This is a genomic window from Nonomuraea sp. NPDC002799, assembly GCF_053592075.1.
On the sequence record NZ_JBSFVA010000024.1, the window covers coordinates 57672 to 150686 of the forward strand.

Annotated in this window: 77 protein-coding genes and 1 pseudogene (1 of these 78 cut by a window edge); 40 read left to right on the forward strand and 38 right to left on the reverse strand. The window is 68.4% G+C overall.

Annotated features, from left to right (window positions below):
• Nucleotides 1-66 carry the 5' portion of a quinone oxidoreductase family protein gene (locus tag ACWD0F_RS34335; RefSeq protein WP_449883171.1) on the reverse strand. It extends 861 nt beyond the left edge of the window, so 66 of the gene's 927 nt are visible here — the first part of the coding sequence; its start codon is at nt 64-66; the stop codon falls past the left edge of the window.
• A 168-nt stretch (nt 67-234) separates the two neighbouring features.
• Between ACWD0F_RS34335 and ACWD0F_RS34340 the strand changes: the two genes are divergently transcribed.
• Nucleotides 235-687: a MarR family winged helix-turn-helix transcriptional regulator gene (locus tag ACWD0F_RS34340; protein WP_449883174.1), complete on the forward strand. Its 453-nt coding sequence runs from the start codon at nt 235-237 to the stop codon at nt 685-687.
• 57 nt (nt 688-744) lie between these two features.
• Here the strand turns inward: ACWD0F_RS34340 and ACWD0F_RS34345 are convergent, their stop codons facing one another.
• Entirely contained in the window at nt 745-1371 is a 627-nt protein-coding gene (locus ACWD0F_RS34345; protein WP_449883175.1) for a TetR/AcrR family transcriptional regulator, read from the reverse strand.
• A gap of 153 nt (nt 1372-1524) precedes the next feature.
• Between ACWD0F_RS34345 and ACWD0F_RS34350 the strand changes: the two genes are divergently transcribed.
• Nucleotides 1525-2670 (forward strand): FAD-dependent oxidoreductase, encoded by a 1146-nt coding sequence (locus ACWD0F_RS34350; RefSeq protein WP_449883178.1) that lies wholly within the window; start codon nt 1525-1527, stop codon nt 2668-2670.
• On the opposite strand, the gene ACWD0F_RS34355 is transcribed toward ACWD0F_RS34350, so the two are convergent.
• From ACWD0F_RS34355 to ACWD0F_RS34375, 5 genes are all read right to left on the reverse strand, one after another.
• Nucleotides 2646-3308, reverse strand: a complete 663-nt coding sequence (locus ACWD0F_RS34355) for a response regulator (protein WP_449883181.1) — start codon at nt 3306-3308, stop codon at nt 2646-2648. The two genes, ACWD0F_RS34350 and ACWD0F_RS34355, sit on opposite strands and share 25 nt — an antisense overlap.
• A complete protein-coding gene (locus ACWD0F_RS34360; RefSeq protein ID WP_449883183.1) occupies nt 3305-4459 on the reverse strand; it encodes a sensor histidine kinase in 1155 nt (384 codons plus the stop codon). Before ACWD0F_RS34360 ends, ACWD0F_RS34355 begins: the two co-directional genes overlap by 4 nt.
• Nucleotides 4456-5277: a CPBP family intramembrane glutamic endopeptidase gene (locus ACWD0F_RS34365; RefSeq protein ID WP_449883185.1), complete on the reverse strand. Its 822-nt coding sequence runs from the start codon at nt 5275-5277 to the stop codon at nt 4456-4458. Before ACWD0F_RS34365 ends, ACWD0F_RS34360 begins: the two co-directional genes overlap by 4 nt.
• A gap of 154 nt (nt 5278-5431) precedes the next feature.
• Entirely contained in the window at nt 5432-7147 is a 1716-nt protein-coding gene (locus ACWD0F_RS34370; RefSeq protein ID WP_449883188.1) for a family 43 glycosylhydrolase, read from the reverse strand.
• Nucleotides 7148-7455: 308 nt separating this feature from the next.
• Nucleotides 7456-8019 (reverse strand): hypothetical protein, encoded by a 564-nt coding sequence (locus tag ACWD0F_RS34375; protein ID WP_449883191.1) that lies wholly within the window; start codon nt 8017-8019, stop codon nt 7456-7458.
• A 150-nt stretch (nt 8020-8169) separates the two neighbouring features.
• Here ACWD0F_RS34375 and ACWD0F_RS34380 point away from each other — a divergent pair, with 150 nt between their 5' ends.
• The 4 genes from ACWD0F_RS34380 (at nt 8170) to ACWD0F_RS34395 (ending at nt 10921) form a co-directional block, all read left to right on the forward strand.
• Nucleotides 8170-8778: a TetR/AcrR family transcriptional regulator gene (locus tag ACWD0F_RS34380; protein WP_449883194.1), complete on the forward strand. Its 609-nt coding sequence runs from the start codon at nt 8170-8172 to the stop codon at nt 8776-8778.
• Nucleotides 8779-8916: 138 nt separating this feature from the next.
• Nucleotides 8917-9609 carry a DUF4429 domain-containing protein gene (locus tag ACWD0F_RS34385; RefSeq protein WP_449883197.1) on the forward strand — a complete coding sequence of 231 codons (693 nt, stop codon included), beginning with the start codon at nt 8917-8919 and terminating at the stop codon, nt 9607-9609.
• A gap of 251 nt (nt 9610-9860) precedes the next feature.
• Nucleotides 9861-10349, forward strand: a complete 489-nt coding sequence (locus tag ACWD0F_RS34390; RefSeq protein ID WP_449883199.1) for a MarR family winged helix-turn-helix transcriptional regulator — start codon at nt 9861-9863, stop codon at nt 10347-10349.
• Between the two features lie 161 nt (nt 10350-10510).
• Nucleotides 10511-10921, forward strand: coding sequence for an SRPBCC family protein (locus ACWD0F_RS34395; protein ID WP_449883202.1), 411 nt, complete (start codon nt 10511-10513; stop codon nt 10919-10921).
• A gap of 45 nt (nt 10922-10966) precedes the next feature.
• Here the strand turns inward: ACWD0F_RS34395 and ACWD0F_RS34400 are convergent, their stop codons facing one another.
• Nucleotides 10967-11902: an NADP-dependent oxidoreductase gene (locus ACWD0F_RS34400; RefSeq protein WP_449883205.1), complete on the reverse strand. Its 936-nt coding sequence runs from the start codon at nt 11900-11902 to the stop codon at nt 10967-10969.
• Between the two features lie 219 nt (nt 11903-12121).
• Between ACWD0F_RS34400 and ACWD0F_RS34405 the strand changes: the two genes are divergently transcribed.
• Both ACWD0F_RS34405 and ACWD0F_RS34410 read left to right on the forward strand, forming a co-directional pair.
• Nucleotides 12122-12595 carry a MarR family winged helix-turn-helix transcriptional regulator gene (locus ACWD0F_RS34405; RefSeq protein WP_449883206.1) on the forward strand — a complete coding sequence of 158 codons (474 nt, stop codon included), beginning with the start codon at nt 12122-12124 and terminating at the stop codon, nt 12593-12595.
• Nucleotides 12596-12697: 102 nt separating this feature from the next.
• Nucleotides 12698-13030 (forward strand): hypothetical protein, encoded by a 333-nt coding sequence (locus ACWD0F_RS34410; protein WP_449883209.1) that lies wholly within the window; start codon nt 12698-12700, stop codon nt 13028-13030.
• A 168-nt stretch (nt 13031-13198) separates the two neighbouring features.
• Here the strand turns inward: ACWD0F_RS34410 and ACWD0F_RS34415 are convergent, their stop codons facing one another.
• The gene (locus tag ACWD0F_RS34415) at nt 13199-15511 is read right to left on the reverse strand and encodes an ATP-binding protein (RefSeq protein WP_449883212.1); all 2313 of its coding nucleotides are present in this window, start codon (nt 15509-15511) and stop codon (nt 13199-13201) included.
• Between the two features lie 139 nt (nt 15512-15650).
• Here ACWD0F_RS34415 and ACWD0F_RS34420 point away from each other — a divergent pair, with 139 nt between their 5' ends.
• The 10 genes from ACWD0F_RS34420 (at nt 15651) to ACWD0F_RS34465 (ending at nt 34883) form a co-directional block, all read left to right on the forward strand.
• On the forward strand, nt 15651-17411 hold the full coding sequence (locus ACWD0F_RS34420) for a non-ribosomal peptide synthetase (protein WP_449883214.1): 1761 nt from the start codon (nt 15651-15653) through the stop codon (nt 17409-17411).
• Nucleotides 17408-22894 (forward strand): amino acid adenylation domain-containing protein, encoded by a 5487-nt coding sequence (locus ACWD0F_RS34425; RefSeq protein WP_449883217.1) that lies wholly within the window; start codon nt 17408-17410, stop codon nt 22892-22894. The genes ACWD0F_RS34420 and ACWD0F_RS34425 overlap by 4 nt, the downstream gene beginning before the upstream one ends.
• 135 nt (nt 22895-23029) lie before the next feature.
• Entirely contained in the window at nt 23030-24214 is a 1185-nt protein-coding gene (locus ACWD0F_RS34430) for a DUF2786 domain-containing protein (RefSeq protein WP_449883219.1), read from the forward strand.
• A gap of 384 nt (nt 24215-24598) precedes the next feature.
• Nucleotides 24599-25552 (forward strand): hypothetical protein, encoded by a 954-nt coding sequence (locus tag ACWD0F_RS34435; RefSeq protein WP_449883220.1) that lies wholly within the window; start codon nt 24599-24601, stop codon nt 25550-25552.
• Nucleotides 25549-26622 (forward strand): hypothetical protein, encoded by a 1074-nt coding sequence (locus ACWD0F_RS34440; protein WP_449883222.1) that lies wholly within the window; start codon nt 25549-25551, stop codon nt 26620-26622. Before ACWD0F_RS34435 ends, ACWD0F_RS34440 begins: the two co-directional genes overlap by 4 nt.
• A complete protein-coding gene (locus ACWD0F_RS34445) occupies nt 26616-27854 on the forward strand; it encodes a hypothetical protein (RefSeq protein WP_449883224.1) in 1239 nt (412 codons plus the stop codon). Before ACWD0F_RS34440 ends, ACWD0F_RS34445 begins: the two co-directional genes overlap by 7 nt.
• Nucleotides 27851-29137: a hypothetical protein gene (locus ACWD0F_RS34450; protein ID WP_449883225.1), complete on the forward strand. Its 1287-nt coding sequence runs from the start codon at nt 27851-27853 to the stop codon at nt 29135-29137. Before ACWD0F_RS34445 ends, ACWD0F_RS34450 begins: the two co-directional genes overlap by 4 nt.
• Nucleotides 29134-30906, forward strand: coding sequence for a vWA domain-containing protein (locus tag ACWD0F_RS34455; RefSeq protein WP_449883226.1), 1773 nt, complete (start codon nt 29134-29136; stop codon nt 30904-30906). Before ACWD0F_RS34450 ends, ACWD0F_RS34455 begins: the two co-directional genes overlap by 4 nt.
• Nucleotides 30903-32633, forward strand: a complete 1731-nt coding sequence (locus ACWD0F_RS34460; protein ID WP_449883229.1) for a serine/threonine protein kinase — start codon at nt 30903-30905, stop codon at nt 32631-32633. Before ACWD0F_RS34455 ends, ACWD0F_RS34460 begins: the two co-directional genes overlap by 4 nt.
• 405 nt (nt 32634-33038) lie before the next feature.
• Nucleotides 33039-34883, forward strand: coding sequence for an N-acetylmuramoyl-L-alanine amidase (locus ACWD0F_RS34465; protein WP_449883231.1), 1845 nt, complete (start codon nt 33039-33041; stop codon nt 34881-34883).
• A gap of 22 nt (nt 34884-34905) precedes the next feature.
• Here ACWD0F_RS34465 and ACWD0F_RS34470 read toward each other — a convergent pair whose 3' ends face one another.
• Together ACWD0F_RS34470 and ACWD0F_RS34475 are read right to left on the reverse strand one after the other, a co-directional pair.
• On the reverse strand, nt 34906-36477 hold the full coding sequence (locus ACWD0F_RS34470; RefSeq protein ID WP_449883233.1) for a hypothetical protein: 1572 nt from the start codon (nt 36475-36477) through the stop codon (nt 34906-34908).
• A gap of 8 nt (nt 36478-36485) precedes the next feature.
• Nucleotides 36486-36662, reverse strand: a complete 177-nt coding sequence (locus ACWD0F_RS34475; protein WP_449883235.1) for a hypothetical protein — start codon at nt 36660-36662, stop codon at nt 36486-36488.
• Between the two features lie 198 nt (nt 36663-36860).
• Between ACWD0F_RS34475 and ACWD0F_RS34480 the strand changes: the two genes are divergently transcribed.
• Entirely contained in the window at nt 36861-37763 is a 903-nt protein-coding gene (locus ACWD0F_RS34480) for a hypothetical protein (protein WP_449883238.1), read from the forward strand.
• Between the two features lie 297 nt (nt 37764-38060).
• Here the strand turns inward: ACWD0F_RS34480 and ACWD0F_RS34485 are convergent, their stop codons facing one another.
• Entirely contained in the window at nt 38061-39146 is a 1086-nt protein-coding gene (locus ACWD0F_RS34485) for a DUF5937 family protein (RefSeq protein WP_449883240.1), read from the reverse strand.
• A gap of 99 nt (nt 39147-39245) precedes the next feature.
• Between ACWD0F_RS34485 and ACWD0F_RS34490 the strand changes: the two genes are divergently transcribed.
• Nucleotides 39246-40463, forward strand: a complete 1218-nt coding sequence (locus tag ACWD0F_RS34490; protein ID WP_449883242.1) for an MFS transporter — start codon at nt 39246-39248, stop codon at nt 40461-40463.
• Between the two features lie 354 nt (nt 40464-40817).
• On the opposite strand, the gene ACWD0F_RS34495 is transcribed toward ACWD0F_RS34490, so the two are convergent.
• The gene (locus tag ACWD0F_RS34495) at nt 40818-41576 is read right to left on the reverse strand and encodes a TetR/AcrR family transcriptional regulator (protein WP_449883245.1); all 759 of its coding nucleotides are present in this window, start codon (nt 41574-41576) and stop codon (nt 40818-40820) included.
• Nucleotides 41577-41695: 119 nt separating this feature from the next.
• Here ACWD0F_RS34495 and ACWD0F_RS34500 point away from each other — a divergent pair, with 119 nt between their 5' ends.
• Both ACWD0F_RS34500 and ACWD0F_RS34505 read left to right on the forward strand, forming a co-directional pair.
• Nucleotides 41696-43225 (forward strand): FAD-dependent oxidoreductase, encoded by a 1530-nt coding sequence (locus ACWD0F_RS34500; RefSeq protein ID WP_449883247.1) that lies wholly within the window; start codon nt 41696-41698, stop codon nt 43223-43225.
• A 90-nt stretch (nt 43226-43315) separates the two neighbouring features.
• Nucleotides 43316-43789 carry a nuclear transport factor 2 family protein gene (locus ACWD0F_RS34505; protein ID WP_449883249.1) on the forward strand — a complete coding sequence of 158 codons (474 nt, stop codon included), beginning with the start codon at nt 43316-43318 and terminating at the stop codon, nt 43787-43789.
• A 223-nt stretch (nt 43790-44012) separates the two neighbouring features.
• Here ACWD0F_RS34505 and ACWD0F_RS34510 read toward each other — a convergent pair whose 3' ends face one another.
• The 6 genes from ACWD0F_RS34510 to ACWD0F_RS34535 all read right to left on the reverse strand — a co-directional run bounded on the left by ACWD0F_RS34510 (nt 44013) and on the right by ACWD0F_RS34535 (nt 56832).
• Entirely contained in the window at nt 44013-44630 is a 618-nt protein-coding gene (locus tag ACWD0F_RS34510; RefSeq protein ID WP_449883252.1) for a hypothetical protein, read from the reverse strand.
• Entirely contained in the window at nt 44627-49420 is a 4794-nt protein-coding gene (locus ACWD0F_RS34515) for a phage tail protein (protein ID WP_449883255.1), read from the reverse strand. The genes ACWD0F_RS34510 and ACWD0F_RS34515 overlap by 4 nt, the downstream gene beginning before the upstream one ends.
• A 188-nt stretch (nt 49421-49608) precedes the next feature.
• Entirely contained in the window at nt 49609-50778 is a 1170-nt protein-coding gene (grrM, locus tag ACWD0F_RS34520; protein ID WP_449883258.1) for a cyclophane-forming radical SAM/SPASM peptide maturase GrrM/OscB, read from the reverse strand.
• A gap of 370 nt (nt 50779-51148) precedes the next feature.
• Nucleotides 51149-52240 carry an NAD(P)/FAD-dependent oxidoreductase gene (locus ACWD0F_RS34525; RefSeq protein ID WP_449883260.1) on the reverse strand — a complete coding sequence of 364 codons (1092 nt, stop codon included), beginning with the start codon at nt 52238-52240 and terminating at the stop codon, nt 51149-51151.
• Between the two features lie 65 nt (nt 52241-52305).
• Nucleotides 52306-56457 carry a LodA/GoxA family CTQ-dependent oxidase gene (locus ACWD0F_RS34530; RefSeq protein WP_449883263.1) on the reverse strand — a complete coding sequence of 1384 codons (4152 nt, stop codon included), beginning with the start codon at nt 56455-56457 and terminating at the stop codon, nt 52306-52308.
• Nucleotides 56458-56670: 213 nt separating this feature from the next.
• Nucleotides 56671-56832 (reverse strand): hypothetical protein, encoded by a 162-nt coding sequence (locus ACWD0F_RS34535; protein WP_449883363.1) that lies wholly within the window; start codon nt 56830-56832, stop codon nt 56671-56673.
• A 456-nt stretch (nt 56833-57288) separates the two neighbouring features.
• Here ACWD0F_RS34535 and ACWD0F_RS34540 point away from each other — a divergent pair, with 456 nt between their 5' ends.
• Nucleotides 57289-58188: an MBL fold metallo-hydrolase gene (locus tag ACWD0F_RS34540; protein WP_449883266.1), complete on the forward strand. Its 900-nt coding sequence runs from the start codon at nt 57289-57291 to the stop codon at nt 58186-58188.
• Nucleotides 58189-58624: 436 nt separating this feature from the next.
• Here ACWD0F_RS34540 and ACWD0F_RS34545 read toward each other — a convergent pair whose 3' ends face one another.
• The gene (locus ACWD0F_RS34545) at nt 58625-59140 is read right to left on the reverse strand and encodes a hypothetical protein (RefSeq protein WP_449883269.1); all 516 of its coding nucleotides are present in this window, start codon (nt 59138-59140) and stop codon (nt 58625-58627) included.
• 153 nt (nt 59141-59293) lie between these two features.
• Here ACWD0F_RS34545 and ACWD0F_RS34550 point away from each other — a divergent pair, with 153 nt between their 5' ends.
• Nucleotides 59294-59551, forward strand: a complete 258-nt coding sequence (locus ACWD0F_RS34550) for a hypothetical protein (RefSeq protein WP_449883272.1) — start codon at nt 59294-59296, stop codon at nt 59549-59551.
• Nucleotides 59552-60611: 1060 nt separating this feature from the next.
• On the opposite strand, the gene ACWD0F_RS34555 is transcribed toward ACWD0F_RS34550, so the two are convergent.
• Nucleotides 60612-61577 (reverse strand): hypothetical protein, encoded by a 966-nt coding sequence (locus ACWD0F_RS34555; protein ID WP_449883274.1) that lies wholly within the window; start codon nt 61575-61577, stop codon nt 60612-60614.
• Between the two features lie 253 nt (nt 61578-61830).
• Between ACWD0F_RS34555 and ACWD0F_RS34560 the strand changes: the two genes are divergently transcribed.
• Nucleotides 61831-62433 carry a lysoplasmalogenase gene (locus ACWD0F_RS34560; RefSeq protein ID WP_449883277.1) on the forward strand — a complete coding sequence of 201 codons (603 nt, stop codon included), beginning with the start codon at nt 61831-61833 and terminating at the stop codon, nt 62431-62433.
• Between the two features lie 529 nt (nt 62434-62962).
• On the opposite strand, the gene ACWD0F_RS34565 is transcribed toward ACWD0F_RS34560, so the two are convergent.
• Both ACWD0F_RS34565 and ACWD0F_RS34570 read right to left on the reverse strand, forming a co-directional pair.
• Nucleotides 62963-64864 carry an outer membrane protein assembly factor BamB family protein gene (locus ACWD0F_RS34565; protein WP_449883279.1) on the reverse strand — a complete coding sequence of 634 codons (1902 nt, stop codon included), beginning with the start codon at nt 64862-64864 and terminating at the stop codon, nt 62963-62965.
• A gap of 469 nt (nt 64865-65333) precedes the next feature.
• Nucleotides 65334-65852: a MarR family winged helix-turn-helix transcriptional regulator gene (locus tag ACWD0F_RS34570; protein ID WP_449883282.1), complete on the reverse strand. Its 519-nt coding sequence runs from the start codon at nt 65850-65852 to the stop codon at nt 65334-65336.
• A 303-nt stretch (nt 65853-66155) separates the two neighbouring features.
• On the opposite strand from ACWD0F_RS34570, the gene ACWD0F_RS34575 reads away from it, so the two are divergent.
• The 3 genes from ACWD0F_RS34575 (at nt 66156) to ACWD0F_RS34585 (ending at nt 69913) form a co-directional block, all read left to right on the forward strand.
• Nucleotides 66156-67952: an extracellular catalytic domain type 1 short-chain-length polyhydroxyalkanoate depolymerase gene (locus tag ACWD0F_RS34575; protein WP_449883285.1), complete on the forward strand. Its 1797-nt coding sequence runs from the start codon at nt 66156-66158 to the stop codon at nt 67950-67952.
• 329 nt (nt 67953-68281) lie between these two features.
• Nucleotides 68282-69262: a helix-turn-helix domain-containing protein gene (locus tag ACWD0F_RS34580; RefSeq protein ID WP_449883288.1), complete on the forward strand. Its 981-nt coding sequence runs from the start codon at nt 68282-68284 to the stop codon at nt 69260-69262.
• A gap of 111 nt (nt 69263-69373) precedes the next feature.
• Complete coding sequence (locus tag ACWD0F_RS34585; RefSeq protein ID WP_449883291.1) at nt 69374-69913, forward strand: hypothetical protein; 540 nt, start codon at nt 69374-69376, stop codon at nt 69911-69913.
• 255 nt (nt 69914-70168) lie between these two features.
• Here the strand turns inward: ACWD0F_RS34585 and ACWD0F_RS34590 are convergent, their stop codons facing one another.
• Nucleotides 70169-70621: a hypothetical protein gene (locus ACWD0F_RS34590; protein WP_449883294.1), complete on the reverse strand. Its 453-nt coding sequence runs from the start codon at nt 70619-70621 to the stop codon at nt 70169-70171.
• A gap of 424 nt (nt 70622-71045) precedes the next feature.
• Between ACWD0F_RS34590 and ACWD0F_RS34595 the strand changes: the two are divergent.
• The 4 genes and pseudogenes from ACWD0F_RS34595 to ACWD0F_RS34610 form a co-directional block, all read left to right on the forward strand.
• A pseudogene (locus ACWD0F_RS34595) lies at nt 71046-71186 on the forward strand (tyrosine-type recombinase/integrase); the annotation flags it as partial.
• 233 nt (nt 71187-71419) lie between these two features.
• Nucleotides 71420-71827 (forward strand): hypothetical protein, encoded by a 408-nt coding sequence (locus ACWD0F_RS34600; RefSeq protein WP_449883365.1) that lies wholly within the window; start codon nt 71420-71422, stop codon nt 71825-71827.
• Complete coding sequence (locus ACWD0F_RS34605; RefSeq protein WP_449883297.1) at nt 71758-71910, forward strand: hypothetical protein; 153 nt, start codon at nt 71758-71760, stop codon at nt 71908-71910. The genes ACWD0F_RS34600 and ACWD0F_RS34605 overlap by 70 nt, the downstream gene beginning before the upstream one ends.
• 14 nt (nt 71911-71924) lie before the next feature.
• The gene (locus tag ACWD0F_RS34610; RefSeq protein ID WP_449883299.1) at nt 71925-72167 is read left to right on the forward strand and encodes a hypothetical protein; all 243 of its coding nucleotides are present in this window, start codon (nt 71925-71927) and stop codon (nt 72165-72167) included.
• Between the two features lie 176 nt (nt 72168-72343).
• Here the strand turns inward: ACWD0F_RS34610 and ACWD0F_RS34615 are convergent, their stop codons facing one another.
• From ACWD0F_RS34615 to ACWD0F_RS34635, 5 genes are all read right to left on the reverse strand, one after another.
• The gene (locus ACWD0F_RS34615; protein ID WP_449883302.1) at nt 72344-75502 is read right to left on the reverse strand and encodes an ATP-binding protein; all 3159 of its coding nucleotides are present in this window, start codon (nt 75500-75502) and stop codon (nt 72344-72346) included.
• The gene (locus ACWD0F_RS34620) at nt 75499-76134 is read right to left on the reverse strand and encodes a hypothetical protein (RefSeq protein WP_449883304.1); all 636 of its coding nucleotides are present in this window, start codon (nt 76132-76134) and stop codon (nt 75499-75501) included. The genes ACWD0F_RS34615 and ACWD0F_RS34620 overlap by 4 nt, the downstream gene beginning before the upstream one ends.
• A gap of 2 nt (nt 76135-76136) precedes the next feature.
• On the reverse strand, nt 76137-77234 hold the full coding sequence (locus ACWD0F_RS34625) for a hypothetical protein (RefSeq protein ID WP_449883307.1): 1098 nt from the start codon (nt 77232-77234) through the stop codon (nt 76137-76139).
• Nucleotides 77234-77743 (reverse strand): DUF4365 domain-containing protein, encoded by a 510-nt coding sequence (locus ACWD0F_RS34630; RefSeq protein ID WP_449883310.1) that lies wholly within the window; start codon nt 77741-77743, stop codon nt 77234-77236. The genes ACWD0F_RS34625 and ACWD0F_RS34630 overlap by 1 nt, the downstream gene beginning before the upstream one ends.
• Before the next feature lie 206 nt (nt 77744-77949).
• Nucleotides 77950-78093 (reverse strand): hypothetical protein, encoded by a 144-nt coding sequence (locus tag ACWD0F_RS34635; RefSeq protein WP_449883313.1) that lies wholly within the window; start codon nt 78091-78093, stop codon nt 77950-77952.
• A 335-nt stretch (nt 78094-78428) separates the two neighbouring features.
• On the opposite strand from ACWD0F_RS34635, the gene ACWD0F_RS34640 reads away from it, so the two are divergent.
• Nucleotides 78429-78677, forward strand: coding sequence for a NucA/NucB deoxyribonuclease domain-containing protein (locus ACWD0F_RS34640; protein ID WP_449883316.1), 249 nt, complete (start codon nt 78429-78431; stop codon nt 78675-78677).
• Between the two features lie 71 nt (nt 78678-78748).
• The gene (locus ACWD0F_RS34645) at nt 78749-79390 is read left to right on the forward strand and encodes a hypothetical protein (protein WP_449883318.1); all 642 of its coding nucleotides are present in this window, start codon (nt 78749-78751) and stop codon (nt 79388-79390) included.
• Between the two features lie 319 nt (nt 79391-79709).
• Here ACWD0F_RS34645 and ACWD0F_RS34650 read toward each other — a convergent pair whose 3' ends face one another.
• Nucleotides 79710-80195, reverse strand: coding sequence for an N-acetyltransferase family protein (locus ACWD0F_RS34650; protein ID WP_449883320.1), 486 nt, complete (start codon nt 80193-80195; stop codon nt 79710-79712).
• Between the two features lie 80 nt (nt 80196-80275).
• On the reverse strand, nt 80276-80770 hold the full coding sequence (locus ACWD0F_RS34655; protein ID WP_449883323.1) for a DUF7134 domain-containing protein: 495 nt from the start codon (nt 80768-80770) through the stop codon (nt 80276-80278).
• A gap of 231 nt (nt 80771-81001) precedes the next feature.
• Here ACWD0F_RS34655 and ACWD0F_RS34660 point away from each other — a divergent pair, with 231 nt between their 5' ends.
• The gene (locus ACWD0F_RS34660; protein WP_449883326.1) at nt 81002-81454 is read left to right on the forward strand and encodes a hypothetical protein; all 453 of its coding nucleotides are present in this window, start codon (nt 81002-81004) and stop codon (nt 81452-81454) included.
• On the opposite strand, the gene ACWD0F_RS34665 is transcribed toward ACWD0F_RS34660, so the two are convergent.
• Nucleotides 81451-81747 (reverse strand): hypothetical protein, encoded by a 297-nt coding sequence (locus ACWD0F_RS34665; RefSeq protein WP_449883329.1) that lies wholly within the window; start codon nt 81745-81747, stop codon nt 81451-81453. The two genes, ACWD0F_RS34660 and ACWD0F_RS34665, sit on opposite strands and share 4 nt — an antisense overlap.
• A 400-nt stretch (nt 81748-82147) precedes the next feature.
• Here ACWD0F_RS34665 and ACWD0F_RS34670 point away from each other — a divergent pair, with 400 nt between their 5' ends.
• A complete protein-coding gene (locus ACWD0F_RS34670; protein WP_449883332.1) occupies nt 82148-83128 on the forward strand; it encodes a LysR family transcriptional regulator in 981 nt (326 codons plus the stop codon).
• Nucleotides 83129-83206: 78 nt separating this feature from the next.
• Here the strand turns inward: ACWD0F_RS34670 and ACWD0F_RS34675 are convergent, their stop codons facing one another.
• The 3 genes from ACWD0F_RS34675 to ACWD0F_RS34685 form a co-directional block, all read right to left on the reverse strand.
• A complete protein-coding gene (locus ACWD0F_RS34675; RefSeq protein WP_449883334.1) occupies nt 83207-83950 on the reverse strand; it encodes an SDR family oxidoreductase in 744 nt (247 codons plus the stop codon).
• A gap of 57 nt (nt 83951-84007) precedes the next feature.
• Nucleotides 84008-84781 (reverse strand): oxidoreductase, encoded by a 774-nt coding sequence (locus tag ACWD0F_RS34680; RefSeq protein ID WP_449883337.1) that lies wholly within the window; start codon nt 84779-84781, stop codon nt 84008-84010.
• 134 nt (nt 84782-84915) lie between these two features.
• Nucleotides 84916-85578: an integrase core domain-containing protein gene (locus ACWD0F_RS34685; protein WP_449883339.1), complete on the reverse strand. Its 663-nt coding sequence runs from the start codon at nt 85576-85578 to the stop codon at nt 84916-84918.
• Nucleotides 85579-85934: 356 nt separating this feature from the next.
• Here ACWD0F_RS34685 and ACWD0F_RS34690 point away from each other — a divergent pair, with 356 nt between their 5' ends.
• The 3 genes from ACWD0F_RS34690 to ACWD0F_RS34700 all read left to right on the forward strand — a co-directional run bounded on the left by ACWD0F_RS34690 (nt 85935) and on the right by ACWD0F_RS34700 (nt 88553).
• Entirely contained in the window at nt 85935-86534 is a 600-nt protein-coding gene (locus tag ACWD0F_RS34690) for a TetR/AcrR family transcriptional regulator (protein ID WP_449883342.1), read from the forward strand.
• A 50-nt stretch (nt 86535-86584) separates the two neighbouring features.
• A complete protein-coding gene (locus tag ACWD0F_RS34695) occupies nt 86585-87640 on the forward strand; it encodes a patatin-like phospholipase family protein (RefSeq protein ID WP_449883344.1) in 1056 nt (351 codons plus the stop codon).
• A gap of 235 nt (nt 87641-87875) precedes the next feature.
• On the forward strand, nt 87876-88553 hold the full coding sequence (locus ACWD0F_RS34700) for an integrase core domain-containing protein (RefSeq protein WP_449883347.1): 678 nt from the start codon (nt 87876-87878) through the stop codon (nt 88551-88553).
• Between the two features lie 298 nt (nt 88554-88851).
• On the opposite strand, the gene ACWD0F_RS34705 is transcribed toward ACWD0F_RS34700, so the two are convergent.
• The 3 genes from ACWD0F_RS34705 to ACWD0F_RS34715 form a co-directional block, all read right to left on the reverse strand.
• The gene (locus ACWD0F_RS34705; protein ID WP_449883349.1) at nt 88852-90474 is read right to left on the reverse strand and encodes a multicopper oxidase family protein; all 1623 of its coding nucleotides are present in this window, start codon (nt 90472-90474) and stop codon (nt 88852-88854) included.
• Nucleotides 90467-90949 (reverse strand): hypothetical protein, encoded by a 483-nt coding sequence (locus tag ACWD0F_RS34710; protein ID WP_449883351.1) that lies wholly within the window; start codon nt 90947-90949, stop codon nt 90467-90469. The genes ACWD0F_RS34705 and ACWD0F_RS34710 overlap by 8 nt, the downstream gene beginning before the upstream one ends.
• Before the next feature lie 272 nt (nt 90950-91221).
• Nucleotides 91222-91659 (reverse strand): YybH family protein, encoded by a 438-nt coding sequence (locus ACWD0F_RS34715; RefSeq protein ID WP_449883354.1) that lies wholly within the window; start codon nt 91657-91659, stop codon nt 91222-91224.
• Between the two features lie 116 nt (nt 91660-91775).
• Here ACWD0F_RS34715 and ACWD0F_RS34720 point away from each other — a divergent pair, with 116 nt between their 5' ends.
• On the forward strand, nt 91776-92669 hold the full coding sequence (locus ACWD0F_RS34720; protein ID WP_449883357.1) for a LysR family transcriptional regulator: 894 nt from the start codon (nt 91776-91778) through the stop codon (nt 92667-92669).
• The last annotated feature ends 346 nt before the right edge of the window (nt 92670-93015 follow it).

The following is a 93015-nucleotide window of genomic DNA, read 5'->3' on the forward strand; positions in this document are numbered from 1 at the left end:
CGCGGGATCGGGATGGTCGCGATAGACCGGCGGTGCGTCGGCCGCTGGGATGACGGCAGCGTGCATGGTGACCTCCAGGAATGGTTGGAACTTCCAACAACTATGATGGTTGGAAGTTCCAACCATGTCAACCACCTGTGGGATCCCCCGGCTCGGGATCCGGGTCGCGAGGCGCCTCTGGACGGCGGTTCGGCATGGTTGGTAATTCCAACCATGCCGAACTAGCATGACGGCATGACCACCGCTGACGACGTCATGGACGCCCTCGTCCGGACCACCTTCGAGGTGGCGGGCATGCTGACCCGCATCGGTGGCGAGCACGACCTGTCGCTCACCCAGCTACGGGTGCTCGGCATCCTCCGCGACCGCCGCGCCCGCATCACCGAACTGGCCGCCTACCTCGGCCTGGACAAGTCCACGATGTCCACCCTCATCGCCCGCGCCGAGCGCCGGGGGCTGCTGACGCGCGGCAAGAATCCCGATGACGGCCGGGTCGTCGAGGTGTACATGACGCCAGCCGGGCTCGAACTCGCCCAACGCGTGGAGGACGACATCCGGCGCGCCCTGGCGCCAGCGACCGGCCGCCTGGATCAGGAACAGTTCGGTCGGCTCGTCGCCCTGCTCGACGTCGTCCTGGCCCGCTCGGCGCATGCACACGCCGTACCGGAGCCGACGACCACGCGCTGACGGCCGGACGGTGGTGGGGGCGCCCAGGCGCGCGCCGTTCCGCGGCAAGGCGCTTGCTCACGCCTTGGTCTCGGCGAGCGCGCTCCAGCCGTGTTCCAGGAGGTCGAAGGCCCGGGTGATGGCCTCACGGGGGTTGTCGCAGGCGTAGGCCGCACGGGGGGCTTCGAGGGCGAAGTGGGCCAGGGCGCCGCAGATGGGGTCGCCCGCGGCGAGGCCGCTCTCCTCGGCGATGGCCTGGGCGAGTGCGGCGGTGTGACGCAGCCACATGTTCTGGGCATAGTCCCGCAACGCGGGCGTGCCGGCCACCAGGTTGGTGAAGGCCGCGAAGGCGGCGTCGCCGTCGGCGGCGGCCAGCCGGGTGGTCAGCGCGTGTTCGCGCAGCGCGGCCGGGATGGAGCGGCCCTTGGGCCGCTCGCGGACGGCGGCGAGCAGGCGGGTCTCCTGGCCGGAGTCCTCGTCGAAGACGAGGGCCTCCTTGACCGGGAAATGCTTGAACAGCGTGGTGGTGGACACGTCGGCGGCGTCCGCGATCTCGCGAATGCCGACCTCGTCGTATCCGCGCTCCAGGAACAGGCGCAGCGCGGCGTCGGCGATGGCCTGGCGGGTGGCGGCCTTCTTGCGCTCGCGGCGCCCCACCGGCACGGGTGAGGGACCTGTCGCGGCGTCGGTCGTGGTGCTCGGCATACCGGCACCCTACCCCTTCGGTTAACCGACTTCAAAAGTTGTGTTGTTGCACTTATTGAGTTGGTGTGTTTTTCTGGGGCCGGCGGCTTTGCGGCATCGCCCGGCCGCCTCTTCTTCCCCATGACCCAGGCACACCTTGAACGGAGCTCCATCATGAACAGCACTCCGGCACCCCGCATCGCCATCATCGGAGCCGGCCCCGGCGGCCTGATCTGCGCCCGCATCCTCCAGCAGCACGGCATCACCGCCGCCGTCTACGACCGCGACGCCGGCCCCGCCGTCCGCGACCAGGGCGGCACCCTCGACCTGCACGCCGGCAACGGCCAGATCGCCCTGCGCGAAGCCGGCCTCCTGGAGGAGTTCTTCCACCTGGCCCGGCCCGAGGGCCAGGAGATGCGCCAGATGGACCCGGCCGGCACGATCCTCTTCCACCACGTCCCCGAGCAGGGCGAGCGCTTCAAACCGGAGATCGACCGCGGCCTGCTGCGCGACCTGCTGCTCAACTCGCTCCAGCCCGGCACCGTGCGCTGGGGCCACGCCCTGCAGACCGTCACCGGCCCCGCCGAAGGCCCCCGGCAGCTGCACTTCATCGGCGGCACCACCGTCGAGGCCGACCTCGTCGTCGGCGCCGACGGCGCCTGGTCCAAGGTCCGCCAGGCCGTCTCCCCGGCCACCCCCCGCTACAGCGGCGTAAGCTTCCTGGAAGCCTGGTTCCACGACGTCGCGACCCGGCATCCCGGCATCGCCGAGCTCGTCGGCCAAGGCGGCGCCGCAGCAGCCGACGGCGACCGCGGCCTGTTCGCCCAGCGCAGCAGCGGCGACCACATCCGCGTCTATCTCATCCAGCGCGTCCCGGCCGACTGGATCACCGCCGGCGGCCTCACCCCCCGGTCCACCGAGAGCATCCGCGCCCTTCTCCTGGAGCGCTATCGCGACTGGTCGCCCCGCCTGCGCCGGCTGATCACCGACAACGACGGCTCCTACGTCGACCGCCCGATCTTCGTTCTGCCCGTCCCGCACGCCTGGGAGCACAACCCCACGGTGACCCTGCTCGGCGACGCCGCCCACCTCATGCCCCCGCTCGGCGTCGGCGTCAACCTCGCCCTGCTGGACGCATGCGAACTCGCCCTCGCCATCGCCCGCCACGACACCATCGACGAAGCCGTCCACGCCTACGAAAGCACCATGCTGCCCCGCTCCACGGAGATGGCCCGGCTCCTCGACGGCGCCGCCGAAGAGCTGCTGTCCACCGAGCTACCCGACTTCGCACAAGCTCAGGCGACCAAGCCCCTGCGGTAGGCGTAGATCACCGCCTGCACGCGATCACGCAGGCCGAGCTTGGTCAGGATGCGCGACACGTACGTCTTGACGGTCTCCTGGCTGATCACCAGCGTGGCGGCGATCTCGCTGTTGGACTGGCCATCGGCGATCAGGCGCAGCACCTCCAGCTCGCGGGCGGTCAGCGGGACGTCGTCCGCGGTGCCGCCCTCGGCGGGACGGATGCGCGCCGCGTACCTGCCGACGAGCCGCCGCGTCACCTCCGGCGCCAGCAACGCCGCGCCCACCGCCACGGTGCGGATGCCGTGCAGGAGCTGCGCCGGCGGGGCGTCCTTGAGCAGGAAGCCGCTCGCCCCGGCGCGCAGCGCCTCGTAGACGTACTCGTCCAGGTTGAACGTGGTCACCATGACCACCTTGACCGGGTCCGCCACCCCGGCGCCGGCCAGCAGGCGGGTCGCCTCGATGCCGTCGAGCACCGGCATCCGCACGTCCATCACCACCACGTCCGGCTTCAGCCGGCGGGCCAGGTCGACCGCGGCGCGGCCGTCGCCGCACTCGCCCACCACCTCCAGGTCGGGCTGCGCGTCGATGATCGTGGCCAGGCCGGTGCGAATCAGCGCCTGGTCGTCGCAGATCAGGACCCGGACCGGCGCACTCACGACGGGCGCCCTGCGGGGATGCTCGCCTGTACGACGAAGCCGCCGCCCGCCTGCCGGTCGGCCCGGAACTCGCCGCCCAGCGCGTCCACTCGCTCGCGGAGCCCGGCCAGGCCCCGCCCGCTCCCGCTGGGAGAGGCGGCGGCCCGGGAGCCGGAGCCGTCGGTGCTCACCGCCACGCTGATCTCCTCTCCGTAGCGCACCCGGATCACGGTGCGGCTGCCGTGGGCGTATTTGAGCGCGTTCGTCAGGGCCTCCTGCACGACCCGATAGGTCACGAACTCCGCGCTGCCCGCCGATGTGGCCGGGCTGCCCTCCTCGATGAACTCCACCGGCTGCCCGGCCCGGCGGGTCTGCTCCACGAGCGTGCGGAGCTCACCGGCGGAGGGCCTGCTGACGTCGGAGTCGTGACCGGGGTCGAGCAGGTCGAGCATGTGCCGCAGGTCGGTGATGGCCCGCCGGCCGGTGTCGGTGACGGCGCTCAGCGTCGCGTCGAGACGGTCGGGGGCGGCCGTCAGATAGCGTGCGGCCTCGGCCTGCACGACCATCGCCGTCACGTGGTGGGTCACCACGTCGTGGAGTTCGCGGGCGATGCGGGTGCGTTCGGCGGCGCGGGTGGTCTCGGCGAGGTGGCGGCGGCGTTCGGCCTCGGCGGCGCGGGTGGAGCGCAGCCAGGCCCCGATGCCCCACGCGAGGGCCAGGACCAGGTAGAACACCACGTAACCCGCCACCCTCTCGGTCGAGCCGGCCCTGCCGAGCGCGAGCGCCAGCGGCACGTACGCCAGGGAGAGCAGGACCACGGTGACGCGCCGGTGGCGCTCCAGATGGGCGCCCGCGCTGACGAGCGCGATGGGCATCGCGCTGCTCGCGAACACGTGGTAGCCGCGGAGCTGGTCGAGGACGAAGCCGAGCGACACCAGAGCCAGGCACACGGCCGGCCACCGCCGTCGCACGGCGAGCGGAAGAGACTCCAGGGCGATCACCACGAACGCCAGCGCGTCGAAGGGACGGGCCGGCAGGTCGCCGACCTGCGTCCCCTTGCCATGGAGCGCCGGCAGCAGCGAGGCGACGGCCATCAACAGCCCGAACGGCAGATCACGGACCACGACGTCGCATCGCCGCCATAGGTCCGTGATCCGCCGTAGATCGATCATTGGGTGAGCGTAGCGGTCGCGCGGCGCCGGAGCGGGACCACGTTGCCGCGCCGACGGGCCAGCCACATGAACACGAGCATCAGCAGCAGGCCGAACACCACCGCGTACGGGCTCGCCTCCGGCCCGAACGCGCCACCCGTGAGCAGGGCGGGACCCGACGTCACGCCGTGCAGCAGCCCCTCCGTCGCGCCGTTGCCCGAGACCTCGGTGCTGAAGATGCCGGACGCGGCGAAGTTCCAGCCGAAGTGCACACCGATCGGCACCCACAGGGTGCGGGTGGCGGCGTAGGCGGCGGCGAGCATGCCGCCCGCCTCGATCGCGATGGCGATCGCGCCCCACAGGTTGGCGTGCGGGTTGACCAGGTGCAACAGGCCGAACAGCACGGCGGTCAGCGTCAGCGCGATCCACGTCCCCGTGCGTTCCTCGACGATCCTGAACAGGATGCCGCGAAACAGCACCTCCTCCGTGACCGCGGCGGCGGCCATGAAGCCGATCAGCCCGACCGCGCCCCCGACCGAGCCCAGGCCCTCGATCCGGTAGCCGCCCAGGAAGGCGATGTTCACGATGACGGCCGCGAACATCGCGACACCGATCAGCGCCCCTCGCGCGACGGCGCGGGCGGCGCCCCGCGTCGCCACCTCCTCCGGTGCGCGGCGCTCGGACCAGCGCACCACCCGGGCGTACACGAGCACGGCGAGCACGGCCGTCGCCAGGCCGAACAGCAGGGTGAGGAGCGGGTTCCCCTCCACCGCGCCGCCGACCGTGCTGCCGATGAAGGCGACCACCGCGACGGGAATGAACTGTTTCAACAACCGCATGACGACTCCTTGCGTGGGGGGCTCAGCGGCAGTGCGCCGCTGCTGTGCCGACAACGCTAGGGACCCGGCGGTTCGGAATCGTCCCCGCACGGTGGACACTCGCGGGTAGCTCGCACGGGGGACAGCTCAAGCGGCGCCGCGCACCGTGGCACGGTCAGTGGGGTGTCATCAGGAGCACCTCTCGAGTGGTGCCGCCGTCTCGGGTGACCAGGCGGTACGTGCCGGCGTCCGTGGTCTCGACGCGCCAGACGGAGCCGCGCCCGCCGAGGGAACGGCCGGCGCGCGAGTCGGCGATCCGGTAGTAGCCCTCGTCGATGTGCACGAAGCGCCAGGTGTCCCCCAGCCGCTTCCGGTTGGCCGGGTCGGTGATCAGGACGTCGCCGACCGGCTGGATGCGGAACTGCTGGCAGGCCTCCCCGCGCCAGGTGAAGGTCCGCACGGCCCCGTCCCCTCGATCGCAGGCGTCGAGCACGCGGCCGGCCAGCTTGTTCTCTATGCGGGACCAACCGTGGTCGGTGGGCAGGATCCGGAACTTCTGGCAGTCGTTGTCGAGCCAGCCCCACTGCGCCACGCGAGCACCGTCCGCGTTGACGCAGGCGGCGACCTCGGCGACCTTGTTGCTGTGCCGGTTGAGGATGCTCGACCAGCCACCGCGATGTTCCAGGCGCCACTGCCGGCACGCGCCTCCCGCCTCCGGGGCTGTCAGCCGGATGTCCGCGCCCTCGTAGCCGCAGGTGGGGTTGTCGACCGAGCCCGCACCGTCGCGGCTCACCAGCGTCACGTACGCGGGGCCGCGCCCATGGCCGCGGTTGCCGCTGAGCGGGTCGCCGAGGCGCGGCCAGCCGCCGTCCCAGGAGATCGGCCGCACCGAGCCCTTGGGCAGCGCGCCGTCGGCAGCGTCGTAGTAGTGGTGGACGTACAGGTCTGGTCCATTGCCTTGGCGTAGCAGGACGTCACCGCCACCGGTGCCTTGGAAGCCGTTGTAGCCGCGCAGCAGTTCGGTACCACCGCCTTGCAGGAGCGGCAGGCCGTCGCGGTCGACGTACGGGCCGTGGAGGCTGGTCGAGCGGCCGACGACGACGCGGTAGTCGGAGTTGACGCCACGGCAGCAGAAGTCGAAGCCGGCGAAGAGATACCAGTACCGTCCCTTGCGGACGATCGACGGGCCCTCGACCGCCGCGCCGCCCCGGGAGGCGAGCGAGTACAGCGTCGTGTCCTCCATCGACAGCAGACCCGTCGACGCATCGAGACGGCGCATCTTGATGCCGTCCCAGAACGAGCCGAACGACAACCACGGCACCCCGTCCTCGCTGACGGTGACGTCGGCGTCGATCGCGTTGAACGTGTCGGACGTGCGCGAGCGCAGCACCATGCCGCGATCCACCCAGCGGTGGTCCGGACTGTCGGGGTCGAGGGTGGCGTTGGTGGCCAGACCGATCACGGAGTTGTTCGTTCCGAACGAGGAGGCGGCGTAATAGAGGTGGTACTCGCCGTCGAAGTAGGTGATGTCCGGTGCCCAGAAGTCGCCCGGCGTGACGCCGAGCTCGTCCACCACCCACTGCGGCGGCGTGGTGAAGACCGTTCCGAGGAACGTCCAGTGCACCAGGTCGGTGGAGCGGCGGATCGGCAGATAGGTGCGGGTCTCGATGTCGCCGGTGATGATCTCGTAGTAGTACCGGCCCTGTCTGATGAGGGTCGGGTCGTGGGCGATCGGGTCCGGAGAGGGCTGCGCCGGCAGCCCAGCCGCTGCCACCGCTGCCACCGGGGCAGCCGAGGCGGCCGGGACCGCCGGCACTGTCGGGGCCGCGCCGAGCAGCACCCCGAGCAGCAGTGCGGCCACGGGGCCCAGCACGCGGGGGCGGCGGCTCATCCCCGGCTTCCCGCAGGCTGCGGCCGGGTCGCGTGCGCCCGCTCCCGGCGTCGTGGGTGGCGGCGGCGTCATCGGGAACCTCGCCGTGCCGGGCGGTGCCGTGCGTAGCCGGTTCATAGAACCCCACTCAACGTTATCGTTAACATTCCGTCGCCAGGTTGGGAGTAGCGCCTTGACGGACCAGAATGGTGGCAAGTGTTAGCGCAAGCAGGACGGCCGTCAAGACCGAGATGAAATCCTGCGGGTCACGCGGACGTCCCCGGCACCCGGCTCCGATGACGACGTCGTCGTCGTAAGTGTCGCCGTCCCTATCCGTTCCCCTTCGCGGCGCGGCCGAGACGGAAGGCCGAGATGAGGAAGAAGACGCCGCCGGGGATGGCGTAGCCGGCCGCGTTGATCAGCGTCGGGCTGTCCGCGGAGGCACCGGCGATGAACGACGCACCGGCGAGTACGGAGATGCCACCGCTGATGATCATCGGCCACTGGCCGCCCATCGTGCGGCGAGTGACACCCACGATCAGCTGGACCAGCCCGGCCACGACCGCCCAAGCGCCCCACACGCGCAGCACCGCCGGGATGCCGGACGCGCAGGCGATGGCCACGCCGATGGCGGTGATCAGGCTGACCGCGATGTTCACGTTCAGCAGGGCAGGTGCTCCGGTGGCGCGCGACGCGCGGGCGTCGATGATGGCGGCGGCCACGTCGAACAGCGGGTAGAGCACGAGCAGAGTGACCGCGACCGGACCCAGTTTCGAGGCGGTCGTGAACATCACCAGGGCCCAGACGATGGCGAACGCGAACCGGACGAAGTACAGCCGTCGCAGCGCGGACGCGGTCCTGGAAATAGCGGGCGAAGCAGCGATAGTGCTCATGGTGCGCCTTTCAGTGGATGAGTCAGAGCGGGTCCCTCGGGCGGCCTTGTGCCGGACCTCTTACTAGACCGAACGTTCTGTCTCGGGTCAGCATGGCAACTTGCGGCACAGACTGTCAAGACCGAACGTTCTACCTACTAGGATGGCGGCATGCCTAGCCAATCCGAAGGCCGGCCGTCCGAAGCGCGGTCCCGGCTGCTCAACACGGCCACCCGGCTCTTCTACGGGAAGGGCATCCACGCCGTCGGCATCGATCGCATCGTCGTCGAGGCGCAGGTGACGCGGGCCACCCTCTACCGGCACTTCCCCGGCAAGGAAGATCTTGTCCTCGCCTATCTGAACGAGGTCGACCAAGCCATGCGGGGTCAGGCGGACGAGGCCGTCGCCGCCGGACTACCGGCCGCCGGCACCATCCGGGCCCTCAGCGAGTCCATCGCCCAGGGCATCCAGTCCCCCGGCTTCCGGGGATGCGCCTTCCTCAACGCTGCCGCCGAGTATCCCGACCCCGAGTCCCCGGTACGCAAGGCCGTGCTCGCCCACCGCCAATGGTTCCTGGAAACCGTCACGGAACTGCTGGCCAAGATCCAGGAGACCGGCGCCGAGCCCGCCGCCCGCCACTTCGTGATGATGCGCGACGGCGCCATGGCCGCCGGCTGCCTGTTCGACCCGGCGCTGATCTGCGAGACCTTCCTGCGCGGGGTCGAGAGGCTCCTGCAGGTTTATGCCACCACCGACTACAGCGGACCGGCGGGCGCCTGAAGCCACCGGCCTACGCTCAGAAATGAAGCGGCCGAGCCCCTGCCGGCCGTTGCCGGCGGCGTGCGCAGGCGCGGCCGGCTCGTCGCGGTGGCCGCCCGTCTGCGCGGCCGCCAGTGTTCGGGCACCTATCCTTGCTGCATGGGTGACGTACTGAAGGGGCGAGGTTGCGCGTGGGAGTTCGAGGACGGGGGGCTGCGCATTACGCCTGAGCCGGGTAAGGCGTCGAAACTGAGCATGGAGCTCGGTGAGCGGTTCGTGCCGTACGACGCGCTGGCCGACGTCATGCTGGAGCCTGGTGCACGCGGCAGGGTGGTGTTGCGGGTGGTTCCCCGGGAGGGAGCCGATCCGGTCATGTCCGCGGCAACGGGGCAACTTCAGGAGTCGCTCGATCCGTACCGGCTGGTGCTGCCCGCCGCCACGAAGACGCTGGCCGACCAGTATGCCGACGAGATGCGCGCGGCCATGTCCGAGCGCGGTCCGGCTGAGCGGTTCCTGATCGCCGGTCCTTCGGTGCCGCGAAGTTTCCAGGCATGGGACGGTGAGGCCGCCTTCGACGGGGAGGCTGTCACCTTCACCTGGTTCTCGTCCACAGCTTCCCCGGCCAAGTACGCGGCAGGTGACCGGCGCTACCCGATCACCGAGATCGAGGGCGTCGATTGGCATGCGCTGGAGGACGCTCGCGGGTCGTTGCGGCTGCGCATCCGCGGGCACCAGGCCCTCTCCAACCCCAACAACGATCCCGCCTCCGTGGTGTTCGGCATTGGCTGGGGAGCCACGCATCACTCCCTGCCCTTCGCCGCCGCCGTGCTGGCCGCCGTACAAGCTCCATGATCGAACAGGACGCGGCGGGAGGCTGAGCCGCTGTCCCTTATGTGACCCTTGTGCGCACTTGCGGGCCAAGCGTGGTCACGCCGGCGACGTGTCGGCGGACGGTCCTGGCCGATCCACAGGAGCGTGCCGTGCGGAGCACGGGTGGCAAAGTATGGAAGTACGTACTATTCTCGTCCTTCATAATGAAGGATGTAAACATCTTTGAGAGCGACTCTGACGGCCTCCTCTACGACCCTCGGGTCAGGGCCGCGATGACTCAGTTCGCCGGCAGCGACGAAGACCTGCGCACCTTCGAAGCGGGCGCCGCCGTGCGCACCGCCAACCAGGCCGTCGAGCGCATGCGCGCCCACGGCGCTCAGGGGCGAGGGATCAGCGCGGGCGCGCTCGACCTGCTGATCCGCCTCAACAACAGCGAGTACGGCATCAGCATCGGCGAACTGGCCCGCACCGCCGGGGTCAGCTCCCGCAACGCCACCGGCTTGGTCGACACACTGGAGCACAACGGGTTGGTCCGCCGGGTCCCCGACCCGGCGGATCGACGTTCGGTTCTGGCCGAGATCACCCCTGCCGGGCGAGCGTGGATGGAGGCGTTCCGCAAGCCGTCGCAACTCGCCATGCGGGCGATGTTCCACGGGTTCACACCTGAAGAGCTGGTCGTTCTGCGCGACCTGTGCCTGCGCCTGGCCGCCAACCAGCATGACCTCGCCGACCACCTGCGCCAGATCGGGCAACAGCCATGACCACGACAGCTCAGGAACGGACCCGTCGCACCGTGCGCGCCTGTCACGAGGCGCGCTTCCGCGGCGAGGTGCGCGAAGCGGAGGCCACGCTCGTCACCCCTCGGGTCGCGGTCGCTGCCTGCCGGTGAGGAGTTGCCCCACCCCGAGAGGAGTTTGGCGTCATGGCCTCCATCCGCCACGAGATCGTCATCGATGCGTCCCCCGAGCACATCTGGGATGTGCTGCGCGACGTCGGAGCCGTGCACGAGCGCCTGCTGCCGGGCCGTGTCATCGACACCCGGCTGGAGGGCGACCAGCGGTTCCTGACCTTCCCCGACGGGCACGTCATCCGCGAGCTGATCGTCACGATCGATGATGATTCCCGCTGCTTGGCCTATTCCGTCGTCGAAGGCGCGAGACCCGCGCTCGAGCACCATCACGCCTCGTTCGAAGTTCGCCCGGAGGGCGACGAAGCGGGCCGGCTGATCTGGACCACCAACGTGCTGCCGCACACGCGAGCCGCCGAAATCCGCCTGCGCATCGAACACGGCGCATGGGAGATGAAGCAGGCGATCGAGGCCGCCCACCGGTGAGAGAGCGAACGGCGGGCGGCCCGGCCGGGTGCGGCCAGGGCGTGATCAGGGAGCGAGCACGACCGTCTTGCCCAGCAGCCGCCCGGCGCCGGCATCCTCATGCACGGCGGCCAGCTCGGCCACCGCGCGGTGGGCGGCGACGTGGAGCCGGAGCTTGCCCGCATCCACCTTGGCGACCAGCTCGGTCAGCTGGGCTCCGTCGCTGCGAACCCACAGGCTCGCGCTGCGCACCCCCCGGGCGGGGTCCTCGGGAACCGGGCCGGCCGTGCTAGCCGCGACCCCGCCGTCGGCGACGTAGTTCGTCAGCCGCGCGAGCTCCTCCGGGGAAACGCGCACATGGTTCACCACGACCTGGAACGGGCCGCCCACGGCGACCGGGCCCGCGGCGAGGTCGAGGGGGGCTACGACCCGGTCCGCGCCGTAGCCCCGAAGGCGGTCGGCGTGCCGCGGTGCGTCCACCGCGGTCACGTGCGCCCCCGCGTCGACGGCGAGCTGCACCACGAGGCTGCCCACCGCGCCCCCCGCCCCATTGATCAGGACGGTCTGACCGGGCTTGAGCTCGGCGAGTTCGAACGCCGTCTGCCAGGCCGCCAGGCCGGTCAGCGGCAGCGCCGCGGCATCGGCCAGCTCGATCGTCCGGGGCGCCGGGGCCAGCGACCCGGCCGGGGCGAGCACGTACTCGGCGGCGCCTCCGGCGGAGTCGAGGGGCAGCATCGCCACGACCCGGTCGCCGACCTCCAGGCCGGTCACGTCGGCGCCGAGTTCAGCGACGGTGCCCGCCAGGTCGATCCCCGGCACGTACGGGAGAGTGATCGGGATCATCTCGGCCAGGACACCGGCGCGGATGTGGTCGTCGACCGGATTGAACGACGTGGCTGCCACCCGCACCAGCACCTGCCCGGCGCCGGGGGCCGGGCGCTCGACGTCCTCATAGCGCAGAACCTCGCTGCTGCCGAACTCGTGGAAACGTATTGCCTTCATGGCGCTTTCCTCCAGGGTGCATTGCTGTCGTCGCCAAGGGACAAGGCGATCAGGCCGGTAGGCGAGGCACTCAGGTCAGCTGTGCGGACCGGGGCGAGCCGCCCATCACTTCACTTGCCCTGGCAAGCACTTTCACTTGCCGAGGCAAGTGAAAAGGTAGCGCAGTAAGAGTTGCCCAGGCAAGTGACGCAAGTTGCCCAGGCAAGTAGGATGGGGCCCATGGACACCCAGTCACCTTGGCTCGACGACGAACAGCAGGATCTGTGGCAGGCGCTGCTCACGGTCGTCATCGCCCTCCCTGCGGCCCTCGACCGCCAGCTGCAGCGAGACGCCGGCATCTCCAACTTCGAGTACGGGGTCCTGGCCCAGCTGTCCATGGCCGACGAGGCCACGCTGCGACTCAGCGACCTGGCCCGGGTCTGCGACAGCACCCAGCCCCGCCTGTCGAAGGTGATGGACCGCTTCGAAACCCGCGACTGGGTCACCCGCCGACCCGACCCCGGCGACGGTCGGTACACGCTCGCCACCCTGAACGACGCCGGCCGGCAGAAACTCGTCGAGAGCGCACCGGAACATGTCGCGCAGGTGAAGCGGCTCGTGTTCGACCCGCTCAGCGCCGCGCAGCGCCGCCACCTCGAAGTCGCACTCACCCGCATCGCCGCTACCCTGCGCCGGGAAACCGAAGGAGGCTGAGCGGCCACCCTCTCGCGGCAGACCTCAGCCGTCGCGACGGTCCTCGTCGGCGCAGTGCGGCCGGCCGTCGCTTTTCCATGGGGCCGGCCGTAGCGTTCGATCATGACGCGGCGAGCCCTGGACCGGTGGAGCGAGCATCCTCAGCTCGCCGACGCGCCGCTGGCCGTGGCGGCCTGTACGTTCCTCCTGGTAGAGGTGAGCACGCCGACCGCGCTCATGCTCGTGCTGTACACCGCGGGCCGGTGGGCGTCCTCGCGGTGGCCGGTCGTCTTCCTGGCGGGCACGCTGCTGCCGGCGGTCGTGACGGTGGCGCGGATGTGGGCGGGGCCGGTGTTCCCCGCGCCTCCGGACGACCTGTTCGCGGTGTCGTTCGTGACCTGCGCGGCATCGGGGGCGCCGAGCGCGGCTGGGACGACGCGGGCGGCCACGGGCTGATCGGCATCCACGAGCGCGCCGAGGCGCTCGGCGGCACGGCGCACGGGGAGCCGCTACCGGAGGGCGGGTTCAGGGTCGAGGCGACCTTGCCGTGGGGGTGAGCCGCGAGGGTAGTAGCGGCCGAGGAGCGGCGGCCTGACCGGTGGTCGGTGTCACCGGCCGGACGGCCTATCGCTCGTACGAGAGCCTGATGTGTTCCAGCCGTTGCCGGAGTTGCTCCGCCGCGGGCTCCTCGACGCGCCCGACCAGGCTTTCCGCTGTGGCGATCACCCGGCGGACCGCGTCTCCCCCTCCCTCGGCCCTGGAGGTCGCGACCGCGAGGCTGCAGAGCGCCTGGACGGAGCCGAAGAGGTCGCCCAGCGTCTGGTATTTCCCGGCGGCACGCGAATAGAACGAGACGGCGTCCTCCAGCCGCTCCAGTTCTTCGCACGTCTCGCCCAGATCGTGGAGTATCTCCGCTTCGGCGTGCGCGTCGCCCACCTCCTGGCAGAGCGACAACGCCAGCCGGTGAGATTCGAACGCCTCGACGGCGAACCGCATGCGCAGTTTGACCTTGCCGATGTTGTTCAGGCTGACGGCCTGACCGTGCCGGTCATCGAGCTCGCGGCAGATGTGGAGGTCACCGAGGTAGCATTCGAGCGCTCGGGCACAGTCGCCGGTACGCCGGTAGAACTCGCCCAGATTGTTGAGCGAATCGGCCTCGCCCGGTCTGTCGCCCAGTTGGCGGCGCAGAGCGAGGGCCCGGAGAAAGCAGTCAAGCGCCCACGCTCTGTCGCCCAGTTCGGTGTGGGCGATGCCCAGGCCGTTGAGTATCCACGCCTGTGCCGCGAGATCGGAGATCTCCTCGGCCGCCGTCAGCGCCAGCCGCTGCGCCTCCCGCACCTCGCGCCAGCTGTTCCGTATCCGGTCGTAGCTGAAGAGGATGGTGGGGAGCTGCCAGGTCACTCGATAACGACCCGACTGGGCCGACATGCGGATCGCCGCGGCGAGATTGGGCCGCTCGATGTCGCACCAGGAGAGCGCCTGTTCGTAGGTCTCCAGCGGGTGGGGCTCGACGCCTTCGTCACTGGCCTGGACGATGTGCCGGCGGTGCGGGTCGAGCAGCCTGTCGGCTCTGTCGGCCGTCCTGACGTACCAGTCGAGAACGCGGCGTACGGCGGCGTCTCGCGCGTGCGGATCCACCTCCTCGGCCAGGCGCTCCCCGGCGAAGGCGCGCAGGAGGTCGTGGAACCGGTACCGCTCGGGTGAGGTCTCCTCCAGGAGGTGCTCGTCCAGCAGGTCTTCCAGGATCTTCACCGATTCCTGCCGGGGCAGGTCGGCGAGCGCGGCGGCCGAGTACGCGCAGAAATCATGTCCCGGGTGCGAGGCCAGCAGCCGGAACATCCGCCGGTGCTCCTCGCCGAGCTGGGCGTAGGACAACCCGAACATGGCCCGTAACGACCGGTCGCTGACCGACAGCTCGCTCAGGCGCTGCCCCGCGCCCTCCAGCCGGTCGATGAGAACGGAGAAACGCCACGTCGGGCGGCCCTTCAGCTTGCGGCCGGCGAGCATCAGCGCCAGCGGGAGTCCTCCGCACAACTCGGCGATGCGGTGTGCCGATTTGGGCTCGGCGAGCACCCTGCCCTCTCCGACCATCTCATCGAGCAGCTCCACGGCCTCGCCGGCGTCGAGGGGGGCCAGGGCGAGGGATCCGGCGCCGTCCAGCCCCGGCAGGGCGCGGCGGGTGGTCACGATGACCGCGTTGTCCGCGCTGCCCGGCAGCAGCGGGCGTACCTGCTCCTCGTTCGCGGCGTTGTCGAGCACCACCATGACCTTTCGCCGGTCCAGGCGGGCGCGATAGAGGGCGGCCCGCTCCTCCAGACCCGCGGGTATCTGCGCGTTCGGCACGCCGAGCAGCCGCAGGAAACTCTCCAGCACGGCGGAGGGCGCGGCCGGTTCGCGGTCCGGCGCGAACCCGCAGAGGTCGACGAACAACTGGGCGTCGTCGAAACGCGCCCGCTCCAGATGGGCGACGTGTACGGCCAATTTCGTCTTCCCCACGCCGGCCATGCCCTCGATCACGGCCAGCGGCATGCCGGTGCCGCCGTCCGGACCGCCCAGCCACCCACGCAGCCGGGCGACCTCCTCCCTGCGGCCGGTGAACTGGCGGATGTCGTACGGCAACTGCGCCACCGCGGGCACCGGCGCGTAACGCTGGGAGAGCTGGTTCATCCGGCGCGACCGGACCACCCGCAGGCGCGCGGCCCACGACCCGGGATCCTCGCCCAGGGCACCCGCGATGAGGCGGAGGTCGAGCTGTTCGATACGTCTGCCCTTGATGAGCATGTGGTGCAGGGACGAGGGCGCCATCCGGCGATCGGGATTGAGCTTGTTTATCTGCTCGGCGAGCTGCCGGTAAGACGTGCCCCGCTCGCGGCGGATCCGCTCCAGCGCCTGCAACACCCCGCGCACGTCTTCGAACTCATCGTGATCCTCGTTCATTCCGCCTGCCGCGCGATGGGTGTGCCGCTCCTCATCGTGCTTGTCCGAACGCGTACGAGCAAGTCCAACCTCTGTTGCCCGGGCCGACGGCACGTCAGCACCCTGTTCTGAACCCGTTCGCTCTGTGAGGCACATCGTGATGGACAACAAACGTCATCTCATCCAGCTGATCCGCTCCCGGGATCAGGGGATCGCCATCGAACACGCCGGAGGATCCATCACCTACCGCGAACTCGGGGAACGGGTCGATGAACGGGCTCTCGAACTGGAGCGGCACGGCGTGCGGGACCGTTTCGTGGCGATCGAGCGGGCCAAGTCGGCGGAGTTCGTGCTGGATCTCCTGGCGATCATCGCGGCGGGCGGCACGGTGGTGCCGATCGATCCGGACACGCCCGAGGATCGGCGGGCCGTCTTCCTCGACCTGGTCCGCCCCGCGTTTCTCCTGGACGAGAAGGAGATGGTGCGGCTCGGCGACGGTCCGCGCGGCGACGTTCCGCCCGACGCGGCCTTCGTCTATTTCACCTCAGGGTCCACCGGGCTGCCCAAGCCGGTGCTCGGGTCGGCCGCGGCGGTGCGCTCGTTCGCCGAATGGTTCGGCCCGGAGTTCGGCGTCGTGCCGGGCGACCGGTTCGCGTTCCTGACCGGGCTGAGTTTCGAGGCCGGCCTGCGGGACATCTTCCCGCCACTGGCGGCGGGCGCGACCCTGGTGCTGCCCGAGGCCGGCGCGGCGGGGGATCCCGAGGCCGCGGTCGCCTGGCTGGCCCGGCACGACATCAGCGTCGTCACGGTCGTGCCGTCGACGGCCCGCGCCTGGCTCACTCACGGGCGGCTGACCTGTCCCGCCGTACGCGCGGTGTTCTTCGTGGGCGAGCCGCCGGGCTCCGACGTGCTGGCCGGGTGGCGTTCGTTGTTCCCGAACACGACGTGCCGGGTGAACTCCTATGGCTCCACCGAGAGCGGGCAGGCGACCGTCTACCACCGCATACCGGACGGCATTTCGGGCGGCGACGACGCCGTGGCGGGCCGTCCGGTGCCCGGGACCTCTTACTGCTTCGTCGAGCCCGGCGCCGTGCTCGACGCAGACCTGGTCCGGCATCGCCTGGCGCACCCGGTGAACGCCGGTGAGATCGTGCTGGTGAGCCGCTCGTGCAGCCACGGCTACCTGGGGTTGCCCGAGGAGAACGCGGCCCGGTTCGCCGACCTCGGCGACGGGGTGCGGGCCTACCGGACGGGCGATCTGGGCCACACGGACGAGAACGGCGACCTGGTCGTCGTGGGCCGCGCGGACGACGAGGTCAAGATAAACGGCGTGCGGGTCCACCCGGCGGAGGTCGTACGGGCCGTTCGCGGGCATCGGTCGGTCCGCGATGCGTTCGTCACCGCGACCCGTTCCGGCGAAACGGCCAGGCTGACCGCATACGTCGTGCCCGCCGGCGACCTGACCATCGCCGACCTGCGGCGCGACCTGATGAGCGCGCTGCCGCCGGCGATGATCCCGGCACGTTTCGTCGAGGTCGCCGAACTGCCGCGTACCCGGACCGGGAAGATCGACCGGGCCGCTCTGACCGAGCGGGCGGGGCCCGGGATCGTGTTCGTGCCGCCGTACGGCGAGGTCGAATGCTGGCTGGCCGCCCAGTTCGCCGAGATGCTCGCCGTCGAGCGGGTGTCCGCGGCCGACGACCTCTTCACGCTGGGCGGCGACTCGATCACGGCCACCCGGCTGGTGTCCCGGGTCCGCCAGGAATTCGACGTACGGCTGTCGCAGCGCGACCTGTTCGCCGCGGCCACCGTCGCCGGGATCGGGCTGGCGATCACGGAGCGCCGGCTCGCCGACTCCGACCTGCTGGAACTGCTCGACGCCGTGGACGGCGGCGATCTCCACCCCGAAGGGACGTCATGACGGAGCCGTCACTGGCCGAACGGCTGAAGCGCCTGTCGCCGGAGCAGCGCGCCCGCTTCGACCGCCTGATGCGGGAGAAGGCGGCCGGTGCCGCACCGGCGCCGATCCCCCTGGGCGACCGCTCGTCCGGGCTGCTCCCGATGTCGTTCGCTCAGCGCAGGCACTATTTCCTGCAGCGGCTCCGGCCGGACAGCCCCGCGTACAACAACGTCGAGGCGGTACGTCTCCGAGGCCCGCTGAACATCGAGACCCTGCGCGCGGCCCTGGCCGCGACGGTCGCCCGGCACGAGGTCCTGCGGACGAGGTGCGTCCCAGGGGACGAGCCGATGCTCGTCATCGCCGGCCAGGCTCCGGCCATCGACGTCGTCGATCTCTCCGGTGACGGGACGCCTCCGCACGGCGAGGTGTTCGCGCGGCTCGCCGAACAGCCCTTCGACCTGGACCGCGAGGCTCCCCTTCGGGTGACGCTGGCGCGGCTGGGCGAGCAGGACCACGCGCTGCTGTTCGTCGTCCACCACATCGCCTCGGACGCGTGGTCGTGCCGGCTCCTCGTGCGGGAGATCTTCCGCGTCTACGCCGGCGCCGAACTCCCGCCGCTTCCCGTCCAGTACGCCGACTACGCCGCCTGGCAGCGGGCCGGCCTGGACACCGGGAAGGCGCGCGCGTACTGGCACGAGCGGTTGTCCGGCATGCCGCCCATGCTGGACCTGCCGCTGGAGCACCCGCGACCACCGGAACGCTCCGACCACGGGGCCGAGCTGCACCTCCATCTCGACGCCGGCCTGCGCCGCCGGTTGCACGAGAGCGCCAGGGACGCCTCGGTGACCCCGTTCGCGCTGCTGCTGACCGCCTTCGGGCACGTGCTGCACCGGCACTGCGGCACCGATGACGTGGTGGTGGCGACGCCGGTGTCAGGGCGCGATCGGGTCGAGACCGAGCAGCTGATCGGCTGCTTCGTCAACACCCTCGTGCTCCGGCTGGGGATGGGCCACCCGGGAAGCCGCCGCGAGCTGGCGCGGCAGGTGTGGCGGCGGACGGTCGACGACCTCGACCACCAGGAGTTGCCGTTCGAGCACCTGGTGAGCGCGTTCGGCCCGGAGCGCGATCTCAGCGCCGGCCGGCTCGCCCAGGTGATGATCAACTACTATCCGGCCACGGAGCTGGACGAGCCCGTGCCCGGACTGGACGCCGAGCCCCTCGACGTCGTCAGGGCCCGCGCCAAGTTCGACCTGACCTGCACGGTCGTCGATGCCCGCGACTCGTTGCGGGTGACGCTCAACTACGCCACGGACCTGCTCGGCGGCGACCTGGTCAGCAGGCTCGGCGAGCATTTCGCCGAGGTCCTCGACGCGCTGCTCACCGATCTCGACGCGCCGGCGGCCACCCTGCCGCCGGTCCCGCCGGGCGACCCGGCGCCCGCTCCGGCTCCGGCCGCTCGCGACGACGTGCCGGTGCTGGCCCGTTTCCAGGCCCAGGCGGGCGCGCATCCCGATCGGATCGCCGTACGGTGCCGCGACGACGTCATCAGCTACCGGGACCTCGACGAGCGGGCGAACCGGCTGGCCGGGTACCTGCGCGACCGGGGCTGTCCCACCGGCCGCGTCGCGCTGCTGTTCGAGCGGTCCGTCGACTACGTGGTCGCGATCCTCGGCGCGTTGAAGGCGGGGCTGAGCTACGTGCCGCTGGATCCCGCGATGCCGTCCGGCCATCTCGCGGCGGTGCTGGCGGCTTCGGACGCGGGGCTGCTGCTCACCCATCGGGAGCTGCCTGCCTATGAGGGGTTGCCGTCCGAGGGAGTGGCACTGGAGGACATCGCCACGGAGTTGGCCGGATACAGCGCGATCAATCCTGATCATCAGGTGGACGCCGACCAGGTGATGTACGTCCTGTTCACCTCGGGGTCGACGGGGACGCCCAAGGGCGTGGTGGTCGAACACCGGCATTTCTCCGCCTACCTCGCCTCGGTGCTGCGCCGGATGCGGGTTCCCGAGGGCCTCGGTTTCGCGATCGCGACGACCTTCGCCGCCGACCTCGGGCTGACCAACCTCTTCGGCGCGCTGGCGACCGGCGGCACGCTGCACGTGCTGCCGTACGAGTGGGCGGCCGATCCTGCGGAGTTCGCCGCGTACTTCCGCCGGCACCGGATCGACTTCATGAAGCTGGTGCCCAGCCACCTGCAGGCCGTCGCGGAGGCCGGCCTGCTGGCGGACGTGGTGCCGGCGCGGTTCCTCGTCCTGGCCGGGGAGTCCTGCCCGTGGGACCTGGTCGCCGCCGTCCGTTCGGCACGCCCCGGGGTGTCGATCTGGAACCACTACGGGCCGACCGAGACGACCGTCTCCGTGCTGGCCCACGAGGTTCCGGACGAGCGTGGTCCGGGCGTGGCCGTCCCGCTCGGCTTCGCGCTCGATCATGTCCGTACGCATGTCGTCGACCGGCACCTGCGGCCGGTGCCCCGAGGCGCGGCAGGAGAGTTGCTGATCACCGGGGCGAGCGTGGCCCGGGGCTATCTCACCCCTGACGGAACGCGCTTCATCAGTGACCCCTTCTCCGGCGACGCCGGCGCGCGGGCCTACCGTTCCGGCGACCGGGCCCGCCTGCGTCCGGACGGCTCGGTCGAGTTCCTCGGCCGGCTGGATCGCCAGACGAAGATCCGGGGGTACCGGGTCGAACCCTCCTATGTGGAAGCGGTGTTACGCCGCCACCCGGGCATCGCCGACGTCGCGGTCGCCGTACGGCAGGACGGCGACCCATCCCTTGTCGCCTACTACGTGGGCGATTCCGGTGTGCCGGAGCTGCTGGAGTTCGCCCGCTCGGCGATGCCGCCCTACATGGTGCCCGCCGCCTGCGTCGCACTCGACCGGCTGCCGCTGACGCCCAACGGCAAGATCGACTGGGCCGCGTTGCCGGAGCCAGGCCCGCAGGCCGTGCGGCACTCACCGCCGACGCCCCCGCGCCATGCCCGGGACGCACGGATCGCCCAGATCTGGGGCGAGGTGCTGGGGCTCGACCAGGTCGGCATCGACGACGACTTCTTCGAATCGGGCGGCGACTCGTTCACCGCCATGCGGCTGGCCCGGCGCCTCGGCGAGGACGTGCGCGTCATCTCCATCTTCCAGCACTCCACCGTACGACGGCTCGCCGACTTCCTCGGGCACGGCGACACCGGCGGCTACCTGTGGCGGCTACCCGGCGCCGAGCCCCGGGCCACGGTCACGGCGACTGTGGTCGCGGTGCCTTTCGGCGGCGGGGCCCCCGCCGCGTACGCCGAACTGGCCCGGGCACTGCCGCCGGAAATCCCCCTGTACGCGGTCGAACTGCCCGGCCACGACCCCACCCGGCCGGACCAGCCGCTGGAGGCGTTCGAGACGACCGCGACGGGGACCGTACGAGAGATCCGCGCGACCATCGACGGCCCGATCGTCGTGTACGGCCACTGCGTCGGCGCGGCCCTGGCGTACGACATCGCCCGGCGGCTGGAGGCCGGCGGCGGTGCGGTCGTGGGCGTGATCCTCGGCGGCGCCTTCCCCGCGCCCCGGTTGCCCGGGCGGCTGTTCGACCTGTGGGCGAAGCTCTTTCCCAGCGACCGCTGGCGCTCCGACCGGCTCTACCGTGACATGCTGCGCGGGATCGGCGGGCTCACCGGGGCGCTGGACCCGTCCGAGCAGGCGGCGACGCTGCGCGCGGTGCGGCACGACGCGCGGGAGTCCGAGGAGCTGTACTCGCGGCTGTGCCAGGAGCCCGGGAGGCGTTCGCTGCGGGCGCTGAGCGTGGTCGGGGAACGCGACCGGATCACCGAGTTCCATGAGGAGCGGTATCGCGAATGGGACCTGCTGTGCGCGGACACCGAACTCGCCGTACTCCCCGACGCCGGGCACTTCTTCCTCAAACACCAGGCCGGCGCGCTCGCCGGCATCATCGCCCGATGGCTGAACCGCCGGCTCGGCACCCCGGCCACCGTCCCACCGGCTGCCGCTCCACCCACCACCGCTCCACTCACCACCGCTCCACTCACCACCGCTCCACTCCAGCAGGACGTCACGGCCGCGACTCCCCTACCAGGCGCCGTTCCCCCCGCGACCTCGAGCTCAGAGCCTGAGCGGCCGTCCCGGAAGGCTCTCGTCGCGAACCTGCGCGGGTTCGCGCTCGTCACGTTCGGCCAGCTCGTGTCCCTGGTCGGCAGCAGGGCCCTGGCGTTCGCTCTGGGCATCTGGGTCTACCAGCGCACCGGCAGCGCCACCCAGTTCTCCGTCATCCTCGTCACCGCCCTGCTCCCCGGCCTGCTCGCCCTGCCGTTCGCCGGCGCGGCGGCCGACCGCTGGAATCGGCGGCTGCTGCTGATCAGCGCTGAAGTGATCAACGTCGTCGGCACCGGATTCTGCCTGGCGATGTTCGCGACGGGATCGCTGCAGGTGTGGCACGTCTGCCTCGCCGCCGCCCTCGGTTCCATCGCCACCGCCTTCCAGCAGCCGGCGTACCTGGCCGCCGCCGCGCAGCTCATACCGAAGCAGTACCTGGCGCGTACCAACGGGATCCTCCAGGTCGTGATGGCGCTGAGCCAGGCGGCCGGCCCCCTGCTGGGGGGCGCGCTGATCGCGCTGATCGGCCTGGCCGGCGCGATGCTGACCGACCTGGCGACGGCGCTCGTCGCGATCGCCACCCTGCTCGCGGTGCGTTTCCCGGACCTGCTCTTCCGCAGGCGCGAGGAGTCGATGGCGAAGGAGATCGGCGGCGGCCTGCGGTACATCACCCGGCGTCCCAGCCTGGTCGCCATGGTGCTGTTCTTCCTCGGCTACAACCTGCTGCTGGGCTTCGCGCTGGCGCTGCTTCCCCCGATGGTGCTCTCGTTCGCGGGTACGGGCACGCTGAGCCTCGCCACCGTGGTCGGCGCCCTGGGCGGGATCGCGGGCGGCGTGGCCATGGCCCTGTGGGGCGGATTCGACCGGCGGGCCACCGGCATGGTCGGCTTCGTGCTGCTCACCGGCCTCGGCATGATCGCCGCCGGAGCACGGCCCGCGCCGGTCTTCCCCGTCGTCGGCCTCGCGCTGATCATGTGCTCCATCGCGCTGATCAACGGCCACTGGCAGACCATGATCCAGCTCAAGGTCGGCATGGAACTGCAGGGCAGGATCCTGGCCATCAACCGCATGACCGCCAACCTGACCGAGCCGCTCGGCTACCTCGCCTCGGGCCTGCTGGCCGACGCCGTGTTCGAACCCGCCATGGCCCCTGGCGGCCTGCTGAGCGACGTGGCCGGCGGCCTGTTCGGCTCGGGTCCCGGCCGTGGCATGGCGGTCATGATCGTCCTCCTCGGCGGTCTCCAGATCGCCCTGGGCCTCGCCGGTCTGCGCTGGCGCACACTCCACCACATGGAGGACGTCCTCCCTGACGCGCTGCCCGGCGCGACCGCCACCTGGAACCGGGACGAACTGCAAGAACGCGCCGACGCACTCCTGAAGGCGTCCTCGCACACCGGCAGGACCTGAGCCGCACCCTGGGAGAAGGCGGTGGTGGCCCTGACACGATCCGGGCAACCCGCACCGTCAGGTGATCGCCGGCAGCGACAACCGCAGGTGCGCGGTAAGGTTCTGGCGGACTTTCTTTAAAGGTGGACGGCACGTGTGAGTAAGGCTGATGAGCTGATCGGCGCGGCGATGGAGGCCCTTGCCCGCGAGGATGAGGCAGCCTTCGACTCCGCCGCCGCCTTCCTGGCCGACCGGGACGACGCCGATCGCGTGCTGGTGGAGGTCGTGACCCTGGCGATCTCGGGGTTGTGGCGCAACGGCTGGCAGCCCGCCGACGTGGTCAGGATCACGGCCAGGCGGCTGACCGACTGGCACGCGCGAGCGGCGGCCGACCTCATCGCCTGGGAGATGCGGGCCTACGCGCCGGCCACGGTGGATGAGCGCTGGCGCGACCAGCTCGCCGGCCTGGAGGCCGTGGTGTGGTGGCAGGGCGGCTACCTGGCGGCGCGGCAGGCACGCGACGGGGCCGGCCGGCTGGCGACCGTCTCCGGTGGGCTGGAGCTGCTGGGGTTGCTGACCGGGCTGCCGCGGCTGGAGTCGTTGAGCCCGCGGCCCGGGGCCGCTCGCCGTACGGTCCAGGCACGCTCGCACGCGGTCAGCGAGAAGACGTTCACGCGGGTGCGGGCGCTGCTTGCCAAGGCGGAGTCGACGACGTACGAGGCGGAGGCGGAGACGTTCACGTCGGCGGCGCAGAGCTTGATGGCGAAATACAGCATCGACGCGGCGATGCTGGACGCGCAGCCAGGCGGAGATGCGGCCCCGGCGGGCATCCGGGTCGGCATCGACGCGCCGTACGAGCAGCCCAAGGCCGTGCTGCTCAACCTCGTCGCCGAGGCCAACAGGTGCCGGGTGATCTGGTCGAAGGAGCTGGGGTTCGCCACCGTGCTGGGGTTCTGGGCGGACCTGTCCTGGGTGGAGGTGCTGTTCACCTCGCTGCTGGTGCAGGCGCAGACCGCGCTGGTGAACTCGGGCACCAAGAAGCACGGCACCGGCCGGTCGAGGAACAAGACGTTCCGCCAGTCGTTCCTGTCGGCGTTCGCCTCCAGGATCGGGGAGCGGCTCGCCGAGGCCACGGCGGGTGCGGTCGCGCAGGAGAGTGCCAGCCGGGGCACCGACCTGGTGCCGGTGCTGGCGGCCCGCGAACAGGAGCTGGAGCAGGCGGTCGAGCGCATGTTCCCGAACCTGGTCTCGCACTCGGTCCGCACGTCCTGGGACCGGGAGGGCTGGGCGGCCGGCCGTACCGCCGCCGACCAGGCCAGCCTCGGGGCGCGAGACCGATAGCGCCTGTATCCCTGATGCTGGGGATTCGGTGGATGACGAGCACGGCGCTGGTATTTCGCGGTGCAGCTACGCAGCCTGGACGGGCACGTTGCAGGCCGCTGCGCTCGCCCTAGCCGACACCTCGCGTAACCGGCCGGAGCAGGCCCGCAGCCATGACGGCTTGGCACGCGCCCCTCTGGCGCTCGGTGGCGGCGAGCGGGCTCGGGTGGTGAGCCCTGGAACATCACAGGAAGCTCGGGGTGCGGAGGACGACGACCTGCGCGCCCTCCTCGACGCCGCCCCCTGACGCCGCAAACCCCAAAAAATCCGGGAAAGCCCCTCGTCCGCCGCGCTAATTCGCCAGTATTGTGCTGGGTTCGCGAAGACGACCATCGACGGGGGGACATGGGCGCCGTTCCAGTACATCTGCAGCAGTTACGCATGCGGCTGGCCCACGATCCCACCGTATTCGTCCCGCTGATCGAGGGCTACGCCGCCGAAGCCGACCGCGCCTGGGCGGCCGGGGACAGAGACGACTTCATACTGTGGCTGATGGAGGGCCTGGTCCTGGCCAACCAGACCCGCCACTACCTCCCGGCGAGGCTGCTGGCTTGGGGGCTCAACGTGCTGGCCGTCAAGGCCGCGGAGGCCGAGATCTACTTCCTGCAGGAGAAGCTGCTCGAAGAGGCCGTCTCCATTCTGCAGGCCGAAATCACCCGCGGTGGCCCGGTCGAGGAGGAAAGCGTCGACTACCTCGCCCGTGTGCTGCTCAACCTCGCTATGTGCAAGTGCAACGACGGCCGTGGAGCCGACAGCATCAGCCCCTTCCAGCGCTCGGCCGAGCTGTTCGGCCGCCTGATCAAGGCGGCGAGCGACACAGAGGATCTGGCCAAGTACCGGATAATCCAGATCCAGGTGCTGCAGCACCTCACCGATCAGCTCGACCTGCACCGCGGCCCGGAAGCCGCCTTGACCGCCGCCGAGCCGCGGACCGCCATCATGCGTGACCTGGTGCGCGCCTTACCCGGTCACGAGGAGTTGTTGGAGTTGCTCCGGGTCGCGCTGAGCCACCAGGCAGCGCTGCTGGTCCGCGCCGGTCGCCAGCGTGACGTCGTCCTCATCGCCACCGAGGCTCTGAACGTCGAGAGTGGTCTTCCGCCCGAGTATCAGAAGCCGCCGTGGCGCGCCAACATGCTGCACATGCTGTCTGTGTCCTACTACGCGACCGGTGATAGGGCCTCCGCCGTGGCCGCCATCGCCGACGCCGTACGGCTGCGCCAGAGCCTGGCCTTGACGGACGCGTCCCAGCGGGCCGAGCTCGAACAAGACCTTGTCGTGCAGAGGGAGCTGGCGAGATGATCAGCAACGGCGCGGTGGTGGACATGTCATGTGTCTGCCGGTCCAAGCATCTTCCCCCGCTGAGCGCGGAGGGGGCGTTCCTGTCCAGGTTCGACCTGGTCCGCGAGGCGTGGCGACGCCAGTACGGCCAGGCTCCGCTGACGCTGGTCGCCGACAACTCCCTGCGCCACCGGCTCACCCTGGCCGAGGACCGCGCCCGGCTGCGCCGGATGGAGGCCGACGGCGAAGTGATCATGGCTCGTTACGCCGACCCCGTCCTCCTGGACCTGGCCCGCGAGCAGCAGCTCCACGTTCTGAGCGCGGACCTCTACCGCGACGAGCGCCGCAGCAACCTGTGGATCCACGAGGTGACCGAGCGGTTCCTGGGCTGGCGTACCACCCGGGCCGAGGTACGGCTGGTGCCCGCCGGGGTCCGGCTGATGTCCCTGCAGAGCATGTCGCGCGCCGAGTCGGCCAAGGATCTCGACCGCAAACACAGGATCGACCTGCGCAACCGCGTCCACGAGCGGGCGCTGCGCTCGCAGTGGCGCTGCGTGGCGAGCTCCTGCGAGCAGGCCATGCTCTCCGATCACATCTGGGATTACCCCGCCTTCCGCACGGACGGCACCGTCGTCTGCGGCCTGTGCGGCACCGCCCTGGAAGAGGTCGGCCCGCGCCCTGCGCTGCGGGAGATCGTGCTGTTCGAGGCGCGCTCGAGGGAGGAGATCCTGCGCTTCCCCGTGCACGTGGGCCAGGAGGTGACCGTCGGACACGGCGTGGAACCGTACAGCGTGGACCTGGGCGACGAGACGCTGCCGCACCCAGAGGCCCGAAGGCGGGTGAGCAGGGAGCACCTGCAACTGGAGCTGACCGGCAGCCACGAGGACGCCCGCCTGGTGGCGGTGGATCTCGGCTCGTCCGGCGGTACCGAGGTGCTGCGCGGCACAGTCGGCGGCACAGGCAAGCGCAAGATGGACCCCGGCGAGCGGGTGAACGTCGGGCCCAAGGACCAGTTGGTGCTCGGCCGTCTGGTCGTGTTGCGTCAGTCGGGGCTGAAGTACTTCCCCGGACAGGTGGATTCCTCATGTTAGTGAGCCTCGTCCGGGTGGGCGCCTCCCGGCAGTCAGTCGCGAAGGCGGTGATACTGACCGGGGCAGACCACCGCAGAGTGGTGGCCGAGGCACGCCTGCCCGCGCCGCCCGCCAACCTCACTCCCGCCGTACTGGAGCCGGATGCCCGGCAGGCCGGACTGATCAGGGCCGGCCTGGATGGCGTCTGGCTGGGCACCCACAGCGCACGCGTGGAGGTCTTCTCCTACCTCGGTGCGGTGCTCGCCGCGCTGGCCAGCACGGCACGCGAGTACGGCGCGACCGTGCATGCGCCGGGCATCCAGCTCGGCACGACCCCCGCCGTGGCTGCGGGCGACGTGCACGCGCTGCGCACGGTGGACACCACCGAGCAGGAGGTGCTGACGAACCTGCTGCGCCGCCACAGCCCGGTGCTCATCGCGCTGGCCGGCCGCGCCACCATCGGACCGACCCAGGACAGGATCGGCTCGCGCTGGCTGGCCGACTCCCGCGAACACCTTGCCACCCGCTACCTGGCTTCGGCCGACCCCAGGCACCTCCACCACGTCAAGGCCGACCTGCGCCGCCGCGACGGCATCGCCGACCTGACCAGGATGGACGTCGCCCCCCGCGCCACGGAACCGGCCGAGGTGCTGGTGCGCTGCCTCGACGGACAGATCTCACTGGCCGACCTGCGCGCCCACGCGGTGCTGCTGGCCGCGCTCGCCCTGCACGCCCGCCGCCTGGTCAAGACCGGACGCCGTGAGGGCAACGTGCCCCAGACCCTGATCGAGGGCAACAGGGCGCGGGCGATCACCCACGGGCTGCGCGCCCGCTTCACCGAGGAGGCCGGCCGCCGCCCGGTCCAGGCCACCCGCGTGGCGCGGCGGCTGCTGGAGGACCTGCTGCCGGTGCTGAGCCTGCTGGAGGCCACCGCCGAAGAGCTGATCCCGGTGCTCGCGCCGCTGGAGCTGCCCGAGGTGGGCCTGCCGCCGCTGCGCACCCAGGACCTCATGGCGGGCATGACGCGCCAGGGCGAGCAGGCGTTGGCCAGGCAGGCCGAGTACGAGCTACATGACCCACGCCCCGGCGGCGGCCTGCTGCACTGGCTGCGCACCACCCACCCGGGCAGGACGGAGCTCGTGCTGGACAAGTGGCGCACGGCCCTGGCCGATGGCGGCGCCCGCCGTAAGGCCGATGGCGGCGCCCGCCGTAAGGCCGATGGCGGCGCCCGCCGTAAGAAGGGCGGAAAATGACCACCCGTCCCGACTGCCAAGTCGAGGCCGTGCTTGATCTGCGCCAGTGGGCCGAGCCCATGCCCAAGGGCCCCGACGGCTTGGTGGAGCTCTGGTCCTGGCTGGAGCCCACCCTGCTGGGCCGCGACCTGGTGCCCGGCAGAACACACAGCTGGCAGGCCGAGCACGGCACGATCTCACTGGAGATCCTCCGGCTCGCCCCCGGCCAAGGCCCGGTCACGGCCGAGACCAGGTTCGGCCTGGCCGCCATACGCGAGCAGGCAGAACTGGTCTACCGGTGCGCGACCTGCGCCAAGCAGGGCAGGACCGGGTACGCCTCCTTCCGCTGCCGCTGGTGCGCCGACGCGGGAGCGCCCGAGCGCTGCTGCGTCGAGCACGCCGTCATCCTCGACGGCGCGCTGACCCCGAGCTGTCCCAGCCACCACCCCGCCTGCCGCGACTGCCGCAGGCCCGCCGCCTTCTGGTGCGGCGGCGAGTCCTGCAGGGCCAAGGTGGCCTGGTGCACCCAACACCGCCGCTCACACCCGCACGACAACGACGTCGACTACTGCGCGGGCTGCTACCAACTCGCCTTTCCGGTTTGCCGGCAGCCCTCCTGCACGGCGGTGGGCACGGTGTTCTGTGACTGGCTCGACCGCTCCGGCGAGCCGTGCAAGCTGGCGGCCTGCACCAAGCACGCTCGCCGCTGGCAGGTGTTCGGCGCGGAGAAACTCGGCCTGGGCCTGTGCGGCAGGCACTCCGCGGTGCGCGGGCTCCCGCCCGAGGAGCTGCTCCTGCAGATCTGCTCGGCGGCGGCCGGTCGCCGCCTGCGGATGCCGTCGCTGGCCGCGTTCGGCTTCAACCTGCGCAACAGCGGCCATCGCGAGCTGGCCGTGGACTACCGCTCGATCCGCGCCAAGCTGGCCGCCCTGCGCCCCCGCTCGTCCGGCAAGCGGTACGGCGAAGCCCTCACCAGGGCCCTGACCAAGGCGGCCACCGACTGGGACCGCGAGCTGGAACGGCTGGGCGGACACGCCGCCACCGGCGAGCAGCTCACCGATCGGCTGCGCCGCTTGGTCCGCGAGGGCGACCCAGGTTTCGGCGACCAACTCGCCGCCGGGCTGCGGCTGGCCGAGTACAAACCGGAGCGCTCCGGCGGCCGGTCGGCCACGCTCTGGGTCCACCTGCCCGAGGACCTGCAGGGGGCCTTCATCGGCAAGGGCGGGGCGCGGATCAAGGACTACCAGCAGCGGCTCGGCGTCGTGATCAGGCTCGAGGGCAACACGCGGGGAGGACGGCGATGACCGCGCCGCAGTTCGGTTCCGTCAGCCACCTGCTGCATGTGGTGCTCGCTGGCGGCCCGCTGGCCGGCCAGCGGATCGGGGTGGCGCCGGGCGACCTGCCGGGCGGTGAGCGGCCCGCGCTGCTGAGCGTCGACACCGGGATGGGGCTTGCCTTGTCGCCCGTGCGGCTACTGCCGCTGGCCGAGGTGCCCACCGGGGGCCTGGCGGTCAGCGAGGAGCTCGCCCCGGCCGTCGGCCTGGACAGCGGCAGGCAACCGGCAGGCTGGTGGCTGGAGTTCCCACCGGTGACGCCGATCAGGCGGCTGCGGCTGGAGATGGCTACCGAGACGCAGCTGGACCACGCTGTGCGCGAGCTGGCCGAGTCCGGGCTGGCCGGCCGGCTGCTGTGGGTGCCGCCAGGCGAGCAGGGCGAGGCGTGGCTGGACGTGAACGGTCTCCCGTACCGGGTGCAGCATCTCGACGTGGCGGGTCAGCGGGCCGTCCTCGCCGAGCTGACCGCCGAGACCGAGGTCGAACTGTTCGCGCCCGGCGCGCGCAACGGGGTGGACATCGTCGTGCTCGCCGACTGCAGCGGCTCGATGAGCGTGCCCGACATCCCCCCGTACGGCGAGCCGGGCGACTACTCGCCGCGCACCCGCCGCCAGCGGCGTGACGAGTCGCTGCGGATGGCGCTGTACCACCTGCTGGACATGCGGCTGCAGATCAGCGGGCGCATCTCCCGGCTGGCGATGGTGGCCTTCACCGAGCGCACTACGCAGATCTTCCCCCGCGTCCCCGGCATGGCCGAACTCGATAGCTCCTCGGCTGCCGCGGCCGAGGAGTTCCGCATGGCGATCACCAGCCTGCGCGCCATGGACGGCGGCACCGACATCGGCAACGCCCTTCACCAGGCGGCCAACCTGCTCTACCTGTACGGCAAGCCGGGCAACGACCGCCTGATCGTGCTGGTCAGCGACGGAGCCCACTGGGCGCCCAAGGGCGACCAGGGCCTGGGCGAGGTGGTGCTGGCGGCCGAGGAGCCGGTCAGCCTCATGGAGCACCTGCACCGCGACATGAAGATCCGGCTGCACGCGGTCGGCATCAGCACCCCGCAGCTATATCACGACTACGTCCGCGCGGGCGGGACCCAGTCCAGCGTCCTGGAGCCCAACCACGGGCTGCTGCAGGAGCTCGTACACGTCGGCGGCGGCGACACGGCGGCCATCGGCGGGGTGGAGGTGCTGCGGCACTACTTCTCCGGCCTGGGCTCGGGCATGTCGCGCCGGGTGCCGTTGCGCGCCGCCGTACCGCATGCGCGGGTTCTGCCGCCGGAGGTGGCCGCTGCGCTGAGCAGGATCAAACCGGCTTCCGGCCGGTGGGAGCACACACTGGACCAGCTCGCCGACCGGCTGCACGCTGCCTGCGGCGACGTTCTCCTGCAGGCCGAGGTCCTGTCCTCACGCACCACCTCCGTCATCAACCGCAGGGTGCGCGCGGTGCAGGACCCCGACTTCATGCGGGACGTGGTCGCGGTCTTCCGCCCCAAACGCACCGGCAGGGAGGGCGCCGAGCCGGCGGAGGTCATGACGCACCTGGACTCCCACCTGGAGGCGCTGAATGAGCAGACCGTGCGTGACGTTGAGCGGCGCATTGCCTGGCTGGGACGGCTGGCCGAGTTGATCGAGGAGCTCGCCAGGCGGCTGGCGGCGGCCCCCGCTCCCGCTCCCGCGCCGGTTTCCACGGTCACCGACGCCAAGTCGGTGGGCTTCAGCTACCTGGGGGAGGTGTGAACGGTAGCTGGTCACCCGGCTGGCAGTGCGGCCCCGACGGGCGCTACGAACTGCTGAGCTACCTGACCACCGGCGGCGAGGGCGAGGTGTGGCGTGCCACTCGCCTCGACCACAACGGCCGCCGCTACCCGATCGCCCTCAAGATCAAGAACCCCGGCACCGAGGACGACAGGCGGCGCTGGGAGGACGCCCGGCATCGGGCCGCCCAGCTGCGCGTCGACGGTCTGCTCGCCCCCACCGACTGCTTCCTCGGCCCCGCGCCCCACCCGGCCGGAACCACCGGGGCGGGCACCGCCGCCTACCAGGTCACGCCCTGGCTGGGGGAGGCGGAACCCATCCTGCACTGGGCCGAGCGGCAGCCCGTCGCGCAGCGGCTGGAGGCGCTGGCCCAGGTGTGCCGCATCCTGGACGGCGTACACGACCAGGGATACGTGCACCGCGACATCTCCGGCGGCAACGTCATGGTGGACCCCGGCGGCCGGGTGACGGTGATCGACCTGACCGCGCTCGGCGCCGTCGAGCACACCACCGGGCTGGCTCGCGTCGCCACTCCCGGCTTCCACCCCGGACAGAGCGAGGCCAAGTCGGAGGCGGTCGACTGCTACGCGGTGGGGGCGCTGGTCCACCGGCTGCTGCTGCCGGGCGCACGCAGGCTGGACTCAGCGCAGCACGCAGCGAGCCTCGCGCACGAGGCGCTGGTGGCGGCAGGGTATCCGGTGGTGCTGGCCGATGAGCTGGTCCGGGCGCTCGACCGTGACCCCGAGCTCCGTCCACGGCCGCTGACGCCGTGGGCTCGGCGGTTGACGGCGCTGCTGGCCGTACAGGAGGGGGAACGGACGGGGGTTAGCCTGTTCACCGACGTCAGGGGGCGGCCGGTGATCGTCTCCTGCGGGCCCGCCGGGGTGCACTACCAGCACGAAGCCGACTACGACCGGCTCAACGCCCGGCTGCCCTCCCGCTCGGGCGGGCCGCGCGGGGTGCGTGAGGTGGCCACCGCGCGCGGCGGCGACGGCCGGGTGGCGGTGGCCGCGCTGACCGTCGGGGGCGCGCTCCACCTGGGCACGGAGGACGGCTGGCGTCAGGTGGCTGAATCGGCCTCCGGAGTGGCGGTGCTGGCCTCGCCCCAGGGCGACGTGCTGGCCTTTGCGGCCTCGCCGGGGGAGCTTGTGATGACGCGCTCCGGCTCGGACGCACGTCTGGCCTTCGCAGTGGCCGGGCGGGCGCGGGTTCTGGCCGCCGCCTGGGACGACAACGGCGACGCCGCCGTCCTGGTGCGCGAGGCGGGACGGCTGGCACACTGGCGCTGGCCGCTGAAGGCGCTGCCCTCCTCCGTCACCGTGTGCGAGCTCCCCGTCGCCTCGGCAGCCATCTGTCCGGGACCTTGGGACGAGCTCCAGGCGGTCGTCGTGGGCGAGGACGGATCCGTGCGCTGGTGGGCGCAGCATTCCGATGGCGTGTGGGAACCCGCGAGCGGCCCCGATGCCTCGCGAGCGCAGGACGTGGCTCTCCTGTCGGTGCGTGGTGGTCTCTGCGCGGCCTGGGCGGGACCCGAGGGGGTGTGGGTGAGCACCCCGTCGGGAACCTCGCACCTGGCCACCGCCCCCGCCTCGCGCGTCTCGATCGCGCAGGGCTCGGACTGGCGGCTGAGCGTGGCGGCACTGACGGGTGGCGAACCGGCGTGCTGGCAGGAGAGCTGGGACAGCCGCTGGTACTCGGTCCGCCGCTGATGCCGTTTCCGTAGGTCGGGATGATTGAGACATCTCCGGCGTGGCGTGTTGATCGTGTCGGGCCTGTGAGTGTGGGTGCCGAAAACCGTGTCACAACCCGCCCCGAACCCGATCACAGACCCGGGGCGAATCATCGACCCGACCATACGCCGACGAGACCAGCTCGGCGGAGTCCTCCACGACTACTCACATGCCGCTTGACCTGTATGGATGGAATCTTCGGCAGGCGCAGGGGCGCCCGAGCCGTCGCGGCCGTCCGGAATTGCATGTGTGGCTCCCCTGCGACAGGTACCTAACACACCCGCGAAGAATCTCTTCGCATTTCCACATGAAAGCGGAAATTCATGCCATTTCCCCTCCAGTTGAGCAGGCGTCCATGCGACGGTGCAGGTGGAGGTGGTTGTGATGGCCACGATGCCGGAAGCGTTCGCTCAGGCCGCGAGGAGACACGGCGTACCGGAGAGCGTCCTGCTCGCCGTGTCCTACATGGAGTCGCGCTGGGACTGCAACGGTGGCAGGTCCAGCACGGCCGCCGGGTTCGGCCCCATGCACCTCACCGACGGAGCCGCGCCGAGCAAGTCGCGGAACCACCACCTTGACGGGTACGAGGACCCGCGCGGCGACGGCTCCGGCCCGCCGCCGCATCCCGCCGAGCCGGCGGAGCGGCACAACGGGTTGCCCGTGTCCCTGCACACCCTGGCGCGTGCCGCCGAGCTGACCGGGGAGAGCGTCGAGCGCCTGCGGGAGGACCCGGCGGCCAACATCGACGGCGGCGCGGCGCTGCTCGCCGACTACCAGCAGGCCCTGGGCGCCCCGCCGAGCGCCGACCCCGCCGACTGGTACGGCGCGGTGGCGCGTTACTCGGGCGCTTCGGCCGAGGAGATCGCGGCGAACTTCGCCGACGAGGTGTACGAGGTCATCCGCGAGGGCGCCACCCGGGTGACCGACACCGGTGCGGAGGTGACACTGCCGCCCACTCCCGGGGTGGACCCGGTCCGCTCCTGGCTGACCCGGCTGGATCTGTCCCACCTGGACGGCGCCGGCGCCGTGGAATGCCCCGCCTCGATCGCCGGTGAGTGGATCCCGGCGTTCTACAGAAAAGTGCCAGAGAACACGTACGGCAACTACGACATCGCCGACCGCCCCACCAGTCAGACGATCCACTACATCGTCATCCACGACACCGAGGAGCTGTACGACACGACGCTCAACCTCATACGTAACCCGGCGGTCAAGGCGAGCTGGCACTACACGCTGCGCTCACACGACGGCCACCTCGCCCAGCACGTGCGCACCAAGGACATGGCCTGGCACGCCGGCAACTCATACGTCAACAGCAAGGCCATCGGCCTGGAGCACGAGGGCTTCCTCGCCACCGGCGGCACCTGGTACACCGAGGCGATGTACCGCACGTCCGCCAAGCTCGTGCGCTACCTGGCCGACAGGTTCGGCGTCCCGCTGGACCGGGCCCACATCCTCGGCCATGACAACGTGCCCGCCCTGCTGCCGGAAAAGGTGCAGAAGATGCACGAGGACCCGGGCCCGTACTGGGACTGGGCCCACTTCTTCGACCTGATGGGTGCGCCCCTGCGCGCCGACGGCGATTCCGGCACGGCCACGGTCATGATCCTGCCGGACTACTACCGCAACCGCCCGCTTTACACCGGCTGCGACAAGGACCACCCCGACGCCACCTGCCCATCGCACGGGTCGGCCTCGATCTGGCTGCACACCGAGCCGCGCGAGGAGTCGCCCCTGGTGAAGGACATCGGCAAGCACCCGACGGATGAGTCCACCTTCAGCGTGTACGACCACGCCGCCCGCGCCGTCACCGGCCAGCGCTACGTCGTCGCCGAGCGACAGGGCGACTGGACGGCCATCTGGTACCTGGGCCACAAGGCGTGGTTCCGCAACCCGGATTCCGCTCCTGTGGCCGTGCCCAGCCGTACCCGGATCGCAACGCCCCGGCCGGGCCTGGAATCGGTCCCCGTGTACGGCCGCCCGTGCCCGGAGCCCGCGGCCTACCCGGCGGACGTGGAGGTGCAGCCGATGTCCCCGCTGCAGTACACCTTCGCCGCCGGACAGTCGTACACGGTCGGCCTGACCACGACCGGCGAGTACTACAAGGCGACGACCTTCGACACCACGCTGCATCGCGTGGTCCGCGGCACCCAGAAGTACCACCAGATCCAGTTCGGCCACCGCGTCATGTTCGTCAAGAGCGAAGACGTCGTGGTGACCGAGACGTGAGGGTCCGGCGTCGGCCCCGCGATCAGCGCTCGAGCAGGGCGCTCAGGCGGCGGCCGGACTCCTCGACCATCGCCCGAACCGCCTCGGCTGAGGTTTCCTCCGGCCCGCCGGCCATGGGACTCAGGTATGTGGAGGGCGACACGGAGCCCAGTGCCCGCATCACCAGTTCCCTTGTCCGCAGGAAGGCCTCGGCGCTGTCATGAAGCGATGCCCCCAAGGACTCGAGCTCCGCGAGCAGGTTGTCCTGATCCTGGAGCGCGCGACTCTGACCGGACGATTCTCCGGCCGCCGCCAGAACGGCGAGGCAACTGCGGATCTCGTGCCTCGCGGCGCTCTGGAGCGAGCCGATGTCCTCGTGGCGGCCTTCGGCGCCCGGTTGGGTGAGAGCCCTCCGGATCGTTTCCGCTTCACGCTCGTAGAGGTCGAGCACCAGGTGCACGTATGCGCCCTCCGGTGCGGGCGACGGGTCGAACGCCTCGTTGATCCCGCGCAGCCAGCGCAGGAAGAGCCGGCCACCGGCTCCGAGATGTTCCGTTTGCTGTTCGAGTCGCTGAATGAGGTACTGGGCCCGGTCGAAGGACCGCCTTGCCTGCTGGGCGGGATCCGCGCTGGTGATCTGGCCGTACCGATCGGCCAATTCCGCGTATCGTGCGGCCACGGCGGAGTGGAACAGCGCCAAGCTGGTGTAGACGTGGCTCACGGTAAGGGCACGATCGATCGGCCAGCCGTCGCCCGCCTCCGGCCGGGCCCTGTTCCAGTGCGGACGGATCAGCGGCGACGCCTCCGCGTCGTAGTGCTCGCCCAAGAGAGAGTGAGTGTGCTCAAGATCGGTGAACTTGACGTGCATCGCCTCGTGGAGCAGATACTCGGCGGCCTGCCACGGATTGCTCAACACTGCGGTCGACAGGAATATCGCCCCTGGTATGCGCGGATGCGTGAGCGATGCGAAGCCGGGCGACGACTCCTTGCCGACGACGGCTATCAGATGCACATGGCTCAGCGCGCTTCGCGCAAGCCTGGGGCAGAGCGTGTACAGCAGTGCCGCTCCCCGCAGGAGCGTCTCACGCACGTGAGCGTCAGGACTCGTCAGAGTGAGCTTCTGGAAACTTTCGGAGAAGACGCGACGGAAGAACTCTCCCAGCGGATCCGCGTCGGCCCGGGGCTCGGACCACACCCACGGCCAGGCGGCCTCATGCAGCCTCAACAGGTCGGCCGCGCCTTCGGCGAGCGGCGGAACGTTCGCGCGAGGGCTCTGGGCGGCCGCGGTCTCCAGAACGCTTTCCAGCTCCTCCTCAGGCCATGGCGGCTCACTTCCGCCGCGTACGGCACTCAGCCAGCTGTCTATCGCCACCCGGACCGCCGGATCGCCCAGAGTCCGGTGGTGCCGGCCGTCGGTCGCCCCCTCCAGCGCGGAGAACAGAAGATGCGCGCCCTTGGAATGCTCTTTGAGCAGTTGCAGGCGGTGACGGTAGTGGATGCGGGTGCGCTGACGGATGTAGTCGCAGTCGCCGAACGGGCGATCGTCGGCGAGGATCGCCTCAGCCTGCTGCCTCGCCTGAGTGCTGTTCAGCAGGTGGATCCGCGTTGTGTTCACGGGACGCCTTATTGCTGTTCGTACATGGCCGCGCAGTACAGAACGGGGCACCTTACCCTGGCCAGGCTGGCGGCTCCCTCGCCCGGGTCGCTCAACGCCCTCAGGTCGTCCTCGGAAAGCTGGCTGTCGACGATCTCGGCCTCGGAGATGCGCAGGACCATCGGCCCTTTGATGTGTTGCCCCATCGGTACTCCCCTTGTCGGGCTACTGGATCGATACTTCTCCTGCTCGAAGTCGGGCAAGCGGGAACCATTGACTTCTTCAAGTTTGCCCGCGCGAAGGACGCGGGCCGGCGAAACGCTGTCTGACACGTATGATCCGGGACGGAGCCGCTGTCTCGCGCCTCGTCCCGGGGCGCAACCTGGAAAGGCACTATGCCGAAAGTGAACGGAAAGGTGATGACGGCGGGGTTGTGTTGGGTGCTGCTGGCGGCGTGCGGCGCTGCTGACTCGATTCCCCGATACACAGACATCGACCACTTCGGATATGTCGTGGCCAACGCCTTCCGCGCCTCGCACCCCGAGTACGTCGTGGGCTCCGGCGACTATGCCTTCGAGCGAAGGCCGGAGGAAATGGCCATCGACCTGCGCGCCTCACCCAACGGGGAGTCGAGCGGCGCCGTCGCGGCGTTCGGTATCCGGCAGGACCGGGACTCGGGAGATTTCTCGTACACGATCGGCGGCGACCGTGAGCCGGTGCCGCGCGAAGAGGCCGTCCGGCGGCTCGACACCCCCGAATCCCATGACTTGTCTGCCGCGCTGCGCCAGGTGGGGCATGGCCGCGGGCCGGCGAAACAGCACGTCGATGCCGTGTTACGGCAGGCGGGCCGCACCAAGGAAGTCACCGCGGTCGTGGAATTGACGCGGCCTTTGACGGCGGACGAAATACGCGGCCGTAAGCATCTGCCCGTGGACAACGGGGTCTTCTCTCCGGCGCTGGGTGGGACGCCGGTTTACTGGGACAGCCGGGCCGGCCTGTTCTGCCATGTGTGCGGAGGCGCGGGCGACGCGGTCACGCAGGACTTCCGTAATTGGGTGGGCTCCCTGCTGCCGTCCGACGAGCCCGCACTTCAGCACTTCGGGCTGGACCTTGCCCGGCTGAAAGACGCGGCACGGGCCGGAAGGATTCATGCCTACATTCAGCAGGCGGAGAATCCCGTGCTCCTTCGCAAGCTCCTGAAACAGGACTATGTCAAGACCATGTACGTCGTGCGCGTCGCCGACCACTGCTCCAGCGACGAACCCGACGAGTGCTCGTGGCCCGGCGACGACCAACTGTACGGCTGACGGACGGGCGCCTCGTACGGCGGCGTCCCGGCCTGCGCTGCGGTTGAGCGGCGTGGTGGTATTCGTGGATCGTGCCTACGACGACGGGTTTTCGGTGGATGGATCGCGGGTCGTTGAGGTCGGTCACGTCCTGGGCAGGCTGCGTTGCAATGTGCGGGGCCGTTGTCGCCGGGCTCGATGAAGACCAGCACGTACAGCCGGTTGAGCAGCACCGTTTCGACCACGAGGAAGTCACGCACAATGATCGCGTGGGCTTGAGCGGTCAGGAACTGCCGCCAGCCGGCAGACCGAAGCTGCTCAGCGCAGTACGGCCGTCAGCAGGTCGGCGCCCAGCGCTGTCAGATCGGGGAGATTGAGGGTGTGACGGACGTAGCGACCGTGCCGCTGGGCCGTGAGCAGGCCCGCGCGGCGCAGGACAGCGAGGTGGCGGGAGACCTCCGGGGGTGAGAGTGCCCAGGCGTGGGCCAGCTCACCGGTGGTGTGCGGGCCGCGGGCGAGGGTGCGCAGCAGCCGCAGCCGTACCGGATGCGCCAATGCCTCCAGCCGTAGCGTCACCGTTTCCAGCGATATCGGCTCCGATGGACTCGCCTCGGCCACGGGGTACTGCACCACCGGCTGCCACCCGCGCGCGTGGACCACCACCAGGTGCGGGCGGCCGAAGACGCTGGGGAGGAAGGTGACCCCGGCACCGTGGGCGGCGGTCGCGTTGTCCTGCAGCTTGTCCACGATGATGCGGTTGCCGTCCGGCGCCAGGGTGACGGCGCCGGAGACCGACGCGAGTGCCGCCTCGATGCCCTGGCGCTTCAGCAGGTCGTTCTTCAGGCGCAGGTCGGTGGCGAGTTGCACGGCGACGCCCGTCCAGGCGGCGTCGAAGAAGGCCTCGGCGCACTGTTCGAGGGTGTGACGCACCCGCGCCCGCACGACGGCCGGGTCCGCGAGCAGCCGTTCCGCGAAGGCCTCCTGAAGCGGGCCGCGGGCCTGGGCCAGGTCCAGGGCCCGCTCGCGCGCCGTCGCGTCGGCGAGCGGCGACGGCGCGGCGAAGTGGACCCGGTTGCTGCCGCACGTGGTGATGAGCGCGGCGGTCACATAGGTTTCATCGTCGATCCGGTCAACGTCGTCCAGCTCCTCGGCGAGGGTGGGCCGAGGACGAGCGGGGACCAGAAAGTCGGCTCGTGAGGAACGCCAGAGGAACTCCGCCTCCCGCAACCGCTCGGCCAGCTCCGGCCGCAGCCCGGCCCAGACGTCCCCGGCCCAGCCGGCGAGCTGCGGGTGATGCCCGGGTTCGGCCAGCACGTGCAGCATCGCGGTCAGCTCGGCCAGCGGGGAGGCAGCGAACCGCACGCGCTCGGACGGCAGGCCGCTGATGTCGATCCTCAACGTCATCCCTCCATCATCGCTGGTCGGATGGCCGGCGACGGCGTCGGTTGACGGTGTCCGTCAACCGACACAGTCGGCCCGGCGGCCGAACGCATCGTTGACGCCATGGCAACCACCACCAAGATCCAGCCGCGCGCCCTCGTCCGTGCTTCCGGAGGCCCCCGCTATGCCGTGGCCCTGGCCGTGGACGCGCTCGGCACCGGCCTGCTGCGGCCCTTTCTGCTGCTCTACGGGATGACGGTGCTGAGGTTGTCCGCGTCGGCCACCGGCATCGCCATGACGGCCGGCGTCGTCGTGGGTCTGGTGTGCATGCCCGCGGTGGGCCGATGGCTGGACCGGGGCGCCCGCAGCACGGTGGTGGCAGCGTCGATGCTGGTGCGGGTGCTGGGCGTGGCGCTGCTGCTGGCCGCCCCGGTGGGGCACGTCTGGCTGTTCGCGACGGCGGCGCTCTTCCTCGGCATCGGCAACCAGGCCTGGCCGGCCGCCCATGCGGCACTCGTGGCCACGGTCGCCGACGGCCGCGAACGCGACGCCGCTCTGGCAGCAGGCCGCGCTCTGCGCAACGCCGGCTTGGGCGTGGGCGCGCTCTTGGCCACCGCATGCCTGGCAGGCGGCACCACCGCATTGCAGGCGCTGGCAGCCGTCACCGGGCTGGCCTATCTCACCGCGGCGGCCTTGGCATGGTCGGTCCACCTGCGCGCGCATCCGGCCGCTACTCCGGCCAAGGGCAGGGCCGACGAGCCCGCACCTCGGATGCGCGCGCTGCTGGCTTCCAACGTGATTTACGTCTTCTGCCTCAACGTCCCCGAAATCGCGCTCCCCTTGATCCTGATGACACAGTTGCACGCGTCCCCGGTGTGGTCGGCAGCCATCTTCGTGGCGAACACCGTGCTGGTGGTCACCCTGCAGGTTCCGCTCACCGTCCTGATGTCCCGCTTCTCCCGGCGGACCGTGCTGGCTCTCGCCGGCGTGGTGATCGCCGCGTCCTACCTCGGCTTCCTCGCGGCCACCTCACTGGGACCCGGCTGGGGTGCCCCGGCGGTCGCCACGGTGTCCGTGCTCTGCACCATCGGCGAGATCCTCTATGCCGGCAGCGCCACCGCGCTCGTCACCGCCCTCGCCCCGGCCCACCTCCTGGGACGCGCCCTCACCCGCTTCCAGCTCTCCACGGGCTTCGGCCTCGCCGTCTCCCCGGCGGTCATCACCACGCTCGCCTCCCACGGCTCGGCCGCCCTCTGGGGCAGCCTCACCGCCGCGACGCTCCTCTCCGCCTCCGCCGTCGCCACCGAGAAAGATCGAAGAACGCGGCTCAGCGATTGCTGACACCAGGCGCGAGCAGGCTCATGAGCTCGGCGATCGCCTCGGGGGACGGCTTGACGTCATCGAGCAGCATCTCGGCGACACGCACATCGCCTGGCTCGGCCGGGCACTACCGGCCGCACTGGCGCGACTGCTGCCCACGCGGCTTCGTCTCCATCGGCTCGTGACGCCGGGCACCTTGTTGTCCTGGCGGTGAGCTGCTCGGGCTCGGCCATCGGATCGGGGAAGGGACCCGCCGGATCCTCGCCGCGGCCGGTCAGGACCCAGCGCCACGTCAGGCCTCACCGACCTGGCGACAGTTCCCCACCTCGCAAGCGAGGACCGCAGAGCGGCCTGAGAACGCCCAGCTCAGCAGCCTTATCCGCGTTTCGGCACCGCGCCGGGTGGATGGAGGGTGGTGATACCGATGAGAACGAGGTCGATGCCGGTGAGGAATTGTTCGCGGTCGTCGTGCTCGCGCATCTGGTCGGCGATGGCCCGGATGAACGGGTAGTCGTCGGGGTCGAGGTCTTGCCATGCCCTGGATGCGGTGTCGAGGAACTCGGTGCGGTCCACTTCGGAGCCGGGGACGCCGTCGACACCGGTGTTCTGGGCCGTCTGGGCGGTGGCGCCGAGGATGTAGTGGACCAGCGTCGAGGTCGTGGTGAACCAGTCGCCTTGCGGCACACCCAGCGCGCGGACCAGCCGGCCGATGCTTTCGAAGATTCGCAATGTCACCGGCCCCCAGGGGTTGCGGGTGAGCTGCACCGGGAGCTGGGCGGCGAGCCATGGGTGTTCGGCGACCGCGTCGAACAGGCCGAGTGCGACGGCGCGGATCTCGTTCCGGGGTGCGCCGGCCTCGGTGGTTTCCACGCGCTCGGCGGGCTGGGACGGCTGAGCGGATTGCCCGGCCAGGGCGGTGGCGACGACGGCGTCGGTCGCGGCCTCCAGCAGCTCGTCCATGTTGCCGATGTGCCAGTAGATCGCGCCGGGCCCGGTGGCCAGGCGGCCGGTCAGCGCCCGGACCGTCAGGGCGTTCTCCCCCACCGCGTCCAGCAGCTCGACGGCGGCCTCGACGATGCGTTCCCGGGTGAGCGCCTGCCTGCGTCGTTGTGATTGACGTGTCCGGATGGCCATGCCTGACATTCTGGCATGGTTGGAGCATCGATCCAACATGGAGTACCGTTCCATTCATGGAGCGATGCTCCATAAGCCGTCGGGGTTTGCCGGGCGGCCCGGATCGAAGGAGGCTCAACGTGTATGACGTGGTGATCGTGGGTGCCGGCCCAGTGGGCCTGTTCCTTGCCGGTGAGCTCGCGCTGGCGGACTGCTCGGTCCTGGTGCTGGAGCGGGATCAGGAGCAGACCTCGCCGTGGAAGGCGCTCCCGCTGGGAATGCGGGGCCTGAACGCTGGATCGGTCGAGACGTTCTACCGCCGCGGGATGCTGGAAGAGCTGCTGAAAGCCTCAGGCGCCGACAGGGAGCAGATCGGCGCGGACCTCGACGCGTACGATCCGCCGGCTCCTCGTGACGTGAGCCACTTCGCGGGAATGCGGCTCGACGCGGTTAACATCGACACCGCCGCCCTCCCGTTCCGGCTGCCCGGCCCGGCGATGGAGGGCATCATGACCAGCCTCGACGCGGTCGCGACGGTGCTGGCCGAGCGGGCGGCCAGGCTCGGTGTGCGGATCCTGCGGGGCGTTCCCGTCGAGGCCGTGGTTCAGGACGGCGACACCGTCGTCACACGAGCCGGCGGGCGCGATCACCAGGCGCGCTGGCTCGTGGGCTGCGACGGCGGACGCAGCACCGTGCGCGACCTGGCGGGCTTTGACTTCACCGGCACCGAACCGCTGTTCACCGGCTACGCCGCCCACGTCACCTTCGCTGATCCGCAGAAGCTGGACCTGGGCTTCAACCTGACACCGACCGGCATGTACCTGCGGACGCCCTTCGAGGGACACCTGGGCATGATGGACTTCGACGGCGGCGCCTTCGACCGTTCCCAGCCGCTGACGCGCGAGCACCTCCAGACGGTCCTGCGCCGGGTCTCCGGCACCGACGCGACACTCACCGAGGTCCATCTCGCCTCCAGCTTCACCGACCGCGCGATGCAGACCACGACCTACCGCGACGGCCGCATCCTGCTCGCCGGCGACGCCGCCCACATTCACTCCCCGCTCGGCGGCCAGGGACTCAACCTCGGCATCGGCGACGCCATGAACCTCGGCTGGAAACTCGCCGCCACCGTCCACGGCACCGCGCCAGAGGGCCTGCTCGACACCTACACCGCCGAACGTCACCCCGTCGGCGCGGCGATCCTCGACTGGTCACGCGCCCAGGTCGCGACCATGAACCCCGGCCCCAACGCCCCGGCCCTGCGACGGCTGGTCCACGACCTGCTCGACACACGCGACGCGACCACCCACGTGTTCCGCAACACCTCAGGGCTGTCCCACCGCTACGACCTGGGCAGCGACCAGCCACTCGTCGGCCGGACCGCCCCGGACTTCCGTCTCGCCGACGGCACCCGCCTCGGCGACCTGCTGCGAGAAGGTCACGGCGTCGCACTCGACTTCACCACCGGCCAGCGCCTGCACGACGCGGCGATGAGCTGGAAAGGCCGGATCCGGTACGCGACCGGGCCGGTGCGCAACGACCTCGGATTCGGCGCCCTGCTGATCCGGCCCGACGGCATCGTCGCCTGGACCGACGACCACGACCCCGGCCCCGACCCCGAGGTGTTCCGGCACGCCGCGACCAACTGGTTCGGCGACCCGGCAACCTGACAGGACGCCTCAAAGCCGACCAGCACGCGGCGGGCGAACCAGCCTCATGCCCCCCAAGTACGGGGCACCTTTGCAAGAAAGGGAACTTCCATGCCGAGCGAAACCCCGGCCCAGCCCGAGCCGAACAAGGAAGTGGTTCGCCGCTTCTACGAAGCCGTTCTCCGAGCACCCGGCGGCCCGGACTTCGCCACGATCAAAGAACTGACCGACGAGCAGGAGATCGAGCTCAACTGGGGCCACCCCGACAGCGGCGTCCACAGGGGAGCCGCCATCGGGCCGGCGCGGCATCGCATGCACGAGCTGACCGGATTGGACATCTCAGCCATCAGTATTGACGAGCTCATCGCCGACGGTCCCACTCGCGTGGTGGTGGTGGCCACGAACAGTGGCACCGACATCCACGCCAACCCGTGGAGGATGACCGTTCTGGAGCTGGTCGACGTGGTGAACGGCAAGATCACCAAGAAGCGGTCGTTCTACCAGGACACTGCGCTTCTCCGGGACATCTCACTCGAACGCGAGGCGGCACTGGCGCAGAAGGCCGGAGAGGCATCCTCGGTGTGACCGCCCCCGGATGTGGTGCAGCTGATGCCAGGCGTTCAGGGGATGCGCATGTCAGGATTCGACTGGACATGCACGTGTCAATGCCCTGGTTGTAGGGCGCGTCGGGGGTTGAACAGGGCGTAGGAGTACGAACAGCAGGCCGCGACCATCGAGCAGATGCACCGCGCCCTGACCGCTCGGAAGAGCTTCTGGGACAAGATCCTTCCTGGCCGGATCCTGATCCTCAGCGAACGGCCCGCCGCCGCAAGCTCTCGATGTCGGCGACGAACCTGTGCGCCGCTCGCACATCGCTGTCGTCCACGTTTCCGCCGCTGTGCCCGATCGTCCTACGGCGTTCGCTCTCCACCCAGGCGGCGTTCGCGGTGAGGTGCTCGTGCAGGGCGGCGAGGAGCGAGTCCGCGCGGCGGGTGATGGGGCTGTCCGGCGAGACGTCGTACTCGATGCTGAACACCGTCGCCCGCCCTGCCGCGAGCTCGCTCAGGCGGTAGCAGAGATACAGCCCGCCGAACCCGGCGTACATGTTGAGACACACACCGAGCGGCACCAGGTCGGCATCCCGCGCGAGGACGGCGGCCTCGAGTTCGTCGGTCTCGTCCTCCTCGGGACCGCCGTGATCAGGCGGGACGGCGAGGTCCCACGGCTGGTAGGTGTAGTCGAACATGAGCACCGGCTTGGTGACGAGCACGAAGAACTCGTCGGGGAACGCGACGCCGTAGCACTCGCGCAGGACCTCGCGGGGCCCGAGGCCGGTCTCGTACAAGGCACGCGCCAGGCGGGTCATCGACGCGTAGTCATCGCGAACGGCCTCCGCGCGGAGGCGGTCGAGTGGGTTCTCGGTCACGAAGATCCGCCTCCGCCCTGGTTCTGCTCACTCATGATGGTGTCCAGCAGCCGGTGCAACCGGCTCCACGTGGCCCGGAGGTCCTCAGCCGTCATCGCGTTGATGATCTGCTCGGCCACGTTCTCCGCCGTGCGGATGGCGTCCACCATCGCCTTCGGCTTGCTGTCCCTGACCGCCTTCTTCGCGATCTTGTTCGCGGTCCTGTGCAGCGACTTGATGCGTGAGGTGACCTCGCGGCCATCGGCGGCCAACCGGGGGTTGTCCGTCATGATCAGGACGATGTCCTCGACATGGCGGAAGAACGCGTCCTGGAGCTGGGCCTGGAAATCCTTCCTGACCTGCTCCGGCAGGCGCATCAGGTCGGCGTCGGCCTTGACGAGCTCTCTGGCCAGGTTCTGGGCGCTTGCCGTGGTCTGGGACTGCAGGATCAGCACGTAGGCCTCGTGCGCGACTCGGATGCGCTCGTTCGCGAGGGTCATGCCCTGCTTCGCCGCGATGGCGTGCGCAGGGGTGACCTCGAGCCCACGCGGGATGTTCCCCGGCGCCGAGCTCGTCACCGTGCTCACCTCCGGCGCGAAGTGCAGGGTGAACTCGACGCCGAAGACCCGCATCAGCTTGTTGCGCAAGAACCGGCCCTCGGCCTCGCCGATGCCGAAGAGCCCGCCCTGGACCCGCAGCAGCGCTCTCGTCCGCAGCTTCTGGAAAAGGCCCTTGACCGCGCCCTTCCTCAGGTCCAGCAGCTTGATCAGCATGTTGGGCTCAGTGGGGTAGAGCATCTGCGGGTGCGCCTTGTTGATCGCCGCCCGGATCGCGTGGTCCACCTCGTTGGACCACAGCGTGAGCTGCCTGCGGCGTCTGGCGTCGCCCCGCCGCCACTTGAACCCGCCGAACCGGTAACCGCCGATCACGATCAGCGGGTGCCGGCCGAGCTCCTCGAGGACCTGCACGTAGGCGGCGAGCACGCCCATCGTGTTCTTCGCCGTGACGGAGGTGTCGGCGTCCTGGCCCACGCCGTACACCACGTCGTTCATCTTCGCGAGCACGCGCGTCGCGGTCCGCACGTAGGACGAACCGAGCACCTCCTCGCGGAAGAGCCCGAACGGCAACGCCTCCTTGGCGCGCAAGCCCTTCTCCCTCTCCTGGGCGAGAGACTTCTTGCCGGCCGGCAGCTTGGCGAACTTCCTGCGCACTTCGGAGAGACGGACGCGGGTCCTCTTGCCTTTCTTGACGCGGACCCAGTTCGGGGTCCAGAGGAAGCCGAAGACGGCCATGATGAGGTCCGGTCGCGTGTCGACCTTCCCGATGGCCGTGTCGATCTCGGTCTTTCCCTTGCTCGCGTCGAGGTGTTCCATCGCGTTGATGCCGATCACGACCGCGGTCCGCGCCGCAGCGAGATCCTCGCTGCCACCCTCCCATGCCGTGGTGATGTACCGCACGGCCATGTCCGACTTCACCTCTGACGGGATGGTGGCGATGGTGACGACGAACCCGATCCGCCGGTCGCGCCCTTCCATCGGGATCACGGTCGCCTTCAACTGGCTCACCGCACCCTCGCGCCGCTTGATCGTCATGCCCTTCTCGGCCTTGTCGATCTCGTAGGGGAAGTCCTCCTCCGTGAGCTCGACCTTCGGCGTCTCCTCGGCCGGGTTTATGGCGACCCGGATCGCGTAGTCGTCCTCACCGAACTTCTTGAGCTGGATCGACGTGAGCCGATGGCGCCGCTTGATGCCGGGGAGCCCTTCGCGGACGGACTCCTGGGTCGCGTCCTCCGCGCGCAGCAACTTCAGCGCGTCACGGACGGCCGCGTCGAGCGCGCGCTTCTTGGCCTTGTCGGACCGCTTGTCGGGCTTGCGGTCCGTACGGCGGTCGGGGCGTCTCTTCTTGGGGCGTCTCTTCTTGGGGCGGCGCCGGTCGGGGAGGCGCGGTCGGGTACGGTCCCTGACCGGCCTCCTCGGCGGCTTGGCCGGCTTCTTCGGCCGCTTCTTCCTGTCCAGCGCCGCCTTGAGCTTCGCCCAGAGCTTCTTGACCAGGCCGACGATCTTGTCGATCACCCAGTCGATGGCACGGTTCACCGGGCGGGCCAGCTTCTGGAAGACCTCCCGGACCTTGCCCGCGATCCCGCCGATGCCCAGCAGGGCCGCCAGCGCGCCGATCAGGACCGGGATCGACTTGGCCAGTGCGCGTTCCACCAATGCGGGCACGCCGCCACTGCCGCCCCGGGCGATGGCGATCACCGCGTCGAGGACGGCGTTGACGAAGTCGACGATCTGGCGGGCGTTGGTGACGATGAAGCGGATGATGTCGATGATCATCTTGCAGGCGCGGATGAACGCGGACGCCGGGTTGAACAGCGACACGATCCAGGTGATGCCGGCGATGACGATGGTGGGCAGCAGGTAGGAGACCAGGTTGCCGATCAGGTCCTTCTTCAGGTTGCCCACGCGGTCCTTCAGGTCGGGCCACATGCCGGCGACGCCGCGTTTCTTGGTCTCCGACACGATCGGGATGCTGGTCTCCGCCGCACTGACGGCCTGCTCGGGGACCTTGCGGACGAGTCTCGCCCGGATGTTCGCCCATGAGAGGCCGAGCAGCCCCGCGAGCATCGTGAGGATGCCGACGATGTCGAACCCCGTCGCCAGTTGCAGGCCGGCCGAGGCCCCGACGCCCAGCAGCCAGGCCAGCACGCCCTGTTCCAGGTGCCGGCCGGCGTTCTTGGCGAACAGTTTGAGACCGCCGCCGACGCCGGTGACGAGGTTGCCGAGGAAGCCGATCGGGTCCTTGAGAATGGCCTTGACCGCCGAGGCCGCCTTGCGGAGCACACCCAGGAGCAGGGAGCCGAGCTCTTTGATCGTGCGGATGACGCCGCCGATCGCGTCGGCCGCCTTGGACACCAGGCCCTTGTTCTTCTCCCTCTCCGCCGCGATCTCGTCGTCCACCGACTTGACGGCATCCTTGTACTTGGTGGCCAGCGTGTCGACCAGCGCGGTGCCCTTGTCGTCAACCGTGTCCCGCAGCTCGTCGAACTTGCCCTCGAAGTCCGTGGCGGCTTCGCGGCCGATCGCCTGCAGATCCTTGGGCAGCTTGTCCACTGCCGCCTTGAGGTCCTTGCGGCCGGTGGCTATGCGGTCCTTGGCGCGTCTGAGCTCGCGCTCGATGGTGTCGGCGATGTCGGCGATCACCAGGCGCATCGCCGCCAGGTAGTGGTCCTTGGCCGTCTCGTAGATCCGGTTGGCCTCTTCCGGGAGGTCGGCGAACAGGTCCTTGAACCAGCGGGCCTTGCCCTTCAGGCCGGAGTAGCGGCGGTCCTTGTAGTCCGCCATGCCTCTCTCGTGCTCGGCGGTGAACTTGTCCCGCGCTTGTTTCTCCTGCTTGGTGAACTGGTCGTCCACCATCTTGTCCAGGTCTGTCAGAATTTTCTCCACGTCGCACTTGGTCTTGTCGAAGACCTCCTGCAGGACCGCGGTGACCTGGGTGCGCTTCTCCTCGTCGGTGGTCCTGGTGCTGACCTTGCCCGCGCCGACGTTCTTGCCCGTGGTGATCCTGGTGGCGTGCATGGCGGCCATCGCGGCGGCGCCTCGGGTGGCCGCCACGGCCTTGACCTGCTTGATCTCCTTCGCCTCGCCGGCCCGCAACTGGCCGGGGGAGGTCGCCGAGTGGGCCTCCATGGCCTTCTTGTCCTTCACCGCCTTGGAGAAGGTCGGCTCGTTGGACTTCGTCAGCTGCGGCTCGGTGACGGCCGCGTCGGCCATCTGCTGGTTGACCTGCGCCGGCCCGGCCGACATGTCCGTCGCCGACGCGGGCAGCGGGTCCGGGGCGGCCTGGTCGGGGTTGGGTGCGCCGGGCTTGCCAGGCGGCTTGTCACCGGTCAGCGGCACGACCGGCTTCTCGTCCGGTGCGAGCTTCGGCCTCGCCCGGGTGGTGTCGGCGATCTCCTTCGCCGACGTCTCCTTGCCCTCGCCTACCTTGCCCTGGACTTCCTGCTTGACCTGTTCGGCCTTGCCTGACTCGCCGAAGGTGTCGGCCTCGTCGAGGTTCTTGGGGGCCTGCTTGGCGACCGCGGCCTCGACGGCCTGGACGAACTCGGTCTTGCTGAACTCCTTGGGCTGGGCGGCGTCCATGTCCTCGGCGTGTGCCGCCTTGCCGCGCGCCTCCCGGTCATCTCCGGGTGGCACCGAGGCGGCCTGTGCCGCGCCGGCCTCGGCCTTCGCCGGCGGGTGGCTCGAGCCGACACGCCGCTTCTTGGCGCCGACGTCCTTCTTCAGCGTCTGGAACTTCGGGTCGGCACCCGGCGAGCGCGGGCCGGCGGCGTCCTGTTTCCCGTCCGCGCCCTTGTCCTGGACTTCCCTCTTGGCCGAGCCGGGGTCCTTCTGGTCGGGCGCGGGTGCCAGTGGCGCGGTCGCCTTCTCCAGGGGCGCGACCGGCTTCTTCTTCGCCGGGGCTGTCCCGGACTTCTCGGCGACGGTGGCCGGTGTCGTGGGAGCCGTCGCGAGTGCTGTGGGGGCGGGTGCTGTGGGGGCGGGTGCTGTGGGGGCGGGTGCTGTGAGGGCGGGTGCTGTGAGGGCGGGGCGCGTCCCGGCCAGGGTCGCGACGGCCTGGTTGCCGACGAGGTTCTGGCCGGCCAGCAGCATCTCGCCCCGCCAACCCGATGGCAGCGCGTCGGTGCCGGACGGCAGCCCGCCCATCGCCGCCGTGACGGCCGCATTGCCCGCGGGCGTCTGCGCCCGCACCACGTCCGCCGACACCGGATCCATCGCGGTGCGCGGGCCGCGGGTGTCCGGCAGTGCTGTCACGGCCGCGGCGGTCCTTGGCCGTGACGTGTGGATCTTCAACGGAACAGGCATCCAGCGTTCCCACTACGAGCGGTACTCCGCCAGATGATGGCACCGTGCGCGTCGCGCACACGCTGTCCCGGCGTCACCCAGGCGTCACCGCGATCAGACTGCGACGGCGCCACGGAACGGACACCGCCGCCGGTCCATCAGCTGTCGCTTTCGATTCGTCGAGCGCCGTCGAAGCCCTTCAACTTGTTGATGACGACCTCGCCGAGAATCTGGCGGTGGAGTCGGCATGAAGTTGTTTCCGTACTGCGCAGGGACCCATTCTCGAAGAACTTGTTGGACGTGTACGCGCCTCCGCAAATGTCGAAATACGTACATTTCTCAGCGCAGGCCGCGACCCCGTGGGAAATTTCCTGAGAAAAACGGTCGAGGGCCGGCCCCGACAGGAGAGAGTCCAGCGATCCCGGAGAGTTGATATTGGCGATGACGAAGTCATTGAATTCTTCGCTCTTCCCGCCGGCCAGCTCAGGGCTCGAGGTCGATATGTCGCCATTTTTTTGGATAGTGATAATCGCCAGAGGTTGAGTCTCGTATGGTATACGCTGATAGCCGGGATCGGAGATCTTACTTTTTATTACGGCCAGAAACTCCGATATTTCCCTTATTTCGATGGCGGCGGGATCCTCTCTCCATCGATCGAAGATTCGATCCGCGAAGGCACGATACTCTGCGGCGATCGCATCGATCTCTGATCTCTCACCGCTCAGCGATGACACCATATTGCCGTTTTCTATCTCCTCCACGTTGAAGCCGACGCTCTCGAATCCGTTGTCGATGAAGAAATCGAATATCTCATCCGGGTGCTGGAGGCTGGTCCGGGTGAGCACACAGAGCGCACCCGGGCGGACTCCCCGCTCCTTGAGTTTCCGATAACCCCTCATCACCGCGCGGTGAGAGCCTTTCCCCGACCAGTTGACCCTGTTGGAATCATGCAGAAACTGTGGCCCGTCTACACTTATGCCGACGGACATGTCATATTTTGTGAAGAGGTCACACCAGCCATCATCGACCAATGTTCCGTTTGTTTGAACCGATTTCCCCACATTGAGGTTTTGAATGTTATGAAGCGAGATCAGGCGCATGGCTTCTTCGAAGTGTTCTACGCCGGCGGTCAACGGCTCGCCGGCGTGCCAGATGAACTGGACGTCCGGGTGGGCAAGAGGGCTGTGCAGCACCTTCTTGATCGACGCTTCCAGCGTGGCGAGCGACATCATGAAGCCGTCACGTCGATGTGGCACATAGCAGTAGCCGCAATTCAGGTTACACAAAGACGTGGGCTGCAGGACAACCTGTCGTATGACCGATCTCATCGAATGTCAACCACCTTGAATGAGCCTTGTGCTCCTGGAAATCCAGAAGCACAAGACTTGACCTTTGTCGATTCACCTATCGCATTTTTGTGAATGAATCCCTGAAGGACCTGCTTGCTTCGAGACCCCCAGACCGGATGGTGAGTTCGGTCAGCTCTTCCGGGTTGATCCCCTTAAGCTTTTCCAGGAGCTCTATGCAAGCCTCGACTGATTTCTCGTTCGTGGACATGGTGATCCCTTTCCTTCTTGCGGCGCTCCCGAAACAACGTGTACATTGATACCCCGCGTCGATACGGCACAACGGGCGGCTCGGAAGATATATCATCAATCTCCCGCAATGCGAACCTTTAATGGCGATGAGGTTCCGATGTCATGGACGGACGTTCGCGACACGACGTCGCCAGAAGAGCGATTTCGTCCATCGCTGTTCGGCGGCGTAGTACTTCGCGCGCTCAGTCAGATAGTCCCGGGCCAACTGATCGATGGCCGAAAGATACGATTCGACGGCGTGCGGGTTCCGGTCCATGGCGCCGGCGATCGCCATGGCGGCCCGATGTCCGGTGGAGATCGCCGTGATGATGCCCTGAGAGGACAAGGGGTCGGCTGAGATCGCCGCATCGCCGGCCGCAAGCCAATGTTCGCCTCCAGGAGGCCGAAGCACCGAGCTGCAGGCGGAAAAGATTTCCGGTCCGACCAGCGGCTGATACTGGAATTGCTGATGTACCTGCCGCATGTGCTCGGTCTGCCTCAGTCGTGCCAGCCAGTGATCCAGATCTCGCATGGCCCTGACGTCAGGGAGGTCGCCGTCCGTCAGGTAGACGAAGATCCGGCGCCCTCGTGGGAGCAGCGCGGTGTACCACCAGCCCTCGGGGTCCGCCTCCACCATCGTCATCGCATCGACGTCTCCCAGGATTCCCGGAGTGTGCAGCACCGAGATGGCGACGAGTTTGTCCTCGTGGATCCGGCGCGCGCCCAGCCGCTGGGCGACGACCGCGGCACGGCCGCTGCAATCAAGTACCGCATCCGAGTGGATCACCATCTCTTTCGTGGTGTCCCTGAGGCTCATCACCCCGCCGGCGCCGGTCGGTTGCCACACGACGTGCGTGGCGCGGGCCAGCACGGCACCGCTGTCCCGTGCGGCATCGACGAACATCGCGTCGAACGCGCGTCGATCCACATGCCAGCCGTGGCCATAGGGGCTGAAGATGAAGTCGGTGTCGGTGAGTTGGGAATCGCCCCATGCGGAACGGTTGCCGTACGACGGGAGATGACCGCCGGCCAGGAATCGCTCCCAGAGGCCCAACGTCTCCAGGAGCGGTTGCGCGGTGGGCGGCAGACCCTCACCGATGCTGATCGACCGGCTCCGACAACGCCCGACCAGCAACACGCGGGCGCCCTTACGAGCCAGGCACAGTGCCGCGGTCGCTCCGGCCGGGCCGGCACCGACCACGACGACGTCCACGCGCAGAGGTTTCGGCACGAGAACCTACCGGTGCTGACGCGTCGTCGCGATTGTTTTCCCTTTCACTAGTGGCACGCCCCACCACCCGGTCCGTAGTGGCGGCGTTCCATCCCTTGGAGCTGTTCCGCCGTCAGAGGCGCGGAGTTCAGTGTGCGCGCCTGGACCACGGCGGCGTGGGGTTCCGCGGGATCTTCCGCCGATATGGGAGCGGCAGCGTGGACGTTGGTCCTCGGTACGGGGACCGCCTTCTTGCGAGCTATGCGCTCATCCTGCTCCGGCAAGGGACAGCCAGCGGCAATCCAATCGATGATCACCTCACGAGCCGACCGATCACCGAGCTCCGGTATGGTCTGGATCAGGAAAGCAGACATACGCCGTGGTTGTGCCAGCAGTTCCTGTACGAATCGGCTCTCATCCACCTTCCCCGGAATGATCCATCCGTTGTCGGAATCAGCCAGAGCGGCCATCAGCCGTCCGGGCTGATCAATCTGAAACCACCAGCTCACCGGCTTTGTTACGTGCTGTTCATCCCCTTGGGCGGGATCGACATAGGTACCGGCCAGTTCGAAGCCCACGTGGTCGGGGACCGCCATGGCGCGTGGCCTGAGTTCACGCAGGAGAATGCGCATCGCCCCAGCGGGGTCCAGGCCGGTTCCCAGAGGCGCCGGAGGCAGGGAGTTGATGTACTGGGCCAGAAGTTCCTTGTCCTGGGAGCTGAATACCTTCAGCATCGGGCCGCCGAATTCCATCATCGAGAAGATGCGGCTGTTCTTCGCGTCACCCGGTGTGATCAGATCCGATTGCACAAGCTGCTGAAGGAATGCGTCGGGCTCGTCGAACCAGTCGTTGATCAGGTTGGGGCCGAGGCGCCTCGTGCCGTGATTCAGCTGTGCATAATGCCGCTTCTGCCCAAACATGTCCCAGACGCGATCTTCCAGCGAGGGAGGATTGGTGAAGATATACCACCAATCCCCGCCGCCTACGAACTTGAATGCCAGATACCCGTTCCAGACGCGACGCCAGTGCTCTTGCATCTCCCGCTCCCCGCTCTCCTCGCGCACGTGGTCGAGATAGCGGATGACCGCGTCGCGGGCTTTGGCTCCGTGACCGCTGACCGCATTGTCGATCGCCACATGCAGCTGGTAAAAGAGCGGGTCGTAACCGTGATAGTCGTACAGCTTCACCATGGCCGGCAGGAATATGGCTTCCCACTCCAGGTAGAGGGTCATGCCCAGCAGTTCGGGGGCGTAGGTCTCCGGAAACTGAGCGATCGCCGACTGGTAGACCGGGCTGATGTAGGACGAGTCCCAGATGCTCGGGTCGTCGGCGTACGCTCTGCTGGCGATCGGCGGTAGGCGGATTCCGGCGCTGTGCAGCAGATCGGTATAAACGTTGGCATGGTTCTGTGCCGGGTCGCCGTTACCGATCTCGTCCGACCAGATCTCGAACAGATACCCTTGAACCTCGCTGCTGGGCCCGGCCTGCGCGATCCTTTCCAGCCACGATCCGTCAAGCTGGTTGAAGGGAGCGAGCTGCCGAATACGCTCGATCACCTGGTCCGCCGTCTTGAAGAGCGGCTCACCCGCACCCGTGGCCGGGTTGTAGGCCTCGGCCGCACGGCGTTCGCGCTCGTAGATCTTCTCGAGACGGGCCCGGAAGGTAACCGCGTCATAGGCGAAGTAACCGTATTCTTCCAGCTCGACGTATTTGTCCAACTCTTCCCATGCCAGCCGCAGGTACTCGTCGGCGAGCTCCCGAGCCTTGGGCAGGAAATCCGCGTGCTGCTCCAAGTTCAGGAGATAGTAGAAGTAGTCTCGGAAGGGCTGGAGCTCGTAGCGACCTCGTTCTCCTTCCACATAAACCGTCTCGCCGAAGGCGTTACGTGGAACCACGAAACCGAGACGGCTCCAATTGGGCATTCCTTCGTGGTTCTCGGCCACCAGGTCATTCTTCCCCCGGTGACGTGTCCGTCGACGCCACTCCATATCGAGCAGGCTTTCCCAGACGAGCCTGCCCGCCGTCTCATCCGCCAGGCGGGCGGCGTAGTCGTCCAGTGTTTCCGTCGGCTCTGGGTCGGGAATCCGGGTCTGTTCCCGGAGGAACATCCGGATTGATCCGTAGACGGTACGGCGCTCCGGGTCCGCGATCGCAGGACCGCCGAAGTACTGGGTCAGCGTCCAGTCCGGGTTCTTCCTCGGAAGACTGAAGGGGGTGTTGGCGTCACGCGTGAGGCCTGAACGGTCCAGAAATTCCTGCAGGCGGCGTAGGTAGGCACCTTCGAACTCTCCCTCGGCCGGGAACGGCACCACCGCCAGGTAGGCGCGGACGAAGTTCGCCAGCTGTCGCCGCCACAACATCTGATAGGCCGCCGCGTTCGTGATGGAGGCCCAGTCCGGCGACGCTGGATCCAGCGGCGGCCAGGACGACAACCGCGGGCGTGACGGAAGCTTCAAACCGATGCCTCGTGCCCACGGCCGGCGATCGACGAGAAGGCTCGCGAGGTCTCCTCGCCCAGCTTCGCCGGGGAACTCCTTGAGGATTCGCTCGTAGTCGTCAGCCGGAACGACGTCGTCAGGCCGGATCGACGGCCACCAATGGTCGCGACATTCGTAGAAGTCGGCCTGCCACGGCAGCGCCATCCAGCGGGTGATGTCACCCGCTGCAAGCTCGTCGCTGAAGCGGAACGCCTCACTGTAGGTCTGTGCGTAACGAATGACAGAGGTGAACTCGATGCCGGGGAAGAACCCTCCGCCCTGGCACGACTCGAGGCTCGCGCGAGTCAGGGCAGCGGGTTGCTGCGCTATGGGCACGACATCGAGGGACGACGGCGGTGCCAAGGGCAGCGGCGTGGACCCGTCCCAGTCGTTGACGAAGTCTCCTTCCTTCCAGCGGGCGAGCTTCCGATACTGCATGACGGTCAGCGAGAGCCACGTGCTCGGCGCCTGGTGGTTGGTCTCGGCGTCATAGATGGGATGAGTCAGGTCTCCCTCGTCACCGGAAAGGGGCGGCATGAACGACAGATTGGCCTGATTGATCGCCTCCTGGCTGGAAGGATGAAGCTCATCGACCGCAGGTTGTCTGGTGTCGAGACCGGGATGATGCAACAGGGGAGTTCGCAGGCGCGCGAAGATGCGGCGGTGCGGCGATTGCGCCGCCTTGGCCAGCCCCGGGTCAGCGAGAACCTGGAGCGTCCCCAGGTCGACGAAGTCGCCTGGCTTCGCCGACGAGTGGCCCCGACGCGCCCGATCGCTGACCCATTGGTACATGCCCAGCCGATGAAGAACCGGATAGACGTCACGGACGAACATCACCGGATCGTCCTCGGCCGGTCGGGGACCCAGCTCCGCCTCTGACCAGGCAAGGTCGTGCTCGACCGCGGCCTGGGTCATGACGTCATAGCCCGTCACGACGTTCTGGGTATGCGGTGAAAAGTGCGGAGGGGCGACGATCACCCAGGCACGCCCACGAACCGGCAGTTCCTCGCCGGTATTCAGCTTCACCGTCACAGTGACGGGGCCATCGGCGGTGTCGTCATACCAGCGATCGTTGTTCGCATAATGCGCCAAAGGATTGTCTGGAAGGGCACTGGCTGACCGACCTCTGCCACCCAGAACCAGGAGGCGGCCGGAATCATCAGTACGCAGTTCACCTAGATGGACCTTCTCCGGCCAGGTGAGAAAGCTTCCGTCCAGCGGCCCCGATCGTCGGCCACGCCCGCTTACGCCGGCCGACACGGGTCCTATGACAAGTCCCTTCCTGCTGTCCCCATGCACGTCTTCATTGCGTCGGCGAGCTTGTTCAAGGTTGCCTTTGAGAATCTGATCGACGCGCTCCGCGCCGGCGAACTGCCACCACTCGGCCTTCCTATTGGCCAGTTCAACGCCCCAGGTGATGTCGGCGACATCCGCATGGTCGGAGTTGAGTTCTGCAACGATCCGATCATGTTCGTCGAAGGCATAGACGCGAAAACAAGCGGCCTGGCGCTTGACGCGGCCCTGCGCGTCCTTATAACAACCTCCGTTGGGAGGTACGAGTCCAGGCACCTCCGGACCCACAAAGTACTCATCGGGGCTGTTTCCCAGCCGTGCGATCCCGATGGGCGGGAAAATCTTACAGTAGGAAATCCTGCCGTCTTGAGCGGCGGGATCGTCAGAGTGGCGGAGCGTGGATTCCCGGACGGTTTCATCTGAGCCCCGACCCGCAGCATCTTCCTTCATCGGTTCTTCCTTCAAGCTGAATCTCGCAATAATGTTCCGGATGGCGCGAAGCGAGCATCGCGCCATCCTCGTACGCACTCATTCGCTTTGAACGCGTCCTCGCCGGCAGGAAGGAATTGCAGCGTGATGCCGGCGGCCGCCCACCCTGGCCGAAAGCGACCTCCATGGTGGTGCACCTGGGACCGTTGCCAAGATGCCCGATGGGATACCGTCTCAACCCAGCTGCAACACATATCTGTAGGAAATCGATCGCCATTTTAAGGATCGGATACGGTTGCCGCGCAGCGGTCCGTTGTCGCCGTAGGCTTCGTCCGCGGCCACCCGGCCGAAGGACACGCCGGCGGCGAAAGCCCGTTCGATCATGGTCTGCAGCATGAAGGACTCTGCTGGTCAACTCGTTTCAGGCGGTCAAGGCTGACGTGGAGATTCTCGCCCTGCGTCAGCAGATCACCGTGCTTGCACAGCAACTCGGCACCGACCCTAGGGTGAGATTCGCCCCGAGGACCGGGCTTTTCTCGCCGCGGTTCTGACCTCACCGCCCCGCGAGGTCCTGCACCGGCTGCGGCTCCTCGTCCGGCCGGACACCCTCCCGCACTGCGCGTACGAACACTTCTACGACCAACACCGCGCCCACCAAGCCCTGACCCCCGCTGCACCCCGTCCCGGACCCGATCACAGACCCGAGCGCATCACCGACCGGGAACATACGCCGACGAGACCGGCTCGGCGGAGTCCTCCACGACTACTCACAAGCGGCTTGAACTGCACGGATGGAGTTTTCGGCAGGCGCAGAGCCATCACCCGCGGGCAAGGCATGGCAGGATCACGGCCATGTCCCCCAGCGTTCCCCGCCTCCGGATCGGCTCGACCGAGATCATCGCCCTCGCCGATGGCGAGGGCCCCTTCTTCTCCCCGCGCGCCGAGGCCTTCCCCGAGGCCACGGCCGCTCAGTGGGCCGCGGCCGACCGCTACGACCCGGGCGCGGTCGACGCCGAGGGCCGCTGGCGGCTCCAGTTCCGCGCGTACGCGATCCGCAGCGACAAGGGCCTCACCATCGTGGACGCCGGGATCGGTCCGGCGGACGGTCCGGCCCGCTCGTGGGCGCCCGTGCCCGGTACGCTCCCCGACTCGCTCGCCGCCGCGGGCATCGACCCGGCCGAGGTCGACACCGTGGTGCTCACGCATCTGCACACCGACCACGTCGGATGGGCGGTCGTGACCGAAACGGCCGTCCCATCAGCGGGCGACGCGGTGGGCGGCAACGCTTCGGCCAGCAGCGCGGTGGGCGGCGCTCCTGCGCCCGGCAGCGCGACCAGCGACCGCCGTCCCTACTTTCCGAACGCCGAATACCTGCTCCAGCGGGCCGAGTTCGACGCCCTCGACGCGCTCAACCCGCAGCTTCGCGAGACCCTCACCGACCCGCTCGCGGCGGCCGGTCGGCTCCGGCTCCTCGACGGGGACACGCCGCTGCGCGCCGGGCGCACGGTCGCCACGCCCGGTCACACGCCCGGCCACCAGAGCGTGCTGGTCGCCGACGGGCGCGAGCTGGCGCTCGTCACCGGCGACCTCCTGGTACACGCGCTCCAGCTGCTCCACCCCGAGCTCGCCTACTCGCACGAGATCGACCCTGAGGCGGCCAGGCACTCAAGGAAGCGCATGCTCGGCCACGAAACCGCCACCACGCTGCACCTGGCGACACCGCACCTGACGGAGCCGTTCATCTCGGCGTGATCGCGGCCGTCCGAGCCGTTCGACACGGGCCAAGCGACCACCCCGAGAATTCACCGGCAATCAGAGACTGCCAGCGTAGGAAGATCACACCCGAACGACGGTTACTCAAGCGCCGTCAGGTGGACACAACCGCTGTCCGCGGGACGCCCACCAGTTCCAGAGAAACTGCGCGAACTGAGGCGATCAGGCATCTCCTGATGGGCCTGGAAGATGCGGGCTGCCGAGCGCGCTTTCCCTGAACCAAGCAGCCCCGCTGCGCCCGTCCCCGATCCGATCACAGACCCCGAGCGAATCACCGACCTGAACATACGCCGACGAGACCGGCTCGGTGGCATCCCCCACGAGTACGCACATGCGGCTTGAACTGCACGGATGGAGTTTTCGGCAGGCGCAGTCCTGAAGGAAAACCGGCATGCCGCCTGACCTGGCCGGATCATTAACCGGCACCCGCAGCGTCGGGCGACAGCCGGCGTGCCGCCTCCAGGACCTCACTGGGCTCATATCCAGCGCGCAGAAAAAGTTCGCGTTCCCCAAGCACGGATACCCCGGCTTCCACTAACTCTTTCCATCCAAGTCTGAGGCGGCAAGGAAATACGGAAACAACGCGTTTGACGACACCCTCGCCTCGATCGACTTCGGAGATAGAAGGAGGTAGAGGAAAATCTTCATCGACAACTTCCTGGAAGTCAATCCGGACGTATGAGATGCCCTCCATGCGACCTCTGATACTCCACAGGAGTCTCTGCAGATGCATTATATCCTCAGCCCTCCATCCGACACTCCTCAAATAGACGGCAGGGAGAATGTGAAGCTCTTTGGTGACTTGGAATATCACCTTGAACTCTTTGGCCGTCAACTGAACGGACTTATTCACCGACGAATCACTCCAAAGCATCAAAGTAGTCCTTTCAATTTTCTGGCGTGAACACCGAACCATCATCGCCCTCTTCAAGAACTACCGCCCTCTTGTCCGGATTCCAGTGCGTTCAACTGTACCTGCCGATAAATTACGTCCGCCCAGGCATGACTCTGCGAGGGCTTCGCGTGGCGTGCGCGAGTTCCGGCCACCTTGAAGAGGAGAACGCGTGCGGCAGGATGGTCAGCCGTGCTCCTTCGCCTGGCCTACCTGACCGTCGAGAACGCCTTCGCCGCGCTGCGGCTGCTGCCCCTGAGCGACCGGGACAAGGATGTGGAGATTCTCGCCCCGCGTCACCAGATCACTGTGCTTGAACAGCAACTCGGCGCCGACACCAGAGTGCGATTCGCACCCGAAGACCGGGCCTTTCTCGCCGCGCTTCTGACCTCTCTGCCCCGCGAGGTCCTGCACCAGCTGCGGCTCCTCGTCCGACCGGACACCTCTTGAACTGGCACCGCGATCTGATGAAACGGCGTCAGGCCCGTACCTGCAGGCCAAAACGTGTACCGCGTCAAAACACAGCCACGATGGCTGATGTTGCTGGGCCGCAGCCAATCGTCGAAGGACATGGAAATCATGGTGTTGCGTCACGAGGTGGAGGTGCTACGGCATCAGGTCGGACGCCCGAAGCCGGGACTGGGCCGATCGAGCCGTTCTCGCGGCGTTGGCGCGGTGAGCACCACGCGGATGCCCTCGGTCGTGAACACCTCATCGAACAGAGCGGTGAACTTGTGCCACCGATCCGATCGCCCAGGTCAAGTCTCAGGTTGCGGGCGTGCTGGGTCACTCAGCCGGCAGTGGGGGTTCGCCGTGACACCCAGCACGTGCACCCGCCGGGTGGCGTGCTCGACCACGGCGAATCAGTACAGCCGCGCAAGCATGACCGTCTCCACGCTGAAGAAGTCACAGGCCAAATCCCGGACGCCTGAGCCTGGAGGAACTGAGCCCAGGTCGGACCGCTACGCCGGGGCTGGATCGAAGCCGGCCCTCTTCAAGATCGCCCACACGGTGGCGGGGACACCTTCCGGCCCAGGCCGGCAGTCTGCCCAGCGATGCGCCGGTATCCCCAGTCCGGATTTTCGGCGGCCAGGCGCAGCACCAGGGCTCGAATGGTGAGTCGGATCGGTGGCCGTCCCGGCCCGTGCTCGGGGTAGGTCCAACGTCGCTTCACCAGATCGGCGTGCCAGCGCAGCAGCGTTCGCGGTGTGACGAACAGGTGACACCGGCGGCGTCGGGACAGGAGTCGCGCGAGCGCGGAATGCTAGCCCGGTCCGCCCACGACGGCCTGTGGCTGGCGGCGAGGGCGGGCATCGACGTCGCGATCGAGCGCCTCGATGCCCTGCTTCCAGTCCACGTACCGCTTACCAGGAAAGATCGGGCTGCGGCCGTGGCCTGCTGCTCAGCGAGCCGTCCATTCCCGCCTGAAGAGCAGCCGTCCTGGAGGGGGGCACCGGCGGCCTCACCGAAGCGGATCGAGGCCGCCTGCTCGACTTGCGAAGCCATCCGTCTACCGGGTCAGGACGACATGCAGGGCCGGGTGGTCGGTGTATCTCATGCCGACGGTCTCGGTACGGGCGTAACCCATGTTGGCCGCGAACACGTGCTGGACGCTGCCGTCCCCCTTCCTGAAGAACGGCGACGCGTTGCAGTCCTGGACGTTGGGACCGATCAGCGGGGCGTACTTGAGGTTGAAGTCCCCGGCCAGGAACGTCGGCTTGCCCGCCAGGGCCTTGTCACGCAGCATGGCGATGGCTGACTTGCACTGCGCCATGGCAACGCTGCCCGTGGTGGACAGGTGGGTGCTGCACCCGATGAGATCGGTGAATTCGGCGCACACATAGACGCGCTTCTCGCTGCCGCTGTCCTGGGTGGCGTACACGCCGGAGATGACGATCCCCGCAGCAATTGACTGAAATATCAGCCCATTTCCGTATTCATCACCGTTCGTGCAGCGCACCGGCGTGCCGTCGGGCCGCCGAGCGGGCGCGAACGTGCTGAACCCGTTCCCCATGGCTGCGGCGAGTTGCGGGAGGTCGTTCCTGCAGATCTCGTTGAGCGACACGACCTGGGGTTGTTTGGCGATGATGACGGCGTTCGCTTCCTGGATGGTGGCGGCGCCGTTGTAACAGGAGGTGTTCACCCCGCTGTGGCACAGATTGAGTTGGAGCACGCGGTACTCCTGGGCCGCATCCGCAGGGGACGCCACCGAAACCACCGCGATCAGGACCACGACGGGAAGTCGGATCAGCAGGCGATGACGCATCAGCTCTCCCTCGGCAGAGACACAGCAGCTCGACAACGAGTTCAACAGAACCGCCGGTCCCGGGCAACCCTCCAGCCACCTCACGGGCCGCCACCAGCGCCCTGCGGGCTCGATAACTCGAATCACTACCAGCGCAGAGCCCCTTGTCCGGTGGGCGGAAGGGGTCAGGGCACCGAGCGGCCGGCCCGAGTCGGCGAGGATCACGTCCACGGCGCCTGCTCTCTATGCCCGCACCGCTGCTACGCCGCGACGTCTCCAAGAAGGCGGAACTGCTGGTGCTTCGGCATCAGAACGCGGTCCTACGCCGACAGGTCCCACGGGTGCGGTGTCACCCATCCGATCGCCTGTGGTTCGCGGCGCTCTCGCACCTGATTCCAGCACCGGCCCATGCACGCCGTATCACCGCTACGATCCCGGAATGCGAAGTGGTGCCCTACTTGTCGGGTTCTGGGTATGTGCGGCCGTGCATCTGGTGCTGGTGGCCGGCGAGGTGGCCCCGTTCGGGTCCGTGACCAAGGCGATGTTGATGCCACTGCTGGCCGTGTGGGTGGCCTCTGCCGGAGGGTCACGAGGGCTGGTGGCGGCGTTGCTGTTCTCCTGGGGCGGCGACGTCTGTCTTGACATCGACGGGTTGTTCATCCCGGGCATGGCGCTCTTCGCCGCCGCCCACGTCAGCTACATCACGTGCTTCGTACGCCGGGGCGCCCTGCGGAGGGTGCGGCCCGTGATCCCGATCGTCTACGGGATGGCCTGGCTGGCGGCCATCGTGGTGCTGTGGCCGGGGCTGGGCGACATGCGGGTGCCGGTGGCCGCGTACTCTCTGCTGTTGTTCTCCACCGCCGTGATCGCCTGGGGCATCGGCCGGCGGGCCGGCGCGGGCGCCCTGCTCTTCCTGCTGTCGGACGGCCTCATCGGCGTCGACCTGGCAGGACTCCCGCGGCTGCCTCTGCAGGGCGTCGTCGTCATGGCGACCTACCTGGCGGCCCAGTACCTGCTGGCCTCGGGGCTCATCTCCGCCCGGGCCACGTCCGCTCCCGGACGCCCCGGCGTCCATCCGCGCCAGTAGACGGCTCACGAGGATGCCCGCGCGGCGGGAGTGTCGAAGTCCTGCCGGCAGGTCGTTAACGATGCAGGTCAGAGGGTGTGCTGTCTGAACCTCTCACCACGGAGGTACGCCGTCCCCATGCCCTGGACGAGCGAGCCGCCTCTCCGTAGTCACTCTTCAGGGGGTGGACAGGTGTCGATCGGCAGGGATAGCGGGCAAGTGATCCCGGCGGAAACGATCAGGGCAGCGCGGGCGGCCAACCCGTCCGGCACGGCGGCCATGTGGATCCGGGACCGGCTCGCGGGCATCTTCACCGAGGCTGACTTCACCAGTTGATTTCCGGCCGATGGACGGCGAGGCTTGTCACCGGTGATGTCAGCCCTGGTCAGCGTCCTGCAGTTCGCGGAGATCCTGACCGATCGCCAGGCGGCCCTGGCGGTGCGGTGCAGCACGAAGTAACGGTGCTGCACCGCCAGGGCACCGCGCCAAGGCCCACCTGGCCGGACCGCGTCCTACTCGCCGCACTATCTTGACCACTGCGCGAGATCGGTCAGAGCTTGATCCGCACGAGGTTGCGGGCCTTGAGCGCGTAGAGGGTGCGGCCGTCCGGTGAGGCGGCCAGCATCGGGTCACCGTACGTCTGGGCGGCCAGGCCGGACACGACCGTGGAGACCGTCATCGTCCTGGTGTCGAGGCGGTAGATCTCCATGCCGTCGGTGCCGTAGATCTTGCCGCCGGCCTGGATCAGCGTGCCGGTGCCTCCGGCCGTCACCGGTACCGGGACGGTCCTGGTGACCTTCTTGCTCCAGGGGTCGAACTCGAAGGCGACGCCGGTGGAGGCGATGCCGTACAGCTTGCCCCGCTGTTCGGTCAGCGCGGCGATCCGCTTGGCGCCCGGGACCGGCGTCAGGCTCCACCGGACCTTCTTGGTGAGCAGGTCGAAGGCGGCGAGCTTGGCCTCCTGCTCGACCGGGGTGGTGCCGAGGCCGCCGTAGATCTCGCTGCCGATGTAGGCGGTGCCGAGCAGGCTGGTGATGGCGCGTACCGACTGGTTCGGGATGACGTCGCGGAAGGCCTCGACGGCGTTCGTGCGCGGGTCGTAGAGAGCCAGAGCGCCGCCGTGCAGGCCGTACTCCGGCTGGGTGCCGACCAGCAGGCGCCCGGTGAGCTTGTCGTAGTGGGCGCCGAGCGGCCGGTTCTGCTCGGCGCCGACGCGGGTGAGCCGGCGCAGGTCGGAGCCGTCGGGGCGCATGCGGAACAGGTACGCCAGGGTGTAGACCGACAGGTAGACCTGGTCTCGGATCGGAGTCATCACCTTGGCTTCGCCGGGCAGGAACGTGCGCGTGCTCGTGCCGGTCGCCAGGTCGTGCACCTGAACCCCCGCCTTGCCGCTGACCAGCACCTGATCCTTGGTCGCCGTGATGGCCATGGCCAGCTCGGGCGCGGGCGGCATCCCGGCCTGGGTGAGGTCGACGCCGGTCAGTTCCTTGGTGGCCGGGTCGTATTCGACGACCGAGCTGGTGAGCACGCCGACGACCTTGCCGCCGCGCAGGAAGATCCGGCCGAAGGACGCTCCGTCGTACGGCACGGCCAGTTTCTCCGTCGTGGCGGTGTCGCGGTCGTAGCGGTAGAGCGTGCCCGAGGGCCGGGTGCCGAAGTAGACGTCGTTGTTGGCCGCGTCGATGCCGATGGCGGTCACGTAGGAGTCGCCGGGTGCGTCGACCAGCGTGTAGGTGGAGGGGTTTGCGGTCTCCATGAGCATCATGTCACCGGTCGCCGACAGTCCCGCGGCCAGCAGTCCCTGCTCCAGGGCGAGCGTGCCGACGAAGGTGCGGTCGGCCAGCTCGGGCGGGAGGATCTCGCGCTTGGCGCCGGTGGCCCGGTCGATGGCGATCAGGTGTGCCTTGGCGCCGACGCCCGCGTAGATCGTGGTGTCGTCGACCGCGATGCTCCGGACGTACTGCTCCCCGGCGACGGCCTGGCCGAAGTCGCGGGTCTTGCCGGTGGCCGGGTCGTACTCGACCACCCGGCCGCCCGGATACGTGCCCGCGTACAGCTTGCCGTCGCTCGCGGCGTCCAGGCACCAGATGAAGTTGTCGGGCTTGACGTCGGCCACCTTCACCGCGGTGCCGGTCGTGGTGTCGATCTTGTGGAGATCGCCGGGCGTGTACGTGCCCACGTACAGGTCGGTGCCGACGGCGGCGGTCGCCCACGCGCCGTCGCCCGAGGGCAGCTCGGTGATCGAGGTGACCTTGCGCTGGGCGGGGTCGTAGGCGCCGATCTTGGTCGGCTTGATGCCGCCGGTGGCCACATAGAGCTTGTCGCCGACGAACTCCGACCCGCTGATCGAGGTCACCGAAGAGGCGGGCCCCAGATCCTCGACGACCGGCGCGGGCGCTCCGGTCACCAGACCGACGGCCAGAGCGACCGCGACGACTGCGTTGAACGGCATGGGGGATGCTGCCTTCCATTTACGGACTGGGCCGATATTTGCGCAAGTCGTATCACGGAAGGCGAGAATCAATCAAGGTTGCGCAACACCGCACGGCGCATCTCATCGATCATGGCCGGTCTCCGATCTTGCGCACGTTGCCGGCCACCCGCAGGCACAGGTCACGGAGGACGACCAGATCCCGCGGGGGGAACCGGTACCGCTCGAATATTGCGTTACGAGCCCTGAGCTGTGGTTGAGCGGCGTGGTGGTGTTCGCTGATCGTGCCTGCGGCGACGGGTTTCCGGCGGATGGATCGCAGGTCGTTGAGGTCGGTCACATCCCGGGCGGCCTGCGTTGCGATGTCCGGGGGTCGGCGATGTCGGCTGTGATCATGGCGGTCGTGATGAGCCGGTGCAGGAGCGTTTCTGTGGTTGGTCGAGTCCGGCGCTGGCTGCGGCTTGTGGTCCGTGGCCGGCCACGGACCGCACTATGGCCAGGGCGACGGTGGTGGCTTCTGCGAGCGAAGGACCGGGGTCAGGGCCCGCGTGTCCGAGTGGAGGGCTTGGGCGCACAGCGTGAGCGTTTCCGCGAGTGTCGTGCGGTCCGGGTCGTCGATCTCGGCGAGCATGACGGCTTCGATGCTGTCGAGGGAGCGGTCGCATCGCCGGAGGGTGCTCAGGCCTTTCGGGGTAAGGCGGGTGCGCAGAGCGCGGCCGCCACGGGGATGCGGGTCGCGGCGGATCAGGCCGCGTTGTTCGAGGTCACGGATGACCAGGTTCATCGCCTGCGGGGTGACGAAGGCGATGCGGGCCAGGTCGGCCGAGGATGGGGCGTCGCGCAGGCGCAGCTCGCTGAGCGCCATGTATTCGGTGGTCGTCATGCCGTGCCGGGCGAGCGCTTCATCCAGGCAGGCGCGGATGCGGCGTTCCAGCCGGAACACCAGGTAGCTCACACGGGGCGGCGGTGCGTCCGGCGCAGCGGCCGCGGGGACACCCGGATCGGTCACCAGGAGAGGATATCGCGCCCCGTCAGAACGGGCCCCCATGTAAGTTTCCCAAAACCCGTATCAAGGACCTTGATAGCAAGTTACTTGATAACCAGGGGAAACAGCTCTCTGCCAGGTGAACCGGTGGTCATGCGCGCCAAGCGGGCATTGACGGTGGATTGTGGCCCTTCTATTGTCCAGCGACCGATGTCAATACGCGGCGGACCGATCCGCGGCGCGCCGCGGATATGGACAGGAGGAGCGCGAATGAGACGATTGACCACGGTGCTGGTTAGTGCCTGCGCCGCGGCGCTCTTTGCCGTCATGACCGTGGTACTCGGATCGCCGGCCGTCGCCGCCACCCTGGTGGAGGTGACCGGCTTCGGCAACAACCCGGGCAACATGCGGATGTACGTCTATGTGCCGGACTCGCGCCCGGCCTCGCCGGCGATCGTGGTTGCGATGCATGGCTGCGGCGGCTCCGGTCCCGGCTTCCACCAGAGCAGTGAGTTCGCCTCGCTGGCGGATCGATATGGCTTCATCGTCATCTACCCGACCGCCACGCAGTCGGCAGGGTTCGGCAACTGCTTCGACACCTGGTCGGACGCGGCCAAGCAGCGCGGCGGCGGCAGCGATCCGGTCTCGATCACCTCAATGATCGACTATGTCGAGCGGAGCCATCAGGGAGACCCGAACCGGGTCTACGCCACTGGAAGCTCGTCCGGCGGCATGATGACCCAGCACATGCTCGCCGTCTACCCGGACGTGTTCAAGGCAGGGGCCTCCTTCATGGGTGTTCCCTTCACCTGCTTCGCCGGCGCCTCCGACTACCCGCCCGGAAGCAGCAGGTGCACCGGCGGGAGCATGGACCGAACACCCCAGCAGTGGGGCGATGCGGTCCGCCAGGCGTACCCGGGATATTCCGGCCCCCGCCCGCGCATGCAGTTGTGGCACGGCACCAGCGACACCCTCGTCCCCTACTCGCTGCTGCGAGAGTCGATCGAGCAGTGGACCAATGTGTTCGGGCTGAGCCAGACCCCGACCAGCACCGACACCCCGCAGGCAAACTGGAACCGCAGCCGGTACGCCAATCCGTCCGGCACCGTGCAGGTGGAGGCGTACAGCATCCAGGGCGCCGGGCATGCACTTCCGCAGAGCGGTATGGCCCTCCACGCCATCGAGTTCTTCGGCTTGACCACCAGTCAGACCGACACCACGCCGCCGACCACGCCAGGCACCCCGGTCGCGTCCAACGTGACCGCCGCCAGTGCCACGCTGACCTGGACCGCATCCACCGACCAGGGCGGCTCCGGCTTGGCCGGCTACAACGTCTACCGGGAGCAGGGCGCCACGGACCCGCAGCTCGGCCAGTCCACCACCACCTCGATCACCCTGACCGGGCTGAGTGCCAACACCCAATACCAGGTGTACGTACGGGCGCGTGACGGCGCGGGCAACCTGTCGGGCAACTCCGCGCCGGCCACCTTCACCACGGCCGCCACCGGAGGCGACACCACGCCGCCGACCGCCCCGGCGGGGCTCACCGCCTCGGGCACCACCACAACCGGCACCAGCCTGACCTGGACGGCCTCCACCGACGACACCGGTGTGACCGGCTATGAGATCCTGCGCGCTCCCGGCGCGACGGGCGGCACGTTCACCCAGGTCGGCACCTCGGCCACGACCTCGTTCACCGACACGGGCCTGACGGCGAACACCACCTACCGCTACCAGGTCCGGGCGCGCGATGCCGCCGGCAACGTCTCACCGGTCTCCAACACCGTCCAGATCACCACTCAGGGAGGCACGACCGGTGCCTGCTCGGCCACCCCGACCGTGCAGTCCCAGTGGGGGAACGGGTATGTGATCCAGCCGCTGACCATCACCAACACCAGCACCTCGACGATCACCAGCTGGACCGTCACCTTCACCCTGCCGGCCGGGCACACCCTGACCGGCTCGTGGAACGCCACCGTCACCACCAGCGGCCAGACCGTCACGGTCAGAAGTGTCAGCCACAACGGCACGCTCGCGCCGGGAGCCGGCACCACCAGCTTCGGCTTCCAAGCGAGCAGGCCCAACGGCAACACCGCCCTGCCGTCCGGCTACACCTGCGCCTGACCGTCAGCGCGCTTCCCTGATCACGGCCCCGTCATTGACAGGTGGGACCGGGCCGTGATCAAGGGATCCGCGCCGGCGGGAGAACCGGCTGCGTACGGCCATCGTGCTGTGGCAGGGCCGGGCGACCAAAATCCCGCGCGAGCCGGCTCGATCGCTCCGTTCCGCAGTACGGCCAGCGGAACCGGTGACCGGGACCGCGGAAATCAGGAGAGGAGTTGTGCGGTAGTGGAATGCGGCCAGCTCCTTGAAACCTGTGGGGGCACAAGAACTCGAATAACTTCCAGCGCAGAGCCCTTCGTCCGGTGGGCGGAAGGACTCAGGGTCGCCGAATGGCTGGTCCCGATCGCCTGGAATCACGTTTCGTGATCTTGTCTACGGTGTACGCCGTCACCCGGCGTCTGTTGCCTTTGCCCGCGCTGCTGCTACGAAGGAGCGTCTCCAAGGAGGCGGAACCGCTGGTGCTTCGGCATCAGGATGCGGTCCTGCGCCGTCAGGTCCCGAGGGTGCGTTACGAGCCGACCGATCGCCTGTGGTTGGCGGCGCTCTCGCACCTGATACCCCACCACTGGCGGAGGATCTTCCCGGCAACCCCGGCCACGTTGCTGGCCTGGCACCGCGAACTCGTGGCGAAGAAGTGGGACTACAGCAACCGTCGCCATCCCGGACGGCCACCCACCGCGGCTGCGATCAAGGCACTCATCCTGCGCATGGCCGCGGAGAATCCCCGCTGGGGCCACCGGCGCATCCACGGTGAACTGACCCGCCTCGGCCACCAGATCTCGGCTTCTACCGTGTGGAACATCCTCAACCGGGCTGGGATCGACCCCGCCCCGCGCCGCAGCGGGCCGACATGGAAGCAGTTCCTGACCGCCCAGGCCGAGCACATCGTCGCCGTCGACTTCCTACACGTAGACACCGCTAACCTCACACGCCTGTACGCCCTGAGCATGCTCGAACACGGAAGCCGCCGCGCCCACCTGCTCGGCGTCACCGCCAACCCCACAGGCCCATGGACCGCCCAAGCCGCCCAGCGATTTGGCCAACCACCAAGTCCACCGCAGAGCCATCCTCGGCGGCCTCATCAACGAGTACCAGATCGCCGGCTAATCAGATGGCCAGCTGACACCATTCGAGAACCGGCAGGTCAGACACCACATCCTATTTTTGAGCCCCACACGTCCCCAAGGACGAGAACGGAAGATGGGGTGGAACCACTCGCGGCGGGCTCGGCCACTCCTACGCCAACGACCGGATCATCGCAGAAGACGCCTCCTTCATCCGTCTCTACAATGAGAAGGGCGACCGCATGAATTCCGATTTCACTCCCGAGCAATCACCCGACGGGCTCGGAGGTGCCCGGTTCCATCGCCCGCAAAGGGGCGCTGGAGCCAGGCATCGGCCCTCTTGACCGGAGCACGACGATGCTTCAACCCCTCGACCTCGTTCGCGACACCGTCGGCGTCGACCACTCCCAGTTCCTGCTCGCCTCGTGGATGGGCGGCTACGCCACTCCGCCGGAATGGCCGTCGTGGGACGATACGACCGAGCAGGCCGATGCGGACAACTGGTTCTTCGCGACAGCGAACCGGGCGATCGTCATCAGCGGCGCGGGCTTTCACAAGGCGCAGGCCTCAATGGAACTTTGGGACCGAGAGCCTTCCGGCGGTGGGGAGCGATGGGCTCGCAGCCGCACTGCCAGGTTCTACTCCAGCTCCGGCTTCGCCTGCCTCGACGAGGTATACGGTCGCGTACGGTACACCTTCCTCGACATGCGCCTGGAAAACAGGGAGTGGTGGGTCAGGGCACAGGTGCGGCCTGGCGAGAACCCGAGATCTCCCGTCGACATGCTGCCGGAAGGTGTGGAGGAATGGCAGTTCCAGTTCTGGCCCGTGAACACTTCTAAGCCTCCTCTCGATCAGCTCGCCAAGAGACCGTTGCCCTGCACAATCACATCCGCCTAGGTCAGGTGCGCGGCGCCGAAACTCGTCCACGACATCTGACCTGTCCTTCATCCTCGGCAATCGTGTTCCTACACCTGTTGTACCTATTGAGGGTCCGGTTGTTCGGCTGCTTGACGCTCCTACCTGGGCCTGCCAATAATCACATCCGCCCAGGTCATGTCGCTGCTAGGGCTTCGCGTGGCGTACGCGAGCTCCGGTCACCCCGAAGACGGAAGCGCGTACGGCAGGATGATCCGCTGTGCTCATTCGCCTGGCCTACCTGACCGTCACGAACGCTTTCGCCGCGCTGCGGTTGCTGCCCATGGGCGATCGGGACAAGGACGTCGCGATCTCGTCCTGCGTCACCAGATCATCGTCCTTGAACGCCAACTCGGCGCCGACCCCAGACCGAGATTCGCGCCCGAGGACCGGGCCCTTCTCGCCGCTCTCCTGACCTCGCTGCCCCACGAGGTGTGGGTGCCGAATAGCTGGCCCGGGCCATCTGGGATCATGTTTCGTGATCTTGTCGATGGTGTCCGCCGTCACCCGGCGTCTGTTGTCTGAGGCGCCCGCCTCCAGCTCATGCTGAACGCCGGTAGCGCCGCCCTGGCCGACCTGCCCGACATCGAGCCGGCCCTTCTGGAGGCCATCGAAGCCTGCCTGCCATCCGGTCGGCACATCGACCTCGACCTTGGGATCGCCGCCCTGTCCACCCGGCTGACCGCCCACCGCCTGGCCACCACTCAAGACCCGGCGCGCGACGAACCGCGCTCCTTCTCACCCATGCCAACCGCCTGCGCAACGTCGGCCGGCACCAGAACACCCTAAGCCTCCCAGCGGGCCATCGACCTGTACGACGAGCTGACCCGACTTATCCTGCATTTCCCCCGCACTCCGGACACAGATGGCAAAGACTCGTGTGCGGGTCAGCAGGCGATGCGGGTGTGTGGATGCGGCGACGGGACGTCAGCGAGGCGTGACGTGTCCGCGTCTGCCGGTGGATGACGATCACGGCAGCTGGTATTTCGCGGTGCAGGTACGCGACCTTGACGGGGAACGGCAACGCGTCCGCCAGGGCGGTTACGTCGACCCCGAGGAAGCCCAGCGGCAGGCCGAGCTTTGGCCGCTGCCGACCGCGACGGCGCGGGGCCGGATGCACGCTCGGCGGCTGGCACGCTGGCTGGCCACCAAGGACGCCCTTCGTCCGTCGACCCGGCAGGGCTACGCGACACACATCCGTCTCTACCTCATTCCACAGCTGGGACGGATCCTGCTCCACCAGCTCACCTCTCGCGACATCAACGGACTCCTCGCGACGCTCGCGTCCCTCGCCGACCGGTCGCCGGTTGTCGCCGGTGACCGTGGTGCGGATCCACGCCACCTTGCGGACCGCGCTGAACGCGGCGGTCCGTACCCGGCTGATCCCTGTCAACGGCGCCCGAACTGCCTCATCCGCGGCGACCGCATCCGGTCGTCTGGACCGCCGGGCGGACGGCCCGCTGGCAGCAAGCGGGAGAACGTCCGGCGGTGGCGGTCTGGACCGAACAGCAGCTCGCGACGTTCCTGGCCGGCGTCGCGCAGGACGACTTGCATGCCGCTTGGTGGCTGGCCGCGCTGCGCGGCCTGCGCCGGCGCGAGCTGGCCGGGCTGCGCTGGACGGACGTCGACCTACCGGCTGCGGAGCTGACCGTGGCGCAGCAGCGAGTGCACGCCCACGACCAGGTCGTGGGCGGGCCGCCGAAGAGCACCGCCAGCTGCCGGGTGGTGGCCCTGGACGCGGAGACCATACGGGTACTGATCCAGCACCGCGAGCGGCAAGAAGAACTGAGCGCGCGGCGGGCACACGCTGGCAGGACTCGGGATATGTGTTCACCACCGCAACGGGTGCGCCGCTGCGGCCGGACTACCTCACCGGCCGGTTCCGCCGGCTGGTAGCGGCCTCCGGGCTGCCGCCGATCCGGCTGCACGACCTGCGACATGGCGCCGCCACGCCGCACTGGCCGCGCACACCGACCTGAAAGTCGTCCAGGCCATGCTGGACCATGCCAGCATCGTGCTCACCGCCGACACCTACGTCTCGGTGCTGCCCGAGGTGGCCCACCAAGCCGCCCGGGAAACCGGCCCGGCTGGCGCTGAACGCCGCGTCTGCGCTGGGGCGGCGGCGCGGCGGCTGACTCAGCTTGGCCCCATGTCGCCGCAGCAGGCGGGGCGGCTGGAGTTTCCGCTGGTGGAGAAGCGCGCCCTGCAGGATTCGGACCTGCGACCGTCGGATTAGAAGGGGAGGCCTCCGGCTCCCTCGGTGCTTCTCTTTCAGAGCAGCAAGCGAACACAAGGCGAAAGGAGCCGGGCAAACTAGATGACCTGCTCGGATGACATTTATCGGCAGTCGCAGCCTTCATGAGGCCCGCTCGTCTGGCAGGCCGATCGACAACCGGTCAGTCAGCTGCGGCATCAGCTGGATGCCCGCTCGATGATCTCCTGTTCGGTAAGCGGATCGGGGGGATGATGACTCAGGCACTGGCGTGCTCGGATGAGCACCTCGGGTATGCCCTCGCTTGCGGCATAAAACTGCCCGGTATCCAGCCGTCCGACGCGGTCGGCGTGGCCTCCGCGTGCTCGCGCCAACCCCTTGACGACTTCGATCTGCGTGGGGCTGTTGATTCTCCCGATGAATTGGGTCGTGGCGTTTCCCGCGATGTGGTTGTGCAGGCCGCGGGGTGTCTGGGTGGCGAAGACAAGGCCGAGGCCGTACTTACGCGCCTGTGAGGCCAGGGTCAGCGTGCTGGCCAGCGCTTCGGTCTTCGGTGTCGCCGGTACGAGGGCCTGCGCCTCGTCCATCACGTACAGGCCGTTGAGGGGACGGCCGCGGGCCGGATTCCGCTTGATCCAGGAGAACAGGGCCATCTGGAGCTGGCTGACGAATCCTGGTCTCGCCTCATCACTGAGACCGATGAAGCTGATGACGGAGACGCGTGCCCGCTTGCCCGTGGAGGGGCTGAGCAACTGCTCGGGGTTCGCTGGCTCACCGCGGCCCGCGAAGAGTGGGTCGTTGATCGTCGCGGCGGTGAGAAGTTGTCCCAGTTCGGCGGCGATCTGATCCGCGCGGTCGATCTGGCTGACTTCAAGCGGCAGGGCGGCGAGCAGGCCGAGAAACGCGGCGAAGTCGCCGCCTCGCGCGTGGGCGAAGTAGCCCAGCGCCTGGCGGAGAATGGCCTTTCCCTTGCGCGCCTTGGCACTTGCCCCGTCTACGTTCGCCCGAGGGGCGAGTGCTTCGACCGCCAAACCAAGCGCGGAGTCCAGCTCGTCACGGTCATCGAGCACGGGCGCGAAATCGGGGAGCGGCTGGAAGGCCAGCGGGCGCCCACGAGAACGTCCCGGGGTCCAGATCACGACCTCAGTCTCGGCGAAATAGCGAGCCGCCTTGTCCACGTCCTCGTCGCTCCAACCAGAGGGCGGGCTGGGCCAGGGATCGCCCAGCCGGGCGAGGTCGTTGTTGGAGTCGAGCACTATCGAGGACACCCCGTGCAGCGCGCACTCCTCGATGAGCCGCCGCAGGAACACGGTCTTGCCGGAGCCGGAGCCGGCGAACACGGCCGTGTGGCGGGTGAGGGTGCTCAGCTTCAGTTCGAGATCGGTGCCGGTGTCCAGACGCCTGCCGACCGAGATGACCGCGGTGCGGCCGCCTGCGGATTCCGGAAGGTCCCTTGCCGGCCGTTCGGATCCTGCGGTCGATGGCTGAGGCGGCAGTGAGGGATAGGTGAATGTGAGCGCGCCGAGCAGGCTGGTGAACAACTCGGTGCCGCTGGCCGGGCGGCGAGCACGCAGCCAGTTCTCGAACTCCGGGTCCTCATCGGCTGCCATTTGCCGCAACGCCTCGAAGACGCGCAGGTCGTCACCACGGACGGTGAGTGATTGCCCGCCCCACTCCTTGAGCTGTGTCAGGCGAGCTTGAGTGGCCGGCCCATCCGACCATGCGAGATTGCGCAGCACGACGAAACACCGGTCGGGCGTCTCCGGGCCCAGGCCGGACGCCGTGATGCCGTCATTCAGCCGTTTGAGTGCCGCGATGTGGTGCGGCGCGCCGATCATCCGGAACGTCCAATGCCGCTGCTCCTCGAAATCGGAATCCAGCACCTGCCGCAACCTCGCGTGCAGGCTGGGCCGACGGCCCGGCGGCGGATCGACGGAGAAGGCGTCGCACGCCTTGTCCTGCTCCTTGATCCAGGCGTTAAGACCCGAGGCCAGCAAGGGAGGCGCGAGTTCGTCTTCCTGTTCCGGATCGAACGCATTCAAAACGTCAGCCCGTCGGCGCAATTCGGCGAATCGCGCGTCAAGCGGGGCCAGGTTGGTCTCCGGCAAGGCGGGAGCGGCCTCGATGAGAGGTGTCACAGCGGGAACTGGTTCTCCCTGATCGAAACGTTCCAGCGGACGCACTTCGTCTTCCGCCCGGCATGTCGCAATGTGTGCGCTGATGAGCCGTAGCAGTGTCCTGGGAGTATGGCCCGGCGCTGTTTCGAACGCGGTAGGGGCGATGGGCCATGCGGGGCTGGGCGCGGTGAAGCCCGCGTGGGCGAAAGCCACGGCGAACCTCCGCTCGACCAGGACCCGGGCGATGTCCGCGCTCGCGATCGTAGTGAGGATCAGGGATGGCCGGAACCGGTCCTGTGCCGTTCCGATGGCCCGTTTCCTGATCAGATTCCACGACGAGGGCAGGCAAGCCACCAGACAAAGCGTTCTCTGAGTGGCGTGGACAAGGGCCATGAGGCCGCTCGCGATCTCGTCGATCACGTCCTTCCGCGGTTCGGCATCGGGCGGCAGCGCGGCGGGGTTCGGGGCGGCGGCCACTCGGGAGTGTTCGAGGAGCGCGTCGATCTGATCCACCGCGATGACGCTGGGGCCGGTCAGCGCGAGGATCATCGACAGCTCGATCGCGATGTCGTGCGGCTTCTTGACTCCTCGGCTCATTCCCCAGGCTTTGCGATCGCCCTCCTCAGCCTCCTCGGTCGACATCAGGTGATCGTGAGCGACGTCGAGGGCCGGACCCGAGGCGGCGGCATATAGGGCAAGCGCCCGGATGGTGTCGCGGCACCGCAGCAACTGCCGGTTCCTGGCCACCAGACCACTCACCAGAGCATCGAGGTCGCTGCGGGTGATGCCCGATTCACCCTCGATCGCGGCCCTGATCTGGTCATCGGCTCCCGCGAGGGTGGCCAGGGCGCGCAGGGCCACCATCGCCTGGCTCGGAGTGTCCGGGCCCGCGCCCGAACGGCCCAGGTCCTCGACCATCGCACTCGTGGTCCGATGCCAGAAGTCGTCTCCCGCGCTGAAGTCCACGAGGAAGAAGTAGCCGCCAGCTTGCGCGATCTTGCCCCTTACCCAGCCGAGCAGGTGAGTCTTGCCGGCACCTCCCTCACCCTGGATCACGACGCCGAGCGGACTGGTCCGAGAGGCGACAGACGCCTCGTCGATGCCGTCGAGGATCAGCTGTTCCGCCCGCGAGTGTATGCCGTCGACGTGAAACGGGGGCGGGTTCCAGGCATGCTCGGCCGTTGTCGCCCAGTTGAGGACTCTGGAGATGGCGTGTAGCGCCCGTTCCTCGTTCTCGTTCATCGGGCCTCAATCGCCAGCAGGTGCTTGCTCACACCGCCTATTACGACGGCCGCTTTCCTGTCCTCGTCGGTCAGGGTCTTCTGGTCCGCTTCCGGTGCCAGATGAACGTCCGGGAGCTGTTCCAGTTGCCGCAGCGCCTCGTCGACCTCCTCGCGGCGAGCGTCTTCTAGTTGTGCTCGGAGATGTGTCAGGAGCACCCAGTCCTGCGGTTCGCGAGCCAGATACCAGTAGGCCTCGCGGATCGCCTTGGTCGGATCGCCCGCGGCCGCGGCCCCGCCTTCGCGGGCCTTGACGACGAACTCGGCCAGGCTCAAGTCAGTCGCGTCGAGGTATCCCTTGATCACGCGGAGGACACCGTACAGGGTGCGGCCGAGCGATCCTCCACGTTCCGGAGCCGAGCCTTCCAACTCTGTCACGCACCAGGCCCAGCCGTCCTCGGTGAGCGTGTGGTGGTAGGACCTGCCCAGCTTCTCGCTCGAGACAAGACCACGCTTGTTCACACGGCGCCGCGGCTCACCGTCGAGCGCGTCCCCTACGTGGGCTCGAAGCTCCGGGTTGGACGCCGTTCCGCCGAGTGTCATCAAGCCCACGAGCAAGGCCCGCTCCCGGGTTCCGAAGGCGGTGTTCTCCATGGTCAGCTCTCCTCGAATCGATCGTCCACAACTTTGCTGAAGCTGGTCGCTATGAGTTCACGGCGACCGTTGACGGCCATGAGCGTGCCGACAGCGCGCACGAGGATTCCGTTTCGATGCGCATCGACGGCTACGTCATAAGCCGCCTCATCGGACAGGCGCACCCATATGGAGCCGCGCGGCTCGCCGTCTCCGATCGACACCTGGCCGCGTACGTGAATACGGAACCGGTCCTCGCCCCCGTTGTCGAAGAGCGTGCCGATGAGGCCTGTGACCGAAGCGCTTTCGCGGTGGAGACGCCGAAGCCTATGGGCGACGCGACGTAGCAACGTCCCGCTCTCGGGCTCGAAGACCACCGTCTGCTCGGGTACCTCAGAGGGCAGTGCGCGGGCCGAGCGGAAACCGACCTCGAAACGGGTTCCGGGATCGGGGCCGGCGAATCGGGCGAGTGCGACGCACAAGTCGGCCGACACGCCGTCCCGGACCATGCCGTCGAAGACTCTGATGTCGCCAGTTCTGTGTACCTCAACACTGGCTTCGCTCAGGAGCAGCGTGGCGCGTTGGAGCAGGGTCAAGGTGCGGCGCGCCAGCGGAGGCTCACTGGAATTTACATTATCTAACGGGATGCGTACGGTGAGGAGGTCTGCGGACGGCACGATCGGCCCGATCCATACGCGAGTGAGCAGATCACGCACCGCTTTGGGTGCTGTACCGTCGAATACCGGCCGAGGTCCGCTCAGAGCGGCACGCGCCGCCGCGCTCAAGACGGCTTGGGCGCTGTTGAGAGCTGTGACCGCGTCGACCAACCCGAACTGCCCATTCATGGGGACAATGGGCGCGCTGTACCACTGGACATCGGCCATGGGCGAACTGATGTCGGACGCGATGTCCTCAGCAGAGCGGCCCTCCACCCTCGCTAGAAGCGAGAAGATCTCTCTGAGACGCCGCGGCCCGTCGGCCAGATCGTCCGCCCCGGGCACCAGGATCTCGTGATCGCCGTCATGCACCCAGACAGCCGCACCTCTCCAGCCCTCCGGCTGGCAAACCCAGCCAGTAGCGGCCAGATAGCTGCTGACGTCGGAAACCGACACATTCCTCATCACGCCAGTGATCCCGTGGGCGCCCCGACGAGCTCGCGTAACGCACGGACCGTGAGAACGTTCCCCAACGGCACCTGGAGAGGGACATGCCGTTTGGTACTCGGAGAGGCGATGGATTGCTCACCCTCGAACCCGCGGTAGTAGCAGAGCCGACTCAACGTCAGCCCCTCGGTCTCCACACGTGCGTAACGGTCGCTTTCGGACGGGACCACGACGAGGAACAGGTAACGCGGAACGAGAAACGGACCGGCGACGAGCTTGTTGTACTGCACCTCGTTCAGTCCGCGGAACTGCAGATCCGGGCCCTTGCACAACGGCGCCGACCACGACTTGACCTGTACCTCGATAGCAGGCGAGGCAATATATCCCGTCCTTCCGGGGTAACGAAAGCCCAGGTCGATGCCGTCATAGTCGAGATCGTCCTGATAGACGAGGAGGCCCGCAGCCGAAGCAAGTACCCTCACGTAGTCTTCAGCGAACTTGCCTTGATGGTTCCGCTGGTCCAGCACACAGTCTCCCTCACCACCGACCGCCAGATCCGCACGCTAGAGAGTATCTTTCACGTAGCCAAGAGGAGAGTGGTTTCACTTTGGCGACGTATGAGGAGCGCGCCTCTCCACCCTTTTACGGTCATCCTGAATAGGCGAATTCGTTCGAGGCTGAACCGCAGTGACATGCGATTACCTGAAGCCAGGCGTTCACCACTGCAATCGCCCTACGCCACCGTGACGTCCGTGCCGAGGCAGACGTCTTCCTGTACGACGTGCAGCAGCCTGAAGGGTGTCAATACTTCGTACACGGTGTTGAGCTGCGGGTTTGTCGTGACTCCCCGGTCGAAGCAGCGATCGGAGTCAGGCACGCTCAAGCGACCCGACCCAACCGGAGGCTCCCCCCACGCGATTCGTGCTTTATCCCGCCCAGTTCGCGTACGTCCCAAATGCCCCTTACCCCGTCCGATCCTCTCCGTCCTCGCACATTACGGCGGGCCGCAACCTGCCATAGAGCAGTTCTCGGATATCGCGGCTACAACAAGACAGCAACCCACCTGTGTCTCGAAACCCTCCTGTACTACAGCCGGTTCATTCAGCACAGCGCACGTGAGAGTCTTCTCGGGATTTCCCGTTCACGGTGCAGGCAGACAACAACTATTCGTTGCAGCCAAGAGCCAACTACTGCAAGTACTACACCCAGGGCGTGTACGAGCAGTACGGCTGGGATTGGGATGAAACTCAGTGCGACGAGTATCCTTTCGCCTCCACCCAGGAGGGGGCGGCCAAGGACATGCTTAACTACTCGGTCCAGGAAGTTCGCTACCGCCACAACAACGTGCACGGCAAGGCGTTGGCGATGTTCTCCGGTTACTACCGGCTGCTCACCTACGATCCGGTCAACACCCTCACCAAGACCAGCGACAGCCCATTCTGGGTTAAGATCGTCGACTGACAATTAGCAGATGAAAAACGGGGTTGCACGGCCCGGAGCCGTGTGACCCCGTGGTCATGAGAAGAGGACATATGGTGACACCTGATTTCAGGCAGGACCTCCCGGCGGAGAACCAGTGGGACCTGCTGGCCGAGTACGGGCAGGGACTGGAGAACGCATTTCACGCCCTCTGGGTCGAGGGTGACGATCCCGAGGAAGTGGCCGTGCTGTTCGGGGTTGACTCGGGGTCACGCGTGGAGTGCGGATTGGACACCCTGGGGACCAGCGTTTACCACGGGCACCCGGAGGTGGGGATCTGGATCGGCCCACACGCACCCGGTTGGACACACCTCTTCGCTTTCAACCTGCACTTGCATCCACTCGGGCTCCCCAATCTGGGAAAGCGGCGGGTATTCGAAATCGACTACACAGGGGAAGTAGGTCCGGGGCTTTCGCCGCTGCACCTCTACTACGACGGTGAGATGCTCGGCGACGTCACTCCGCCGCAGGAGCCGGGTGAACCCGTGGCCCTCCCCGAATACCAGCCTCTGACTGAAGGGCTGGAACTCGGCGGACACGACGCGTACGACGAGGATCTGCACAGCTATTTCTGCATGATGGGCCGCATCACAGGCCGTTTCACCGACCAGGAATGGTGGACGGCGACCCGCACCTTCTACCCCATTCCAGCAAAGGTCAAGCCATACGACGGCCCGTTCTCGTCCGGCCCGTGAGCCGAGACCACGCCTGCCGAAAATTCCATCCATGCAGTTCAAGCGGCATATGAGTGCTCGTGGAGGACTCCGCCGAGCCGGTCTCGACGGCGGATGGTCAAGCTCGCGATTCGCTCGGGATCAATGATCGGATCCGGGACGGGACGCAGCGGGGCGTGAAGGGTGTCAATACTGCGTTCGGGGTAGTAGTTGCGGGTTTCTCTGGGCTTCCTAGTTGGAGCAGTGGCCTGGGTCCGGCATGCTCGAGGCTCTTGACGCTCTCGCGCCGGCCCGCCAGGGCACCCGGCCCATCTCCGCAGCTTCGCCTTGGCATCCTGCACTAGGGCAGGCGCGGACTGGCCTGCTTGCTGTAGCGGTGGCAGGGAACGGCGATGGGGCCGGCCTCGGTTGCGGCGGGGTAGCGGTAAGGGCCGTCGTCGGCCCATCCGTTGCGTGCGTAGAATCGCCGGGCACGGGTGTTGCCACTGGCAACGGCGAGCCACGCCCGCTCGTGGCCGTTCGCCGCGACCTGGCATGTCGCCTTGTCGAGGAGCGTGGCCGCGACTCCGGTGCCGCGCTGCTGCGCGGCAACGTAAACCTGCTCGACCTCGTCGTCGACCACCATGACGAAACCCATGACCGTGCCTTCGACGACCGCGACCGTTGTGTCGCTGATCCGCTCCGCCGCCCGCACGTGAAACGATTCTGCTGTGCGAGCGGCGGCGAGCTCGCGGGGGACGTGGCCCAGGTGTCCGTCACGCCATCCCTGGTGCCAGATGCAGGCGATGGCGTCCGCGTCGCCGGCGCGGGCGGGGCGTAAAGTCATGGGTCCATTATCACTCATCGGCGGGAGGCTCCCAGGAATCGTCCCGGCGGCGGCCTCCTGCTCGATCCGTAGCTGCTCGGTCAGATCCGCCAGCTGCTGGTTGCGTTTGGCCAGAGCCGCATGCCGCTGGCGAAGATCAACATCCGGCCCACCACGAACGTCGCGTTGATCAGGGCCGACCAGAAGACGGTGGGCAGCCACGAGTTGGCGTGCGTCCACTCGATCAACACCAGGGCGCCGCCCGGCAGCGCCGCCCACGGCGAGCGATGCACGACCACCGAATACAGGGCCAGCAGCGGCCCCATGTTGTTCTGCCCGTTGTGGTAGCCCAGCTCGTGGTAGGCCATGGCGGCGGCGCAGGAGACCAGCAGCACCGTCACCGGCATGCGCCGGCGCCAGATCAGCGGCAGGTTGACCAGCGCGCTGAGGCCCAGGCCGAGCGCATCGGGCAGCCGATCCGGAGGCTGCGGATCGATGAGGGACAAGATCCACGACGCGACGGTCAACCCCAGCGCGACGACCACGTCCACCAGCTGCGAATGCCGACGAGCCAGGACCACCAACCGTGCGGGCACCTGCGCAGGCTAGGCGCTCACCGCATTGATCACATCAGCCGCGAAGCCGGCCTTCGCTACGCGTTCCGACGGATCGGTGGGACCTCCTCAGGCGTCGCACGCTTGATCACCTCTGCGCCGGCGCTTGTCAATCCGTTGGAAAGCAGAACCGAAGATCAGCGCCGCCTCCGATGCGGGCTGCCCCTCTCCCGATCAACGATTGCCGAGTACACCGGACCCCACGGAGGTTTCATGAGAGTCAAACGCGTTCTAGTCGTCCTGGTGACAGCCATGGCCACCCTGGCCCCTGCGGCCGACGCGCAGGCCTCCGATCTGTCGTGCGGGCGCAACCTGTGGCCCTACAGCTTCCCCGGAACCAACGACTGGGTGGCCAAGAGGTCGGGCCCGAGCGGCTACGGCTGGGTCCACCTGTACCGCAAGCTCACCAACCAATACGGCTGGATCTACTGGGTGTGGGGTGACCAGCTCAGTGCCGGTGACACCGTCTCCCTGGACTGGACCTACAAGGGTGAGGTGAAGAACTGCCACGCCACCGTTGGCGGCGGGTACGACTCGGTCACGTCGCAGGCGGTCAACGAGGGCACCGAGGGCCGCTATTTCCGCGGCTGCGTCAAGACCACTGCGTGGGATTGCACCCCCTGGGGCAACAGCACCGATCCGGGCCCGGGCTGGGATCTGGACTAGGTGCTCACTCGGGACGGCCGTGGTGGACAGGACCAGCCCAGCAGGTGGATATCGGCCTCCTGCTGGGCTGCCCGGCGCAGCGTGGCGACGCGCTCTCGGTTGACGCCGAGCTGTTCGGCGGCCTGCTCGCGCGCCTGCTGCGGGACGGTCGGCCGGGTGTTGCGTCGTGATCTGGAACCAACGCGGGCCCGGCCGGAGCTGGGGTCGACGTCGGCCGGTGGCAGCGGGACGCGGGCGCGCCGGTCGGTGAGGAACACCGGCCCGGAGCAGCGGCCGTCGAGCAGGCAGGGCAACAGGCGGGCGGTGGCCGCTTGCCAGACGATGCCGCGCCTCCGGTCAGATCTGGTTCTGGTGAGGGCGGCCGGTCGGATCAGCGCACCGTGAAAGGGTGCTTGGCGAGCAGGGCTTCGAAGAAGCCTTGGAGCATCGCTGTGACCGAGGCCTCGTTCCTGGTCAGCTCGTGGCAGGTATTTCCGCGGATCGCCTATCGCGGTGAGGATGCACTGTGGCCGCTTCCGACAGAACGGAACGGCGTCACCTTCGGGAAGGGTTCGGGACGGGAGTGTGTTGAGGCGAGGGTGCCGGGTGGGCTGAAACGTTCATCGCCGGTCGCGGAATCCGGCTGACGTGAGTGGTTCGGGACACGATGACGGCGGGGTGGGCCACGCTTCACCCCAGGAGGGATGGGATCCGATGAGCCTTCGCCAGTTCGAGTACGCCCTGGCGGTCGCGGCGGAGGGCTCGGTGACGGCGGCGGCGGAGTTGTTGCAAGTGGCCCAGCCGTCGATGTCCCAGCAGATCCGCAACCTGGAGCGTGACCTCGGCGTGACGCTGTTCGCCCGGACGTCGGCCGGACTGGTGCCCACCGCGGTCGGCCGGGCGTTCCTGAAGGAGGCGGAGGTCGCGGTGAACGCGGCTCGGCGGGCGCGGGCAACGGCGCGGGCCGGCGCGGATGACCTGGTGGGGGAGCTGGTCGTGGCGGCGCAGCTGGGATTCGGCACGCAGCAGCTGCCGGGCGCGCTGAGCGTGCTGCGGCGCCGCTTCCCGCGGCTGGAGGTCACCGTCTTCGAGGAGTCGAGCTCCGCTGAACTGGATCGGCTGTGCCGCAGGGGTGCGCTGGACCTCGCCCTGATGGCCGCGTGCGAGCAGAGCCCCGCGGACGCCCACCGCCTCGGCGAGGAGGAGTTCGTCGTGGTGCTGGGCGCCGGGCACCGGCGGCTCGCCGCGGACCGGGTCGAGCTGCGCGATCTGGAGGGGGAGCCGTGGGTCAGGTTCGACCGTGACAGCGCACTGGACGGCGTGCTGCTGGAGGTGTCGCGGAACGACGGGCTGACCCCGGCCACGGTCGCCCGCGTTTCCCAGACGGCGACAGCCGTTCGGTGGGCCGCCCACGGCCTGGGGGTGACACTCGTCCCGGCCTCCGCGGTGCCCCGCGGTTACGAGCACCTCGCACGTCCGGTGTTCCCGGCCGTGTCCCAGCCTGTCATCGCCGTGGTCCGGTCCGACGCGGGCCCGGCGGCGACCGCTCTGCTGGAGCTCCTGCGTCAGGAGACCTGGGACAGCTCCGCCTCCTTTCGCCGGTCAGGCGCTGGGGCCGGTGAGCCGCACGATGAGGTTGCCGCGGTGAATGCCGCCGAACAGCTCGTCCTGGGCCGTGATCGCTCGTTCCAGTGAGGGTCCGAGGACAGTCTGGGGGAAGGTGATCCGGCCCGCGGCGTGTCATGAGGCGTAGTGGCTGGAGCGTGGAGCCGGTCAGAGCTGGGTGACTCCGCCGTCCACGGCGAGCTCGACACCCGCGGTGTACGTCGCGTCGAAGGCGAGGAACGCGGCCGCGGTGGCGATCTCGTCGAGGGTGCCGAAACGCCGCATCGGATTGTCCGCGACGCGCTCCGCCTTGAACTGCTCGGCGTCCTCCTTGGTCATGGAGCGCTCCAGAATCCCCGTGTCGATGGGACCGGGGCTGATCGCGTTGACGCGAATCCTGCGCGGAAGCAACTCGCGGGAGAAGCTGCGGGCCAGGGAGCGCACCGCCGCCTTGCCGGCCGCGTAGACACTGGTGTCCAGCATGCCGACGGCGCCGGCGACCGAGGTGGTGAGCACGACGCCGGCACCCGTGTTCAGCAGCGGGGCGAGCTTCTGCACGGTGAAGAAGGCGCCCTTGACGTTGATCGCGAACAGCTCGTCGTACACCTCCTCGGTCGTCGACTCGAAAGGCGTGAGGAGTGTGATGCCCGCGTTGACGAACAGGGCGTCGATCGTGCCGAGCTCGGCCTTCACCCGGTCTGCCAGGGCGTCCAGGTCGGACAGCGAGGACACGTCGCCGCGGAAGACCACCACGTTCTCGCCCAACCGCTCCCGTGCGGCGTCGAGCGTGGCCTGAGAACGGCCGGTGATCATCACGCGGGCTCCGCCGTCCGCCAGGAACTTCGCGATCGCGAGCCCGATGCCGCTGCTGCCACCGGTGACCACTACATTCTTGTCGCTGTATTTTTCCATGCCATGATTCCTTCGTTGTCTGATGTGAAAGTGCGCCGCCGTATTTCCCCTCCGGCGTCAGTTCCTGGGGTATTCGCCGCCGTCCACGGAAAAATAGGTCCCGGTGAGCCAGCTCGCCCGGTCGGACACGAGGAACAGCACCGCGTTGGCGATGTCGTCAGGCCGGCCGTCGCGCCCGAGCGGAGGTGTGGCGGTCGCGCCCGATTCCGCGTTGTCGCTCGCCCACCGCCTCCGCGTCTCCTCGCCGCCGGGTGTGGCGGTCCTTCCGGGGCCCAGGGCGTTGACCCGGACTCCGAATGGGGCCAGCTCCGCCGCCAGGGCCCGGCTGTAGCTCTCCAGCCCCGCCTTCGCCGCCTGGTAGTGCGCGAACGCCGGCACCGGCGGGAGGAGCGCGGCCGTGGAGATATGCACGATCGCCCCCGACCCCCGTTCCCGCATCCCCGGTGCCAGCAGCGAGTTCAGCCGCACCGCTGCCAGGAAGTTCAGCTCCAGCGCGTCCTGCCAGTCCTCGGCGGGTATCGTCATGGCGCTGCCGCCCGCGTTGGCCCGCGCACCACCCGCGTTGTGGACCAGGATGTCCACCCCGCCGAGCGTCTCCTGCACGGCCGTGGCCAGCTCCTCCGTCCCGGCCTGTGTCCGGATGTCGGCCGTCACGAAGGCGGCTCCCTCCGGCGCCGTGTACGTGGTCGACCTGGCGGTGGCCAAGACCTCGGCGCCCGCGTCCAGGAGCTGGCGCACGACGGCCGCTCCGATTCCGCGGGAACCACCTGTGACCAGGGCTCGCTTTCCTTTGAGCTCTCGCGGCTCAGCTCTGTTCTCGACCGTGGTCATGCTGCCATTCCTTTCGATTGTTCGCTCATTCGCTCGGCGTGGGCACAGCGCGAATCTTCGAGCAATCGCGGTGTGCACCTCGTCGACCCGATTCACGGTATGTCCAGAAAAGGACTAGAGGCAAAGATGAAATATCAGCAGCTGCCATAGGGAATTCCTATGGGCCTCGCGGCTACCGATGCCGCGAGGCCTGCTCTCGCCATGGTGTTGGTCCCGACTGGGCCGGGGATGCCCGGGTGGTGACGTCGGTGGCCTGGCCGCATGCATGCTGCACGCTCTGATGCGACGCGTGGTATCCGGGCAAGAGACCGTCGTGACGGCGGCTCGTTTGAGATCATCTGACCGAACAAGTCGTGAAGGGTGTCAAAAACTAGGCCCAAGGTCCTGACCTGCCTCTTTCCTGACTGAACCCTGTAATGATCGGCGTATTCGGCCAGCACGATACGGAGGTGCTGTTCGCCGAAGATCAGCAATCGGTCGGTGCACTCCGTGCGGGCGGTGCGTACCCATCGCTCGGCGAAGGCGTTCGCGCGAGGCGCCCGCGGCGGGATCTTCAGCACGTGAATGTCGTCGCCTGCGAAGACCTCATCGAAGCTGTTGGTGAACTTCGTGTCCCGATCCGGGATCAGGAACCGGAACGCACCGGCTCGGTCCTTCAGATCGGTGAGGAGGTTACGGGCTTGCTGGGCAACCCACGCGCCATCAGGGTGGGCGGTCACGCCGAGCACGTGCACGAACCGGGTGCCGACCTCCACTACGAAGAAGACGGACAAGCGGCGCAGCGTGACGGTGTCCACCGTGAAGAAGTCACAAGCCGGCGTGCTCGCAGTGTGGGCGCGGAGGAAATCACGCCAACGGTCGTCGGCCCGTCGCGGCGCCGGACCCAAGCGCGCTCGTTTCGGGATACGGCGGATCGTCGCGCTGCTGACTCGGTGGCCCAGATGCCGCAGTTCGCCGCGGATACGCTCGTAGCCCCAGCGAGGATTCTCCCTGGCCATCACCACCACCAACCTCGTGATCGATGCCCTGCTCTGCGGCCGTCCCGCACACGCACGGGACGGAGAGGTCCGCGAACCAGAACCACCACCGCATCACACGCAACTCATAGTCGCGCTATGGTGGACCGAACGTTCGTGCGGAGAATGGAGCAGAGATGGTCGGGCGGCCACGGGATGACCGGACACGGAACGCGATCCTGCGCCGGGCGGCCGACATCGCCTCCAGAGAAGGGCTGCAGGGACTGTCGATAGGACGGCTGGCCGGAAACCTGGGGATGAGCAAGAGCGGGCTGTTCGGCCATTTCGGTTCCAAAGAGGAGCTACAGCTCGCCACCATCCGTACCGCGATGGGTATCTACATGGAAGAGGTCATCCAGCCCGCGTTGGCCGTCCCGCCCGGCCTGGACCGCGTGCGCCGGCTGTGCGAGAGCTGGCTGAGCTATTCACAGCGCCGAGTCTTTCCCGGCGGATGCTTCTTCTTCTCGGTCACCGCCGAGTTCGACGCCCAACCAGGCCGCGTACGAGATGCCATCGCCGTCGCCGGCCTGGACTGGAACCGGCTCGTGGCCCGCACCGTCGAAGACGCCCGCCAACTCCACGAACTCACCGACGACACCGACCCCGACCAACTCGCCTTCGAGCTGATCGCCTTCATGGAGACCGCCAACGCCATCTCCCTCCTCCACGACGCCCCCCTCGCCTACGAGCGCAGCAGAGCCGCCATCCGCACCCGCCTCGACACCGCGTCGCGGTGAGTCGCCAGCCAACCTCAACCCCCGCTGCCGCGTCCTTGGACTGCGCCGGCATGCCTGTCGAACCGGCCTCCGGCTGCATCGCCGACCTGCTTACCTGGGGAACCTGCTTACTGGAGAATCCGATGGACATCCTCAAGAGTCCCGCAGACCGTCACCGGCTCGCCGATGTGCTGGCCGAGCGGTGGGCGAACGCCAGCCGGCCCGGCCACCGCGCCGATGGCCATCGAGTCGCCCTGGCCATCGAGGGGGGAGGGATGCGCGGGACGGTCTCGGCAGGTATGGCGCTGGCCCTGAGCGAACTGGGCCTGCTGCCATTGTTCGACGCTGCCTACGGGGCCTCGGCCGGGGCGATATCCGCCGCCTGGCTGCTGAGTTCGCGCCCGGAAGGCCTGCGTGGCTGGACCGACCCCGCCTTTGCCCGAGCGCTGATCCGCAGACGCAATGTGCTGCGCGGCCGCCCCCTGGTGAACGTCCGGCAACTGGTCGAGGTGCTCTACATCAAAGACTTCCCGCTGGACTACGCTTCCGTGCTGGCCGGCGCCATCGAGTTCCATTTGCTGGCCACCGACGTGGTGACGGGAGAGGCGGTCAACCTCAGGCACCAGGTGAGTGACGAGGTCAGCCTACGCCTGGCGCTGCGGGCCACCGCGGCACTGCCGCTGCTCTCCGGCGGCCCGGTCCGCCTCGGCGAACGCGCCTACTACGACGCCGGGCTCTCGGAGTCGATTCCCTTCCGGCAGGCGTTGCGGGATGGAGCTACCCACGTGCTCGTGCTGCGCTCGCGCAGACCGGCGGACCGGGCACGCACAGCGGCCAGGCCATCGCGTGGCAGCCGGCTGATCGCGGGCATCGGTCTGCACGGGTACTCCCCCGAGCTAAGAGCCGCCTTTCTGGGCAGGGACATCCGGCTGGCCGACGACGACCGCCTGCTGGCCCAGCACGACCTCGACAACGTCTCCCCCGGCCCGGCCGTCATGTCGATCCGCCCGCCCGATTCCGCTCCCTACATCGGCCGCCTTGAAACGGACGGCGCCCTGCTGCACACGGCGTTCGAAGCTGGTCGCGCCGCCCTGAAGACCAGAATGGCCGACCTCGGAATCGGGTGAGAATCCGCCTGCGGCGGCCGGGCCGCGGGCCTGTGGGGCTCAAGAACTCAAATCACTCCCAGCGCAGAGCCCTTCGTCCGGTGGGAGGAAGGGCTCAGGGTGCCGGATGGCTGGTCCGGGCCGCCTGGGATCAGGTTTCGTGATCTTGTCGACGGTGTACGCCGTTACCCGGCGTCTGTTGTCTGTGCCTGGGCTGTTGCTACGAAGGAGCGTCTCCAAGGAGGCGGAACTGCTGGTGCTTCGGCATCAGAACACGGTCCTGCGCCGTCAGGTCCCGCGGGTGCGTTACGAGTCGGCCGATCGCCTGTGGCTGGCGGCGCTCTCACACCTGATACCCCGCTCCCGATGGGCGGAGATCTTCCCGATCAGACCGGCCACGTTGCTGGCCTGGCACCGCGAACTCGTAGCGAACAAGTGGGACTACAGCAACCGTCGCCGTCCCGGCCGGCCACCCACCGCGGCTGCGGTCAAGGCTCTCATCTTGCGCATGGCCGGGAGAACCCTCGCCGGGGTCACCGGCGCATCCATCATGACGAAGCTGAAGTTCCTGATTCGCGACCGCGGCGGCCAGTTCACCGAAGCCTTCGACGCGGTCTTCGCCGACGCCGGCCTGCGCGTCCTCAAGAGCCCACCACAGGCCCCGAAAGCGAGCGCACACTGCGAAAGGATCATCGGCACCCTAGGCCGCGAACTCCTGGACAACATGCTCATCCTCAACGAGCAGCATCTGCGCCGGACGCTCACCCGCTACCTGGCGCACTACAACACGATCCGACCCCACCGCGGCATCGGGCAGTTGTCCCCATCGCAAGCCGAAGCAGGACCGCCCACTCCCATCGACCTGGCCGACCACGGTGTCCACCGCAGAGCCATCCTCGGCGGCCTCATCAACGAGTACCGGATCGCCAGCTGATCAGGTGGCCGGCTGACACCACCCGAGAACCGGCAGGTCAGACACCGCATTCTCTTTATGAGCCCCACAGGGTCGCATCGACATGGCTACCTGTCCATCCCGCGGCCAAGACGAACACGACGGCTTCTCCCACAGGCGTGATCAAGGACAGAAGTCATCAGACACTAACCGGTCGGCACCGCGCGAGTTCAACCAGCAGAGTCCTACAGGGCCCTCTCACCAGCAGCGGGAGTAGTACAACGACGCCGTGAGCGTGGCGCTGATCAGAGTCGTTCTCGACAACGACACCATAGTCATCCTAGATGATCTCGAGGTTGGCCATCATCCCCATGTCCTCGTGCTCGGCGTTGTGGCAGTGGAAGAGGTAGCGGCCGCGGTAGCCGTCGAAGCGGGTGATGATCTCCACTGATTCGCCCGGCCGCAGAGAGACGGTGTCCTTGAGTCCTGCGTCGTGCGGCAGCGGCGGCCTTCCGCGGCGCGAGAGCACCCGGAAGCCGACCAGATGCAGATGGACGGGATGGTGGACGTCAGCGACCAGCCGCCATATTTCGACGTCGCCGAAGCGGGTGGTGACATCGGAGCGGGCGGGGTCGAATGGTTGGCCGCCGATCAGCCATCCGTGCCCGCCTCGCATCTGCCCGGCGCGGAAGGCGAAGTCGCGCACCCTGACGGCGTCCGACCGTCGCCAGGCCGGCAGGTCGTTGGAGAGCGTGCGCGGGACACGGCTGTCGTCGGTGGCTTTGCGGGCGATGCGGAAGGCCATCACGTCGCGGGTGCGCCCGGAGCCCAGCCGGTTGAGGATCCTGACCCGGCCGCCGACCGGGACGTCCGCGAAGTCGATGATCACGTCGTAGCGTTCGGCCGGCGCGATCGGCAGCAGCCGGTGGGTGACCGGCGTCGCGAGCAGCCCCTGATCGGCGCCGACCTGAACGAGATCGAGCCCGCGCCCGTCGTCGGTGACCGCCTCCAGTTCGTAGTGGCGGGCGTTGGAGGCGTTCAGGACGCGCAGCCGGTACCGCGCCGCATCGACCTCGTGCACGGGCCACGGCGCGCCGTTGACCAGGATCACGTCACCGAGGACTCCGGCCAGGTACGGCTCGCGCACGCCCGGCCGGTCCCGCAGGCCGGGGTCGAGAGCGGGATAGACCAGGCCGCCGTCGGCGGCGAACGCCCGGTCGGCGATCATGAGGGGCAGCTCGCGCCGTCCCGCGGGCAGGCCGAGCGCGTCTTCGGCGTCGTCGCGCACGATGTGCAGCCCCGCCAGCCCTCGCCAGATCGCGGGGGCGGTGAAGTCCATCCGGTGGTCGTGGTACCACAGCAGTGTCGGCCGCTGTTCCAGCGGGAAGGTGTAGTCGCGCCTCAGCCTGCTCAGCACCGCCCGCGGGTCGAGCATCCTCCGCATGCCGGCCATGTCGTGTATGTCGTGGGCGGCCTCGGGCCAGCTCGCGGGAAGGACGAGGTCGGTCGGGTACCCGTCGGAAGCCGGCGGGGTCCGACCGCCGTGCAGGTGCACGACGGTCGGCACGGGCAGCTCGTTGCGGTGCGACACGGTGACCGGCCGGCCGCGACGTGACTCGATCGTCGGCCCGGGGAAGGCGCCTCCGTACGTCCACAGCGGTGTCCTGACACCCGGCAAAATCTCCGCCGTCACCTCACGCTGGATGATCTCGTAACGGTCGGTGCCGCCCGAGGTACTGACCGGCGCCAGTACGGACGGAACCGGCAGAGGCACCTGGAACGCGGGCGGCAGCGGCACGGCGCTGCGCAGCTCGGCACCGGTGACCGACGGACGGCGGGCCAGCGCGGCCGAGGCCCCCAGACCGGTGCTCGCCATCAACCCGAGCGCCCCGCCGATGCCCAGGAACCGGCGCCTGGCCATGCCGAGGGCTCGCTCCGATCGATCGTCAGGTCGCTCACGCATTGTCGACTTCTCTCTGCTCAGGCTTCCGCACGGTTCTGACCCGTTTGAGCCGCTGGATGGGCCGGCGCCACGCGGCGATGAACTGCACGACGAGCGCGGCGACGGTCATCACGCCCAGCGGGATGTGCAACCACAGCTCGCCGTTCAGCCCGGCGAAGTACTGCACGGTCTCGGCCGCCACCAGTGCCAGGGTGGCGAGGAACGGCCGGGCCTGGCGCAGCCGTACCCAGATCATGATCGCCACGATCACCTGCAGGTAGCCGAGAGTGGTGACGATGTCGGCGCCGACCGCGTGCCAGCGCAAGCTGTCGTAGTCACCGCTCAGATACACCCCGGCGAACACGGGCTGGCCGACGATCGCCGCCATGTGCGTGCTGATGACGGCCCGGAAGACCCACCCGCTGAGCGTCGTCCGATGCGTGACATCGGATCGGGCCGGCACGGCCGGGCGGAACCTGTTAGCTGTCGGAACCATCGGGCGTCCTCAACTCTGTTCTCGATGTGCGATCACGCACGACGCCGGTGACGGAACCCGCGCGAAAGTGACCCGCTGTACTGCGGATCTGACGCGAGCCCACTGCCGCGACGAATCTGTCCGCGCTTCGGCGGGCGGATCGTTGCTGATCTTCATGGAGCGGCCCTCCCTCTCCGCCGCTAGCACCGGGCCGTCCGGGCTTGTCCCGGTCAGGTGTCGCACGGCCACCAGCCGTAGGGGCCGATTCGGCCCCAGGCGACGAGCGCGGCCTGTCAGGGCTCGAGGTCGACCACTGCTTTGCCGCTCATGTCGATCGGCGCTGAGACCTGGTCATGCGTGATCAACCAATCGCCGTCGATCTTCTGGAAGCCATACGTGACCCTGACCCACATACCGCTCGTTGCCGTCCCGTTCTTCAGGGTGCCGCTGAGACGAGCGAAGGCATGCCCGAACGCCACTTCATCGCCCACGGCGAGTGTCAAGTCTCGGAGCTCATAAGTCATACTCTCGAAGAACAGGAACGCCTTCGCCCAGTTCTTGAGCTTCGCCTCCAGCCCCACATGCTGGAGCGGTGGCTCGACGTCGAAGGACACGACGTCCTTTGCGTAAGGCTGCTTCAGGCCCTCGAGATCCTTGGCTCCGAGTCCTTCGACGATCTTGTCGACCTGCCGGCGAATCTTGGCTTCGTCTACCTCGCGTCGCGTAGGCATCGCTACCCCGTCCTTCCCTCCGCCGTGAAATCTTGTCTTCTGACACATGCGAAACTATGTCTTGAGCGTTATCTTGTCTAAGATCAATATTGGTATGCTGTTATGCTCGTGGAGGCATGATGGAGCTGAACTCGCTCAAGCAGTTCCTGGTGGTGGCGCGACTGGAGCACCTCAGCCGGGCAGCCGACGAGCTTCACGTCGCCCAGCCGTCGCTGAGCCGGACCATCGCCCGATTGGAGAGCGAACTGGGCGTACCACTGTTCGATCGCAGCGGCCGGCTCCGGCTGAACGACACGGGCAAGCTCTTCCGCGATCACGTTGAACGTGCCCTCGGGGAGCTCGATGCGGGACGACGAGCCGTCGCCGAGGCCACCAGCGAGGGCTTGGGCACCGTGAGACTGGCGTCGGAAACCTTCCTCACGCTCACCGGGCCGCTGGCGGCCTACAAGCGAGCCCATCCCACCATCGAGATCGAGCTCCACTGGTCGCCGGCCGATGACATGGCCCGCCACGTGCGGGCCCAGAACGTTGATCTGTGTGTCGCCTCGCAGCCGATCCATGCCGAGGGCCTGGAGTCCGTGCGACTGTTCGAAGAGGCCGTTGGAGTAGGCACGCCACTCGATCACCCGCTGGCGGGCCGTACGTCTGTGAGCATCGACGAACTCGCCGACCAGCCCTTCATCACCGCCCGCAAAGGGCACTGGCTACGCGGACTACTCGATCGGCTCTTCGCCGCACGAGACCTCACCCCAAAGATCGTCTGCGAGACCGACGAGCACAGCGCCATCGCGGACCTGATCGTCGCCGGACTCGGCGTTGGTCTCATCCCCTCCGTCGCCCGCCGCTTGGCCCACCGCAGCGCCGCGCCTCCTCCAGCCACCTGGATCGCCGTCGACAGCCCCGACTGCCGTCGGGCAGTCACCCTCTACTGGGGCGCCGACAGCCACCTGTCCACCGCCGCCCGACTGATGCGCACCACGATCACCAACTGGGACTGGACCACCGACTAACCCCCGAGAAACGCCGGCGCCACAGCGAAGTACCTGGTCCGGGACCGCGACAGCAGGTACACGGCCGCATTCGACGCGGTCTTCGAAGGCGAAGGCATCGCCATCGTCAAGACCGGCATCCTGTGAGGCTCAATAACTCGAATCACCTCCAGCGCAGAGCCCTTCGTCCGGTGAGCGGAAGGGCTCAGCGGCACCGAGTGACCGGTCCGGGTCGCCTGAGATCATGATTCGTGATCCTGCCTACGGTGTACGCCGTCGCCCGGCGCTTGCTGTCTTTGCCCGCGCTGCTGCTCCGAAGGAGCGTCTCCAAGGAGGCGGAACTGCTGGTGCTTCGGCATCAGAACGC

Bases quoted from the DNA above. Each gene is read 5' to 3' on its own strand.
- ACWD0F_RS34565 (WP_449883279.1), bottom strand. From the start codon at position 64,864: ATGCCGTTCAACGCAGTCGTCGCGGTCGCTCTGGCCGTCGGTCTGGTG.
- ACWD0F_RS34465 (WP_449883231.1), top strand. From the start codon at position 33,039: ATGGCCACGATGCCGGAAGCGTTCGCTCAGGCCGCGAGGAGACACGGC.
- ACWD0F_RS34505 (WP_449883249.1), top strand. From the start codon at position 43,316: ATGCCGAGCGAAACCCCGGCCCAGCCCGAGCCGAACAAGGAAGTGGTT.
- ACWD0F_RS34390 (WP_449883199.1), top strand. From the start codon at position 9,861: ATGACTCAGTTCGCCGGCAGCGACGAAGACCTGCGCACCTTCGAAGCG.
- ACWD0F_RS34375 (WP_449883191.1), bottom strand. From the start codon at position 8,019: ATGAGCACTATCGCTGCTTCGCCCGCTATTTCCAGGACCGCGTCCGCG.
- ACWD0F_RS34415 (WP_449883212.1), bottom strand. From the start codon at position 15,511: ATGAACGAGGATCACGATGAGTTCGAAGACGTGCGCGGGGTGTTGCAG.
- ACWD0F_RS34425 (WP_449883217.1), top strand. From the start codon at position 17,408: ATGACGGAGCCGTCACTGGCCGAACGGCTGAAGCGCCTGTCGCCGGAG.
- ACWD0F_RS34475 (WP_449883235.1), bottom strand. From the start codon at position 36,662: ATGGGGCAACACATCAAAGGGCCGATGGTCCTGCGCATCTCCGAGGCC.
- ACWD0F_RS34720 (WP_449883357.1), top strand. From the start codon at position 91,776: ATGATGGAGCTGAACTCGCTCAAGCAGTTCCTGGTGGTGGCGCGACTG.
- ACWD0F_RS34350 (WP_449883178.1), top strand. From the start codon at position 1,525: ATGAACAGCACTCCGGCACCCCGCATCGCCATCATCGGAGCCGGCCCC.
- ACWD0F_RS34715 (WP_449883354.1), bottom strand. From the start codon at position 91,659: ATGCCTACGCGACGCGAGGTAGACGAAGCCAAGATTCGCCGGCAGGTC.
- ACWD0F_RS34615 (WP_449883302.1), bottom strand. From the start codon at position 75,502: ATGAACGAGAACGAGGAACGGGCGCTACACGCCATCTCCAGAGTCCTC.
- ACWD0F_RS34370 (WP_449883188.1), bottom strand. From the start codon at position 7,147: ATGAGCCGCCGCCCCCGCGTGCTGGGCCCCGTGGCCGCACTGCTGCTC.
- ACWD0F_RS34670 (WP_449883332.1), top strand. From the start codon at position 82,148: ATGAGCCTTCGCCAGTTCGAGTACGCCCTGGCGGTCGCGGCGGAGGGC.
- ACWD0F_RS34535 (WP_449883363.1), bottom strand. From the start codon at position 56,832: ATGCTGCAGACCATGATCGAACGGGCTTTCGCCGCCGGCGTGTCCTTC.
- ACWD0F_RS34620 (WP_449883304.1), bottom strand. From the start codon at position 76,134: ATGGAGAACACCGCCTTCGGAACCCGGGAGCGGGCCTTGCTCGTGGGC.
- ACWD0F_RS34365 (WP_449883185.1), bottom strand. From the start codon at position 5,277: ATGCGGTTGTTGAAACAGTTCATTCCCGTCGCGGTGGTCGCCTTCATC.
- ACWD0F_RS34450 (WP_449883225.1), top strand. From the start codon at position 27,851: ATGACCACCCGTCCCGACTGCCAAGTCGAGGCCGTGCTTGATCTGCGC.
- ACWD0F_RS34585 (WP_449883291.1), top strand. From the start codon at position 69,374: ATGCTTCAACCCCTCGACCTCGTTCGCGACACCGTCGGCGTCGACCAC.
- ACWD0F_RS34610 (WP_449883299.1), top strand. From the start codon at position 71,925: ATGCTGGACCATGCCAGCATCGTGCTCACCGCCGACACCTACGTCTCG.
- ACWD0F_RS34625 (WP_449883307.1), bottom strand. From the start codon at position 77,234: ATGAGGAATGTGTCGGTTTCCGACGTCAGCAGCTATCTGGCCGCTACT.
- ACWD0F_RS34540 (WP_449883266.1), top strand. From the start codon at position 57,289: ATGTCCCCCAGCGTTCCCCGCCTCCGGATCGGCTCGACCGAGATCATC.
- ACWD0F_RS34445 (WP_449883224.1), top strand. From the start codon at position 26,616: ATGTTAGTGAGCCTCGTCCGGGTGGGCGCCTCCCGGCAGTCAGTCGCG.
- ACWD0F_RS34360 (WP_449883183.1), bottom strand. From the start codon at position 4,459: ATGATCGATCTACGGCGGATCACGGACCTATGGCGGCGATGCGACGTC.
- grrM (WP_449883258.1), bottom strand. From the start codon at position 50,778: ATGAGATCGGTCATACGACAGGTTGTCCTGCAGCCCACGTCTTTGTGT.
- ACWD0F_RS34455 (WP_449883226.1), top strand. From the start codon at position 29,134: ATGACCGCGCCGCAGTTCGGTTCCGTCAGCCACCTGCTGCATGTGGTG.
- ACWD0F_RS34380 (WP_449883194.1), top strand. From the start codon at position 8,170: ATGCCTAGCCAATCCGAAGGCCGGCCGTCCGAAGCGCGGTCCCGGCTG.
- ACWD0F_RS34435 (WP_449883220.1), top strand. From the start codon at position 24,599: ATGGGCGCCGTTCCAGTACATCTGCAGCAGTTACGCATGCGGCTGGCC.
- ACWD0F_RS34695 (WP_449883344.1), top strand. From the start codon at position 86,585: ATGCCTGTCGAACCGGCCTCCGGCTGCATCGCCGACCTGCTTACCTGG.
- ACWD0F_RS34485 (WP_449883240.1), bottom strand. From the start codon at position 39,146: ATGACGTTGAGGATCGACATCAGCGGCCTGCCGTCCGAGCGCGTGCGG.
- ACWD0F_RS34440 (WP_449883222.1), top strand. From the start codon at position 25,549: ATGATCAGCAACGGCGCGGTGGTGGACATGTCATGTGTCTGCCGGTCC.
- ACWD0F_RS34575 (WP_449883285.1), top strand. From the start codon at position 66,156: ATGACCGTGGTACTCGGATCGCCGGCCGTCGCCGCCACCCTGGTGGAG.
- ACWD0F_RS34530 (WP_449883263.1), bottom strand. From the start codon at position 56,457: ATGAAGGAAGATGCTGCGGGTCGGGGCTCAGATGAAACCGTCCGGGAA.
- ACWD0F_RS34650 (WP_449883320.1), bottom strand. From the start codon at position 80,195: ATGACTTTACGCCCCGCCCGCGCCGGCGACGCGGACGCCATCGCCTGC.
- ACWD0F_RS34660 (WP_449883326.1), top strand. From the start codon at position 81,002: ATGAGAGTCAAACGCGTTCTAGTCGTCCTGGTGACAGCCATGGCCACC.
- ACWD0F_RS34410 (WP_449883209.1), top strand. From the start codon at position 12,698: ATGACGCGGCGAGCCCTGGACCGGTGGAGCGAGCATCCTCAGCTCGCC.
- ACWD0F_RS34420 (WP_449883214.1), top strand. From the start codon at position 15,651: ATGGACAACAAACGTCATCTCATCCAGCTGATCCGCTCCCGGGATCAG.
- ACWD0F_RS34395 (WP_449883202.1), top strand. From the start codon at position 10,511: ATGGCCTCCATCCGCCACGAGATCGTCATCGATGCGTCCCCCGAGCAC.
- ACWD0F_RS34580 (WP_449883288.1), top strand. From the start codon at position 68,282: ATGGCTGGTCCCGATCGCCTGGAATCACGTTTCGTGATCTTGTCTACG.
- ACWD0F_RS34675 (WP_449883334.1), bottom strand. From the start codon at position 83,950: ATGGAAAAATACAGCGACAAGAATGTAGTGGTCACCGGTGGCAGCAGC.
- ACWD0F_RS34710 (WP_449883351.1), bottom strand. From the start codon at position 90,949: ATGGTTCCGACAGCTAACAGGTTCCGCCCGGCCGTGCCGGCCCGATCC.
- ACWD0F_RS34345 (WP_449883175.1), bottom strand. From the start codon at position 1,371: ATGCCGAGCACCACGACCGACGCCGCGACAGGTCCCTCACCCGTGCCG.
- ACWD0F_RS34490 (WP_449883242.1), top strand. From the start codon at position 39,246: ATGGCAACCACCACCAAGATCCAGCCGCGCGCCCTCGTCCGTGCTTCC.
- ACWD0F_RS34400 (WP_449883205.1), bottom strand. From the start codon at position 11,902: ATGAAGGCAATACGTTTCCACGAGTTCGGCAGCAGCGAGGTTCTGCGC.
- ACWD0F_RS34705 (WP_449883349.1), bottom strand. From the start codon at position 90,474: ATGCGTGAGCGACCTGACGATCGATCGGAGCGAGCCCTCGGCATGGCC.
- ACWD0F_RS34405 (WP_449883206.1), top strand. From the start codon at position 12,122: ATGGACACCCAGTCACCTTGGCTCGACGACGAACAGCAGGATCTGTGG.
- ACWD0F_RS34340 (WP_449883174.1), top strand. From the start codon at position 235: ATGACCACCGCTGACGACGTCATGGACGCCCTCGTCCGGACCACCTTC.
- ACWD0F_RS34385 (WP_449883197.1), top strand. From the start codon at position 8,917: ATGGGTGACGTACTGAAGGGGCGAGGTTGCGCGTGGGAGTTCGAGGAC.
- ACWD0F_RS34645 (WP_449883318.1), top strand. From the start codon at position 78,749: ATGGTGACACCTGATTTCAGGCAGGACCTCCCGGCGGAGAACCAGTGG.
- ACWD0F_RS34495 (WP_449883245.1), bottom strand. From the start codon at position 41,576: ATGGCCATCCGGACACGTCAATCACAACGACGCAGGCAGGCGCTCACC.
- ACWD0F_RS34680 (WP_449883337.1), bottom strand. From the start codon at position 84,781: ATGACCACGGTCGAGAACAGAGCTGAGCCGCGAGAGCTCAAAGGAAAG.
- ACWD0F_RS34690 (WP_449883342.1), top strand. From the start codon at position 85,935: ATGGTCGGGCGGCCACGGGATGACCGGACACGGAACGCGATCCTGCGC.